This window comes from Nocardia farcinica (assembly GCF_001182745.1).
GTDB classification, from domain to species: domain Bacteria; phylum Actinomycetota; class Actinomycetes; order Mycobacteriales; family Mycobacteriaceae; genus Nocardia; species Nocardia farcinica.
Window position 1 is genome coordinate 895,420 of sequence record NZ_LN868938.1, and the last position, 113,038, is coordinate 1,008,457.

The following is a 113,038-nucleotide window of genomic DNA, read 5'->3' on the forward strand; positions in this document are numbered from 1 at the left end:
GAGCAGCCCGAGCCGATCGACCCGGCCGCTGCCTTCGGCGAGCCGGCCGGAAAATCGGCACGACCGGTGTCGGACTACTCCGATACGCTCTGAACGGTGACGATCAACCGGTCCCGCACAGGCGAGCTGGCCAGGTTCTCCCAGGAGCTGTCGTTCGATCTGGACCCGTTCCAGCGCGAAGCGTGTCAGGCGCTGGAGGCCGGGCACGGCGTGCTGGTGTGCGCGCCCACCGGCGCGGGCAAGACCGTCGTCGGTGAGTTCGCGGTGCATCTGGCGCTGGTGTCCGGCGGCAAGTGCTTCTACACCACCCCGATCAAGGCCCTGTCGAATCAGAAGTTCGCCGACCTCACCCGCCGGTACGGGCGTGCGAGCGTCGGCCTGCTCACCGGCGACCAGTCGATCAACCCGGACGCGCCGGTGGTGGTGATGACCACCGAGGTGCTGCGCAACATGCTCTACGCGTCCTCGGACGCGTTGCGCGGGCTGTCCTACGTGGTGATGGACGAGGTGCACTACCTGGCCGACCAATTCCGTGGCGCGGTGTGGGAGGAGGTCATCCTGCACCTGCCCGCCGACGTGCGCCTGGTCAGCCTGTCGGCGACGGTCAGCAACGCCGAGGAGTTCGGCGCGTGGATGGAGACCGTGCGCGGTGACACCGCCGTCGTCGTGGACGAGACGCGCCCGGTGCCGCTGTGGCAGCACGTGATGGTCGGGCGGCGCATGTTCGACCTGTTCGACACCAAGTCCAGTGATCAGAAGGTGATCGTGGACGAGGACCTGGTGCGCTACATCCGCCACCGCGAGCAGGCCGACCGGATCAACGGCTGGGGCGGTCCGCGCGGTCGCGGCGGGCCGCGGCGCGACTTCCGCCCGCTGCCGCGACCGGAGGTGCTGGCCCGGCTCGACGAGGAAGGGCTGCTGCCGGCGATCACGTTCATCTTCAGCCGCGCGGGGTGCGACGGGGCGTTGGCGCAGTGCCTGCGGTCGCGGCTGGACCTGAGCCGTCCCGAGGACGCCGACGAGATCGACGCGATCATCGAGAAGCACACCGGCGAACTGCCGAAGTCCGACCTGGAGGTGCTCGGCTACTGGGAGTGGCGCGAGGCGCTGCACCGCGGCCTGGCCGCCCACCACGCGGGCATGCTGCCCGCGTTCCGGCACACCGTCGAGGAGTTGTTCGTGCGCGGGCTGGTCCGCGCGGTCTTCGCCACCGAGACGCTGGCGCTCGGCATCAACATGCCCGCGCGCACGGTGGTGCTCGAGCGGCTGGTGAAGTTCAACGGCGAATCGCACGCCGAACTCACCCCGGGGGAGTACACCCAGCTCACCGGACGCGCCGGGCGGCGCGGGATCGACGTCGAGGGCCACGCCGTGGTGCTGTGGCAGCCGGAGGTCGACACCAGCGCGGTCGCCGGTCTGGCCTCGACCCGCACCTACCCGCTGCGCAGTTCGTTCCGGCCCGGCTACAACATGTCGATCAACCTCATCGACCGGATGGGCGCGGCGGAGGCGCGGGCACTGCTGGAGCGCTCCTTCGCGCAGTTCCAGGCCGACCGCTCGGTGGTGGGCCTGGTGCGTGGCATCGAGCGCAACGAGGCACAGCTGGCCAGGTTGCGCGATCAGCTCGGCGGCGCCGAGGGCGGCTTCCTGGACTACATCGCGCTGCGCGAACGCATCAAGCAGCGCGAGCGGCAGCTGGCGCAGCAGAGCCGGGCCGACCGCCGCGGCGCCGCGGTACGGGCACTGACCACGCTGCGGCGCGGTGACGTGGTCGCGATTCCGTCGGGGCGCCGTGCCGGCCTGGCGGTGATCCTCGAACCCGACGCCACCCCGCACGATCCGCGTCCGCTGGTGCTCACCGAGGACAAGTGGGCCGGGCGGGTGTCGGTGGCGGACTTCCCCGTGCCCGCCGAGGCGCTGGGCCACATGCGGCTGCCGCGGCGCGTCGACCACCGCACCGCGCGCGCCCGCCGCGACCTGGCTTCGGCGCTGCGCAGCACCGGGATCACCGCGCCGGGCAGGCAGCGCCGGGGCAGGCACTCCGACGCCGCCGAGGACCGCGAGCTGGCCACCCTGCGCCGCACCTTGCGCGCCCATCCGGCGCATGCGCGGCCCGACCGCGAACAGCTCAGCCGCGTCGGCGAACGCTACAACCGGATGCTGCGCGAGACCGAGACCATGCGCCAGAAGGTCGCCGCCACCACCAACTCGCTGGCGCGCACCTTCGACCGCATCCTCGGATTGCTGGAGGAGCGCGGTTTCGTGCACGAGGGCGAGGTGACCGCCGACGGGCGCAGGCTGGCCCGGATCTACGCCGAGAGCGACCTGGTGGTCGCCGAATGCCTGCGCCGCGGGGTGTGGCGCGGGCTCGGGCCGGCCGAGCTGGCCGGGGTGGTGTCGGTGCTGGTGTACGAATCCCGCCAGGAGGGCGGCTATCTGGGCCCGGCGGGTCCGACACCGCCGGTGCGGCGGGCGGTCGGCGCGACCGTGGACGTGTGGAGCGAGCTGCGCACCGACGAGGCCAGGCACAAGCTGCCGCCCACCCGGGAGCCGGACCTCGGTTTCGTCACCGGCGTCTACAAGTGGGCGCGCGGGGACGGATTGGCCGAGGCGTTGCTGGCCGGCGGCGATCAGGGCGTGCCGCTCTCGGCGGGCGATTTCGTGCGCTGGTGCAGGCAGGTGATCGACCTGCTCGACCAGATCCAGGGCACCGCCGACGACACCGAGGTGGCGAGCACGGCGGCCAAGGCGGTGCGTGCCATCCGGCGGGGTGTCGTGGCGGTGGACGCCGCATAGCGGATTCGGTTGTGATTTGATTTCTTTCGCGTACCGACCGAGGCGGAGGAGTCGTGCTGTGCGACGAGACGCCGGCGGGGGGCTACCGTATGAATAACGATGCGAGTGGAGGCAATCAGATGAGCGGCCCGTACGGACCGAACGACCCCGGGGAGGGACGCAACGATCCCACCCAAGTGTGGGGCGGACAGCAGGCACCCGGTGGCGCGGGCCCGACCCAGCAGTGGGGTGGCCAGAACCCTCCGTCGCAGCCCACCCAGCAGTGGGGTGACCCGAACCAGCAGGCCCAGCAGCAGTGGTCGCAGACGCCGGGCCAGCCGCAGCAGCAGTGGGGTCAGCCCGCGCAGCCGCAGCAGCAGTGGGGCCAGACCCCGGGGCAGCCGCAGGCCCAGTGGGGTCAGCCTGCGCCGGGGCAGCCGGGTCAGCCGCCGCAGTGGGGTCAGCCCGGGCAGCCGCAGCAGCAGTGGGGTCAGCCGGGTCAGCAGCCGCCGCGTTCGGGTGGCGGCAAGAAGGGCCTGATCATCGGCCTGGCCGCGGTCGGCGTGCTGGTGCTCGGCGGCATCGTCGCCTTGGTGCTGCTGCTCACCGCCACCGACAAGCTGGACCAGGCCGCCGTCCAGGACGGGGTGAAGCAGGTCCTCACCGACTCCTACGGCATCACCGACGTCTCCGACGTCTCCTGCCCGTCCGGCCAGAAGGTCGAGGTCGACGCGACCTTCGAGTGCACCCTGAAGGTCAGCGGCGAGCAGAAGAAGGTCAACATCAAGATCACCAAGGACGATGGCACCTACGAGGTCGGCCGCCCCAACTGAGTGATCACCGACGGCCGCGCGAGCGGCCGGGGGCAGGGGATTCGAGCCCGCGGAACGGTCTGGTCGATCAGGCGTCCGCGGGCTCGGTCGTGCGCGCGGTGTCGCCCGGTCTCACCCCCGCGGTGCGGCCATGGCCTTGATCAGCCGCTGGACCGGGCTCTCGGCGTTGTAGCGCGTGCCGAGGTCGAGCAGGCGGTCGCGGTCGGCGGGCTCGGTGGGCAGGGTGTCGGGACGCGACAGGTCGACGGTGGCGTCGCGCACCACGCGCACCACCGGTGCGGCGGCTTTCAGATAGTCCTCGGCGGCACGGAGTTTCGCGCGGACGCCGGGAGCGAGGTCGGCGTCGGCGTCCTCGACGGCCGCGCACAGCGCCTCCAGCGACCCGAAGCGGGAGATCAGCGTGGCCGCCGACTTGTCGCCGATCCCGGGCACGCCGGGCAGCCCGTCGGAGGCGTCGCCGCGCAGGGTCGCCATGTCGGCGTAGGCGGGGCCGGCGTTCTCCAGCGGCACACCGTACTTGGCCGACACCTCGGCGGGGCCGAACAGCTCGGCTTTGGCCAGGCCGCGTCCGGCGTAGAACACGCGCACCGGCGGGGCGGGGTCGTCGCGGACCAGTTGCAGCAGGTCGCGGTCGCCGCTGACGACCACCACATCGTCGTCGCGTTCCCGGTCGGCGAGGGTGCCGAGCACGTCGTCGGCCTCGAGCCCGGCGGCGCCGCCGGTGGCGATGCCCGCGGCGGCGAGCACGTCCAGGATCATGTCCACCTGGGGGGTGAGCCGGTCGGGCACCAGTTCGGCGGTCGGGTCGCCGGAGGGGTCGAGGCGGTGGGTCTTGTAGGAGGGCACCAGCTCGACCCGGAAGGCGGGCCGCCAGTCCAGGTCGAGCGCGACGACCAGCCTGCCCGGCCCGAATCGGGTGATCAGCGAGGCGACCATGTCGGTGAAGCCGCGCACCGCGTTGACCGACCGCCCGTCGGGGGCGGTGAGCTTGTCCGGGATGGCGTGGAAGGCGCGGAACCAGAGACTGGCGCCGTCCAGCAACAGCAGCGGGCCGGGCGTTGTCGCAGCGGGGGTCGTCGCAGCAGGGGTCACGGCCCGAGGTTACCGCCGGGCACCGACGCCGGATCCACCACTCGCCGTGGCGGGTCGATCGGTGCCGCGGCGGGTAACGTCGACTGGTATGAGTTCGCACACGCACGCCAGGTTCGCCGCGGATGTCTACGCCGACCGGTTGGAGCGGGCCGTGGAGTCGATGCGCGCCGCGCACCTCGACGCCCTGCTCATCACCCCCGGCCCCGATCTGCGCTACCTCGTCGGTTCGGCCGCCCAGTCCTTCGAACGGCTGACCTGCCTGGTGATCACCTCCGACGGCGCCACCCCGTCGGTGGTGATCCCGAAGCTGGAGCTGGCCGCGCTGGCCGATTCGGCGGTGGGCGAGCTGGGCCTGCGGGTGCTGGACTGGGTCGATGGTGTGGACCCCTATCAGCTGGTGCGGTCGACCCTGCACGCCGGGTCCCGCGTAGCGGTGGCCGACGCGATGCCCGCGCTGCACCTGATCCCGCTGGCGGCCTCGTTCAGCGGCCTGCCGGTCTCGGCGACGCCGGTGCTGCGGGAGCTGCGGATGATCAAGGACGCCGCCGAGATCGAGGCGTTACGCCGGGCGGGCGCCGCCATCGACCGCGTGCACGCCAGGATGGGGGAGTTCCTCCAGGTCGGCCGCACCGAGGCGGAGGTGGGCGCCGACATCGCGGCCGCGCTCGTCGAGGAGGGGCATCTGGAGGCCGATTTCGTCATCGTCGGCAGCGGCCCGCACGGCGCCGACCCGCACCACGGGGTGTCCCAGCGGCGGATCGAGCGCGGTGACGTGGTGGTGATCGATATCGGCGGCCCGGTGGAGCCCGGCTACTTCTCCGACTGCACCCGCACCTATTCGATGGGCGAACCCGCCTCCGAGATCGCGGCCCGGTTCGCCGAGCTCGAGCGTGCCCAGGCCGCGGCGGTGGCCGCGGTCCGGCCCGGCGTCACCGCCGAGTCGGTGGACGCGGCCGCGCGGAACCTGTTGACCGAGGCCGGTTTCGGTGACGCGTTCGTGCACCGCACCGGGCACGGCATCGGGCTGTCGGTGCACGAGGAGCCCTACATCGTGGCGGGCAACGACCTGCCGCTGCGCCCGGGCATGGCGTTCAGCATCGAACCGGGCATCTACTTCCGCGGGGAGTGGGGTGCCCGGATCGAGGACATCGTGGTGGTCACCGAGGACGGCTGCGAGTCGATGAACAACCGCCCGCACGGGCTCACGGTGCTCTGAGCGGGGATCGATTCGGCCGGGCGGACCCGCGACCCGGTGTCAGCGCAGCGTGCTCGACGACAGCACCTTGGCTACCCGGATCGCGATGACGACGCGGGTCGGGTTCTCCCGCGGCACCCGGTAGCGGCCCGCGTAGCGGTGTTCGGCGTCGGCGACGCTGTCCGGGTCGTCCAGGACGGTGGCCGGGCCCTCGAGGGTGAGCCAGCGCGCGCCGTCGACCTGGCTGACGGCCGCGTAGCCGGAGCGGCGCACGTTGCGCACCTTCACCGAGCCGTCGTTGGTGATGATCCGGGCGATCCCGGCCTCGGGGTCCCAGGTGAATCCGACGGCGACCACGTGCGGGGTGCCGTCGGCCCGCAGCGTGGTGAGGGTGGCCAGGTGCCGCTCGGCGACGAATGCGGTGGCGGCGGGCGTCAGTTCGGCGGTGGTGGTCGGCATCCGTCGACGGTAGCCGGTGCGCGGGTGGCGGCGGGTGGCCGGGATGACAGACTGGGCCGCATGGGATCGCGAGAGATCGACGCGGGCGCGGTGCTGCTGCTCGGTGGACGCAGTGAGATGGGTGTGCGGATCGCGCAGCGGCTGGCCCCGGGGCGGACGGTGATTCTGGCGGCGCGGCGCAGCGGCGAGCTGGCCGAGGAGAGCGCCGCGGTGCGTGCGGCCGGGGCCGGCGCGGTGCACACCGTCGAATTCGATGCCGACGACACCGCGAGCCACCCGGCCCTGCTGGAGAAGATCGCCGCCGAACACGGCCCGCTCGGGGTGGTGGTGCTGGCCTTCGGTGTCCTGGGCGACCAGGCCCGCGCCGAACACGACCCCGCGCACGCGCTGGCGGTCGTGCACACCGACTATCTCGCCCAGGTCAGCGTGCTCACCACCGTCGCGACCCTGCTGCGCGCTCAGGGCAGCGGGCAGATCGTGGTGTTCAGCTCGGTGGCGGGGGTGCGGGTGCGCCGCGCCAACTACGTCTACGGCTCGGCCAAGGCGGGCCTGGACGGCTTCGCCTGCGGCCTCGGGGACGCCCTGCACGGCAGCGGCGTGCACCTGCTGCTGGTGCGGCCCGGTTTCGTGATCGGCCGGATGACCGAGGGCATGGACCCGGCGCCGTTCTCCAGCACCCCCGATCAGGTGGCCGAGGCGGTCGAGCGCGGCCTGCGCCGGCGCGCGGAGACGGTGTGGGTGCCGCGGGTGCTCGCGCCGGTGTTCTTCGGGATGCGGCTGCTGCCGCGGTTCGTCTGGCGGCGGATGCCGCGATGAGCCTGCTCGACCGATGCGGGGGGAGCGGACGGCGGTGAGCGGGTGGCCGGGACGCCCCATCGCGGTCGTCGGGATCGGCGCGGACGGCTGGGCCGGGCTCGGGGCGGCCGCGCGCGCCGCGCTCGCCGAGGCCGAGGTCGTGTTCGGGTCGGCCCGGCAGCTGGCCCTGCTGCCCGTGGACTGCCCGGCGCAGCGCCGGGCCTGGCCCGCGCCGCTGCTGCCCGCGCTGCGTGAGCTGTTGCTCGCCTGTGCGGACCGGCGGGTGGGCGTGCTGGCCTCCGGCGATCCGATGTTCTTCGGCATCGGGGTGACGTTGGCGCGGATGTTCGGCGCCGACGCGCTGCGGGTGCTGCCGCAACCGTCGTCGGCGTCGTTGGCGTGCGCGCGCCTGGGCTGGCCGCTGGCCGAGGTGCCGGTGGTGAGCGTCGTGGGGCGGCCGCAGGCGGGTGTGCTGCCGGAGTTGAGCGACGGGCGACGCCTGCTGGTGCTCAGCGCCGACGAGACGACCCCGGCGGCGCTCGCGCATCTGTTGCGCGCCAACGGTTTCGGCGGATCCCGGCTGACCGTGCTCGAACAACTCGGCGGCCCGGACGAACGCATCGTCACCGGCACGGCGGCCGACTGGCCGCGCCGCAGCGGCGATCCGCTCAACATCGTCGCGATCGAGTGCGCCGCCGACCCCGCCGCCGTGCGGCTGACCCGCACGCCCGGCCTGCCCGACGCGAGTTTCGGCGGCGACGGCCAGCTCACGAAGGCCGAGGTCCGCGCGCTCACCCTCGCGGCCCTCGCACCCGCCCCCGGGGAACTGTTGTGGGACATCGGCGGCGGCTCCGGCAGCATCGCGATCGAGTGGTGCCGCACCCACCCCGCCTGCCGGGCGGTCACCTTCGAACGGCTGGACCGCCGCCGCGAGCAGATCGGGCGCAACGCCGAGGCCCTCGGCGTGCCGCAGGTGGTGGTGCGCGGTGAGGTGATGGCCGAACTCGCCGCCGATCCCGGAGCGGCGCCCGACGCGATCTTCGTCGGCGGCGGCCTCACCCAGGACGGTCTGCTCGATACTTGCTGGGATCGGCTGCGTCCCGGCGGCCGGCTCGTCGCCAACGCCGTCACCGCCGAAACCGAGGCGTTGCTGGTCGATTCGGCCGCGCGCCGCGGCGGTGCGTTGCGCAAGTTCCAGATCTATCGCGCCGAGCCGCTCGGCGGTTTCACCGCCTGGCGCCCGCAGCTGCCGGTCGCGCAGTGGTCGGTGGTGAAAGCGTGAAACACCGGCGCGGCGGCGGTAGGGTCGGACGCGTGATCCGATCGTTATCGGAATTCCGTGTCATCTTGGGAGATTCATGAAGTACAAGAAGTTCGCCGCCACCGCGCTGCTCGCCGTCGCCGCCACCGGCGTCACCGCGGGCACCAGCTACGCCGATCCGTCGGTGCCGCCCGCCGCGCAGGAGCAGGCCCCGCCGGCCGCCCGCGGCGTGGACAAGGGCGTCGACTACACCGCCGCGCTCACCGAGGCGGGCAACGCCATCGTCACGACCGTCACCGGCGGCGCGTTCAGCCTCGACGCCGACGGCTCGGCGGTCACGCTGACCAACGACGCGGGCGAGGTCGTCACCCGTATCCCGCTCGCCGCGCGCGATGCCGCCAACGGCGCCGAGGTGCGCCTGGTCGCCGCGGTCGACGACGCGGGCCGCAGCCTGACGCTCACCCCGCAGGCCGAGGTCGTCGCCGTCAAGGACATCAGCGCGCAGCAGTGGTTCTTCGCCGAACTGCAGCGCGCCTCGCTCGGCGCGGCGGTCGGCGCCGTGATCGGTGGCCTGATCGGGTTGCTCGGCCTGGTGGTCGGCGTCATCCCGGGCGCGGCCATCGGGGCCGTCATCGGCCTGCTCGTGGCGGGCGGTCCGGCGCTGATCGACTCCGGCATCGCCTACTTCAGCGGCCAGCCCTGAGAGTCCTGATCCTGGGCGGCACCGGGGAAGCCCGGCGGCTGGCCCAGCTCGCCTCCGGCGAGCGGGGACTCGAGCTCGTGTCCTCGCTCGCCGGGCGGGTCCGCGACCCGCTGCTGCCCGCGGGCACGGTGCGAGTGGGCGGTTTCGGCGGCGCCGACGGGCTGCGGGAGTGGTTGCGCGACAACGCGATCGACGTCGTCGTCGATGCCACGCACCCGTTCGCCGCCGTGATCGGTGCCCATGCCGCTGCCGCCACCACCGCCACCGGCATCCCGCTGCTGCGGCTCGAGCGCCCGGCCTGGTCCGCGCGGCCCGGCGACCGCTGGGCGCACGTGCCCGATCTGGGCTCCGCCGCCCTGGCGTTGCCCGGGCTCGGCGCCCGGGTCTTCCTCACCATCGGCCGTCAGGGCGTGCACGCCTTCGCCGCTCTCGCCGATCCGTGGTTCCTCATCCGCGCCATCGATCCCCCGGCGCCCCCGCTGCCGCCCCGGCACGAGCTGATCCTGGCCAGGGGCCCGTTCACGGTCGAAGCGGAAACCGCGCTCATGGCCGAGCGGCGCGTCGACGTCCTGGTCACCAAGAACAGCGGCGGCGCACAGACCGCGGCGAAGCTCGACGCCGCCCGTGCGCTGGGCCTGCCGGTCCTCGTGATCGACCGGCCCGCGCCCGCGCCCGCGACCGCCGTGGTCGCCACGCCGGACCAGGCGCTGGCCTGGCTGCGTACCCGCGCGGCCGGCTGATCAGGTGCCGAGCAATTCGGGCAGGCGGTCGAACCAGGCGAGCACCGCCCGCTCGTACCCGATGCCGAATTCGAGGGTGGCGCGTTGGTGCGGTGGCATGCCGGCGCACTCCTCGGCGAGATAGCGGTTCAGCCGGGCCTGGTGGATCTCGCGGTTGGCGGCGATGATGACGGCCAGGCGCTCGGGGTCGACGTGGCGGCCGAAGTGCATGGTCAGCAACAGCGGCACCCGGATCGTCTCGGCACCGGGGTCGCGCACCACCCATTCCAGGAAGGCGGCCCGGCCCGCCTCGGTGAGGTGGTAGGGCGTGCGGTCCCGCGCGCCCGCCTCGCCCTTCTCCACCAGCCCGGCCTCGGCCATCGCGGCGAGTTCCCGGTAGACCTGGCTCTGCGTGATGGTCCAGAAATCGCCGATCCGTTCCTGCGCCACCGTCACCAGGTCCCAGCCCGACATCGGGCCCTCGTGCAGAAAGCCGAGGAGTGAGGCGGCGGTGGAGTTGAGCGGTTTGCGTCCGTTCGCCGTCACGGCGCGTGCCTTTCGCCCCGACATTCCATAGTGGAATATTAGCCGATCGGGTTCGCGACGTGGTCGGCGTACCGGCGCGAGGTGTAGACGCGGGTGCCGTGGGCGGAGTCGACCGTGGCCGTGGTCGAGGCGCCGATGATGAGCAGTGTCCGCATGTCGACCTCGGCCGGATCCAAGTCGGCCAGGGTGACGACGCGCACCCGCTCGGTCGGCCCGCCCACGTCCCGGCCGATCACCACCGGGGTGTCCGGCGTGCGGTGTTCGAGCAGCAGCTCGCGCATCGCGCCCACCTGCCAGGTGCGTTGCGAGGACGCCGGGTTGTAGATCGCGATCGCCATGTCGGCGGCGGCCACCGCGGCCAGGCGCTTGGCGACCACGTCCCAGGGCTTGAGCCGGTCCGACAGCGAGATCATCGCGTAGTCGTGGCCCAGCGGTGCACCGACCCGGCTGGCCACCGCGTTCGCCGCGGTGAGGCCGGGCAGCACCCGCACCGGCACCGCCCGCCAGCGCGGATCCGCGGATTCCTCCAGCACGGCGGCCGCCATCGCGAAGACGCCCGGGTCGCCGGAGGAGACCACGGCCACCCTCGCCCCGCGCAGCGCGAGATCGAGTGCCATCGCGGCGCGCTCGGATTCGACGCGGTTGTCGCTGGCGTGCCTGCGCTGGCCGGGGCGATGCGGGACGCGATCGATGTAGGTGGTGTAGCCGACGAGATCGGTCGCGGCCGCCAAGGCCTCGCGGACCTCGGGGGTGGTCCATTCGGGGTTGCCCGGGCCGAGACCGACCACGACGACCTCGCCGACGGTGGGCGACGACGGGGCGGAGTCCGGAAGGGTGGCGGGCTCGGCCGGGGCGTCCTCGCGGCGGGCGGACGCGGCGCGCGGTCCGGCGTCCACGCGCGGCAACGGTGTCGTCGGGCGCGGGCCGGGCACGAGGGTGATGGAGAAGTACGGCACGTCCGCGTCGTCCACCTCGCCCGCGCGCAGCACGCGCTCCCGGTCGCTGCTCGCCCGCTCCACGTAGTAGGCGTCGTCGAGCCGGCCTGCCTCGGAAAGTGCCTGGCGCACACCGGGATAGGTGCGCCCGAGTTTCATGATGGCGGCGGCGTCGGTGTCGCGCAGGCGGCGGGTGAGCTCGTCGACGGGCATGGTGCCGGGCAGCACGGTGAGCACCTGCTCGCCCTCCACCAGCGGCGTCCCCAGCGCGGCCGAGGCCGCGCTCACCGAGGTGATGCCGGGAATGATCTCGGCCTCGAACCGGTCCGCGAGCCTGCGGTGCATGTGCATGTAGGAGCTGTAGAACAGCGGGTCACCGGCCGCCAGCAGGGCGACGGAGCGGCCCGCGGCCAGGTGGGTGGCGAGCCGTTCGGCGGCCTCGGCGTAGAACTCGTCGATCGCGCCCTGATAGCCGCCGGGGTGGTCGGTGGTCTCGGTGGTGACCGGATAGATCAGGTGCTCCTCCAGCTGGCCCGGCCGCATGTACGGCGCGGCGATGCCGCGGGAGATGCTGCGTCCGTGCCGGGCGCTGTGGAAGGCGATCACGTCGGCGGCGGCGATCACCCGCGCCGCCTTGACCGTCACCAATTCGGGATCGCCCGGTCCGAGCCCGACGCCCCACAGCTTGCCCGGGGCGTGCCCGTTCGTGCTCATTCCTCGTCGCTCGCAATCGCATTCAGCGCGGAGGCGGTGATGGCGCTGCCGCCGCGCCTGCCGCGCACGGTGAGGTACTCGACGCCGCCGTGCTCGATCAGCGCCTGCTTGGACTCGGCGGCGCCGACGAAGCCGACCGGGATGCCCAGCACCGCGGCCGGTCGCGGCGCGCCCGCGTCGAGCATGTCGAGCAGGTGGAACAGTGCCGTCGGGGCGTTGCCGACGGCGACCACGGCGCCCGCGAGCCGGTCCCGCCAGAGTTCCAGCGCCGCCGCCGACCTCGTGGTGCCCAGTCGCGCGGCCAGCTCCGGCACCCGGGGATCGCGCAGCAGGCAGATCACCTCGTTGTCGGCGGGCAGCCGCCGTCGCGTGACACCGGCGGCGACCATGTTCGCATCGCAGAGGATCGGTGCGCCCGCCCGCAAGGCCGCCCGCGCCGCGGCCACCACGCCGGGGGAGTAGGCGATGTCACCGGCCAGGTCGACCTGCCCGCACCCGTGGATCATCCGCACCGCCACCCGCGCGACGTCCGCGGGGAAGCCGCTCAGGTCGGCCTCCGCGCGGATGGTCGCGAACGAGCGCCGATAGATCTCGGCCCCGTCGGTGAGGTAACTGGCGCGCACGTCGGACATGCGGTCTACCCTAACCGGCGCCCGTCAGCGCGCCGGCGGGGCTCGAGTCGCGCCGATCGCGCGGACCGCGGCCCGGATGGCGGCCGACGTCGAACCGGGGCCCCGCCGAAAGGCGCGGCGGCGGAGTCGGCGGCCGGGGAAGGGACGCCGGGCGTCGAAGGCGTCCGCGGGCTGGGTGGTGTCAGGAATCGACCGCGCGCAGTGCCACGCAACACTCTCCGGCGCGGGGCGCGAGCACGGCCTCGACCGAGTCGGCCGCCAGTCCGGCGAGCATTCCGGCACAGTAGGCGTGGTTGAGCCCGCACACCAGCTCGGGTTCGCGCCGCGCGAGCGGGTGGAACGGGCAATTGCGCAGGCGGACCTCGCCGGCACCGTCGCGGCTCGGCTCGAACCCCTGCGCGGCGAGGAGTTCCTGCACCAGCGTGAGCGCACGCTCGGGGCCGAGCCTGCCGGGCCGTACCCGGGCACGTTCGCGCTCACCGAGTTCGGTGCCGTGCCTGGCCGCGACCCGCATCGCCGCGTCCCGCGCGCGCTCGCCGGAACCCTCGTCCAGCACGGCGCCCATCAGGATCTCCGCGAGCACCTCGTATCGCCGCTCGGGGATGCTGACCTGCACCTCGGTCTCGGCCGGTTCGTACACCTTCGGGGCGCGGCCCACCCGCCGGACGCCACCGGGGGATTCGTAGCGGGCCCGCAACAGGCCCGCGTCGACGAGCTTGTCGAGATGGAACGCCGCGAGCTTGCGGGAGATGCCGACTTCGGCGGCGGCCTCGTCGCGCGTCACCGGCCTGCGCATCCGGCGGATGAAGCGGAACATCCCGCGGCGCAGCTCGTCGTCGAGTGCGGCGACGGCGCCGATCGCCGAGTCATCGGTCATCGGACCACGATAACGCCAATGCGTGATGTCGGAAACCGAGGTGGAAGCCGGTGTGGTGCGTGGTCTTGACCCCGGCGTCGATAACGCCAATACTTTTTGGTGAAATAGCCCATCCGAGGAGGCCATCGTGACCAGCGACATGGATCGAGCCAAACGTCCGGTGAGCGCCGCCCTGGCCGGGCCCTACGGGCATCCGTTCCACCCGATCCTGGTGACCGTGCCGATCGGCGCCTGGATCGCGGCCTCGGTGTTCGACCTCGCCTCCCACGTGGTCGACGCCCCCGACTTCCTGGCGCAGGGCGCGTCCTGGCTCATCGCGATCGGCATCCTCGGCGCGCTCGCCGCCGCGGCGGTCGGACTGCTCGACCTGGCGGCGATTCCCACCGGCACACCGGCCTTCCGCACCGCCCTGGTGCACATGAGCCTCAACGTCGCCGTCGTGCTCGCCTACGCCGCCGGGTTCCTCTGGCGGCGCAGCGGCGACGGCCCGCACGGCGCCGTCGCGCTCGGCCCACTGCTGCTGAGCCTGCTCGGCCTGCTCACCGTCGCCGTGTCCGGGTATCTGGGCGGCAAACTCGCCTACCGCTACGGCGTGCGCGTGGCCGAGGAGTCCGTCCAGGCCACCGGTTTCCAGCACTGACCCATCGACCCTCGAGGAGCTGATCATGGGCATCGCCGCCTTGATCCTCTGGATACTCACCGCCGCGGGCGGCCTGCTGATGTTCGCCGTCTGGATCGCCAAAGGCGGAGCGCGCCAGCCGCGCACGACACATCTACCGCTGCCGGTGCTGTTCGGCCACCTGCTGCTCGCGGTGGCGGGCCTGATCGTCTGGATCGTCTACCTGCTCACCGATCACGACGCGCTGGCGTGGATCGCCTTCGTGCTGCTGCTCCCGGTCGCGCTGCTCGGCGCGGTGATGCTGCTGCGCTGGCTGCCGGTGCGGCGAGAGCGCGCCGCGGCGGCCGCCACCGACGGCCCACCCGAACGGCACTTTCCCGTCGTGGTCGTGCTCGGCCACGGTGTCTTCGCTGTCGCGACCGTGATCCTGGTGCTGGCGACGGCGCTGGAAGTGGGGAACTGACCGTGTCCCACCCCGCGCTACGGGTCGTGCCCGATTCCGGTGCCATCGATCTGACCGCCGCCGAACGCGCGGCCGCCGACTTCCTCACCGCCCTCGGCGTCTCCCTCGACGACGAACACCTGCGCGCCACGCCGGGCCGCATGGCGCGGGCCTACGCCGAGCTGTTCACCCCGCGGTCGTTCGATCTGACCACCTTCCCCAACGAGGAAGGCTACGACGAGCTCGTTCTCGCGCGCCGCATCCCGCTGCGTTCGGTGTGCGAGCATCACCTGCTGCCGTTCGTCGGCGTCGCGCACGTCGGCTACCTGCCCGGCGACCGCATCCTCGGCCTGTCGAAACTGGCGCGCGTGGTCGAGCACTTCTCCCGCCGCCCGCAGGTGCAGGAACGGCTCACCAAGCAGGTCGCCGACTGGCTGGCCGAACACCTGCGCCCGCGCGGGGTCGGCGTCGTGATCGACGCCGAGCACACCTGTATGACGTTGCGCGGCGTGCAAGCCGTCGGCACCAGCACGGTCACCTCCACCATGCTCGGCACACTGCGCGAGGACCCGAGATCGCGCCAGGAGTTCTTCTCCCTGACCGGTATCGCACCCTGAGCGGTGGGTGCCGTCAGGCTTCCGTGTCGTCCTGGCGGGTGCTTCGGGTCGGGCGGCGGCGGAGCACCTCGGCCAGCACCGCGGCCTGGCTGTGCTCGAGGTCCCGGGTGGCCGTCAGCAAGGTCACCGGTCCGTCGGCGACCGCGCGGCGCAGGTGCTCGACGGCTTCGCGTGCCGGGCTCGTGCGCAATTCGGCCAGGTACCGGCGCCGGAACTCGGCGAACCGCTCGGTGTCGTGGCCGTACCACCTGCGCAGCTCGGTCGAGGGCGCGACGTCCTTCAACCACTCCACGGGAGCGAGGTCGTCCTTGCGCACCCCGCGCGGCCAGACCCGATCGACCAGAACCCGGGCGCCGTCCTCGGGTGTGTGCGGATCGTAGACCCTGCGCGGAGTGACCGGACCGCTCATGGCTCCATTGTCGTCATCTCGGCAGCGGGGGCCCACGGCAGGCTCGGTGTACCTGTGGATCTACGACACACTCGAGACCGAATGGCCGCTGCCCGCGGACACTTTCGACATCCCGACCTCCTTCGGCAGCACGCACGGGCGGCGCTCGGGCGTGGGGGAGCGGACGCCGATGGTGCTGCTGCATCCGGTCAACGGCAGCAGCCTGTACTGGCGCTCCGTGGTCGCGGACCTGGCGCGCGACCGGGAGGTGTACGCGCTGGACACGATCGGGACGGCCGGGCGCAGCGTGCAGACCGCGCCGCTACGGGGCGAAGCCGATGTCGCGGTTTGGCAAATCCGAGAAGAACATGCGGCGGATCGCGGAGTGGCTGACGACCAGCGTCGGCACCGCGAGATCTACCGGGGACGGGCCACGGGATCGTCGAGCAGATACCCGATCGGATCACCCGCCCCATCCTCGAATTCGTCGAGCCTCTCGACGAATTCGCGACCACCGGCCGGTGAGGACCGCCCGTCACGGGCCTACGCGCGCCGCCGGGACGGGATCCCCCACCGCGCGGGGTGATGCGGGCAGGTTTCCGCGGATCCAGCGCGGCGCCACGGCGAGTCCCACGACCGCGAGGCCGGCGGCGGCGAGGACGGGCACGGCGAGGTGCAGGCCCGCCAGGGCAAGCCCGGCCGACTGGACGAGACCGACACACAGCATCTCCACCGACAGCGGGATGGTGTAGTCGGTGGCGGCGGTCTCGGCGCGGGCCCACTGCATCGACACCGCCGCCACGCACGTGAGGACCCCGCCGTAGACCACCGTGATGCCGACCAGCGCGAGCACCGCCAGCGGCGGGCCCGCGCGGCCGAGGGCGGCCGGGAGCGCAGCGAGCACGGCCGGGACCGCAGCGGTGGCGAGGCCCAGACAGGTGGCGGCGAGCCCGTAGCGGACCACCACCGCGCCGACGAGCACGGCCGCGAGCGTCTGCGCCACCGTCGCCGTCGCGGTCGCGACCGCGATGCCGTCGAGGCTCCATCCCGCGGCCAGCAGGATCGCGTGCTGTGGCGCGTAGGCGAGCCAGATGCCCGAGCCGAAGAGCGGCAGCATCACCAGCGCCCACCACCGGTTGCGCCGGTGCCGGAAGTACCCGAGCACCGGACTCGGCACGCGGGCCGGGGCGCGGTTCTCCGGCTCCGCCATGCGGGCCAGCACCGCCAGCGGCAGCACGAACACCGTCGCCAGCACGAGCACCGTCACCGTCCACCCGGCCCGCGCGTACAGCAGCAGCGCCCCGCTGGAACCGACCAGCATCGACAGGCTCGCTGAGGCGACCTGCACCCCGTTGACGAGCCCGCGGTCCAGCGGCGCCGTGCGCACGACCGTCAGTCCCGCCAGCGCGCTGTCGTGCACCGCCGACACCACCAGGACCAGCCCGGTCACCGCCAGCACGAGCGGGAGTTGCCGCACCGGGTCCAGCGGGGCGACCGCGACGATCGCGGCGACCAGCAGCAGCTGGGTGCGGATCAGCCAGCCGCGGTAGTGGCCGCGCCCGCTGCACCGCACTCGGTCGACCACGGCCGCGGCGAGAAACCGCAGGCCGTAGACCGCCCCGAACACCTGCAACAACGCCGCGGTCGACAGCGGCGCACCGTGACCGAGCAGGATCGTCGACAGGGTGAGGACGAAGAAGGTGTAGCCGATGTTGGCGACGAGGTGCAGGGTGCCGACCACACCGAGAGTCGCGAGGTCGGGCCGCGGCCTGCTCATGCATCGGCCGGGGTGAGCCGCCAGGCCGCGGCCTGCGCGAACCGGCGCTGCAATGTCGCGAACACCCCGGTCCCGCTTCGCAATTCGGCCACCGTGCCCGCTTCGACCACGCGCCCGTCCATCAGGGCGACGACCCGGTCGGCGGCGGCGATCGTGGCCGGCCGATGGGCGATCACCAGGACGGTGCGGGCCGGATCGGCGGCGAGTTCGGCGATCGCGGCGGCGACCGCGTGCTCGTTCTCCGGGTCCAGCGCGGAGGCGGCCTCGTCGATGAGGACGATCGGCGCGCGCTTCAGGAACGCTCGGGCGATCGCCACGCGCTGGCGCTCGCCGCCGGACAACCGCGACCCGCCTTCGCCGACCCGGGTGGCCCACCCGTCCGGAAGCCGCTCGATCACCTCGTCGAGCCGGGCCGCCGTGGCGGCCGCGGCCAGGTCGGCGCGGGTCGCGTCGGGCCGGGCGATGCGCAGGTTCTCCTCGATGGTGTCGTCGAACAGGTAGACGTCCTGGAACACGATCGCGATCCGGTCGAGCAGCGCGTGCGGGTCCAGCTCCCGCAGGTCGACGCCGCCGAGGCGGACCGCGCCCCGGTCGGGATCGAAGAACCGGGCGACGAGCCGGGTGATCGTCGTCTTCCCGGAGCCGGACGGGCCGACGAGGGCGGTGGTGCTGCCGGCCGGGCAGTGCACGGACACCCCGCGCAGGGCCGGCGTGCGGGCGCCGGGATAGGTGAAGGTCACCTCGTCGAACTCGACCACGCAGTCGGCGGGCACCGGGACCGGGTGGTCGCGGGTGGGCAGTGCCGGGGTGTCGAGCAGGGCCCGCACCCGCACCGCGGCGTTGTTCATCGCGTGGACGGCGCCGATGAGTTCGACGAGGTTGCCCAGCGGTTCGAGGAAGCGGGTGGCGAGCACCAGCAGCGCCACCAGGTCGGCCGCGGGCAGCTGCCCCTCGGCGACCAGCGCGGCGGCGGCGACCAGGACCGCGGCGAAACCGGCCATCACGACGGCGGTGAAGGTCAGGTCGGGGACCATCGAACGCCGCAGGCCCCGCCGGTAGACCGCCCGGTGTTCGTCCAGCGCCGCCCGCATCCGGGCGGTGCCGGTGCCCGCCTGACCCGCCGCCCGCAGCACCGGCTGCGCCTGTCCCAGCTCGACCGCCCGCCCGGCCAGTTCGGTCGCCGCCTCCTCCAATTCGATGTCGGCCTGCGAGGCGATCCGCCCGGCCCGGCGCAGCGCCAGCAGCGCGGGCGGCAGCACGGCGGCCAGCAGCAGGGCCAGCCGCCAGTCGACGGCGAAGGTCATCGCCACGATCGTCAGCGGCGTGAGCAGCGAGGTCACCGCGGGAGCGCCGATGGTGACGGCCAGGTGGCCGATGTTGTTGGCGTCGGCGGTGGTCGCCCGCGTCAACTGCGCCTTGTGTTCGGCGGTGAACCAGCCCATCGGCACGGTGGCGACATGGCGGATGATCCGGTGCCGGATCTGCGCGGTCAGATCGACGGCGGCGGCGAACGCGACCGGTGTGGTCAGGACCGTCAACACCGCGTAGGCGACGAGACCGGCAGCGGCGGCGGCCAGCCAGGGCGCGGCCTCGTCGAACCGGGGCTGGGGCTGGAGCAACGCCCGCAGGATCGGGATCGCACTGCCCAGCAGCAGGCCCTGCAGGATCGACTGGACGGCGTTGAGGGCGCCCAGCCGCACCAGCAGGCCGGGATGGGGTGCGAGCCGGTAGAGGTTGGTGATCATCGGGTTCCTTCTCGGGGTGGGGGTCAGTCCTGGGACGCGCGGTGCTGGGCGGCCCACATCCGCGCGTAGCGCCCGTTCACGGCGAGCAGGTCGGCGTGGCGTCCGCGTTCGACGACGCGGCCGTCGTCGAGGACGAGGATCTGGTCGGCTTCGGTGATCGTGTGCAGGCGGTGGGCCACGACCAGGACGGTCCGCCCGGCGATCAGCGCCGAGAGCGCGTGCTGCACGGCGGTTTCGCTGTCCGGGTCGAGCGCGGCGGTCGCTTCGTCGAGCACCACGATCGGCGCGTCGGACAGGATCGCCCTGGCGATGGTGAGCCGTTGCCGTTCGCCGCCGGACAGTTCCACGTCCTCGCCGAGCACCGTGTCGTAGCCGTCGGGGAGGGCGGTGATGACGTCGTGGATCGCGGCCGCCTTCGCCGCGGCCTCGACCTCGTCCCGCCCGGCCTCGGGTCGCCCGAGCCGGATGTTCTCGGTGACGGTGTCGCGCACGAGCACGACGTCCTGGAACACCAGTGCCATCGAGGCGAGCAGGCGTTCGGTGGGGATGTCGCGCACGTCCACCCCGCCGATCCGCACGGCACCGCCGGTCACGTCGTGGAACCGGGGGACCAGGGCGGCGAGGGTCGATTTCCCCGCGCCGGACGGGCCGACCAGCGCGGTGATCGTGCCCGGCTCGCACACCGCGCGCACCCCGCGCAGGACCTCGGTGCGGCCGTCGTAGGAGAAGTGGACGTCGTCGAATTCGATCCGCGCGCCGTCGGGGAGGGCCGGGTTCGCCGGTTCGGGCAGTGGCGGATGCCGCAGCAGCCCTTCGATGTTGCCCGCGGCCGCCCGCCCCTTGCGCAGTCCCTGCGAGCCCTGGATGGCGGGGTTGATCGTGGTGGGCAGGCCGATGCCGACCACGAGGAACGGCACCAGATCCGCGGCGGGCATCCGGCCGGCGGCCAGCAGCGCCACCCCGGCGACCGCGAGGACCGTCAGCAGCGACATCTCCGAGGACAGCAGCCGCGACAGCGCGCTGCTGTACTTCGTCTCGGCGGCCCACGCGGCGAGCGCACGGGAGTGTACGCGCACCGCGCGGTCGAACCGGTCCAGCACCCGTCCGCCCGCGCCGTAGGTCTTCACCACCGCCACGCCGTCGGCGTATTCCACGCTGGCCGAACTGATGTCGGCCTCGGCGGCGATCAGCCGCGCGGTGTGCCTGCTGGCCGAACGCATCGCCACCCGGTAACTCACCGCGAGCATCAGCAGCGCCGCCACCGCGGCGCCGGTCAGCCGCCAGTCGACGGAGCACAGGTAGGTCAGGCCGAGCGCGACGGCCACCACCGCACCCACGATCTCGCCGAGCGCGTGGGCGATCAGGATGTGCATGTCCTCGAGGTCGTTGGTCATGCGCTTCTTGATCCGGCCGGAGCCGTTGCTGGTGAACCAGCCCAGCGGCAGTGCGCCGAGGTGGCGGATCATGCGCGCCCGCAGGTCGTGGAGCAGCCGTGCGTCGGCGTAGTGGCCCAGCCGCGACGAGGCGAACAGCAGCACCATGCGTCCCGCGGCCCCGGCGATGCCGACGGCCACCCAGAGGCGAACCGTCGCGACGGACTCGGCGGTGCCGTCGGCCAGGACGGCGCGGGCGATCTCGGCGATCGCCAGGTAGGGCAGGAATCCGCAGACGGCCCCGGCCGCCGACAGCACCGCGCAGACCAGCAGGTGGGTGCGCACGGGTGCGAGCAGGCGGGACAGGGCGCCGGGTGCGGCCAGGCCGACATCGGGTGCGGTGGTGGTCATGATCCTCCTCAACGACTGACCGTCAGTCAGTGGAACTGTATTAGGTGACCCTGACCTCGGCAAGGGGCTCGTGCCGTCGCACCCGGCGCGATGGTTAGAGTCGGCCGGGTGAACAAGAAGGCGCCTCGGACCAAACCCGCCGAACAGCGGCGTCACGAGTTGCTGGACGCGGCAGAGGAATTGGTGCTGCGCGCTGGGTCGGACGCCTTCACCGTCGACGAGGTCACCAGCGGCGCCGGTGTCGCGAAGGGCACGTTCTACCTGCACTTCGCCAACAAGGCCGAGGTGCTGCGGGCACTGCGGGAGCGCTACCTGACCCGCTTCGTGGCGGCGCAGCTCGCGGCGGCCCGCCGGGCGGACGGCGTGGCGGCCGTCGAGCAGTGGATGCTCGTCGGGATCACCGAGTACCTGCGCGACCTACGGCTGCACGACGTGCTGTTCCACACCACGAGCGCCGATCGCGCGGCGCCGAACCCGGCGGTCGACACCCTCGTCGACCTGCTGTCCGAGCTGGCGAATCCGCCGGCCGATCCGCGCTCGACCGCGGTCGTGCTCTATTCGGTCATGCACGGCGCGGCCGACCACATCGCCCACGCCCCCGAGGACGAACCGGCCTTGCGCGCGACGGTCGCGCAGGTGTGCCGCACGCTGCTGGCGGGCGACTGAGCGGATCGGCCTGTCCGGGTCAGGCCGGGCCGGTGACGTGGTAACCGTCGGCGGCGGCGGTCACCTCGACCACCGGCCCGCGCGGACGGCCGCAGCGGCGATCGCAGCCGGACCAGTGTTGCCGTCCGGCGACGGCCAGCTGGTCGGCGGCCCGCGGCCCGGCGGCGAGAGTCGTCGGCTCGCCGGGACCCGGCACCCGCCCCTCGGCGACGGCCGCCGCGACGTCGGCGCGCACGTCGGTGTGCGACTTCGCGCACCCCGGACGGCCCGCGCAGGCGCTCACCAGCAGCCACGGCGAGTTCGCGTCGAAGATCAGGCCCATCGGGGCGAGCACGCGCACCACCTGTTCGGCGGTCCATTCGTCCAGGTCGGTGACGACGAGGCCGCGCCAGGGGGTGAGGACGACCGGTCGTTCCACCGCGACGAGGAATTCGGCGGTGCGTGCGGGCAGCGAGCCCAGCGCGACGCCCGCCCCGAGCGCGACCAGGCCGTCGTCCTGCGGCAGCCAGCCGATCGGCGGTGCGGCGGGCGGTGCGGGTTCCACCCGGTCGTCGGTGGGGGAGAGGCCGAGCCGGTCGACCACCCGGGCCGCGCCGTCGGGGATCTCGTGCAACCGCCATTGCCCGGAGCTCAGCGCGAGGAAGGCGTGGGCGGCCGCGATCATCACGTCGACGGCGTCGGTGGCCGCCAGGCGGATGCCGGTGTCGGCGCCCGCCAGCAGCAGGGCGAACTCGTCGGTGACCGCCTGCACGCCGATGTCGCCGCCGAGTGCACTGATCGCGCCGCGGCCGTCGTCGAGGGTGAACAGGACCCGGCCGGGCAGCGACGCCAGCGCCGGGTCCGCCAGCAGGCGGGCGTCGAGCGCGGCAACCAGCGGGTGCACCGCACCGGTGCCGCCGGTGCGGCCCGCCAGGGGGGAGGCGACGATGTTGCGCACCCGCTCGTGGGAGTGGCTCGGCAGCAGACCGGCCGCCTCCAGGCGGGCGGTCAGCTCGGCGGCGTCGCGGACCCGGCGCAGTTGCACGTTGCCGCGGGAGGTGAGTTCGAGCGCGCCGTCGCCGAGCTCGGTCGCGGCCTCGGCCAGTCCGCGCAGCTGATCGGGCGTGAGCAGTCCGCCGGGGATTCGGACCCGCGCCAGCGGGCCGTCGGCGGCCTGGTGCAGGCGCAGCACGCCGGGGCAGGCATCGGGGGCGGTTCGGGTCATGACCCTCTCAGCCTACGTCCCGCGGTCCTCGTCCGGCCGACCGCTCGCCCGGCGCGGGCGACCACGGGCCAGTACTGTTGCGTTCCATGAGTTTCCCGTCCGAGATCGTCGACCGGCTGGCGATCACCGATGTGCTGACCCGACTGTTCGTCTACACCGACCAGAAGCGCTGGGACGACCTGCTCGACCTCTTCGCCGCCGAGGTCGATTTCGACGGCGGTACCGGGCAGGCGCAGCGGCGCCCGGCGACCGACATCGCCGCCGACTGGAAGGCCGCGCTCGAGCCGCTCGACGCCGTACACCACCAGGCCGGCAACTACCTGGTCGACCTCGACGGCGACCGCGCCGACGTGCACGCCGACTCCATCGCCGTGCACGTGCGCGAGGACGCCACCCAGGGCAAGACGCGCACGTTCATCGGCAGCTACCGCCTCGGCGTGCACCGCGACGGCGCGGGCTGGCGCATCGACCGGTTCCACTACCGGCCGAAGGTGATCGAGGGCAACGTCGACCTCACCTGAGCGGCGGTCGGCGGCGTCGCGAGACCCCGACGACGGCCGTTCGGCGTCGCGCGGTCACCGATCGATGCACCGCGCGCCGCCCACGATGGGGCGGACGCCCGCGATCACCGGGGTGGCCGCGGCGGGTAGCATCGCCGGTGCTCGGCGGGCGTCGAGGAAACCGGTGGAATTCCGGTGCGGTCGCGCCACTGTGAACAGCCAGACCCTCTCCGGCGAGCACCACACCCGATGGGCGCGTCACCCGAGGAAGGTCTTTCGTGATCCTGCTGCTGTCCACCTCCGACACCGATCTGCTCAGCGCGCGCGCCAGCGGCGCCGACTACCGCCTGGGCAATCCCGCCCGCCTGCTGGTCGACGACCTCCCGGGCTTGCTCGACGGGGCCGATCTGGTGATCGTGCGCATCCTCGGCGGCAAGCGGGCCTGGGCGGAGGGCCTGGCCGCGCTCCAGGACAGCGGGGTGCCGATGGTGGCGCTCGGCGGTGAGATCGCCCCCGATGCCGAGCTGATGGAATGCTCCACGGTGCCCGGCGGCGTCGCGGCCGACGCGCACAACTACCTCGCCGCCGGCGGCCCGGAGAACCTGCGCCAGCTGCACAACTTCCTCTCCGACACGGTGCTGCTCACCGGCCACGGATTCGAGCCGCCGGTGCACCTGCCCGCCTGGGGCGAACTCGACCGGGAACCCGCCGCGCTCGGGCCGGACGCGCCGACGGTCGGCATCGTCTACTACCGTGCCCAGCACCTGGCGGGCAACACCGCCTACGTCGAGGCGCTCTGCCGCGCCGTCGAGGACGCGGGTGCGCGGGCGCTGCCGGTCTACTGCGCGTCGCTGCGCACCGCCGAACCGGAGCTGCTGGCCACCCTCGGCCGTGCCGAAGCCCTGGTGGTGACCGTGCTCGCCGCGGGCGGCACCAAACCCGCCACGGCCTCGGCCGGTGGTGACGACGAAGCCTGGGACGTCGGCGCGCTGGCCGCGTTGGACGTGCCGATCCTGCAGGGCCTGTGCCTGACCACCGGCCGCGCGCAGTGGGAGGACAACGACGACGGCCTGTCCCCGCTCGACGTCGCCACCCAGGTCGCGGTGCCGGAGTTCGACGGCCGGATCATCACCGTGCCGTTCTCGTTCAAGGAGTTCGACGCCGACGGGCTGTCCACCTATGTGCCCGACCCCGAGCGGGCCGCGCGGGTGGCCGGCATCGCCGTCCGGCACGCTCGGCTGCGCCACATCCCCGCGGCGGACAAGCGGCTGGCGCTGATGCTCTCGGCCTATCCGACCAAGCACGCCCGCATCGGCAACGCCGTCGGCCTGGACACCCCGGCCAGCACCATCGCGCTGCTGCACGAATTGCGCACGGCCGGTTACGACCTCGGCGAGCCGGGCGAGGTGCCCGGCTTGGCCGAGCACGACGGCGACGCCCTCATGCACGCCCTCATCGCCGCGGGCGGCCAGGACCCGGACTGGCTGACCGCCGAGCAACTGGAGGGCAACCCGATCCGCATCGGCGCCGACACCTACACCGCCTGGTTCGGCACCCTTCCCGCGGAGCTGCGCGACGCGGTGGTCGAGGCGTGGGGCCCGCCGCCCGGCGACCTCTACGTCGACCGCTCGGCCGACCCGAAGGGCGAGATCGTCATCGCCGCACTGCGTTTCGGCAACATCGTGCTCATGGTGCAGCCGCCGCGCGGCTTCGGCGAGAACCCGGTCGCCATCTACCACGATCCCGACCTGCCGCCCAGCCACCACTACCTGGCCGCCTACCGCTGGCTGGCCGCGCCCGTCGAGCAGGGCGGCTTCGGTGCCGACGCGATGGTGCACATCGGCAAGCACGGCAACCTGGAATGGCTGCCGGGCAAGACGCTGGGCATGTCGGCGGCCTGCGGCACCGACGCCGCGCTCGGTGACCTGCCGCTGATCTACCCGTTCCTGGTCAACGATCCCGGCGAGGGCACCCAGGCCAAGCGCCGCGCCCACGCCACCCTGGTCGACCACCTCATCCCGCCGATGGCGCGCGCCGAGAGCTACGGCGACATCGCCCGGCTCGAGCAGTTGCTCGACGAGCACGCCAACATCTCCGCGCTCGACCCGGCCAAGCTGCCCGCGATCCGCCAGCAGATCTGGACCCTCATGCGCGCGGCCGAGATGGACCGCGACCTCGGGCTCGAGGAGCGTCCCGACGAGGACTCCTTCGACGACATGCTGCTGCACGTCGACGGCTGGCTGTGCGAGATCAAGGATGTGCAGATCCGCGACGGCCTGCACGTGCTCGGACAGCCTCCGGTGGGGGCCGCCGAGGTGGACCTGGTGCTGGCGATGCTGCGCGCCCGCCAGCTGTGGGGCGGCGAGACCACCGTGCCCGGCCTGCGCGAAGCGTTGGGCCTGGACGAATCCGGGTCGGAGAGCCGCGAGCGGGTGGACGCGGTGGAGGAGCGGGCGCGCGAACTGCTGCTCGCCCTGCAGGCCGCGGACTGGTCGGTGGACGCCGTCGACGGCCTGATCGACCGGTTCGCCGGGCAGCTGTTCGCCGACGCGGGCGGCGACCGGGAATCGGTGTCGGCGGTCCTGCGGTTCGCCGCCACCGAGGTGGTGCCGCGGCTGCGCGGCACCGGTCAGGAGATCGCGCGGGTGCTGCACGCCCTCGACGGCGGCTTCGTCCCGGCCGGGCCCAGCGGCTCGCCGCTGCGCGGGCTGATCAACGTGCTGCCGACCGGGCGCAACTTCTACTCGGTGGACCCCAAGGCGGTGCCGTCGCGGCTGGCCTGGGAGACCGGCCAGGCGATGGCCGACTCGCTGCTGCAACGCTACCTGGCCGATCAGGGCGAATACCCGCGCTCGGTGGGCCTGTCGGTGTGGGGCACTTCGGCGATGCGGACCTCCGGCGACGACATCGCCGAAGTGCTCGCGCTGCTGGGCGTGCGGCCGGTGTGGGACGAGGCCAGCCGCCGCGTCACCACCCTCGAGGTGATCCCGCTCGCCGAACTCGGCCGCCCGCGCATCGACGTCACCGTCCGCATCAGCGGCTTCTTCCGCGACGCGTTCCCGCACGTGCTGGCCCTGCTCGACGACGCGGTCCGCCTCGTCGCCGACCTCGACGAACCCGCTGAGGACAACTACGTGCGCGCGCACACCCTCGCCGATGTGGCCGAGCACGGCGACCGGCGCCGTGCCACCACCCGCATCTTCGGGTCCAAGCCGGGCACCTACGGCGCGGGCCTGCTCCAGCTGATCGATTCCAAGAGCTGGCGCAGCGACGACGACCTCGCCCAGGTCTACACCACCTGGGGCGGCTACGCCTACGGTCGCGGTCTCGACGGCGCCCCCGCCGCCGAGGACATGCGCAGCGCCTACCGCCGGATCGCGGTGGCGGCCAAGAACACCGACACCCGCGAACACGACATCGCCGACTCCGACGACTACTTCCAGTACCACGGCGGCATGGTCGCCACCGTCCGCGCGCTCACCGGCACGAACCCGCAGGCCTACATCGGCGACAGCACCCGCCCCGACGCCGTGCGCACCCGCACCCTCTCCGAGGAGACCACCCGCGTCTTCCGTGCCCGCGTGGTGAACCCGCGCTGGCTCGAGGCCATGCGCAGGCACGGGTACAAGGGCGCGTTCGAGATGGCCGCCACCGTCGACTACCTGTTCGGCTACGACGCCACCACCGACGTGGTCGCCGACTGGATGTACGAAAAGCTCAGCGAGAGCTACGTCTTCGACGAGACCAACCGCAAGTTCATGCAGCAGTCCAACCCCTGGGCCCTGCACGGCATCGCCGAACGCCTCCTGGAAGCGGCCGAACGCGGCATGTGGTCGGCCCCCGAACAGCAGACCCTGGACCGCCTGCGCCAGGTGTACCTGGAGACCGAGGGGGAGCTCGAGTAGCCGAACCGGTCGACCGTGGCGGCGTCGTCGGACGCGGCGCGGGCGATCTCCCGCGTTTCGGGTGGCGTTGCGCCGTCTTCGGCGACGAGCGCTGGGGTCGCGGGGATCAGCTCGGGCAGGAACGGGCTTGGGGGTCTCCGGCGAAGCGGTCGCGGGTCCAGGAGATGAGGTCGGGGATCAGCGGGGAGTCGGCGGCGACGACGCCGACGTGGTCGCGGCCGGGGTAGACGCGATAGTCGATGTTCCAGCCCTCGCCGCAGCGGTCCTTCGCGTACGCGTCCTGGATCGCGGGAGCGATCAGCGGGTCGGCGCCGCCCTGGGCCAGCAGCAGCGGGACGGTGAGGCTTCCGGCCGGGGTGTTCTCCCGCAACCGGGCACCGAACGGCCCCTGGAGCGGGTCGATCGCGAAGATGGGGTGGTCCTTGTCGATCGACAAGGCGGTGAGAACCGAGACCAGCATGCCGGGTTCGGCCAGGCAGCGTCGGCTCATGTCGCGCACCAGGGTGCGCGCGGCCGGGATGATGTAGGTGTCGTAGCCGACGTCGGGGTAGGTGGCGGTGTAGGCGGCCACCACGTAGGAGGAGAACACCGAACCGCCGGTCACGCTGGGCAGATGACGCACGAGCCCGACCGCGTCGCTGGCCGGCGCCATCGCCGCGACCGCGACGACGTTCGTGTCCGGTGCGTAGGTGGGCGCGAGCAGCCCGGTCCACAGCGCGGCGTGCCCGCCTTGGCTGTGACCCCACACCACGGTGCGGTCGGCCAGTTCGATGTCGTCGAGGTGCCGGGCCGCGCGCACGGCGTCCAGCACCGAGTGGCCCTCACCGGTGCCGATCAGATACGGGTGCGGGCCCGCGGTGCCCAGGCCGGTGTAGTCGGTGGCGACCAGCGCCCAGCCCTCGGCGAGCAACTGGGGCAGGGCGGGCATCGCGCCGGAGGCCAGTGGGTGGGCGAGCAGGGTGGGTGCGCAGCCGGTCGCGTAACCGGTGGTGCCGTGCGCCCACGCCACCACCGGGCGCGGGCCGGGCGGCGCGTCGCGCGGCACGAGCACCAGACCGCTGGCGAGTGCGGGTTTTCCGGCCGCGTCGGTGGTCGAGTAGAGGATGCGCCAGGCGCGGGCCTGGTCGGGGATGTCGCGGTCGAACGGTTCCGCGCGCAGCAGGCGGCCCGGCTCGGCGGGAACCTTGCCGCCCGGTGCGGAGTAGAAGTCCTCGGTGTGCGGCACGCCCGCCCGCAGATGCGCGCTCACCGACGCCGCGGCCACCGCCAGCACCAGCGCCAGCCCGGCCGCGGCCACCCGCCCGACCCGTGCGAACCGACCGCGCGGCGCTGTGTCGATCCGTGCGGTATGCGCTCCCGGCCGCGCCGCCCACAGCAGCCCGGCGCCCAAGGCGACCGTCCTGATGCCGAACAACACCGCGACCACCAGCAGCGTCACATCCGGCCACAGCCAGGCCACCACGCCGAGCACGACCTCGGCCACCCCGAGCAGGCCCGCGGTGAGCCGGTCGTCCAGCGCGCCGCGGCGCACCGCCGCCACCCGCACCAGCCCGCCGACCACCAACACCGCGGCCACGAATCGCGGCAGCAGATCGATCGCCCACCCCATCTGCACCAGCACGAGCACACCGACCAGGACCCAGCCGGCGGCCAGCGCCATCGCGGGCCGGCCCGCCCGGCGCGGCAACACCAGTTCCCCGACGCCGGTCACCACGCACCCGCAGGCCACCAGCACCGCCAGCGCCGTCAACGAGGTCAACGGCCGCACCACCAACAGTGCGCCCACCGCGATCGCGGCCACCCCCAGCGCCGCGCTCACGCCCTTGGGCAACCGCGCCGCCACCTCGGCCGCCCCCGGCACCCGCGAACGAAACCCTCTGTCGGCCATGCCCGCTCCTCGACTCCCGGCCCGCGCGACCTGCGTCGGCGAACCACCGGTTACCGATCATGCTCGCACGGGGACCGCCGCGACCGGTGGATGTCGGACGAGGTCGGTGTCGCGGCGGGCTCGGAGACCCGGTGGCTGCGTTCAGGTGTAGAGGCGGGCGAGGAAGGCGTCGAGGTTGTCGTTGAGGCGGGCGATCTTCTCGTCGAGGCCGAGGTCTTCCTGGTAGCGGGCCCCGGCGGCCGGGCGCTTCTTGCCGCGGGCGTAGAGGGAGCAGGCCAGGTCGGTGCACATGTAGGTGCCGATGGAATTGCCGCGCCGACCGGATTCGCCGGCCTTGTGGGCCGTGAGCAGGGACACGCCGCCCCCGGTGTGGGTGGTCAGGCACAGCGCGCACAGCTGCGGGCGGCCCGGCCCGCCGGTCTCGTAGCGCAGGGCGACCCCGACCGGGCCGTCGGCGCGGGGCACGACCAGGTAGGCGCGGCCGGGCAGCGACGGGTCGCTCCAGCCGAGGAAGTCCAGGTCGTCCCAGGGGCGGTCGGCGAGGTCGCGGGGCATCGGCAGGCGCTTGGCATCGCCCTTGGAGCAGTTGACGAACGACGAGCGGATCTCGCGTTCGGTGAGCGGCTGCACGGGAAATCCTTCCGTACGCGGACATGAACCGACCAGACGCTACGGTTTCCGCGACCGATCGGCAACGGATTTTCCGATCAGGCGCGCAGGGCCTCGACGAGGTAGTCCATGCTCTCGTCGAGCAGATCGGGCAGGTCGTGCTCGAGCGCGTGCAGGATGTCGATCACCGAATCGGCGTAGGTCCAGAAGCGGAGTTTGGCGCGCAGCCGTGCGTCCACGGTTCGGCCGCGGTGGTGCTGGACGCGCTCGACGAAGTCGGGTCCCGCGTCGGTCCACAGATAGAGCAGGTCGTAGTCGGGGTCGGCGATCTGGAGGTCGCCGAAATCGATGACGCCGGTCACCTGCTGCCCGGTGACCAGCAGGTGATCGGGACTCACGTCGGCGTGGATCAAAGTGGGGGTGTAGGCGAAGTTGGCGTCGTCGGCGAGGTAGGCGGTCCAGGCGGCGCGCAGGGTCGCCGCGTCCGGTGGGGCGAGGCGGGGCAGCACCGCGCTGTCGGCCTCGGTCAGGTAGTCGGTGAATTCGTCGCGCATATCCCGGTTTTCGACGCCGAGCTGCCGGGCCCGGTCGACCGGAAAGGCGTGCAGTTGGTCGAGGAACCGCGCGACCTGACCGGCGGCGGCGTCGGATTCGGCCAGCCCGCGCGCGACCCACTGGTCCTCGGTGAGCGATTCGCCGGGGACGGCCGGGTAGATGCAGAACTCGCCGGGGCCGAGCGGATTCGGTGCGGTGCAGAGGAACTGCGGGATCGGCAGCGCCAGGGTGGGCGCGAGTTCGGGCAGGACGCGGGATTCGCGCGCGATGCCCGCGGCGCCGTCGGTTCCCTTCGGGCAGCGCAGCACGTATCGCTCCCCGTCGTGCTCGAGCAGGAGGGCGACGCTGTCGAGGCCCGCGCCCAGCACCCGCAACCGGCCGGCGGTCGCGGCGGCGACGGGGGTGGCGCGCAGTGCCGCCCGTAGTCGGGGTTCCCAATCGTCGGGCAGGGTGACGGTCGCGCTCGTGTCCACGACGCGATCTTAGGCGCCGTGCCCGAAACGGCCGGTTCAGGCGGATTCGGCCAGACCGGCCGACCGCCACACCGCGGCGAGTTCGTCCAGCGGCAGGTCGAGCGCCTGGCTCAGCGCCACCACGGTGCCGAAGGCGGGGGAGGGCAGCCGTCCGGTCTCGATCTTGCGCAGCGTCTCCGGGGAGATGCCCGCCGCCGCGGCGACCTCGCCGAGGTCGCGCCCCGCGCGGGCGGCGCGCAGCCGGCTGCCGAGGCGGCGGCCGGCCTCGATCTGGGCGGGCGTGAGCGGGAGACGGACCATGCGCCCCAGGGTAGGTGGCGACGGGGGCGGCGGGCAATCGTCGATTGGTATTTAAATACCGATCCGGCTACGGTGGTATTTAAATACCGGACACGAAGGGCAGGACATGGTCGAGTTGAAGACTGCGGCGGAGATCGAGCGGATGCGGGTGACGGGTGCGTTCGTCGCCGATGTGCTCGCCGACCTGCGCGCCCGGGCGCAGGTCGGCGTCAACCTGCTCGATCTGGAAGCCCATGTGCGCGAACGGATCCGGCAGCGCGGCGCGGTGTCCTGTTATTGGGACTACGCGCCGTCCTTCGGGCGCGGGCCCTTCCGCAACACCGTCTGCCTCTCGGTGAACGACGCGGTGCTGCACGGGATGCCGTTCGACTACCGGCTGCGCGACGGTGACGTGCTGAGCATGGATCTGGCCGTGTCGATCGACGGCTGGGTGGCCGACGCGGCCGTCACGGTGATCGTCGGCACCGCCCGCGCGGAAGACCAGCGCCTGGTGCGCGCCACCGAGGACGCGCTGGCCGCCGCCATCGAGGCGGCGGTGCCCGGCAACCGCCTCGGTGACATCTCCGCCGCCATCGCCGCCGTGGCCGCGGCCTACGGCTACCCCGTCAACACCGAATTCGGCGGCCACGGGCTCGGCCGCACCATGCACGAGGATCCGCACGTCGCCAATGTCGGCCGCCCGGGCCGGGGCATGAAGCTGCGCCCCGGCCTCACCCTCGCCCTCGAGCCCTGGTTCGCCCGCACCACCGACCGCATCTACATCGACGACGCCGACGGCTGGACCGTCCGCTCGGCCGACGGCTCCCGGACCGCGCACTCCGAGCACACGGTGGCGATCACCGCCGACGGGCCGCTGGTCCTCACCCGGGCCGCCTGAGACGGCTCACCGGGAATCCGACAGCCATCGCTGCAGTTCGGTTCCGGCCCGCACCTCCGCGGCGACCGCGGCCCGCTCGTCGTCGGTGAGGGTCAGGCCGGCCACGTCGGCGCGGAAGCGCTCCGCGCGTGCGGTGTCCCCGGCGGCGACGGCCAGTTCGGCGAGCATCGCGAGCGCCTTGGCCTGCTCGACGGCGGGCGCGAGGACGCGGTAGCGGCGCAGGCCCACCTCCAGCACCCGGGCCGCCGCGGTGTCGTCGACCTTGAAGTCGCGCAGGATGCGGGCGTTGTCGATGACCTTGGCCAGCCCGGTGAGCTCGGACGCGCCGCCGTAGTCGACCTCCGGCGCCTCGTCGCGCTGGATGAACAGCAGGGTGTTGCCGTCCGGGTCGATGAGGCTGAACCGGCTCTGTCCGGGCCGGAACCGGGTGATCCGGGGGCAGCCCTTGGCGAGGACCTTGCCGTAGGCGGCGCGCATCGCGGCGGTGAAGGCGGCGTGCCTGGCCGCCACGTCGTCGACCATCACCAGGCAGCCGACGTTCTCCAGCGGAACCGGCACCCCCGGCGGTGGCGGCGCGAAATGCACGGGACAGCCCTCGTATTCGAGCGCGAGATAGACGTAGGGCTTGGTCTGCGCATCGAGCACGGTGTACCCGAGGGCTCGGTAGAAGTCGAGGGTGACGCTCGGCGTGGAGGTCCACAGCACGGGAACGGGGGAGTCGGCCATCGGTCGCTCTTCCTTCGGCTGGTACTCAAGTTTGAGTAGATGACGCTAGGTGGGCCGCCGTGCGGAAGTCAAGTTTGAGTAGTATCCGGTCCGGTCGAAGGGAGTCGGTATGTCGGCGGTGCGTCTGCTGGTGCTCGGGGTGCTGCGCCGGGACGGGCCCGCGCACGGGTACGCGGTACGCCGCGAACTGCTGTCCTGGCGCGCCGAGACGTGGACGAACGTGAAACCCGGGTCGATCTACCACGCGCTCAAACAGCTCTGCGCCGAAGGCAAACTGCGCGAAGCGGGCACCGAGAGCGGTGGCGCGGGGCCGGGACGGACGCTGTTCGAACTCACCGAGGCCGGCGAGGCGGAGTTCCGGGCACTGCTGGACCGGGCGCTGGTGAGCATCGACATGGAGGAACTCGGCGCCGCCATCGCCTTCATGGACGCGCTGCCCCGCGCCCATGTGGTGGCACGGCTGCGCGAACAGCAGCGCAACGCGGCCGCCGTGCGCGACGATCTGCTCGCGATGGTCCCGGAATTCCCCGCCCGGCACGAGGTTCCGCACGCGACCGATCTGCTCGAACTGTGGAGCGGGGTGTTCGACACCCTGACCCGCTGGACCGGGGGACTGGTCGCGCGCCTGGAGGCGGGCGAGTACCACATGGCCGACTGACCGGCGGTCCCGGCCACACCGCACTAGGCTGCGGACATGACGAATGCGCTCGGCGAGATCGGTTCCGCCGATTACGTGATGCTGACGACCTACCGCAAGGACGGCACGCCGGTCGGCACCCCGGTGTGGGCGGTGGCCGAGGACGGCAAGCTGTACGTGTGGACCGTGACCGACAGCTGGAAGGTCAAGCGGTTGCGCCGCAATCCGGCCGTCACCGTGCAGGTCTGCGACGCGCGTGGCAAGAAGCTGTCCGGGCCGGTGCTGCCGGGGACCGGGCGGGTGCTCGACGCGGCGGGCACCGAGCACGTGCGCGCCCTGCTGAAGCGGAAATACAAGCTGCTCGCCACGGTCGCGCTGCTGGGCAGCACGCTGCGGCGCGGCAAGGCGGGCACGATCGGGCTCGAGATCACCCCGGCCGAATGATCATGGGGCGTGCGGATTTCGGGTCAGGGCGGGACGGGCGCCGCGGCTGGGCTATTCTTCCTCGGGCACACCGGGGTAGTCCCCAGGCGGACATGAAGGCTCGCCCCTGCCCCGGGGGGAGGGATCGTTCATGACAGCACCGACGCGGCCACCGAGGGCGCAGCAGCCCTACCCGGTCGCCGAGACCCCGGAACCCGAGAGCACGGACGGCGGTTGGGTTTCCGTGCTGGTGGCCGCCGTCGTGGCCGCCGTCGCCATCGCGGTGGCCGGGGTGATCGCCGGACTGGTGGTGGTCAATCTGCGCGAGAGCGCCATGTCGGAGGCGCCGCCGAGTACGTCGGTGGCCGCCGCCCCCACCGCGCAGAACCCGGCGCCGATCCTGCCCGCGCTCACCACCGTGCCGCCGGTACGCACCACCGCCCCGGCGGCGGCGACCACCGCCCCGACGGCCTCGAGCTCCGCCGCGGCGACGTCGAACACGGCCGCCGCCACCGAGCTGGACCGGGCAGCCGTGCAGCGCGGGGTGACAACGGTGCTCACCGACTCGTACGGCATCACCGACGTGCGCGACGTGCGCTGCCCGGCCAGTATCGAGATCGTGCCCGGCGCCAGCTACGACTGCAGTGTGCGGGTCGGCGCCGCCGCGCAGACGGTGTCGGTGACGATCACCGATCTCGACGGCACCTACGAGGTGAGCAGGCCCTACTGAGCCTCAGGTGGCCTGGCTCACCGACGACATGTGGAAGTCGGGAATCCGCAACGGCGGCATGGCCGCGCGGGTGAACCAGTCCTTCCACTCCCGCGGCAGCGTCGCCTCGGTGGAGCCGGCCTCGGTGACCCGGCGCAGCAGATCCAGCGGGCTCTCGTTGAAGCGGAAGTTGTTGACCTCGGCGGTGACCCGGCCGTCCTCCACCAGGTAGACGCCGTCGCGGGTCAAGCCGGTCAGCAACAGCGTGGCCGGGTCGACCTCGCGGATGTACCACAGCGTGGTCAGCAGCAGGCCGCGCTCGGTGCGCGCGACCAACTCGGCGGTGCTCGCCGCCGAGCCGCCGGTGAGCAGCAGGTTCTCGCCCGGAACCGTCGGCGTGGCACCGAATTCGGCGGCGGTGGCGCGCGGATAGGCCAGCGCGTGCACCACGCCCTCGCGCACCCAGTCGACGCGGTCGGCGAGCAGGCCGTTGTCGAAGACCGACAGCGTCTCCGAGGATTCGGGGGTGGCGACGAACGGCCGATACGCCAGGCCCTCGGCACGCGGATCCGACCACAACGTCAAGGGCAGCTCGGTGAGCCGTTCCCCGATCCGGGTACCGCCGCCGGGCCGGGCGAAGGCGTTGTGGCCCTCGTGCGCGCCCCGGCCCTCCATCGCCCACATCAGCGAGATCATCAGATCCGCGACCGCCGAGGGCGGCAGCAGCGTCTCGTAGCGGCCCGCGGGCAGCTCGACCCGCCGCGCCGCCCAGTCCAGCCGCCCGGACAGTTCGCTGAGCAGCGCGGGCACGTCGACGTCGGTGAAGTCGGTGGTGCCCACCCCCACCCACGCGCTCGACGGCGCGTCCCGCGGTCCGCGTTTGCCGTTGATCTCCACCGAGCCGGTCGGCTGGACGAACCGCCTGCGCAGGCCGGTCGAGGTGCCCAGCCAGGTGGTGTGGACCTGGTGGTGGGCGAAACCGTAGAGCCGGTCGGCGCCGTCGAAGCCGTCCGCGAGACCGCGAGCCAGCTCGGTGAACACCTCGATGCCGGTGGTGCCGGGCTCGGCGGCCCAGTCCTCGACCGAGTCCGTGGAATCCAGCAGCGGCATGGCGTCTTTCGCCGGTTCGGCGGACCGGGCCGCCGCCTCGGCCGCGCGCACCACCGTCGCCACCTCGGCGGGATCGACGCTGGTGGAGCCGACGCTGCCCACGCGCGCGGCCCGCGGCCCGTCCCGGAAGATCGAGACGACCGCCCACTGCCGCGACACCGAGGCGCCGTTGGTGGTCATCGAATTGCCCGCCCAGCGCAGCGAGGCCTCGTGCGCGTCGGTGACCATCACGATGGTCTCGTCGGCGCGGGCCAGCGCCAGCGCCTGCTCCACGACCGCGCCCGCGGGCGGCACCCCCTGCACGCTCACCGGCCTGCCTCCGTCCGGGTGTTGAGAATGGTGATGCCGCGCACCAGGATCGACGGACAACCGTGGCTGACCGCCGCGACCTGGCCCGGCTGCGCCTTGCCGCAGTTGAACGCACCGCCGAGCTGCCAGGTCGACGGCCCGCCCACGGCCTCCATCGAGCCCCAGAAGTCGGTGGTGGTGGCCTGGTAGGCGACATCGCGCACCTGCCCGGCCAGCTCGCCGTTGCGGATGCGGAAGAACCGCTGCCCGGTGAACTGGAAGTTGTAGCGCTGCATGTCGATCGACCACGATTTGTCGCCGACGATGTAGAGCCCGTCCTCGACCCGGCCGATCAGCTCGGCGGTGCTGGTGTCGCGGGCGGGATCGGGTTGCAGCGACACGTTGGCCATCCGCTGGATCGGCACGTGGTGCGCGGAATCGGCGTAGGAGCAGCCGTTGGAGCGGTTCAGGCCGAGGCGCGGGGCGAACGCGCGGTCGAGCTGATAGCCGACCAGCACGCCGTCGCGCACCAGATCCCAGCGCTGCCCGGCGACGCCCTCGTCGTCGTAGCCGACGGTGGCCAGCCCGTGCGGTTCGGTGCGGTCACCGGTGACGTGCATGATCGGCGTGCCGTATCGCAGCGTGCCCAGTTTGTCCGGCGTGGCGAAGGAGGTACCCGCGTAGGCGGATTCGTAGCCGATCGCGCGATCGTATTCGGTGGCGTGGCCGATGGACTCGTGGATGGTCAGCCACAGGTTGGTCGGGTCGATCACCAGGTCGGTGGGGCCCGGGGAGACGGTCGGGGCCTTGACCTTCTCGGCCAGCCAGCCGGGGATGCGGGCCAGCTCGTCGTCCCAGTCCCACACGCCGTCGGCGCCGGTGACGTACTCCCAGCCGCGGCCGGCGGGCGCGGCCAGGGTGCGCATGGTCTCGAACACGCCCGCCGCCGAGTCCACGGTGATCGCCTCCAGCTGCGGATGCAGCCGCACCCGCTGCTGGGTGAGGACCGTCCCCGCGGTGTCGGCGTAGTAGGTCTGCTCCTTGACCTGGAGCACCGCGGCGCTCACGTGGTCGACGCCGTCGGCGGCGGCGAGGCGCTCCGAATAGTCCTGCAGCAGCGCCACCTTCTCCGCCGTCGGCACGGTGAAGGGATCGATGTCGTAGGCGGACACCCATTCCACGCCGGGATAGCGGGGTTCGGGAGCGAGTTCCACGCGCTCGCGGTTGAGTGCGCGCAGCGCGGTCGCGACGGTGACCGCGCGCCGGGCCACCTCGGCGGCCGTCGCCGGGGTGAGCGCGGCGTGGGAGGCGAAACCCCAGGTGCCGTCGACGATCACACGGACCGCGAAACCCAGGTCGGTGCTGTCGGCCACGGCCTCCACGCGCCCGTCGCGCAACCGGATCGACTGGGTGCGCAACCGGTGCACGCGCAGGTCGGCGTGCTCGGCGCCGGCGGCGCGGGCCGCGGTGAGCGCGGCGTCGGCGAGCGCGGCCAGTGGTAGCGCGCGGAATTCGGCGTCGACGGCCCGCCGTGGGCCGCCGGAAGTCGCGGTGCTCACCCCGGCAACGGTACCGCGCGGGCGCGCACGGCGGTCGGGTGAGGGTCCGGCGAACGGCCGAAATGCCGGTGAGCACAGGCACCGACGGCGCGCGCGACACGGTGGTTACCACGCGGTGGACGGCCGATGTCGTACTGTGCCCGCGTGCCGCCTTCTGCTCTTCGTGACCGCAAACGTGAACGTACCCGCCGCGCGTTGCTCGAGGCCGCCATCGAACTCTTCGAGACCCAGGGCTACGAACAGACCACGGTGGCCGACATCGCCGCCGCCGCGGAGGTGGGCACGCGCACGTTCTTCAACTACTTCGCCAGCAAGGAGGAGTTGCTCTTCCCCGACCCCGACGAGCGGGTGCGCGCCGCCGTCGCCGCGATCGCCGCACGCAGGCCCGGCGAGCGCCCGGTGGAGGTGCTGCTGCGCGCGTTGCGGGCCGCCGGCGACAATCCCGGCGAACACCTGGTGGACGACCTGAGCTCCCGGATCGCGGCGATGCGCGCGCAGGTCTCGCGGACCGTGCCCGCGGTGAGCGGCCGCGTCGCCCACGCCCAGCTGGTGACCCAGCGCGAGATCGGCAGGCACCTGCACGCGGCCTTCCCCGACGAGTTCGACGAGGTGGGCGCGGCCGCGCTGGTCGGCGCCGTGGTGGGCGCGGTGTCCGGTGCGCTGACCGTGCTGTTCCAACAGCCGCACGCCGCCGAGGACGGCGAGCGCCTGCAGCGCCGCATCCACGAGACCACCACGCGGGTGCTGCAGCCGTGGCTGGCGGCGGGCGCCGCCCCGGCCCGGTCCGAGCCCGAATCGCACACCGCCTGACCGGGCGATCAGCCGAACTGCTGCCAGCCGAGCCGGACGACCATCACCACCACCACGACCAGCAGCACGATCCGCACGAACTCCGCGCCCTTGCGCAGCGCCATCCGCGAGCCCGCGATCGCGCCCGCCACATTGGCCACCGCCATCGCCGCGCCGAGCGCGACCAGGATGTGGCCGGTGAGCCCGAAGAAGATCAGCGCGCCGACGTTGGAGCCGCAGTTGATCACCTTCGCCATCGCCGCGGCCCGCACGAACTCGGTGCCGAGCAGGGTGGCGAAGGTGATGATGAGGAACGTCCCGGTGCCGGGGCCGAGCAGGCCGTCGTAGGCCCCGATGAGGCCCGCGGCGAGGGCCACCACCAGGATCGTCTTGCGCCGCGTCGGCGGATCGGTGGCCATCGTGATGCCGATGGTGGGCCGCAGCGTGACGAACACCGCGACGCCGACCAGCACCACCATGACGATCGGGATGAACAGGTCGCGGTCGATCAGCGACACCGCCGCCGCGCCGAGCCCCGAGGCCACCGCGGCGATCACCGCGGCGGGCAGCAGCAGTTTCCACCGGATCGGCACCTTGCGGGCGAAGGTGAGCACCGAGGCGGTGGTGCCCGCGACGGCGGCGAGCTTGTTGGTGCCCAGCGCGGTGGCGGGCGCGATACCGGGCGACACCAGGAACAACGTGGGCAGCACGATCAGGCCGCCGCCGCCGACCACCGCGTCCACCCAGCCCGCGGCGGCCGCGGCCGCCAGCAGGGCGCTCCAGTCTGCGAAATCCACCCGGCAAGCCAATCAGACATCGGATGAATCCCGGCGATCGGTGCCCGCGCCCCTAGTCTGAGACGGTGCGACGGTTCAGTCTGTGGCTGCGCGGCAAGCCACTCGTAGCGGATTCGATGATGGCCTTCGCCCTGCTGCTGCTCGACCTCACCGGGATCGGCGACGCCGACCAGAAGGCCGTCTACCTGGTGCTGTCGGGCCTGCTGCCGCTGCCGGTGGCGTTCCGGCGGCGCTACCCGCGGTCCGTGGCCGCGCTCATGCTGGTCCTGGGGATCACCACCTCGGTCGTCGGCCACCTGCTCGACGATCCCGTGGCGCATCCGGCGCTGCTGGCGCTGGGCATCATGCTCTACACCCTGGTCGCCTACGTCGGCCGGCGCGAGGGCCTGATCCTGTTGCTCGGCCTGACGGTGGACTCGCTGGTGGCCCTGGCGCTGCTGGGGCAGCCGGTCCCGACGACGTTGCCGTTCGTCGCGGTCTACTACGCCCTGTGCTGGACCCTGGCCGAGTTCAACGGCGCCCGGCACGCCTACGACGCCGAGGTCGCGGCCCGGCTGGCCGTCGCCGACGACGAGATGCGCAGGCGCACCCACGAGGCGGTCGCCCGCGAGCGCACCCGCATCGCGCGCGAACTGCACGATGTGATCGCGCACGCGGTATCGGTGATCATCGTCCAGGCCGACGGCGCGCGCTACGCGTTGCGCCGCGACCCCGACGCCGCCGAACAGGCGCTCGGCGTGATCGCGGGCACCGGCCGCGAGGCACTGCGCGAGCTGCGCCGCACCGTCGCGCTGCTGCGCACCGAGCACGCCCCCGACCAGCTGCCGCAACACGGCAGCGCCGGCATCGCGAAGGTCGTGGAGATGATGCGCGGTACCGGCCTGGCCGTGGACCTCGAGCTGACCGGCGACATCGACGCCATCGCCCCGGAGGTGAGCCTCGGCATCCACCGCATCGTGCAGGAGTCGCTGACCAACACCTTGCGCCACGCCGGTGCCCATCCCAAGGCGTGGGTGCGGGTGCACCGGCGCGACCACGACATCCTCGTCGAGGTCGTCGACTCCGGCGGAGTGCCGGTGCACGGCCCTGACCCCGATCCCGCGGCCGCGATCCGGGGCAGCGGCCTTGGCCTGCTCGGCATGCGCGAGCGCGTGGCCGTGCTCGGTGGCACGCTCGAGGCCGGGCGCGAACCGGACGGCAGCTGGCGGGTGTGCGCGACGATTCCGCTCGAGCTCGACGAATGACCCGCCGCCGCACCGGAGTCAGTCGAGCGCGTGGGTGAGTTCGCGCACCACCTCGCTGGCCGTGACCGGATCGAGGACGCCGAACGCGGTGTCCCCGCAGCGGCTCCACCACGGCGCCGCGGGCTTGCCGGACAACTCGACCGCCTCGACCACCCGTTCGGACCCGGTCCACGGGTCGTCGGCGTCGAGACCGTCGTCCAGATGCAGCAGCACCCACAGGTCGCCGCCGACCGGCCGGTAGAGGTGGTCGTGCACGCCGTCGACCGGCCTGCCCAGCCGCCAGCCGGAGCGCAGCAGCCGCGACAGCGCGTGCGCGGGCACCATCCGGTGCGCGAACCGCTCGAGCGCGGTGGACCGGCGCTCGCGTTCGGTGAGCCGGTGCACCTCCCGCGCCAGTTGCGGAAAGGGCTGGCGCACGCGTTCTTCGGCGAACCGCGCCGCCCAGCGCGGCAGCTCGTGCGCCAGGTGCAGCGGGTGGGCGACGGCCACCCGGGCGACGTCGAGGCCGATGCGCCGGCCCGCGCTGTCGACCGGCGCGCCCCCGGCGTCGAGCCGGAAGGACACCCGCGGGGTCGACTCCTCGTCGTACCCCAGCCACACCAGCCGGCGGGACGGGTCGCACAGGCGGGAGTCCGTCCGGCACACCGAACGGTGTTCCCGGTCGGACCAGGTACGCCGCTCGATCATGGCGATCTCGAGGCGTCGAACATCTTCGTTCATGGGGCTCCATCACGACTGGATTCAGCGAACCGGACAGCCTAACGACGAGCACCGACACCACCGTCGCCGCCGCGGCGCCGTTCGGAGCGGGCCGGACGCGACGTTAGATTGGATCGGTGCCGATCACCGTACTAGTCGTCGACGACCAGGAATTGATGCGCATGGGCCTGAAGATGGTGCTCGGCGCGCACCCCGACATCGAGGTGATCGGGGAGGCCGAGAACGGCGCCGTCGCGGTCTCCCGCGCCAGGGAGTTGCGCCCCGACGTGGTGCTGATGGACGTGCGCATGCCCGTGGTCGACGGTGTCACCGCCACCACCCGCATCCTGGAATCCGGCGACGGCTGCAAGGTCCTGGTCATGACCACCTTCGACCTCGACGAACACGCGCTCGGCGCGCTGCGCGCGGGCGCGAGCGGCTTCCTGCTCAAGGACACCCCGCCCGAGGATCTGGTCTCGGCGGTGCGCAGCGTCGCCGCCGGTGACGCGGTGGTCTCGCCGAAGGTCACCAAGCGGCTGCTCGACCGGCTCATCGCCGACGATCCGGCGGGTATGCGCGACGCCGCGGTGCTGGACGTGCTCACCGCCCGCGAGCGGGAGGTGCTCGAGCAGATCGCCGCCGGTCGCTCGAACGCCGAGATCGCCGCGGAGCTGTTCCTGTCCGAGGCCACGGTGAAGACCCACGTCGGGCGGGTGCTGACCAAGCTCGGGCTGCGCGACCGGGTGCAGGCGGTGGTGCTGGCCTACGAAACCGGGTTGGTGCGGCCGGGCGGCTGACCGGCTCGGGAGAAAACTCCGGCGTTCGGACGTTGGGCAGGGTAGATCGTCCGGAAGGAGCGCCCATGCCCGCCCTGTTGTTCGTGCTGTACGTGATCGTCGAGGTCGCCGCGCTGGTCGCGGTCGGCCAGTGGATCGGTGTGCTGCCGACGGTGTTGCTGCTGATCGCGGGGTCGGCGGCGGGCATGGTGCTCGTCGGCGCGCAGGGCAGGCGGGTGTTCGATCAGTTCCGGCGCGTCGGCCGGGGCGAGGTCACACCGGGCACCGCGGTCGCCGACGGCGTGCTCGTCGCCCTCGGCGGTGTGCTGATGTTCGTGCCGGGCCTGGTGACCTCGGTGCTCGGCCTGCTCCTGCTGCTGCCGCTCACCCGCGGGCTGGTGCGCCCGGCGGTGACCGCGCTGGCCGCGCGCCGCGTCGGCCGCCTGGTGCGCACCGCCCGCTACGACGGCGTGGTGGTCGACGCCGACGGCGTGGTCGACGGTGTCGTGGTGCAGCAGTGGTACCACGACGGCCGGGGCACCCGCCGCGCCATCGACCCCTCCTGAACCGGTCGGTGTCCGGATCCGGGCGGCGCCCGCCTGGGGTCGGGCGGCGGATCGGCGTGCGGCAGACTGGGGAGCCGTGCGTACCCAGTTGCTGATCGGTGGCCGTTTCTACAGTTCGAGTTCGCCCGACGCGACCGCGATGGCGGTGCAGGACGGCACGATCGTATGGCTGGGCGCGGAGCAGCCGGGCCGGGCGCTGCACCCCGATGCCGAGATCGTCGACCTGGACGGCGCGTTCGTCGCCCCGGCCTTCGTCGACCCGCACGTGCACGTCACCGCGCTCGGCCTGCGACTGATCGGGCTCGACCTCACCGCCACCGGATCGCTGGCCGAATGCCTGGCCGCGGTGCGCGCCCACGCCGCCGAGCATCCCGAGGCCACGGTGCTCGGCACCGGCTGGGACGAGACGCGCTGGCCGGAGCGGCGCGCGCCCTCGGCCGAGGAACTGGACGCGGCCGCCGGGCCAGGACGGCGCGTCTATCTGGCGCGCGTGGACGCGCACTCGGCCGCGGTCTCCTCGGCCCTGCTCGCCCTCGTGCCCGCCGGAACCCGGGGTCACACGCCCGGTGCGCCGCTACGGGCCGACGCCCACCATCTGGTCCGCGCGGCCGCGCTGGCCGGCCTGGACCGCGCCCAGCGCGACCGCGCCCGGCGGGCCGCGCTCGATGCCGCGGCGGCGCACGGGATCGTCGCGGTGCACGAATGCGCGGGCCCCGACATCGCCGGCCGTGACGATCTCCGCGAGCTGCTCGACGTCGAGCACGGTGTCGAGGTGCGCGCGTACTGGGGGCAGGCGGTCGGCTCGGCGGCGGAGGCGACGGCGCTGCTGGCCGAGGTCGGCGCGCACGCGCTCGGTGGTGATCTGTTCGTCGACGGCTCGCTCGGTTCGCGCACCGCCCTGCTGCGCGCGCCCTACGCCGACGGGCCGGGCACCGGGGTGTCCTATCTCGACGCCGACGCGATCGGCGCGCACGTGCGCGCCTGCACCGAGGCGGGTATCCAGGCGGGCTTCCACGTCATCGGGGACGCGGGCATGGACGCGGTGGTGGCGGGCTTCGAGCAGGCCGTCGCCGCGCTGGGCGGTCCGGCCGTGGCCGCGCGCGGGCACCGCGTCGAGCACGCCGAGATGCTCGACGCCGCGCAGATCGACGCACTCGCCCGTTGGGGTGTGATCGCCAGTGTCCAGCCGGTTTTCGACGCGACCTGGGGCGGGCCCGACGGCATGTACGCCGCGCGGCTGGGCGCCGAACGCGCCGCCGGGCTCAACCCCTACGCGGCGATGGCGGCCGCGGGCATCGCGCTGGCGATCGGCTCCGACGCGCCGGTCACCGAGCTGAACCCGTGGGCGGCCGTGCGGGCCGCGAGCCTGCACCGCACGCCGGGGCACGGCATCTCCCCACGTGCCGCGTTCGCCGCCGCCACCCGCGGCGCCTGGCGGGCGGGCGGGGTCCGCGACGGTGTCGCGGGCACCCTGGTGCCGGGCGCACCGGCGTCGTATGCGATCTGGGAGGCGGGCGAACTCGTGGTGGCGGCCGCCGCCGACTCGGTGCAGCGCTGGTCCACCGACCCGCGCTCGCGAGTGCCCGGACTGCCTGCGCTGGAACCGGATTCGCCGCTGCCGCGCTGCCTGCGCACGGTGCACCGCGGCGTCACGATCTACCAGGCATGAGCGTGACGGGCGAGGGTGCGCGCGCGACGGGGCGGCGGGCGATCGGCAGTCCGGCGGTGTGGTGGCGCGTGCTCGCCGCGATCGTCGCGGGTCTGCTGATCTTCGGCAGCTTCCCGCCGCGCCCGCTGTGGTTCCTCGCGCCGGTCGGGGTGGCCGTGCTGGTGGCGGTGCTGCGCGACGGCACCCGGCTGCGCGGCGGGTTCGGGTACGGAATGCTGGCCGGGCTCGGCTTCTTCGTGCCGCTGCTGCCGTGGACGGGCATCTACGTGGGACCGCTGCCGTGGCTGGCCCTGTCGACCGCGTGCGCGGTGTATGTCGGCCTGTTCGGGGTGCTGGTGCGCCTGGTGGGCCGGTTGCCCGGCTGGCCGGTGTGGGTCGCGCTGGCGTGGGTCAGCGTGGAGTGGGCGCGGTCGAGTTTCCCGTTCGGCGGATTTCCCTGGGGCAGGCTGGCGTTCGGCCAGGCCGACGGCTGGTACCTGCCGTGGGCGATGATCGGCGGTGCGCCGCTGATCGGATTCGCCGTCGCGCTGACCGGCAGCGGCCTCGTGGCACTGGCGCGGCCGGTGTGGGCGGCGGTCCGCTCCGCCGACCGGTCCGCGCGGAACCGCTGGTCGCGCAGCGCGATTGTCGTCGCGGCCTGCTGTGCGGCTATCATGCCGGTCGCCGGAGTGATCCTCCGGTCCGCGCTGCCCGACCCTGAGACCGGGGACCGTACGATCACGGTCGCCGCGGTCCAGGGCAGCGTGCCGCGCCTCGGCCTGGACTTCAACGCGCAACGCCGGGCCGTGCTGGACAACCATGTCCGCCGCACCGAGGAACTCGCCGCCGACGTCGCCGCGGGCCGCGCCCCGCGCCCGGACGTGGTGATCTGGCCGGAGAACTCCTCCGACATCGACCCGCTGCGCAATGCCGACGCCGCCGCCCTCATCAGCCGCGCCTCGCAGGCCATCGGCGCGCCGATCCTGGTCGGTGCCGTGCTCGTCAACGACGACCGCACCACCACGAACTCGGTGATGGTCTGGAACGGTGCGGCCGGGCCGGGGGAGCGCCACGACAAGAAGATCGTGCAGCCCTTCGGCGAGTACCTGCCGATGCGCTCGTTCTTCCGGTTGTTCTCCGAATACGCCGACCGCGCCGGATATTTCGTGCCGGGCGACGGGGACGGCACGGTGCGCGCCGCCGATGTCGAGATCGGCGTGGCCACCTGCTACGAGGTCGCCTTCGACCGCGCCTTCCGCGACTCGTTGGCCGCCGGCGCGCAGCTGCTGACCGTGCCCACCAACAACGCCACCTTCGGCGACAGCGAGATGACCTACCAGCAACTGGCGATGTCACGGGTGCGGGCGGTCGAGCACGGGCGCGCGCTGGTGGTCGCCGCGACCTCGGGGGTGAGCGCGATCATCACCGCCGACGGCGCCGTCGCCGAGTCCACCCAGCTGTTCGTGCCCGCGGCCCTGGTGGCCGAGCTGCCGCTGCGCTCCGACACGACGCTCGCCACCCGGCTGGGCGGCGGTCCGGAACTGCTCGCGGTGGCGCTGACGGCGGGCGCGCTGGTGCTCGTCGTGGTGCGGCGCCGCCGAGCCACCGCCGCCACGGATGCCGCCGGCGACGCCTCCGACAGCGACGCCACCGCCGGCGACGTCCAGCCGGTCGCTGAGCAGGGCGACTGAGCCGGGCGAAAAAGGCGCTGATCGAACGGGGCGACCAAGCGCGGCGATCTCGCCGGGGGCGGCCGAGCCGTCCGGTCGGGCCGGGGCAATCGAGCCGTGCGATCGAGCCGGGGCGATCGAGCCGTCCGGTCGGGCCGGGGCGATCGAGCCGTCCGATCGGGCCGGGGCGATCGAGTCGTCCGATCGGGCCGGAGCGACTGAGCCGTCCGATCGGGCCCGGGGCGACTGAGCCGTCCGATCGGGCCCGGGGCGACTGAGCCGACCGATCGGGCCCGGGGCGACCGAGCTGGGCGATCGGGCCGGGGCGACCGAGCTGGGCGATCGGGCCGGGCGACCGAGCTGGGCGACTGACGCGGGCGGCCGAGCCGTCCGATCGAGCCGGGGGCGGCCGAGCTGGGCGATCGGGCCGGGGCGATCGAGCCGTCCGGTCGGGCCGGAGCGACTGAGCCGACCGATTGGGCCGGGGCGGCCGAGCCGTCCGATCGAGCCGGGGGCGGCCGAACCGTCCGATCGAGCCGGGGGCGATCGAGCCGTCTGATCGGGCCCGGGGCGAGTGAGCCGTGCGATCGAGCCGGGGGCGACCGAGCCGACCGACGGACCGGGGGCGACCGGGCCGGGCAACCGAGCCGCCACCGCCCGCTTCGCGCGGAAGATCCGGTTTGCTCCGTAGTTTCCGACACTGCACGAAGCGGTATTCGCTGAAGGATTGCTTCCGCGCCGATATCCCGCGCCGGCGTGCCGGTCTGGGGAGGCGGTTCGATCATGATCCCCTGGACGCGGTCTTGTTAGCTGAAAAGTAGCTTGCGAATTCGCCGGTGGCTCAAGCCGGTTCGCGATGCATGGAATCGCAGTCTCTGGCAATCCGCCCGCGCAAGGGCTCCGAATCTAAGGCGTGTATCACGTCCTGCGGCCTTCGCGCTCGTGCGCGAGGGCCGTCCGGTGCTCGGGGACTCGTGTCAGCTGCGGAAGAACGGAGTGATTGATGAGTTCGTGTGCCACCGATCGCGTCGACGAATGTGTTTCGGGTGGCTTCCCGACCCAGCCTTTCCCTCTCTCACCCGCGCAGACCGCGCTGTGGTACGCCCAGCGCATCCGGCCCGACGTCCCGCTGACCATCGCCCAGTACGTGGAGATCACGGGTGATCTCGACGTGGGCAGGCTGCTGTACGCGGTCGAACGCTGCGGTGCCGAGAATCAGAGCGGGTATCTGCGGCTGGTCGAGATCGACGGTGTGCCGCACCAGGTGATCGACCCGGACCGCAGGCCGGGTTGGGGGCGCCTGGATCTGCGCGGCAGGCCCGACCCGCGCGCGGCGGCGATGCGCTGGATGAACGAGCACGCGGCCTCGCCCATCGACCTCGAGAACGATCCGCTGGTCACCAACGTGATCCTGCGGATCGGCGACGCCGAATACCTCTGGTACGGCCGCGCCCATCACATCGTCATCGACGGCTACGGCGCGATGTCCGGCCTGACCCGCACCGCCGAGATCTACACCGCCCTCGAGCGGCACACCGAGCCCTCGGTCTCCCGGGCCACCCCGCTGGCCACCCTGTACGCCGAGGAGTCGGCCTATCGCGACTCGGCCCGCTGCGAACGCGATCGCGAGTACTGGCGCGAACAGCTCGCCGGCGCGGGCGAACCGGTGAGCCTGTCCACCGTGGCCGCGGTCCCCACCCCCGACCCGGGGCGGCGCCTGGCCCAGGGCGTGCTCGACGCGAGCCTGGACGCCGCGCTCGACGCCGCGGCCGCCGCGTTCGGCACCAACGCCTCGACACTGCTGGTCGCGGCGTTGGCCGCCTACGTGCGCTCGGTGACCGGCGATCCGGACGTGGTGCTCAGCCTGCCCGTCGCCGCCCGCACCACCGTGGCGCTGCGCCGCTCGGCGGGCGTGCTGTCGAACGTGGTGCCGCTGCGGCTCGGCGTCGACGAGGACACCACCGTCGCCGACCTGGTGCGCGCCGCCGAGCTGAAGATCACCGGCGCGCTCCGCCACCAGCGCTACCGGCACGACGACATCCGCCGCGACGGCGGCTACTCCCCGAACACCCGCGGGTTCTTCGGGCCGATGGTCAACATCATGCTGTTCGACCCGGAGCTGCGCTTCGGCAGCCTCGTCGGCGAACTGCACGTGCTGGCCACCGGCCCGGTCGAGGACCTGTCGGTCAACGTCTACAACAGCCGGGGCCGCACCCACCTGGACTTCGAAGCCAACCGCCTGCTCTACGCCGAGCGGGAGGTCGCCGCGCATCACCGGCGGTTCGTCGACTACCTCGCCGAATTCGTCGCCGCCGAGCCCGGCACCCCGGTCCGGGCGCTGCAGGCCATCACCCCGGCCGAACACGAGCTGGTGGTGCACCGCTGGAACGACACCGCCGCCGAGGTCGCCCCCGCCACCCTGGCCGACCTGTTCGCCGCACGGGCCGCCATGTGCCCGGACGCCGTCGCGCTCGAGTTCGACGACACCGCCTTGACCTATCGCGAACTCGACGAGCGCACCAACCGGCTGGCCCGCCTGCTCATCGCCCGCGGCGCGGGCCCCGAGACCGTCGTCGGGCTGTGCCTGCGGCGCGGCATCGACCTCGTCGTCGGCATGTACGCGATCATCCGCGCGGGCGCGGCCTACCTGCCGCTGGACCCGGACCATCCGGTCGAGCGCCGCGCCGACATTCTCGCTCAGGCCGACCCGGTGTGCCTGCTCGTCGCGGCCGGGGAGGGGCCTGCGCTGCCCGCCGACGTGCCCGTGCTCGCGCTCGACACGGTGCCCCTGTCCGGCTATGACGCCGCCCCGGTCACCGACGCCGACCGGCGCGCTCCGCTACGCCCCGACCACCTGGCGTACGTGCTGTTCACCTCCGGCTCCACGGGCAGACCCAAGGGCGTCGGCATCAGCCACGCCGCGATCGTCAACCGGCTGCGCTGGATGCAGCACGAGTACCCGCTCGACGCCGGTGACGCGGTGCTGCAGAAGACGCCCGCCACCTTCGACGTCTCGGTCTGGGAGTTCTTCTGGCCGCTGCAGGTCGGCGCCCGCCTGGTGCTCGCCGCGCCCGACGGGCACCGCGATCCGGCCTACCTGGCCGGGGTGATCGCCGAGAAACGCGTCACCACAGCTCATTTCGTGCCGTCGATGCTGTCGGTGTTCGTCACCGATGCCGATGTGCGCGGCTGCGGCAGCCTGCGGCAGGTGTTCTGCAGCGGCGAAGCGCTGCCCGCCGCCACCGTGCGCGAATTCCACGCCGCCCTCGGCGCACCGGACGCGGGCGGCCCGCGGCTGCACAATCTCTACGGCCCCACCGAGGCCGCCGTCGACGTCACCTACTGGCCGTGCCCGCCGGATCCGGACACCGTGCCCATCGGCTCGCCGGTGTGGAACACCAGAACCTACGTGCTCGACGCGGGCCTGCGCCCGGTGCCGCCCGGCGTGGTCGGCGAACTCTACCTGGCCGGCGTGCAGCTGGCCCGCGGCTACCTGGGCAGACCCCAGCTGACCGCCGAACGGTTCGTGGCCGACCCCTTCACCCCCGGTGCGCGCATGTATCGCACCGGGGATCTCGCGCGTTGGCGGCCCGATACCGCGCCGGAGGAACCCGGCGTCCTGGAATACCTGGGCCGCACCGATTTCCAGGTCAAGATCCGCGGCCAACGCATCGAACTCGGCGAGATCGAGGCGGCGCTGCTGGCCGACGAGCGGGTGGCGCGGGCGGTGTGCGTGGCCCGCCGCGGCCGCACCGGCGACGAGCTGGTGGGCTACGCCGTCGCCGCACCCGGCGCCACCGTGGACACCGCCGACGTGCTCGCGGGACTGCGCCGCAGGCTGCCCGGCTACATGGTGCCCGCGGTGCTGATGGTGCTGGACGAGCTGCCGTTGAACGCCAACGGCAAGATCGACCGCAAGGCACTGCCCGCCCCGCAGCTCCCGGTCGCCGCGACCGGCGGCCTCCGTCCGCGCACCGAGGTCGAACACGCGGTGGCCGCGATCTTCGCCGAGGTGCTCGCCCTCGACGAGATCGGGATCGAGGACGGCTTCTTCGACCTCGGCGGCAACTCGCTCATCGCCGCCCGCGCCGTCGGCAGGATCAACACCGATCTCGGCGCGGCGCTCACCATCCGCGACCTGTTCGAGGCCCCGACCGTGTCCGCGCTGGCCGAGCGGGTCGGCCGCCGTGCACCGATCGCCGCCCCGCCGCGCCTGGTCCCCGCCCGCAGGCCCGCGCGCATCCCGCTCTCGCCGGCGCAGCAGCGGCTGTGGATCCTCAACCGTTTCGACGAGCACGCCGCCGCCTACAACATGCCGCTGGCGCTGCGCCTGGACGGTGTGCTCGACCACGCCGCGCTGCGCGCGGGGCTCATCGACGTCATCGACCGGCACGAGAGCCTGCGCACCACCTTCCCCGAGGGCCCGGACGGCCCGTATCAGCTGATCCACCCGGCAGCCGACATTCCGCTGACCCTCGATCCGGTGGACGCCACCGGCGCCGATGTCACCGCGCTCGCCGCCGAATTCGCCGGCTACGGCTTCGATCTGCGCAACCAGGCGCCGGTGCGGGTGGCGCTGTGGTCGACCGGACCGCGCAGCCACGTGCTCGTGCTGGTGCTGCACCACATCTGCGGTGACGGCTGGTCCATCGCGCCGCTGGTCCGCGACCTGGTGGCCGCCGTGACGGCCCGGGCGCAGGGGACGGCGCCGCGCTGGACGTCGCTGCCGGTGCAATACGCCGACTTCACCCTGTGGCAGCGCGCGCTGCTCGGCGACGAGGCCGACCCGCACAGCGGGCTCGGCAGGCAGCTGGCCTACTGGCGTACCGCGCTGGCCGGGCTGCCCGACCAGCTCGACCTGCCCCTGGACCGCCCCCGGCCGCTGCGGCGGACCGGCGAGGCGCAGCGGGTGCGGTTCACCATCCCCGCCGACACCCGGGCCGCGGCACTGGCGGTGGCGGCCGGACGCGGCGTCAGCCTGTTCATGGTGTTGCACGCGGCGCTGGCCACCCTGCTGGCGCGGTTGAGCGCGAGCAGCGACATCGCCGTGGGCACCCCGATCGCGGGCCGCTCGGATCCGGCGCTGGACGAGCTGGTCGGCATGTTCGTCAACACCCTGGTGCTGCGGACCGAGATCGACCCCGCGGCCGGCTTCGAGCAGGTTCTCGACGCGGTGCGCGAGACCGACCTCAACGCCTTCGCCAACGCCGACGTCCCGTTCGAGCGGTTGGTGGAGGTCGTCAACCCCGAGCGCTCGACCGCCCGGCATCCGCTGTTCCAGGTGATGCTGTCCTACGACCGCACCCCGGACCTGGCGCTCGAGCTGCCCGGCGTCACCGCCGAGGTGCTGCCGCTGGACAGCGCGGTCGCCAAGTTCGACCTGCACCTCGAGGTGCACGACACCGCGGCCGACAGCGCGCTGGAGGCCGAATTCGTCTATGCCACCGACGTATTCGATCACGCCACGGTCGAGACCTTCGCCCGCCGCTTCGTGACCGTGCTCGACGCCGCCCTCGCCGCGCCCGCCGCGCCGGTCGGTGACATCGACCTGCTCGACGACCGCGAGTTCGCCAATCTGGTGCCGTTGCCCGCCGCGCCCGCGGTCCCGCCGATCACGCTGGCGCGGATGCTCACCGAGACCGCCGAACGCGTGCCCGACGCCGTCGCGGTGCGCCACCACGGGCTCGACACCACCTACCGGGAGCTCGACGAGCGCGCCAACCGCCTGGCGCGGGTGCTCATCGCCCACGGTGCCGCGCCGGAGACCGTGGTGGCGGTGGCCATGCCGCGCGGCCTCGACGCGATCACCGCGATCTGGGCGGTCGCCAAGACCGGTGCCGCGTACGTGCCCGTCGACCCCGGCTACCCGGGGGAGCGGATCGCGCACATGCTCGCCGATTCCGGCGCGCTGCTCGGCCTGACGCTGCCCGAATGCCTTGCCGCCCTGCCGGAATGGCCGACGACCACCCGGGGACGGCACGCCCGGACACCCCGGGACTGGCTGGTGCTCGGCGCGCCGGAACTGACCGCGGCCTGCGACAGCGCCTCGCCGCGGCCGGTCACCGACGCCGACCGCAGGCTCCCGCTGCGCGTCGCGCATCCGGCGTACCTGATCTACACCTCCGGCTCGACGGGCACCCCCAAGGCGGTCGTGGTCACCCACGCGGGATTGGCCTCGCTCGCCCACGAGCAGATCCAGCTGTTCGGCATCACCGACACCGCCCGCACCCTGCACTTCTCCTCACCGAGCTTCGACGCCTCGGTGCTGGAACTGCTGCTGGCCTTCGCGGCGGGCGCCACCATGGTCATCGCCCCGGCCGGCCTGTACGGCGGCCGGGAACTGGCCGACCTGCTGCGCGCCGAACGGGTGACGCACGCGTTCATCACGCCGGCGGCGCTGGCGACGGTGCCCGACGCGGGGCTGCACGATCTGGCCGCGGTGATCGTCGGCGGCGAGGCGTGCTCGGACGAGCTGGTCGACACCTGGACCGTGCACCACCGCATGCACAACATGTACGGCCCGTCGGAGGCCACCGTCGCCGCCACCGCGTCCAAGCCGATGGTGGCCGGTCAGCCGGTCCCGCTGGGTCTGCCGGTGCGCGGCATGCGACTGTTCGTGCTGGACCGGCGGCTGCGTCCGGTACCGCCGGGCACGCCGGGTGAGCTGTACCTGTCCGGCCCCGGCCTGGCCCGCTGCTACCTCGGCCGCAACGGCCTGACCGCGCAACGCTTCCCGGCCAACCCGTACGGGCGGCGCGGCGAGCGGATGTACCGCACCGGCGATCTGGTGGTGATCGACGCCGCGGGCGGCCTGCGCTTCCTGGGCCGCGCCGACGACCAGGTGAAGATCCGCGGCTTCCGCATCGAGCTGCGCGAGATCGACCATGTGCTGCGCACCCATCAGGGGGTGGCCTTCGCGCTCACGGTCGTGCATGTCGACGAGCACAACGAGCCGCGGCTTGCCGCGTACGTGACCGCCGAACCCGGCGTGGCGCTGCGCGGCGCCGACGTGCTGGCCACCGTGCGCGACCGGCTGCCCGGCTACATGGTGCCCGCCGCGGTGGTCGTGCTGGACGAGGTGCCGGTGACGCCCTCGGGCAAGCTCGATCGCAAGGCGCTGCCCGCGCCGGTGTTCGCGGCCGCCGGGGCAGGCCGTCCGCCCCGCACCGACGTGGAGCGGCGGGTGGCGGCGGTGTTCGAGCACGTGCTCGGCCGCCCGGTGCCCGGCGCCGAGGACAGCTTCTTCGACATCGGCGGCACCTCGCTGCTGGCCACCCGTCTCACCGCCGCTCTGCACACCGAGTTCGGGGCCGAGCTGCCGGTGCGGGAGATCTTCGAGGCGCCGACCGTGGCCGGGGTGGCCACTCGCCTGGGGGCGGCGCCGCGCACGCACCGCGTTCCGCTCACCGCGGTGCGGCCGCGTCCGGCGCGGATCCCGCTGTCGCTGCCGCAGCAGCGGCTGTGGTTCCTCAACCGCTTCGCCCCCGAGTCCAGCGCCTACAACATCGCGTTCGTCCTGCGCATCGACGGGGCGCTCGACACGGTCGCGCTGCGCGCCGCGCTGGCCGACGTGATCGCCCGGCACGAAGTGCTGCGCACGGTGTACCCGGAGGACGGCGCGGGTGCCCACCAGGTCGTGCTGCCGACCGCGCACGCGGTGCCCGCCGTCGAGATCGTCGACGCCGACGAACCGGCCGCCCGCGAGCAGCTGGCCGCGCTCGCCCGCGGCAGCTTCGACCTCACCGTGGACACCCCGCTCCGCCTCACCGTGCTGCGCACCGCGCCCCGGCGGCATCTGCTCGGGATCGTGCTGCATCACATCGCCGCCGACGGCTGGTCGCTGGCCCCGCTGACCCGCGACCTCGCCGCCGCCTACGAGGCCCGCCGCGGCGGCGCGGCACCCGCCTGGACGCCGCTGCCGGTGCAGTACGCCGACTTCGGGCTGTGGCAGCGCGCCTGCCTGGGCGATGCCGCCGACGCCGACAGCGTGGCGGGCGCCCAGCTGGCCTACTGGCGCGACGCGCTGGCCGACCTGCCCGAGGAACTGCCGCTGCCCTACGACCGGCCCCGCCCCGCCGAACCGGAGTATCACGCGGCGTCGGTGGCATTCGCGGTGCCCGACCAGGTCCGGCGCGCGCTCGCCGACCTGGCCAGGGCGCAGGGCGTCAGCATGTTCATGGTGCTGCGCTCCGCGCTGGCGGTGCTGCTGCGCGCGGTCACCGGCGGGCGCGACATCGTCATCGGCACGCCGGTGGCGGGCCGCACCGACACCGCGCTCGACGAGCTGGTCGGCATGTTCGTCAACACCCTGCTGCTGCGGTCCGACGTCGACCCGGACGCGGCCTTCACCGCGCTGCTGCGCGCCGACCGGGACAACGAACTGGCCGCGATCGCGCACGCCGACGTGCCCTTCGAACGGGTGGTGGAGGAGATCGGCCGGACCGCGGGTGCGCAGCGGCCGGTCGTGCAGGTCGCGCTCACCGTCCAGGACGGTCCGGCCCCCACCCTCCGGCTGCCCGGGCTGGCGCTGCACGCCGAGGAACTCGACATCGCCGCGGCCAAGTTCGACCTGGAACTGCGTGTCGCCCAGGACGCCGCGGGGCTCGGCGCGACCGCCGAATTCGTCTACGCCACCGAGTTGTTCGACGCCGCCACCGTCGAGACGCTGGCCGGACGGCTGATGCGGATCCTGGCCGCGGTGGCCGCCGACCCGGCGGTGCCGATCCGCGACATCGACGCGCGCACCGACCGCGAACGGGTCCACTTCGCGCCCGTCACCGGCCCCGAGGCCGCCGCGCCGCGCACGCTCGCGCAGTACTTCGCCGCCACCGTGGCCCGCGACCCGAGCCGCACCGCGGTGGTCGCCGTCGGGGACGGCACCGCGCTGAGCTACCGCGATCTCGACCGGCGCGCGAACCGGTTGGCGCGTGCGCTGATCGCCCGCGGTCTCGGTGCGGGTGACCGGATCGCGCTCGGGCTGACCCGCTCGATCGATTCCGTGCTCACCGCCCTCGCCGTCGCCAAGACCGGCGCCGCCTTCGTCCCGGTCGACCCGAAGTACCCGGCCGAGCGGGTGCGGCACATGCTCACCGACTCCGGCAGCGCCCTCGGTCTCACCCGGGCCGAGCACGCCGAACGGCTCGCCCCCGCCGCCTCGACGCACTGGCTGGTGCTCGACGATCCGGCCTTCCGCGCCGAGCTCGACGGCTACACCGCCGACCCCCTGCGCGCCGACGAGCCGACCCGGCCCGCCGCGGTCACCGATCTGGCCTACCTGGTCTACACCTCGGGCTCGACCGGGACACCGAAGGGCGTCGCGGTCACCCACGCCGGCCTGTCGAACTTCGCCGACGAACTGCGCGACCGGCTCGACACCACCCCCGATTCGCGCACCCTGCATTTCGCCACCCCGAGCTTCGACGCGGCGATGCTGGATCTGCTGCTGGCCCTCGGACCCGGCGCCACCATGGTGATCTGCCCGCCCGAGGTGTACGGCGGCGACGAACTCGCCGAACTGCTGGAGCGGGAACGGATCACGCACGCCTTCATCACCCCGGCCGCGCTGGCGACCATCGACCGGCAGCGGTGGGCGCTGCCGCACCTGCGCGGCCTGATGGTCGGCGGTGAGGCGCTCGGACCCGAACTGGTGACCCGCTGGGCCGACGGCCGTCGCCTGCTCAACGCCTATGGACCCACCGAGACCACGATCGTGGCCACCCTGTCGGCGCCGCTGGCGGTCGGCGGCCCGATCACCATCGGCACCCTGGTGCGCGGGGCGCGGGCCGTGGTGCTCGACGAGCGGCTGCGTCCGGTGCCGGTCGGCGTCCCCGGCGAGCTCTACCTCGCGGGGCCGGGCGTGGCGCAGGGCTACCTGGACCGGTACGGGCTGACGGCGGCGCGCTTCGTCGCCGATCCCTTCGGTCCGCCCGGGGCGCGGATGTACCGCACCGGTGACGTGGTGCGCTGGACGGCGGACCGCGAACTGGTGTACCTGGGCCGCAGCGACTTCCAGGTGAAGATGCGCGGGTTCCGCATCGAGCTCGGCGAGATCAGCGCCGCACTCACCGCCCACCCCGACATCCGCTTCGCCCACACCGAGGTGCGCGCGATCAACGGTGCCGACCGGCTGGTCTCCTACGTCCAGGCCACCGATGCGCACCTCGACATCGCCGCGGTGCGCGCCCACCTCGCGGCCCGGCTGCCCGCGCACATGGTGCCCGCGAGCATCACCGTGCTGGACCGGATCCCGCTGACCCCGGTCGGCAAGCTCGACCGGGCCGCCCTGCCCGAACCCGAGCAGGCCGGCGCGGCCGAGGGACGCGCACCCGAGACCGCGACCGAACGGCTGGTCGCGCGGGTGATGGGCGAGCTGCTCGACGTCGAGGATGTGCGGGCCGACGCCGATTTCTTCGCCATCGGCGGCAACTCGCTGCTGGCGACCCAGCTGGTCGCGCGCCTGGCCGCCGCCACCGGCACCCGGCTCGAGGTCCGCGGCGTGTTCACCCATCCGACGGTCGCCGCGCTGGCCGCCGCCCTGGACGGTCGTACCGGCGCCGCCGACGAACGCCCGCAGCCGACGAAACGACCACGCCCCGACCACGTGCCACTGTCGGCGGCGCAGCGCAGGCTGTGGTTCCTCGACCGGTTCAACGCGGGCGGCGGCGACGGCGACCGGACCGCGGGCGCCTACAACGTGCCCATCGTGCTGCGACTGCACGGACGGCTCGAACTGCCCGCGCTGGTCGCGGCCCTGCACGAGGTGCAGCGCCGCCACGAGGTGCTGCGCACGGTGTACCCGGAGCGGGACGGCGAACCCGCGCAGGTGGTGCTCGATCCCGCCACGGCCGCCGTCACCCTCTACACCGCCACCGTGACCGAGGCGGAGGTGGCCGCGACCGTCCGCGGGTTCGCCGCGGGCGGATTCGATCTCGCCGCGGCCCCGCCGCTGCGGGCGGCGCTGATCACCGTCGCCGACCCGGACGAGCTCGGCACCGCCACCCCGGCCACCGCCGACGAGAACGTCCTCGTCCTGGTCGTGCACCACATCGCCATCGACGGCTGGTCGCTGGAACCGCTGGCCGTCGAGGTCGCGGCCGCCTACCGCGCCGCCGCGGCCGGACGCGAGATCGAGCTGCCCGAACCGGAGCTGCAGTACGCCGATTACACGCTGTGGCAGCGCGAGACGCTCGGCACCGAGGACGATCCCGGCTCGGTGCTGAACAGGCAGCTCGACTACTGGGTGCGCGCGCTGGACGGCAGCCCGGAACTGCTGGCCGTTCCCGCCGACCGCCCGCGCCCGCCCGCGCCGTCCTACCGGGGCGGCACCGTCGGCTGCACCATCGACGCCTTCACGCACCGGGAACTACAGCGCGTGGCGGCCACGCACAACGTCAGCATGTTCATGCTGCTGCACGCCGCGCTCGCGGTGTTGCTGCACCGGATGACCGGCACCGACGACATCACCGTCGGCACCGCCGTGGCCGGGCGCGGCCATCCGGCGCTGGACCGCATGATCGGCATGTTCGTCAACACGCTGGTGTTGCGCACCCGCATCGACCCCGACGCCGGGTTCGCCGACCTGCTGCGCACCGTCCGCGAGACCGACCTCGACGCCTTCGCCCACGCCGACGTGCCGTTCGAGCGGCTGGTCGAGGTGCTCAATCCGGCACGCTCGCAGGCACATCACCCGCTGTTCCAGGTGATGCTCTCGGTCCGCAACCAGCCGGTGCGCGTGCTGGAACTGCCCGGGCTGCGCATCGAGTCCGAGGACATCGACACCGGCATCGCGAAGTTCGACCTGCAGTTCACGCTCACCGAATCGCACACCCCGCTGCGCGAACCCGACGGGATCGCCGTCGCGGTGACCTATGCCGCCGACCTGTTCGACGAGGACACCGCCCGCGCACTCGGCAAGCGGCTGCGCAGGCTGCTCGCCGCGATCGCCGCCAACCCGACCAGTGCGGTCGGCGATCTGCAACTGCTCGACCCGGCCGAATGGTCCGGCCTGGCGGCGGTGCGCGGCACCGAGGCCGACCGGCCGGTCACCTTCCCCGAGGTGTTCGAGGCGGCGGTGCAGCACGACCGGCGGGCGGTCGCGCTGCGCTGCGAGGGCACCGAGGTCACCTACGACGCGCTCGACCGCTGGACCAACCGGCTGGCGCGGGTGCTGATCGAGCACGGCGTCGGCCCGGAGAGCCTGGTCGCGCTGGGCTTCACCCGGTCGGTGGAATCGGTGGCCGCGGTGCTGGCGGTGGCCAAGACCGGCGCGGCGTTCGTGCCGATCGATCCGCTCTACCCGGCCGAGCGGATCGCCCACATGTTCGCCGATTCCGGTGCGGTCCTGGGGCTCACGTTGAGCGCCCACCGTGCCACCCTGCCCGTCGAGGGCGGGTGGATCCTGTTGGACGACCCGGAGTTCCGGGCCCGGGTGCTGGCCGCTGCGCCGGAACCGATCACCCAGGCCGAGCGCACCGCGCCGCTGCGGCTGGAGAACCCGGCCTATGTCATCTACACCTCGGGCTCGACCGGCACCCCGAAGGGCGTGGTGGTCACCCACGGCGGTCTGTCCAACTTCGCCGCCGAGTGCGCGCAGCGTTTCGACGTGCGCCCGACCGACCGGGTGCTGAACTTCGCGACGCCGAGCTTCGATGCCGCGATGCTCGACCTGCTGTTCGCCCTCGGCGGCGCGGCCACGCTCGTCATCGCCCCGACCGGGGTGGTCGGCGGCGCGGAACTCACGCGCGTGCTGGTCGCGGAGCGGATCACGCATGCCTTCATCACCACCTCCGCGCTGGGCACGGTCGACCCGAGCGGCGTCACCGAGATGCGGCACGTGCTGGTCGGTGGTGAGGCGCTGCCGCCGGATCTGGCCAACCGGTGGTCGGTGGGCCGCAACCTCTACAACGTCTACGGGCCGACCGAGACCACCATCGTGACGATGATGTCCGCGCCGCTGTACCCGGACGGGCCGATCACCATCGGCGGCCCGATCCGCGGCGTCGGTGTCGGTGTCCTGGACCGGCGGCTGCATCCGGCGCCGATGGGCGTCACCGGCGAGTTGCACCTGTCCGGCAACGCGCTGGCCAGGGGCTACCTGAACCGGCCGGGGCTCACCGCGCAGCGGTTCATCGCCAACCCGTACGGCAAGCCGGGCGAGCGGATGTACCGCACCGGTGACCTGGTGCGGTGGCGGCCGCAGACGCCGGGCGAGGTCGAATACGTCGGCCGGGTCGACCACCAGGTGAAGATCCGCGGATTCCGCATCGAACTCGGTGAGATCGACGCCGCCCTGGCACGGCACGCCGACGTGGAACTGGCCACCACGCTCGGCCACCGCACCGCGGCGGGCAGCACCGCGCTGGTGGCGTATGTGAAGCCGCGGCCGGGCAGCACCGTGACCGCCCGCGAACTGACCGCGCACGTGGCCGCGCTGGTGCCGAATTACATGGTGCCGCAGTCGATCATGTTGATCGACGAGGTGCCGCTGAGCCCCACCGGCAAGCTCGACCGCCGGCAGCTGCCGGAGCCGGTGTTCGCCGGAACCGTCGAGTACCGCGCGCCGTCCACCGCCGTCGAGGCCGCCCTGTGCGCGGCCTACGCCTCGGTGCTCGGCGTGGCCAGGGTCGGCGTCGACGACGGCTTCTTCGAACTCGGCGGCAATTCGCTGTTGGCGACGAAGGTGGTCGCCGAACTGCGGGCCGCCGGTATCGACGTGCCGGTGCAGGCGATGTTCGGTGACGCCACGCCGGCCGCGGTGGCGGCGAAGCTGGCCGACGACCCGGCGGCGATGGTCGCCGCGGCGCTGGCGCCGGTGTTGCCGTTGCGGCCGGGCAGCGCCCGCCCCGCCCTGTTCTGTGTCCCGCCGGGCGTCGGGTTGTCCTGGTGCTACAGCGGGCTGCTCGCGCACCTGCCCACCGACGTGCCGGTGTACGGACTGCAGTCGCCGCACGTCAGCGGCGCCGCCGGGTTCGCGGACATGACCGAGGCGGCCGAGCACTACGTGGCCGCCATCCGCTCCATCCAGCCGCACGGCCCGTACCACCTGCTCGGCTGGTCGCTGGGCGGGCTCATCGCGCACGAGATGGCGGTGCAGCTGCGGGCGGCGGGGGAGGAGGTGGCGCTGCTGGCCATGCTCGACAGCCACCGGCTCGGCGAGCGCTGGATGGCCGTGGCGACCCCCTCGGCGGCGGACATCCTCGCGGAGTTCGGCGTCGAGATCGAGGCGGACGCCGCCGACCTGGACCCGATCGCGGCCGCGCGCCTGCTGCGCGCACAGCCGGGGCCGTTTGCGGCGCTCACCGACGAGCACCTGGACGCCCTGTTCCGCGAATACCGCACCGGCACCGTGCTGGCGCGGGACTTCCGGCCCCGTGTCTTCGACGGCGACCTGCTGTTCTTCCACGCCGCCGCGGACGAGATCAACCGCGCCGACCCGGACCGGCGCGCGGCGGCGTGGTCGCCGTACGTGGCCGGGACCGTGCACGAGCACCAGGTGCCGTGCGCGCACGCGGCGATGACGACCCCCGAGGCGCTCGCCCTGATCGGCCCGCTGCTGCGCGGCCGGCTGGACGGCGACCAGGCCACGACGAAGGAGAACCCTGGTGAGTGACGGCACCGGCGCGAGCCGGAACGAAGGCGGGCACCTATGAGCCTGGCGGTGGAAGTACACGGACTGGTCAAGAACTACGGCAAGGCACGGGTTCTCGACGACGTCGACCTGGAGATCCCGGCCGGCACCGTGATGGGCCTGCTCGGTCCCAACGGCGCGGGCAAGACCACGACGGTGCGCATCGTCACGACGTTGCTGCGGCCCACCGCGGGCAGCGTCCGGGTCGCGGGGGTGGACGTGCTGCGCGACCCGGCGAGCGCGCGCCCGCGGATCGGCCTGTCCGGCCAGTACGCGGCGATCGATGCCAACCTCACCGGCTTCGAGAACCTGCGGATGGTGGCCCGGCTCTACGGCATGACCCGGCGCCAGGCCGCCGCCCGCGCCCGGGAACTGCTCGGCGCGCTCGGGCTCGAACACGCCGCCGACCGCCGCGCGGGCACCTACTCCGGCGGTATGGCACGCCGGCTCGATCTCGCCGGTGCGCTGGTGGCCCGGCCGCCGGTGGTGGTGCTCGACGAGCCGACCACCGGGCTCGACCCGCGCGGGCGGCTCGACATGTGGCGCGTCATCGGCGAACTCGTCCAGGACGGCACGACGGTGCTGCTCACCACGCAGTACCTGGAGGAGGCCGATCTGCTCGCCGACCGGATCACCGTCATCGACCACGGGCGCGTCATCGCGCGCGGCTCGGCCGAGGAACTGAAGTCCTCGATCGGCGGCGACCGGCTCACCGTCACGCTGGCGCCCGGCCAGGACGTGCAGCCGGCGCTGACCGTGCTCGCCCAGGTCGGCATCGGCGAACCCCGCCGGGAGGACGGCGGCGACGACGTCTCGGTGGTGGTCGGCGACGGTACCCGCACGATGGTCGAGGCGCTGCGCAGGCTCGACGACGCCGGGGTGTGCGTGCTCGACGCGAGCGTGCACCGGCCCAGTCTCGACGATGTGTTCCTGTCCCTCACCGGCACCCCCGCGACCCCCGCGACCGAGCCGGAAACCGACGACGTACCCGAGGAGATCCTGTCGTGACCGCCCCCGCCCTCGCACCGGAACTCGGCGAGACCCCGACCGCGGAGGTGCCCCGCGAGATCACCCCGCCGAAGCTGCGGGTCTTCCGCGACAGCGCGATCGTGGCGCACCGCAACCTGCTGACGATCCTGCGGGTGCCGACCCTGCTGGTGACCGCCACCATCCAGCCGCTGATGTTCGTGTTCCTGTTCGCCTACATCTTCGGCGCGTCCCTGGGCGGCAGCCAGTACCGGGAGTTCCTGCTGGCGGGCATCTTCACCCAGACGGTGGCCTTCAACGCCGCCTTCACCACCGTCGGCCTGGCCGGTGACCTGCAGAAGGGCATCATCGACCGGATGCGCGCGCTGCCGATGTCGCGTATGGCGGTGCTGATGGGGCGCACGCTGTCGGACCTGGTGGTGAACATCCTCAGCCTGGCGGTGATGGTCGGCTGCGGCTACATCGTCGGCTGGCGGATCAACGGCGGTATCGCCGACGCGGCGCTGGCCTTCGGGATCATCCTGCTCTTCGCGTTCGCGATGTCGTGGGTCGGCGCGCTCACCGGCCTGCTCTCGCCGACGGTGGAGGTCGCCCAGAGCGCGGGCCTGATCTGGCTGTTCCCGCTGACGTTCATCTCCTCGGCGTTCATCTCCGCGGGCGCGCTGCCCGGGCCGCTGAAGGTGATCGCGGAGTGGAATCCGATCACCGCCGTCTCGGCGACCGGCCGCAAGCTGTTCGACAACGGCGCGCCGCCGTTCTTCGCCCAGCCGACCGGCTGGCCCGCCGAGCACTGCGTGGAGTACGCGGTGATCTGTTCGATCGTGATCCTGGCCGTGGCCATGCCGCTGGCGTTGCTGCGGTACCGCAAGGTCGCCAGCCGCTGACCCGCGGCGGCACGGAAAAGGCCGTTTCCCTCGTGATCCGAGGGAAACGGCCTTTTCTCGTGGTGCGACGTCTCAGCCGCGGCGGCGGGTCTTGAGCAGTTCGAGGCGCTCCTTGAGCAGTTCCTCGAGCTCCTCCTTGCTGCGGCGCTCCAGCAGCATGTCCCAGTGCGTGCGCGGCGGCTTGACCTTCTTGGTCTCCTGCGTGGTGCCCTCGACGAGGACGCCTTCCTGACCGTTGCGGCACAGCCAGGTCGGGGGGATCTCGGCGTCGTCGGCGAACGGCACGTCGAACTCTTCGCCGTTGTCGGTCCGGTACCGGGCGATGCGACGAGGAGCGAGGTCGTGGTCGCGATCGGTCTCGTAGCTCACCGCTCCGAGCCGACTGCCCCGGAGTACGCGATCTGCCATGGTGTGCCTCTCCCTGTGTGCTCGAGTCTTGTTGCGCCGGCGACCGGTGCCCGGTCTTCGCTCGACATCCGTACAACGCACGGGCCGGCGTCATCGTTCCCGACACGGCGACGATGAACCGTTCCATTCTAGTCGGCCCCGGGTCGCGGGCCCGTCCCCGGCACCGCCGACACGCCCGCCGGGTCCGCGCGCGCGGCGGACGCGCACGCACTAGTCTTCTGCCCCATGACGCGGCGCTTGCTGACCTGCCTGTGGTGTGGGCGGGAGATCGTGGACTCCGAGTCCGGGCGGCGGCGCCGCTACTGCCGTCAGTCGTGCCGCCAGCGCGCCTACGAACACCGCAACAGCGTCAAGGGCACCGGCATCCCGGAGGATTCGGTGATCCTGAGCGCCCAGGAGGCCGCGGATCTGGCCGACCGCTGGTTCGCCGCGCGCTGCGCCGCCGAGGACGTCGCGACCGCGATCGCCGAGGGCGCCGACACCGACGAACTGCTCGCGCTGAGCACCACGCTGGTGAAACTCACCCGCGAGGCCGAACGGCTGCGTTGACCTGAACGGCTGCGTCAGCCCGAACGGCGGCGTCGACCCGAGCGCCGGCCCGGACCGCCGCCACGCCCGCCGCCACCGCGGCTGTCAGGGCCGCGGCGGCCAGCAAAGTCCAGGCGTCGGGCCGCAGCAGCGGTTGCGCTCGCATCGCCTGCCAGAACACCAGCCCCAGCAGACCCGCGTAGCCCAGCGCCACGACACCGACGAGCCGGGCCCGCACCCGCTGCGGTCGCAGCCACGGCCTCCGTCGCGCCAGCAGGCCCAGGACGAGCACCGTCGCGAGCAGCACCTGGATGCCGTGCAAGCCGACGAAATGGGGGATCCGCAGGTCACCGCCCACGGTGCTCCAGCCGGTCAGCGGCAGACCGGCATCGAGTGCAGCGTTGCCGTCCGTGCCGTCGTGCACGGTGTGCCCGGCGGACAGCTCCACGATCTCGCCGTCGGCGTCGCGCACCCGCCTGCCGCCGGTGAACCCCATCGTGTAGGCCAGCGCCATTCCGGTCACCGCCAGCGCGAGTCCGCCGTGGATGGCGCGGGTCGTGGGCAGATCGGCCGGCCGCTGGCGGGCGATCACCGCGCCGATCAGCAGGCTCGCCAGGAAGAGCCCGGGCACACCGGAGGTGAACACCATCTGCCCGACCGCGTTGACCGGGTCGTCGGCGGTGTTGAAATGGCTGAACGTGCCGCGCGCGGCCTGTAGCGCGATGAATCCGACGTCGACGATCCCGGTGACGGCGAACAGCGTGCCCAGCCACCACGTGATGCGCCTGCCACGGTGCGGCAGCGCGAGCAGCCAGGCCAGGGTCAGTCCGTAGACGGCGAACGCCACCGCGAACTTGAAGGGTTTGCGCCACACGGACTCACCGAGCAGCACGCGGTCGTCGACGAGCATGCCGGCCAGGCAGACGAGGGCGAGCGCGGCCATGGCGGTGACCATGACGAGCAGGGGGCGGTGCATGCGGCCGCGGGGCGGCCGGGCGACCGGCTGACGGTGCCGCGGCGAGCGGACGACGGTGGTGGACATGGGCCGACGGTAGGGCCGCCCGGTGCCCCGTCACGTCCCGCCGCAGCGGGGTTCTCGCCTCGTACGCCGGTATCGCGCGCGCCCTCGGCCTCACCCTCGGGTAGGTGGACCGGGAGAACGAAACCTGCCCGCGAATCCGGAGATTCGCGGGCAGGCGGGGTATCCGCGCGCCCCTCATCCACGCGCGGTGGGGGTGGATCAGTGCGACGGTGCGAACACGTCCACGCCGCGGGCGGCCAGCCACGGGGCCGGGTCGATCGGGCCGACGCCGGGCACGTGCACCTCGTAGTGCAGGTGCGGGCCGGTGGAGTAGCCGCGGTTGCCGACGGTGGCGATGACGTCGCCCGCGCGGACCTGCTGGCCCACGGTGGCGAGGATGTCGTTGACGTGGCCGTAGACGCCGACGGTGCCGTCGTCCTGCTGCACGCGCACCCACAGGCCGAAGCCGCTGGCCGGCCCCGCCTCGATGACGACGCCATCGGTGACGGCGGCGATCGGCGCGCCGATCGGGTCGCCGAAGTCCAAGCCGTTGTGCTGGGCGCCCCAGCGGGCGCCGAAGTGGGAGGTGAGCACGCCGGCGACCGGGCGGACGGTCTTCGGGCGCGCGGCTTCGACGGCGAGGCGATGCTGCTCCCACAGCACCGGCTCGGGCACGATCTGCGGCATCTGCGCTTCGCGGGGGGTGAAGGCGGTGAACTGCACCGTCTCCTCGGTGGCGTCGGCGACCGCGGCGGTCGCCGAGGCGGTACCGTCGGCCGGGTCGGTGGCGGCGAACACACCGAACGACACGCCGAGCGCGGCGGACAGGGCGACGGCGCGGCCGGCGACACGCTGGCGGCGCGAACGCGGTGCGCCGGGCCGGAGGAAAGATAACGGATCGGTCACGGGCATGTCTCGAACGTACGGCAGCGCCCGCGACCTGCAGCAATGCTGTGGCTACCCTCACAGGGCAGCAAAACCGCTGGTGGCGAGTTACGAAGTGGTAACGATGCGGCGCGCCTACGTTTACGAGCAGGGCGAATGCGTTATCGGCGAGATCTTGAACGGTTCCAGCGTGTTGATCACACTGTTGAAGTGCCGACTAACGGAGTTCGTGCCCTGGAAGCACTCGCCGACCCCACTCGCCGGGCGATCTTCGAGGCGCTACCCGCCACCCCGCGGTCGGTCGGCGAACTCGCCGCGATCGTCGGGGTGAGCAGCTCGGCGGTGTCGCAGCATCTGAAGGTGCTGCGCGCCGCGCGGCTGGTGATGGTGCGCCCCCGGGGCAACCGCAGGCTCTACACCCTCGATCCGCGCGGCCTCGGCGACGCCCGCGACTACCTCGAACAGTTCTGGCCGAGCGCCCTGGCCGCCTACGCGGCCGCCCTGCACGAAGCGCGCGCCGAAGGGGCGGCGAACTAGGCGGTCAGCCCACCTGCCGGTACCCGGCCGCGCGCTGCCCGGCGGTGGCGGTGCCCGGCCACGGACGACGGCTGAGCTGCTTGTCGATGGCGGCCATGACGTCGGGGACGGTGATCTTCAACAGGCCGGGGTCGGGGGTGTCGGCGAACGGATCGCCCAACTGTCCCGCCCACAGCACCGCGTGCCTGGCCAGCAGGTGCGGGGGTGGGCCCGCCCAGTGCGGCGGGGTCGGCCCGAACATCAGCACCGTGCGGGTGCCGAACGCGGTCGCCAGATGCGCCACGCCGGTGTCACCGCTGACCACCAGCGACGCCTCGGCCACCGTCGCGGCCAGTTCGATCAGGTTCTGTTCGCCCGCCAGCACGCGGTGGCGGGGCAGGCCCGCCCTGGCGGCGACGGTGAGCGCGATGTCACGCTCGAACTCGTCGCCGGTGAGCACCACGTCGCGGCCGAGCACCAGCAGATGGCGCACCACCGCCGCGAACCGGTCCGGCGGCCAGCGCCGCGCGGGCGCTCCCGCGCCGACGTGCACCACCACGCAGTCGCGATGGCTGGTGGTCGCCACCGGCGGCACCAGGCCGAGATTGCGACGGTCGGCGACGATGCCGTCGGACTCGAGCAGATGGCACCACCGCTCGGTGTAGTGCATGTCCTGCTCCCACTCGGGTCCGTCCACCTCGGGGAAGGCCGCGTGGCGATAGCTGAGGATGCGGCCGGGACGCAGCCGGGCGAGTTCGGCGATGCTCTCCGGGCCGGGGCCGTGCAGGTTGACCGCGAGGTCCGGGCCCGGCCCATCCCAGCGCAGCGCACCGGCCGACGGGGTCGGCACCAGCGTGTCGACCGAGGCGATCAGATCGACGATCGGCTTGAGCCGCTGCGGGGCCGCCAGCACGATGTGGTCGCTCGGCTTGGCTCGACGCAGCGCGCGAAGCGCCGGGACCGCGGTGAGGAGATCACCCAGTCCGCGTGCCTGCAGCACGAGTACTACCGCCACCCTGTCTCTCCTAGCCACCTTCGGCGCCGATGCGGGAAATCCCGGTCCGTACGCACCGGTCGGCGCGCCCGACGAGAATCACTTAGGGATGACTTCCCAAGCCGTCGCGGCGATAAACGTGCGGCGGGTGCGGCGTAATCGATCGCACCCCCTCCGTCGCGCAGTAATCTCACTGAGGTCGCGACACCTTCACCCTCGACGGACAAGGAGCGTTCGCATGGCCTGCCTGCTCAACCCGTACCTCGGTTTCGGTGCCAATGCGCGCCAGGCGCTCGAGTTCTACCGCGACGTCTTCGGCGGCACCCTGAACATCAGCACGTTCGGCGAGTTCGGCGACGCCCCCGACGAGGGCGCCGACCTGGTCATGCACGGCCAGCTCGAGACGCCCGACGGCTTCACGCTGATGGCCTCCGACACCCCGCCCGGCATGGAATATCAACCGGGAAGCAGTATTTCGGTCAGTCTCAGCGGCGACGACGCCGACCGCCTGCGCGGGTGGTGGAACAAGCTCAGCGAAGGCGGCACCGTCACGGTGCCGTTGGAGAAGCAGATGTGGGGCGACGAGTTCGGCATGTGCCAGGACCGCTTCGGCGTCGCGTGGATGGTCAATATCGCCGGGGAGGGGCGATAGCGTCGCCCGGCGTGTTCCGGCAAATCTCCAGATAACTTGTCCGCCACTGCATAGCATCAGGTCATGACGACCGACGAAGTGGTGGAAGGTCCCGTTCGGGCGCTTGCCAAGGCTGCTTGGCAAACCGTTCTGGTGACCGGCGTGCTCTCGGTGATTCTCGGCATTGTCGTCCTGGTGTGGCCCGGCAAGACGCTGGTCGTGGCGGGCATCCTGTTCGGCATCTACCTGGTGGTGTCCGGTGTTCTGCAGCTCATGGCGGCCTTCGGTGCCACCAGGACCGCGGGCATGCGGGTGCTGTACTTCCTCAGCGGCGTGCTGTCGATCGTGATCGGCGTGTTCTGCTTCCGCGACGAGCTGGCCTCGATCCTGCTGCTCGGGCTGTGGATCGGCATCGGCTGGCTCTTCCGCGGCGTTTCGGTGCTGGTCGCGGCGATCTCGGAACCGGCGCTGCCCGGCCGTGGCTGGCAGGGCTTCTTCGGCCTGGTGACCGTGGTGGCCGGCATCGTGCTGATCGTCTGGCCGGTCACCTCGGTCGCGACCCTCACCCTCGTCGCCGGGGTGTGGTTGATCGTGCTCGGTGTGATGGAGATCATCACCGCCATCGGGGTGCGTCGCGACGCCAAGCGCCTCGACGACGCCCTGGGCGACCTACCGCCGAATCCCGTGCGCGCCTGAGCTCAGGCGGCGGTGCGCGCGGCGCGGTCCCAGGCCGCGCCGCGCAGCAGTCGCAGCCCGTTGAGCGCGACCAGGATCGTGGAGCCCTCGTGCCCGGCGACGCCGAGCGGCAGCGGCAGGGTGCCCAGCAGGTCCCAGGCGACCAGCACCACGATGAAGCTCGCGGCGATCGTGAGGTTGGCGACGACCACCCGCCGGGCGCGCTGGGACAGCGCGATCACCGCGGGCACGGTGGTGAGGTCGTCGTGGACGACGATGGCATCGGCGGTGCGCAGCGCGAGGTCCGATCCCGCGCCACCCATCGCGATGCCGAGGTCGGCGGTCGCGAGCGCCGGGGCGTCGTTGATGCCGTCACCGACCATCGCGACGGTGTGCCCGGCCGCCTGCTGCGCGCGCACGAGCTCGACCTTGTCCTCGGGGAGCAGCTCCGCGTGGACGTCGCCGATGCCGGTGGCCGTGCCGACGCGGGTCGCGGTGGCATGGTTGTCGCCGGTCATCAGCAGTGGCGGTGCGTCCGTCAGCGCCGCCGTGGCGGCCACCGCCGCGGGCGCCTCGGAGCGCAGCTGATCCGCCACCTCCAGTACCCCGATCGGGTGCTCGTCGCAGCGCACGACGACGGCGGTGTGCCCCGCGTCGTGGGCGCGCCCGACCGCGGCGGCCAGCTGCGGCGCGGGTCGCGCGATTCCGGCGGGGGAGCCGACCTCGATGCGCTTGCCCGCCACGGTCGCGGCCACGCCCCGGCCGGGAACGGCCACGAAGTCCGCCGCGGGCGGAAGCCGCAGACCGCGCTCACGGGCCGCACCCACGACGGCGGCCGCCAGCGGGTGTTCGCTGGGATGTTCGGCGGCGGCGGCCAGGCGCAGCACCTCGTCGGGGGAGTGGGCGGCGTCGAGGACGTGCAGCTCGGCGACCCGGGGGACGCCGCGGGTCAGGGTGCCGGTCTTGTCGAATGCGACCCGGGTGGTGGTGCCGAGGCGTTCCATCACCACCGCCGACTTGACCAGCACGCCGTGCCGCCCCGCGGTGGCGATGGCGGCCAGCAGCGGCGGCATGGTCGCCAGCACCACCGCGCAGGGGGAGGCGACGATCATGAAGGTCATCGCCCGCAGCAGCGCCCGTTGCAGGGTGTCGCCGAGCAGCATCGGCACCGCGAACACGGCCAGGGTGGCCACCACCATGCCGACCGAGTACCGCTGCTCGACCTTCTCGATGAACAGCTGCGTGCGCGCCTTGGTTCGCACCGCCTCCTCGACCATCGCGGCGATCCGGGCCACCACCGAATCCGCGGCGCGCCGGTCCACCCGGATCCGCAGCGTCCCGGTGCCGTTCGAGGTGCCTGCGAAGACCTCGTCGCCGGCTGTCTTGCCCACCGGCAGCGGCTCGCCGGTGATGGTGGCCTGATCCACGTCGCTGCCGCCGGACACCACCGTTCCGTCGGCCGCGATCCGCTCGCCGGGGCGCACCAGCACCTCGTCGCCGATCTCGAGATCGGTCGCCCGCACGGTCTGCTCGGCACCGTCGACGACGCGGGTGGCTGTGTCGGGTGCCAGGTCGAGCAGTCCGCGCACCGAGTCCTCGGTGCGGGCGGTCGCGATGGCCTCGAGCGCGCCCGAGGTGGCGAAGATGACGATCAACAGGGCGCCGTCGGTGATCTGGCCGATCGCCGCCGCGCCGATCGCCGCGGCGACCATGAGCAGATCCACGTCGAGCGTGCGTTCCCGTAGCGCCCGCAGCCCCGCCAGACCGGGTTCCCAGCCGCCGGTGACGTAGCAGGCCAGATACAGCGTCCACCAGGTCCACGGCGGCGCGCCGGCCAGCTGCGCCGCCAAGCCCGCGAGGAACAGCGCGAGCGCCGCTGCGGCCCAGCGGGTTTCGGGTAGCGCGAACATCGGGGTGCGGCTGCGCTGCGGTGGCGCGGGCACCGGGCGGGCCGGGGTTCGGGTCGGCGCGGACACGGGCTACCTCCTGCACGGCGTCACGGACGGTAGGCACGATATCAGAACGCATGAACACGTCTTCATTTATTGTGCGCGGCGACGGGCGCGGTCCGGCGTACACTCCTGGGTCATGGGACACGGAGTCGAGGGGCGCAGCCGCCCCACGGCGCGGTTGGATGCCGACGCCGCGGCGCAGGTCGCCACGACTCTGCAGGCGCTGGCCACGCCGAGCCGCCTGCTGATCCTGTCCGAACTCCGTCAGGGCCCGAGCCCGGTCACCGAACTGGCCGAGGCCGTCGGCATGGAACAGTCGGCGGTCTCGCACCAGCTGCGGTTGCTGCGCAACCTGGGACTGGTCACCGGGAGTCGCGTCGGCCGCAAGATCGTGTACCGCCTCTACGACGACCATGTCGCCCAACTGCTCGACGAAGCGGTCTACCACAGCGAGCATCTGCGGCTCGGCCTCGCCGACCGTCCCGAAGCCGCGGGCTGATCCGGGCGTTCGGAGGGTCGACGAGGCCGGGTGTCGCGAGTTCTCCCGCGTCACTCCGGCACCGCGGCCGGCGTCGCGGACTCCGCGGTCGGCGTCGTCTCGGTGCGGAGCAGGGCGATGGTGAGCAGGGCGCCGATCGCGGCGAGGGCGGCCGCGGCGGCGAAGGCGAGATTCAGCCCGATCCGGTAGGCGTCGGGGGCGGTGGAGTGCCGGGCCACCACCTCGGCGAGCAGCAGCACCGCCGTGACCCCGATGCCCGACCCGACGCGCTGGGCGGTGTTGACGATGCCCGCGGCGATCCCGGCGTCGGCCTTGTCGACGGCGGTCACCGCGGGCGCTGTCACGCCGACGAACGCGGCGGGCAGGCCGATGCCGAGCAGGACCGCCCCCGGCAGCACATCGATGAGATAGCTGCCGTGCTCGGGCAGGCGGGCGAACAGCGCCATGGCCATCGCCTGGAGCCCGAGGCCCCCGGCCAGCACCCGCCAGGAGCCGAGCCGGTCCAGCGCGTACGGGATCAGTGTGCGGGAGACGACGATGTTCACCACGGCCACCGGCAGCACCGCGAGGCCGGACGCGGTGGGACTGTAGTGCTGGGTGTTCTGCAGGTACAACGCCAGCAGTGCGAAGGTGGGGACGTGGGCGGCGCCCACCAGCGCGTTGACCAGAGCCGATCCGCTCACCTGGCGAACGGTGAACAGCCGCAACGGCATCAACGGCCGGGTGCTGCGGGCTTCGAGCGCCAGGAAGCAGGCCAGCAGCGCGAGACCGGTCACCAGCAGTCCCGTCGCGAGGGTGCGCGTCGAGGCGTCGCCGAGCGCGCCGACGGCGTACCCGATGATCAACAGCGCGGCGGTGCCGGTGATCGCCCCCGGCACGTCGAGCCGGCGGACGGCACGGACCGGGAGCGGCGGATCCGGCGGGAGCACGCGGACGAAGGCCAGCGCCGCCACGCCCACCGGCAGGTTGATCAGGAATATCGACGGCCAGCCGAACAGATCGGTGAGTGGCCCACCGACCGCGGTGCCGATCGCGGCGCCCGCCGCCCCCATCGCGCTCCACACCCCGAAGGCGCGATGTCGCGCGGCGGGGTCGGTGAACGTCGCGGCCAGCAGCGCCAGCTGGGCGGGGATCACCACGGCCGCGCCGAGACCCTGTAGGGCCCGGGCGGCGATGAGAACCGCCGGTGTGCCGGCGAATCCGGCCAGCGCGGAGGCCGCCGTGAACACGGCGAGGCCGCCCGCGAACACCCGGCGCGGCCCGAGCAGGTCGGCGGCGCGCCCGCCGAGCAGCATGAACCCGCCGAAGGCCAACAGGTAGGCGTTGGTCACCCAGCCCAGTCCCGCTTCGTCGAGCCCGAGGTCCGCGCCGATGCTGGGCAGCGCCACGTTCAGCACGGTGGTGTCCAGGAAAACCACCAGTTCGACCACCGTGATCAGGACCAGGACCAGCCGGTCCCGCGCCCCGAGTACACCTCTGCCCGACATGAGCACAACCTTTCACTAGAGCGACACTACAGTGAAGATAGTTCACTGGAGTATCGCTCTAGTCAAGTAGGATGTGCGGCATGACAGGGAAGACCACCGGCGTGCGGGCCGCGAAGGCCTCGGCCAATCGGGCGAAGATGCTCGCCGCGGCACGGGAACTGTTCACCACCCGCGGCTACACCGCGACCACCATGAAGGCCATCGCCGAGCAGGCCGGCATGGCGGTGCAGACGCTGTACTTCACGTTCGCCACGAAACGCGCGATCTTGTCCGAGCTCCTCGATGTCGAGATCGCCGGCGACACCGAACCGGTGGCCACCATGGATCGGCCCTGGTTCGCGGCGGCGGTGGCCGCCGCGCCCGCAGAACAGATCAGGCTCCAAGTCGCGGCCGCGGCAACGATTTACGCGCGGGTGAGTCCGCTGCTCGAGGTGATCCGGTCGGCCGCGGCGACCGACGCCGAGCTCGCCGAACTCTGGCAGATCAACGTCTCCCAGCGGCACACCGTCCAGCTCCGGCTGGCCGAGGCGCTCGCCGCCAAGACGCCGCTGCGGGCGGGCCTCACCGCCGCCCGTGCCGCCGACATCGCCCTCGCCACCCTGGCTCCCGAGACCTACCGGCTGCTCGTGCACGACCGCGGCTGGACCGGCGCCGAGTGGGAAGCCTGGGCCACCGACGCCCTGGTCGGGCAACTGCTCCCGCCGCGCGGCGGCGAGCCGGGGAGCCCGGCATCGGAGGCGATCCGATGACGGTGCTGGTGCTGGGTGGCTACGGAGCCGTCGGCGCTCACCTGGTCCGGCTGCTCCGCGCGCAGGGCATCCCGGCGCTCGCCGCCGGACGCGACGCGACGCGGGCGGACCGGGCGCTCGACGTCACCGACCTGGACAGCGTCGCGGCAGCACTCGCGGGAGTATCGACCGTGGTGAACTGCGCGGGCACCGAAGACGTCCGGCTCGCCGCGGCGTGCGCCGGTCGCGGCATCGCGTTCCTGGAGATCTCGGCCACCTCCGACTACGTGCGGGCCCTGGAGCGCGTGGGCGGGCCGGTCGTCCTCGGAGTCGGACTGGCCCCCGGGCTGACCACCCTGCTCGCCGTCGACGCGCTGGCGAACGGGCCCGGCCCCGTCGACATCATGGTGGGACTCGGCGCGGGCGAACGCCACGGCCCGGCTGCCACCGCCTGGACCTACGGGCTGCTGGGACGGCACTTCGCCGACGCCGACGGCAGCGCCGTCCGCAACTTCACCCGGCCCGCGCGCTTCGCCCTGCCCGCACCGTCCGGCTACCCACCGTTTTCCGCGCTCCGCGCCGACTTCGCCGATCAGCACCGGCTCACCCGCGATTTCGCCGTTCCCGTCCGCACCTACCTGCGAATGGACTCCCGCCTGGCCACCGCCGGGTTGGCCGCGCTGACGTGGGCGCCCGCGCTCCGCGCGCTGACGCCACGGCGAATGCCGGGCGGAGACCGGTGGGTGATCCTCGCCCGGCCCGCCGACGGTCCGACACGCTGGGCCACCGGCCGTGGCCAATCACGGGCCACCGCGGTGGTCGCCGCCCTGACCGTCCGGGCAGCGGCACACCGACGCCTCACCGCGCCCGCGTGGATCCACGAGATCCTCGCCCTCGACATGGTGCGGCAGGAGCTGGCGGCCGCGGGCATCGGTCTCGGGTAGCCGACCCCACCGGTACCTGTGGTGCATAGCACTACTGAATGGAATCGATCCTGGCATACGAACGGCGCACCGGCGGCGGCGCCGCTGCGATCGCGGACTGTGGCTGTGCGGGCGCCCACGAGCCGATTACATGACACGTCAACGGGATGTCCGGAAACCGCCGGAACGCCGGGCGGCCGACCGCTTGACTGGAGTGGCAGGAACTCCGAAGCGGAAGGAAAGACCGGTCATGGCAATGCGATTCGCCGACAAGGTGGTACTGGTGACGGGCGCGAGCTCGGGGTCGGGCGGGCGGTGGCCCGGCGGGTGGCCGCCGAGGGCGCCGCGGTCGTGCTGGGCGCGCGCGGCGTGGCGGCGGGGGAGCGGTTGGCGGCCGAGATCCGCGCCGAGGGCGGCACGGCGGTGTTCGTGCCGACCGACGTCACCGTCGCCACCGATATGGAACGGCTGACCGGCACCGCGATGGGGCGGTTCGGGCGGCTCGACGCGGCGTTCAACAACGCGGGCGGGGTGAGCGCGGCCGGGGCGGTGCACGAACTCACGCCCGGCCAGTGGGAAGCCGATCTCGGGCTGAACCTGACCAGCGTCTTCCACGGCCTGCGCCACCAGGTTCCGGCCATCGCCGCGTCCGGCGGCGGCGCCATCCTCAACAACGCCTCCAATCTCGGCGTGGTCGGAATGGCCACGGTGGCACCGTATGTGGCCGCCAAGCACGGCGTCGTCGGACTCACCCGGGCGGTCGCGCTCGAGGGCGCCGAGCGCGGTGTGCGGGTGAACGCGGTCCTCTCGGGTGCGATCGATACGCCGGGCTTCCGCACGTCGATGGGCGCCACCCCGGAGGGGGAGGCGCACGTGGCGGGACTGCATCCGCTCGGCCGGATCGGCACGGCGGAGGAGATCGCCGCGTTCTGCGCCTTCCTGCTCAGCGACGAGTCGTCCTTCGTCACCGGCGCGGCACTGTCGATCGATGGCGGCTACACCACCCGCTGAGCCTCCGCCGGCCGGGTGGCCTAGCGGTTGCCCGCTCGGTGCAGCAAACCGTCGACCAGTGCCGGGAGCCCGGTGGCGTAGGTGCTGTCGGGGAGGGTCACGAACCGCGGGCCCCATTCGGCCAGCCGCGGGTAGACGTCGGGGTCGAGGTCGGCGAAGACCTGCTCGCGGAAGGTGGGGCGGCCTTCGGCGGCGCGGCGCGCGGAGCCGGTGCGGACGATGATCTCGCCCGCGGTGTAGTGCCAGATCGTCCGGTAGACGCCGACGGCGTCGGCGGGCGCGAGGCCGTACGCGCACGCCGCGTCGACGATCGTCTCGGCGACCCAGAGCGCGGAGATCCCGAACAGGTCGCCGCGCGTGAGAACCTCCACGATCCACGGGCGGGCCGAGAGCACCTCGTGCATCGCCGTGGCCGCCACGATGATCCGCTCGCGGGGGTCGTCCGGCAGCGCAGGCCACTGCACGCGGTCGGCGTAGTCGTCGAGCACCAGGCGTAACAGGTCGTCCTTGTCGCGGACGTGGTGGTAGAGCGCCATCGCGGTGCAGCCGAGTTCGGCGGCCACCCGGCGCATCGTCAGTTTGTCGACGCCCTCGGCGTCGATGATCGACTCGGCGGCGGCGACGATCTCGGCGCGGGAGATCTTCGGCGGGCGGCCGGTGCGCGCGGACGTGTCGGGCATGTACCCATCCTGGCGCATGGGCGGGGGAAGGTGTGGACAGCACCCGATCGGGTGGTTAGTTTTTATACATGTATAAAAACAATGTCGACGGGCGCCACCGTGCCGCGCTCACCGCGGTGGCGGTCGCGCAGTTCCTGGTGGCGCTGGACATGGCCGTCATGAACGTCGCGCTGCCCGCGATCCGCGCCGACCTCGGGTTCGCGCCGGTGGATCTGTCCTGGGTGGTGCATGTCTACGCGCTCACCTTCGGTGGATTCCTGCTGCTCGGGGGGCGGGCGTGCGACCTGGTGGGCAGGCGGCGGGTGTTCGTCGTGGGTCTGATGGTGTTCGGAGCAGCCTCGGCGGCCGGTGGATTCGCGCAGGCACCGTGGCAGCTGGTGGCGGCGCGCGCCGTGCAGGGCATGGCGGCGGCCGCCATCGCGCCCGCGACGCTGGCCACGCTCACCACCACCTTCACCGAAGGGCGGGCGCGGGCGCGCGCGTTGGCGGTGTGGAGTGCGACCAACGCCGTCGGTGGCGCGGGCGGCGTCCTGCTGGGCGGCGTGTTGACCGAATACGCCGACTGGCGCTGGGTCATGTGGATCAACATCCCGTTCGTGCTGCTCGCGCTGGCCGCGGTGCTCGCCGGGGTGACCGCCGACCGGCGGGCCGCCGCGCGTGATCGTCTCGATGTCTTCGGCGCCCTGCTCGCCACCGCGGGTGTGGGCCTGCTGGTGATCGGCGTCGTGCGCACCGACCACGTGGGCTGGACCTCGCCGGTCACCCTGGCGACGCTCGCCGCGGCCGCCGCCCTGCTCGCCTGCTTCGTCGCGGTGGAGACGCGGGTGGCCGCGCCGCTGGTCCGGCTGAGCCTGCTCGGCAGCCGGTGGGCCGGCGGGGCGAATCTCTTCGTATTCCTGGCCGGGGCAGGACAATTCGCGGCCTTCTACCTGGCGTCGCTGTACATGCAGCAGGTGCTGGGCATGAGCGCGGGCGCGACCGGGGTGGCGTTCCTGCCGTTCTCGCTGGCCGTGGTCGTCGGGACCGTACTGGCGCTGCGTCTGGGCGCGGTGCGCGCGCCGCGCGGACTCATCGTGGCGGGCGGGTCGCTGGCCGCGGTCGGGATGGGCTGGTTCGCCCTGATCAGCCCGGACGGCAGCGTGCTCACCGATGTGCTCGGCCCGGCGCTGTTCGGCGGACTCGGCATGGGCTTGTGTCTGGCGCCGGTCGCCGGCGCCGCCACGATCGGCGTGCCCGCGCACGAGGCGGGGATGGCCTCTGGCGTGTTCAACAGCGCCCGCCAGCTGGGCGGCAGCGTCGGCGTGGCGGCGCTGGCCACGGTCGCCGCCGCGCGCACCGGCGGCGCGACCGATCCGGCGGCCCTCAACAGCGGCTACGCCCTCGGCTTGGCCGTCACCGCCGCCCTGTTCGCCCTCGCCGCGATCGCGGCCGCGGTGGTGCTGCCCGCGAAGAAGCCGACGGACCCGACGACGTCCGGCGAGCCGCGCGCCTCGGTGCCCGCCCGTTGAGCGGTTCCCGGCCCGGTACGCCGGTCCGTCACGGACCGTCCCGGTGGGCCGGTGCACGCCGACGAGGACGGCCCACCCCGATCACAGATACCGGGCGCGCAGCTTTCCCTTGACGAGTTTGCCGGTGGGGGTGCGGGGCAGGTCGTCGGCGAAGTCGAAACTGCGGGGCACCTTGTAGTGGGCAATGCGCTCGCGCAGGTAGTCACGCAGTTCGGCGGCCAGGTCGGGGCCGGGGTCGGCGCCGGGCGCGTGCTGGACGACGGCCTTGACCGATTCGCCCATCTCCTCGTCGGGCACGCCGATCACCGCGACGTCGAACACCTTGGGGTGCAGGGCGAGTGCGTCCTCGATCTCCTGCGGGTAGATGTTCACGCCGCCGGAAATGATCATGAACGCCTTGCGGTCGGTGAGGAACAGGTAGCCCTCGTCGTCGACGTAGCCGATGTCGCCGGTGGTCGTCCAGGTGGGATGGTCGGGATGGACCGCGTCGGCGGTCTTGGCCGGGTCGTTGTGGTAGGCGAAGGGCACGTCCTCGCGCTCGAAGTACACCGTGCCGACCTCGCCCGTGGGCAGTTCCTTGCCGTCCTCGCCGCAGATCCGGATGACGCCGAGCCCCGCCTTGCCGACCGAGCCGGGCTTGCGCAACCACTGCTCGCTGTCGATGAAGGTGGCGCCGTTGGCCTCGGTGGAGGCGTAGTACTCGTGCAGGATCGGCCCCCACCAGTCGATCATCGCGCGCTTGACGTCGATCGGGCACGGGGCGGCCGCGTGCACGGCCACCTTCAGGCTGGACACGTCGTAGCGCGTGCGCACCTGCTCGTCGAGCTTGAGCATGCGCACGAACATCGTCGGCACCCACTGGCTGTGCGTGACGCGGTAGCGCTCGATCGCGGCCAGCGCGGCCTCGGCGTCGAACTTCTCCATCACGACGACGGTGCCGCCCAAGGCGTGCACCACGCCGCCGAACCGCAGCGGCGCCGCGTGATACAGCGGTGCGGGGGAGAGGTAGACGGTCTCGGTGCCGAAACCGTAGAGCGGGCCGAAGATGGCGGTGTAGGTGTCGCCGGGTGCGTCGCCGACCTGGCGCTGCGGCAGCGGCTGCTTGATGCCCTTGGGCCGGCCGGTGGTGCCGGAGGAGTAGAGCATGTCCGCGCCGCGCGGCTGGTCGGACAGCGGTTCGGGGGAGGACGCGGCGAGGGCGTCCTCGTAGGAGGCGTGGCCGGGCACGTCGCCGCCGAAGGCGAGGCGGATCTCGACGGCGGGCGTCTCGGCGACGACCTTCTCCGCGGACTCGGCGAGCGCCGCGGAGACGATCAGTGCGCGGGCGCCGCAGTCGTCGACGATGTAGCTGATCTCGCTCGGCGACAGATGCCGGTTGACCGCGGTGATGTAAAGCCCGGATCGCAGAGCGGCCCAGTAGACCTCGTAGACCTTCGGGTCGTTGCCGGAGAGCAGGGCGAGGTGGTCGCCGGGCCGCAGGCCCGCCGCCCGGAGGTGGCGGGCGAGCCGGACGGAGTTGTCCTCGAGCTCGCGGTAGGTCAGTACCTCGCCGCTCTCGGCCATGATCAGGGCCGGTTTGTCGGGGAAGCTGTCGACGTGTGCGCCGGGGTACATGCGGCTCCTCGGTGAGACGATGCGGTCGGGTTGCTCTGCCCACGGAGGATAGCGGAAAGTGAACGGCGATTCGGTAGTTATCGCGGACCGGTGGTCGCCGCTGGCGGGGCGTGCAGGTGCGCGCCGCAGCTGCATTCGGCCAAGGTGGGGCAGGTGCAGGCGATGCCCCATTCCACGATGGCGCGGGCGCGGGCGAGGGTGTCGAGCTGCCGATCGATGTCGGCGAGCTCGGCATGGGCCAGGGCACGGCCACCCGGCGGGCCGGGTGCAGCAGGTCGGCGTCCTCGTAATAGCGCAGCGTCGTGGCGGGCACGCCCGCACGCTCCGGTACGCGCAGCTGCGCTCCTACCGCAGCGACGGCACGCCCGTCGACACACCCATCTGGTTCCGGTGCGACGACACCGCGGTCGTCTTCCGCACCAAACGCGGACCCAAGACCCGTCGACTCACCGCCGACCCGCGGGTGGCGTTGCGCCCCTGCGATCATCGCGGCCGGGTGCGCCCCGGGGCGCCGGTGCTGACCGGACGGGCCCGCCTGCTCGACGGCGCCGAGGCGCAGTGCGCCGAGGACGCGTTGCGGGAACGCTACGGCCGGCAGTGGAACATCCTCCCGATGGTCCGCATCCCCGGCGTGGTCAACGTCCACCGTGACCTGCCCCTGCGCGAGAAGCTGCGGCGGGCACGGGCCCGGACGCTGTGGCCGGACAGTGCCATCGTGCGGATCGAGCTGGGCTGACCGGTTTCCGTCGCACGGACGGGGGTACGTGCCCGGCACGCGGTGACCGCCCGGGACAGGAGGAGCCCATGTGTCGTCTGTTCGGCCTGTCGGCCGCGCCCGAGCGGGTGCACGCGACCTTCTGGTTGCTCGAGGCTCCGGACAGTCTCGCCGAGCAGAGCCGCCGCGAACCGGACGGCACCGGGCTCGGGGTCTTCGACGAGCACGGCGCGCCCGTGGTGCGCAAGCAGCCGATCGCGGCCTACCGGGACGCCGCCTTCGGTCGGGAGGCCCAGGAATTCGTCTCGCAGACCTTCCTCGCCCACATCCGTTACGCATCGACCGGCGGCCTGTCGGCGGTCAACACTCATCCGTTCACCCAGCACGGCAGGCTGTTCGCGCACAACGGCGTGCTCGGCGATCTGGAGCGCTTGGACGCCGAGCTCGGCGAGTACCGCGCGCTCGTCGCGGGTGACACCGATTCCGAGCGGTTGTTCGCCCTGATCACCATGCAGATCGAGGCGCACGGCGGCGACGTCGGCGCCGGGATCGCGGCGGCCACCCGCTGGGTGGCCGCGACCCTGCCGGTCTTCGCGATCAACCTGGTGCTCATCACCGCGACCGAACTCTGGGCGTTGCGCTACCCGGACACCCACGATCTGTTCGTGCTGCGGCGCAGCGCCGGTGGGCGGCACGGCAGGCATCTCGAGCACAGCGGTTCGGCGGGGCGGATGCGTGCGCGGTCGGGACCGTTGGCCCGGTACCCGGCGGTCGTCGTCGCCAGCGAACGGATGGACGAGGACCCCGGTTGGGAGAATCTGCCGGTCGGGGAACTGCTGCGGGTGGGCGCGGACCAGGCGGTGACGCGGCACCGGATCCTGGACCGGCCTCCGCGGCACCGCCTGACCCTGCGTGATCTCGACCCGCACGCCGCGGCGTCGCAGTCCCCGAGCTGACCGGCGACGGCGGCTACTCGGTGACCACGTGCCACTGCACGAGTTCGGCGGCGCGCGACGGCTGGGTCTTCCACCGGCTCAGCGGGAAGTTCGGGTCTTCGAGGCGGGCCTCCACCCGTCGGTCGGGCGCGAGGTCGGTGACGGTGAGCACGACCGTGCGCGCCCCGAGCGCGGTCGGTTGCAGTGCGCCCGCGATGCGGGTCGCGACCGGCCGCAGCGCCGCCACGCCGGCCGAATCCGGTAGGCACAGGTCGATCTCGACGCCGATCTTGCCGGGGAATCCGACCTCGGTGTCGATGTCCGCGGCGATCACCTCGGCGCCGGCGGGCAGATCCAGTCCGCCGACGAACGCGGCCAGCTCGGGGTCGGCGACCGGACGGGGCCCGGGGCATCCCACGGTGGCCGGCTGCGCCGGGCCGCTCGGCGCCGCGGTCGCCGGGGCGGGTCGGTCGGTGTCGCCCGGTTCGGGCGCGCGGGCCACGACCATCAGCACGATCAGGATCGCCGCCGCGACGGCGATCGCCACCGCGGCGACGGCGGGCTGGGCCGAACGGGTTTGTGGTGCTTCGTCGTCGGGTCGATGCACCTGGGTCATCAGCAGTCCTCCCCACGGTCACGGGTCGTTCTCGGGTTCGGATCCGGGGGAACCGCCTCGGTGTGCCTGGCGGCTTCCCCGGTGCGGGGTACCCGGGACTGGATCCGTCATCGGCCCGGGCACCGATCCCATATTGGAGTGCGGCGATATTTCGTTACGGTCTCCGTCGGCGGCGCTGTCCTTGCTGTTTGCGCCCGCTCTCGCGAAAACTTCTGCACCGCAGTGATATTCACGCCACGGTGATTTGCGCCACTTTTTGTTTACGGCGGGTGGTCGTTGGTTTTCTGCCTGATGCTCAGCGCCTTAGGCGCTCCAGCGCGCCGTCGGCAGGCGGTCGCACTGGCAGGTATATTCCCAATCGGCTATATTGCCGCTATGGCATCAACGTTCGAGGCGCTGGCCGAACCCCGTCGCCGGCAGATCCTGGATCTGCTGCGGGAGCGGGAGCGGCTGGTGGGGGATCTGGTCGAGGAGCTGCGCCTGGCACAGCCGACGGTCTCCAAACATCTCAAGGTGTTGCGCGGCGCGGGACTGGTCGCGGTGCGCCAGGACGCGCAGCGACGGTGGTACCGGCTGCGACCCGAGCCGCTGGCCGAGATCGAAGCGTGGCTCGCGCCGTACCGGCGGATGTGGGAAGCCGGTTTCGACGCCCTCGAACGCCACCTCGACACGATGCCCGACGAGCCCGCCCCGCGGAAAGGACGACGATGACCGACCCCCGAGCTCACCTGCACACTCTCGATGGCGCCCCCACCCTGCGGATGGAACGCCGGTTCGCGCACCCGCCGGAGAAGGTGTGGCGCGCGATCAGCGATCCGCGCGAGATGGCCGCCTGGTTCCCGGCGACCGTCGACACCGAGGTCCGTCCCGGCGCGACGATGCGGTTCACCTTTGCCGACGCGCCGGACACCACCGACGCCACCTCCGAGGGCGAAGTGCTGGAAGTGGATCCGCCGAAGGTCTACATGTTCCGCTGGAACCGGGACGTACTGCGTTTCGAACTCGTACCCGACGGCGCGGGCACCCTGTTGGTGTTCACCCACGTACTCGGCGGCGGTGCGGCGGGCAGGCGCGGCGCCGCGCGGACCGCGGTCGGCTGGGACCGCTGCCTGGCCGCCCTCGCCGCCGCCCTGGACGGCGCCGCGCCCGCCATGACGGAGGGCGCCTGGCTCGCCGACCTCGAGCACTACATCGCCGCCTTCGGCCTCGACACCGGTACCTGCGAGACCACCGCCGACGGCTACGTCCTGCGCTTCGACCGCGACATGATGTGGCAGCCGGTGGAAACGCTGTGGGGGCTGCTGGTCGAGGACGGTGCCCCCGCCGTCGGCGAGGCCGCGCCACTGCGCGCGACCAACCAGCACGTCGAGGCGGGCCCGCTCACCGTGGTCGAGCCGCCCACCGCGCTGGCGTACGAGTGGCGCCACGACGGCACCGCCGCGGGCGTCGTCCGGTTCGAGTTCCACGCCGACCCCGACCTCGGCGTCCACGTCGCACTGACCCAGACCGTCCCCCGCGAACTCGCCTCGGCCCGTGCCGAACTGCTCGCCGCCTGGCACGTCCACCTCGAACTCTTCTTCGCCGCGTCGCAGGGCGAGGTGCGTTGCCCCTGGCCGGCCGACCGGGTCGCGGCGCTGACCGATCGCTACGAAGCGGACCTCGCCTCGACCTAGCGCGGCGGTACGACAGGCCCGGGGACCCCACCGTCCCGAGGCATGGCGCGTGCAGTCGGCACCGGCCCGGCCCGCGTGATCAGCCGGGAGCGGACCGGTACGGCAGCGGTGGTTTCTCGACTGCTTGGATGAATGCATGCCCATCATCGACGTCACCTGCGCCGATCGCGTCAGCACCGAGGTGAAGAAGGAACTCGCCCGGACCCTTCCGCACAGTGTCTCGCTGGCGGTCGAGTGCCCCGAGGAGCCCTACGACGGGGATCTGCGGGGCGGGGACGTGATCCTGCGGTTCCACGACGTCGGTCCGCTCGACCGGTTCGATCTCGACGTGCTCATCGAGGTGAAATCCAAGTGGTTCCCGTCGCGCGCGGACGACCGCCAACGCCGCGCCGACGAGATTCTCGGCCGCGCGGAGGCGGTCGTGCCCGCCGATCACCACGTCGGCGTCTACCTCGCCCTGCCGGTCGCGTCCTGGGCCGAGCCGGACTGAACGCCCCGGGCCGGGAACTGCCTCGGCGGCTCCGCTCAGCGCAACCTGCCGTCGACACCCGGCGTCCTCGTCGGCGAAAGACGGCGGAGTGCCCCGGCAGGGGTGGGGCGCCGCCGGTGTGCTGGCATGGACGGATGTCTCGCGATGACCTGACCCCAGACGACGTCCTGCTCGGCACCCCGTGGTCGCGCTCGCTCGGCCTGCGGGTGCCGATCGTGAACGCCCCGATGGGTGGGGTGGCGGGCGGGCGCCTGGCGGCGGCGGTGACCGCGGCGGGCGGGCTCGGCATGATCGGAATGGGCAGCAGTGCGACGGCGGCGGCCCTGCGCCGCGAACTCGACCATGTCACCGGGCGATTCGGCATCGGCCTGGTCGACTGGGTCGCCGCGCAGGAACCCGCCTTGCTCGACACCGCCCTCGCCGCCCGGCCCGCGCTGCTCGCGGTGAGTTTCGGCACCGACCTGTCCTGGGCGGCCCGCGCCCGCGAGTCCGGAATCCGGACGGCCACCCAGGTTTTCACCCCCGACGACGCCCGCCGCGCCGCCGCCGCCGGTATCGACGTGCTGGTCGCCCGTGGCGCGGAGGGCGGCGGGCACGGCGCCGTCGAGATGGCGACTCTGCCCCTGCTCGACGCGGTGCTCGCCGCGGTCTCGGTCCCGGTGCTCGCCGCCGGTGGCATCGGCTCACCCGCGAGCCTGGCGGCCGTGCTCGCGGCCGGCGCGAGCGGCGCCTGGATCGGCACCCACCTGGCGGCCTGCACCGAATCGACCCTCTCCGAGTCCGCCCGCCGCGCCATGATCGCCGCCGCGGGCACCGACACCGTCACCACCCACGCCGTCGACGCCGCCCTCGGCTATCCGTGGCCGCCGCGCTTCCCCGCCCGCGTCCTGCGCAACCCCTTCACCGACCGCTGGACCGGCCGCGAGCACGAGCTGCGCGGCGACCCCGAAGCGCGCCGCTCCCTCCGCGCCGCCATCGCCGCCGACCACCCCGACCAGCTGCCCGTCGACGCGGGCGAGGGCGTCGGCATGGTCACGTCGGTCCGCCCGGTAGCCGAGGTGATCCACGAACTCTCCTCCGGCGCAGCGAGATTGCTCCATTCCGTCGCCCCGCCCCACCAGCGGTAAATCATCGGCCGGACAGCAACGACCGGCCATGTCGCACCGGTCCATCGATCGCCCCGCGGCAACCGCCGCCCCCGCAGCTCCGCGTTCTCACTGAGCGGGAACCGCGGACGGCGGCGGGCCGGTGCCGGTCGATACTGGGCGCGATTGTCAAGCACGCGCAACAGTACGGGCAAATCCGCAGGTAGCCGCGCAGATCCAGGCCGATGTGCGGGGGGATCAGGGATCGCCGCCCGCACGGAACAGGAGTAGTTCGATGTCGGATGTCGGAGATGTTCGCCCCGAGCGGGCCGCCGCGATCAGCGGATGGGACGACGAGGCCGACGTGGTGGTGGTCGGTTACGGGGTGGCGGGGGCGTGCGCGGCGATCGAGGCGGCGCGGGCGGGGGCGGAGGTGCTGGTACTGGAGCGCACCGGCGGGTGGGGTGGGGCGGCGGCGTTGTCGGGTGGGTTCATCTACCTCGGCGGTGGGACGCCGTTGCAGAAGGCGCTCGGGTTCGACGACAGCCCGGAGAACATGGAGACGTTCCTGACCGCGGCGCTGGGCCCCGGGGTGGATGCGGCGAAGATCCACGACTACTGCCAGGGCAGTGTCGAACATTTCGAGTGGCTGGTGGCGCAGGGGGTGGTGTTCAAGGAGGAGTTCTGGGGTGAGCCGGGCTGGGAGCCGCCCGCCGATCAGGGGCTGATGTTCTCCGGTGGTGAGAACGCCGCGCCGTTCAACACGATCGCCACGCCCGCCCCGCGCGGCCATCTGCCCCAGATGGCCGACAAGCACACCGGGGACAAGGGCGGTGGCTACATGTTGATGAAGCCGCTGGTCGAGACCGCCGAATCGCTGGGGGTGCGGGCGGAGTTCGACGTGCGGTTGCAGCGACTGGTGGTCGACGACGACGGGCGGGTGGTCGGCGTGGTCGCCCGACGGTACGGCAAGCCGGTGCGGGTGCGTGCCCGGCGGGGGGTGGTGCTGGCCACGGGCAGTTTCGCCTACAACCAGGAGATGGTGGCGGTGTACACGCCGCTGCTGGTGAACCGGCCCGCGGCCGCGATCGAGGAACACGACGGCATCGGTATCCGGGTGGCGCAGGCGCTGGGTGCGCAGTTGGCGCACATGGACGCCATCGAGGTGGCGATCTTCGCCGATCCGCAGGTGATCGCCCGCGGCATCCTGGTCAACGGGCGCGGGCAGCGCTACATCCCCGAGGACTCCTATCCCAGCCACATCGGGCAGTCGACGCTGATCCGGCAGAACAACGAGGCCTTCCTGATCCTGGACGAAGCCGGGCTCGAGGAAGCGCTGGGCACCGTGTCCACGTTCGCGGCCTCCCGCAATGAGCCGCCGACCTGGGTGGCCGAATCGGTGGCGGAGCTCGAATCGGAGATGGGTTTCCCGGACGGTGTGCTGCAGGCGACCGTCGAGGTCTACAACCGGCATGCCAAGGACGGTGTGGATCCGGTGCTGGGCAAGAAGACCCAGTGGGTCAAGCCGCTGGGTACGCCGTTGGCGGCGTTCGACTTGCGCGGCCGTACCGGCGGTTTCACCCTCGGTGGGGTGCGCACCGATCTGGATTCGCGGGTCCTGCACGTCGCCGGTGACCCGATCCCCGGCTTGTTCGCCGCGGGCCGCTGCACCTCCGGTATCAGCGCGGGTGGCTACGTCAGCGGCGCCTCGCTCGGCGACGGCAGCTTCTACGGCCGCCGCGCGGGACGCGCCGCCGCGCAGGCCTGACGACCGCTCGGCGGCGCGCAAACCGCTGCGCGCCGCCGAACCGGCGGGATAGGCTGCGCCACAGCGAAAGACCGGGAGGTGGGGCACTGGATACGCTGTGGTCGTTCGTCGTCGAGCGCCGCCATCAGTTGATGGTCGACTCCTATCTGCACGTGTCGGCGGTGCTGCAGTCGTTGGTGCTCGCCACCCTCGTCGCCGTGGTCCTCGGCGTGCTGGTCTACCGCAGTCCGCTCGGTTCCGCGGCGGCGACCGCGGCCACCAGCGCGATCCTCACGGTGCCGTCGTTCGCCTTGCTCGGCTTGCTGATTCCCGTCCTCGGCCTCGGCGTGGCCCCCACGATCGTGGCGCTGGTCGTGTACGCGCTGCTGCCGATCCTGCGCAACACCATCATCGGGTTGTCCTCGGTGGATCCGTCGATCGTCGACGCGGCGCGCGGCGTCGGCATGAACCGCCTGCGCGTGCTGGCCCGCATCGAGTTGCCGCTGGCGTGGCCCGCGATTCTCACCGGCATGCGGGTGAGCACCCAGTTGATCATGGGCATCCTGGCGCTGGCCGCCTACGCGAAAGGGCCCGGCCTCGGCAACCTCATCTTCTCCGGGCTGTCCCGGCTGGGCAGCCCGAACGCGGTGCCGCAGGCGTTGACCGGCACGGTGCTGATCATCGTGCTCGCGCTGTTGCTGGACGGCATGTTCCTGGTCGTCGGCCGTCTCACCACGTCGGAGGGGATCCGTGACTGACACCGCAACGCCCACCGCAGCCCCGGCGGTGTCGGGGGTCGAGATCGTGCTCGACGCGGTCACCAAACGCTATCCCGGACATCCCGAACCGGCGGTGGACGAGGTCTCGATGACCATCCCGGCCGGGCAGATCGTCGTGCTGGTCGGCCCGTCGGGGTGCGGGAAGACCACCACCCTGCGCATGATCAACCGGCTCATCGAGCCGACCTCGGGCACGATCACCATCGGCGGCCGCGACGCCCTCACCATGGACCCCGATCGGCTGCGCCGCGGCATCGGCTACTCGATCCAGCAGGCCGGACTGTTCCCGCACATGACCGTGGCCAAGAATGTCGCCACCGTGCCCGGCCTGGTGGGCTGGGATCGGGCGCGGATCGACGCGCGGGTGGACGAGATGCTGGCCCTGGTCGGTCTCGACCCGGCGACCTACCGCGACCGGTATCCGCGGCAGCTCTCCGGCGGTCAGCAGCAGCGGGTGGGGGTGGCGCGGGCGCTCGCCGCGGATCCGCCGGTGCTGCTGATGGACGAACCGTTCGGCGCGGTCGATCCGATCACCCGCGGCGCGCTGCAGGACGAACTGCTGCGGTTGCAAGCCGAACTGGGCAAGACCATCGTGTTCGTCACCCACGATTTCGGCGAGGCCGTGAAGCTCGGTGACCGGATCGCGGTGCTGGGCGCCCGGTCCCGGATCCTGCAGTACGACACGCCCGCGGCGATCCTGGCCGCTCCCGCCGACGAGACGGTGGCGGGTTTCGTCGGCGCGAACGCGGCGCTCGAGCAGCTCACGCTGACCCGTGTCGCGGACGTGGGACTCGGTGACTGCCCGATCGCCGACGAGGACGCGCCCGTCGCCACCCTGCGGCGGGCACTGGCGGGCGCGGACCGGCCGTGGGCGCTGATCCTCGACAGCGCGCGCAGGCCCCTGCGCTGGGTCGACGCCGAGCAGCTGGCCGGTGCGGACAGCCTGACGGGCATCGGAACCCCGGTCGGGGACACGGTTTCGGCGTCCTCGACGCTGCAGGACGCGTTGGCGGCGATGCTCGCCACGGCGACCGCGACCGCGGTGGTGACCGGCGCCGGTGGCGAGTACCGGGGCCTGGTCACCATCGACACCCTCGTCGGGCACCTCTCGGCGCTGCGCGCCGGATCGGCGGGCCGAGGATGACCGTCACGACCGGATCGCTCACCACCGCGGCCCCGCCCGCCGTCCGGCCCGGCGCCGAGCGGCGCGCCGAACGACTGCGCCTGCTCGGGCAGCCGCTGGTGGTGCTGCTGCTCACCGCGGGCGTGCTGGTGTGGGCGTTCCGCCGGGAGCTCACCGTCACCCAGCAGGCCAGTCTCAACGCGCGCACCATCGCCACCGTCACCTGGCAGCACATCCTCATCACGGCCGCGGTCATGCTCATCGTCGTGGTCGTCGCGGTGCCGCTGGGCACGCTGCTGACCCGGCCGCGATATCGGCGGCTCGCGCCGGTGTTCCTCGGAATCGCCAACATCGGCGCCTCCGCCCCCGCGATCGGGTTGATCGTGCTGTGCTATCTGCTCACCCGCACCACCGGGTTCTGGGTCGGCGTGGCGCCCATCGCCTTCTACGCGCTGCTTCCGGTGCTGCGCAACACCATTCTCGGGTATCAGCAGGTGGACCCGATCGTCGTCGACGCCGGACGCGGCCAGGGCATGTCGGCGGCGACGGTGCTGCGCCGCATCGAGTTCCCGCTCGCCGTCCCCTACATTCTCGCGGGTCTGCGCACGTCGTTGGTGCTGGCCGTGGGCACCGCGACACTGTCGTTCCTGGTCAGCGCGGGCGGCCTGGGCATCCTCATCGATACCGGCTACAAGCTGCGCGACACGGTGACGCTGGTGGTCGGCGCGGTGCTCGCGGTCGCGCTGGCGCTGCTGGTGGACTGGCTGGGCGCACTGGCCGAGGAGTTCCTCGGCCCGCGAGGGCTGACATGACCGGCCGCCTGCTCGCCCTCGTCGCCGCGCTGTTGCTGGCCGCGGGATGCGGATTGCAGTCCGGCGGCGCGGTGCCGCTGCGCGTGGGACCGGGCAGCATCCGCCCGGTGCCCGAACTCGACGGTGTCGCGGTCACCGTCGGCTCCAAGGACTTCACCGAACAGAACATTCTCGGCTACCTCATCGAATTCGCGCTGTCGGCGGCCGGCGCCGACGTGCGCGACCTGACCAACATCCAGGGCTCCAACAGCCTGCGCGACGCCCAACTGCACGGCCAGATCGACATCGCCTACGACTACACCGGCACCGGCTGGATCAACTACCTCGGCAACGAGACACCCATCCCCGACGAGCGCGCCCAGTTCGACCAGCTGCGAGCCGCCGACCTCGCCGAACACGGCATGCTGTGGACGGCGATGGCGCCGATGAACAACACCTACGCCCTCGTCACCAGCAGACGCACCCAGCAGGAGACCGGCGTGGTCACCCTGTCGGACTACGCTCGCCTGATCGAGCGCGATCCCGCTGCCGCCGCGACCTGCGTCGGCACCGAGTTCAACGTCCGCCAGGACGGTTTCCCCGGCCTGGCCCGCAAGTACGGCATCGACGCGGGCAGGGTGCGCAAACAGATCGTGCAGGACGCCCTGGTCTACCAGGCCACCGCCGATGCCACCCGGTGCCGTTTCGGCTCGGTCGCCGCCACCGACGGCCGCATCCCCGCCCTCGACCTGGTCCTGCTGCACGACGATCTGGGCTTCTTCCCGAAATACAATGCGGCACTGGTCATGCGGGCGGATTTCGCCGAAGCCCACCCGCAGATCGCGACCCTCATGGCGCCGATCTCGGCCCGGCTGACCAATGAAGCCGTCACCGAACTGAATCGACAGGTCGACGTCGAGGGCCGCGAACCCGCCGAGGTCGCGCGCGACTGGATGATCGCCCAGGGCTTGGTCACCGCCGGATGAGCGCGCGGGAGCAGCACCGGGTCGAATCGACGCCGGGGATCCGCGGACCGCGAGCCGCAGCGTCGCCGCCGCAGCACGGCAGGGCGACGGTCACCGCAGGGCGGACGGGCGCGCGGCGTCGTGCCTCGGGTCGAGGGCGGCGGCGATCTCCCGCGCGGCCCGGTGACCGGATTCGGCGGCGCCGTCGATGTAGCCCGCCCAGCGCGTCGCGGTCTCGGTGCCTGCCCAGTGCAGGGGGCCGATGGGGGGTCGCAGGGCGTGCCCGAAGCGGGTGAGGGTGCCCGGCGCGGTGAACGCGCCGTAGCAGCCGCGGCTGTATTCCTCGTCGGCCCAGTCCTTTTCGATGTAGTCGATCGGCGTGCGGGCGCGCGGGCCGAAGTAGCCCGCGAGGTCGTCGATGACCTGGGCGCGGCGGGTCGGATGGTCCATCCGCGAACAGGCGTCGGCGTGGCGGCCCTCCAGGAAGCCGACGAGTACGCCGGGGGAACCGGCGGGCGGGGTGTTGTCGAAGACCACTGCCAGCGGCCGCCGGTCGCTCACGGCCTGACCGCTGAACCCGTCCGCTCGCCAGAACGGTTCGTCGTAGACGACGTTGACTTTGACGACCCGGCCCATCGGCATGCGCTGGACGAGCTGGTCGCGGTCGCCCGGCAGCCCGGGGGAGAAGCGGATGCGCGCGGCCAACGGCGGCGGCACCGCCACCACCGCCCGCCGCGCCCGCACCGTGCCGCCGCCGGCCCGGACCCGCACACCGGCCTCGTCCCATTCGACCTCGGACACGGGACTGCCGAGGACGACCCGGTCACCGAGTTCCCCGGCGAGCGCGATCGCGATCGCTTGGGTGCCCCCGACCACCCGATCCTGCTGGGCGCCGCCCGCGACGCCGATCATGGCGTCGACCCCGCCGCCGGCACCGAGGTAGCAGCTCGCCCACAGCGCGGACAGGTCCTCGGGCCCGGCGGCGAACACCGCCTCGGTGATCACCCGGAAGAACGACCTCCCGGCCGCGGTGTAGGTGGTGCGGCGCAACCAGGTGTCGAAGGTCTGGGCATCCAGGGCTTCGGCGCGTTCGGCGCGCCACGGATCGGTGCGGGCGACCCGCCGCGCGAGACGGTCCAGGCGCAGCTGTGCCTGGGCCACGTCGGCCAACGCCAGCGGGTTCAGCTTGGGTATCGCGCCGGTGTATTCCGCCCGCGACGAGCCGATTTCGGCGATGGCGCGGCCCGTGTCGTGGGTCGGGAAGGTCTGGAGACCGAGCTCGTGGATCAGCGTCATCGCCCGATGCTGGGTGGGGCCGACCCACTGCCCGCCGACCTCGATCGGGCCGCCGCCGGGCAACTCGGCATTGAGCAGTCGCCCGCCCACCCGGTCCCGCGCTTCCAGGACCAGTACCTCGTGTCCGGTGCGCACCAGGTCGCGGGCGGCGACCAGTCCCGCGATCCCCGCGCCGACGACGACGACATCCACCGATCTGTCCACCACAGTCCTCCGCTCCGCATCGGGGCAGGCGATCGTCATCCGCGATCGCCGCCACACTCGATGGCCATACACGGTGTATTCGTCATACATCGTGTATGTGATAAACGTACGGTATGACGTCGTTGCGTGACAAGCACATCGAGGACACCCGGCGGACGCTGCTCGGCACCGCCGCCCGGCTGTTCGCCGAGCGGGAGTACGCCGACCTGTCCGCCGAGGAACTGGTGCGGTCGGCGGGTTTGACGCGCGGGGCGCTGTATCACCACTTCGACGGCAAGAAGGGATTGTTCGAAGCCGTCTTCGACGAGCTGGAACACCGGGCGGCGCACCGTATCCGGGCCGCGGTGGACACCGCGACCGACCCGTTCGACCGCGTCGACCGCGGCATCGAAGCCTTCCTCGACGTGTGCACCGAGCCCGACTACCGCCACATCGTCCTGCTCCAGGGGCCGATCGCGCTCGGATGGGGGCGGTGGCGCGAGCTGGACCGGCGCCACCTCGGTGGCCTGGTCCTCGAGGGTGCCCGGGAGCTGCTCGGCACCGGCCTGGTCGAGCCGCACCCCCCGGAACTGCTCGCCAGCGCCCTGTACGGCGCGCTGACCGAAATGTCGATGACCATCGCCGAATCCGACGACGTCCAGCGGGGCCGAGCCGACGCCGCCGCGCTGGCCCGCGCACTGCTGGGCGGGCTCCGGCGCTGAACCGGCCCGCTACCGTGCGCCGGATGCGCAGCGCCTGCGCGGCGCCTTCTCGCCGGCCGCCGCCTACGCGGGCAGCCGCATCCTCCGCGTCGCCGGCGGACCCGAGGGGGTCCACCGGAACGCGCCGGCGGAGAACGAGCCGCGCAGGCTGCGGGAGGCCCGACCAGGGGTCGGTCAGCGGAAGACCAGGCCGCCGTCGATGAGGATCGACTGTCCGGTCATGTAGTCGGAGTCGGGCCCGGCCAGGTAGGAGACCAGCGCCGCGACGTCCTCGGGCGTCTGGGCGCGCCCGAGCGCGATGCCGTCGACGAACTTGGCGTAGGTCTCGCCTTCGGCCGCGCCGGTGAGCTCGGCGAAGCGGCGGTCGATGGTGACCCACATGTCCGTGCCGACCACGCCGGGGCAGTAGGCGTTGACGGTGATGCCGTGCGCCGCGTACTCCTTCGCCGCGGCCTGGGTGAGGGCGCGCACGGCGAACTTGGTCGCGCTGTAGACGCCGAGCATCGCGAAGCCGTCGTGTCCGGCGATGGAGGAGGCGTTGACGATCTTGCCCTTCTGTCCCAGCGCCCGGAACTTCGCCGCGGCGGCCTGGATGCCCCACAGCACACCGTCGATGTTGACGCGCCAGATCGTGTCGACGTCGGCCGGGCGGACGTCGTCGATCGGGGCGACCTGGGCGATGCCCGCGTTGTTCACCATCACGTCGAATCCGCCGAGCGCGGTGTACGCGTGGTCGACGGCGGCGAACACCTGATCGCGGTCGCTCACGTCGGCGACGAAGGTCGTTGCCGCCCGGCCGGTCTCGCGGATTTCGTCGGCGACCGCGGCGAGCGTGGACGGGTCGAGGTCGACGAGCGCGAGGTCGTGGCCGTCGCGGGCCAGGCGCAGGGCGATGCCGCGGCCGATTCCGCGCCCGCCGCCGGTGACGAGGACGACGCTCATGCCGCCACCTCCGCCGGATCGACGAGCACCTTCATCTTGGTGCCCGCGTGCAGCGCCTCGAAGCCCTCGTCGATGACCTGCTCGAGGGCGATCGTCTCCACCCAGCCGGTGGCGTCGTAGCGGCCCTGCGCCATGAGGTCGATGACCGCGCGGTAGTCGGCGGAGGTGTAGCACAGCGAGCCCTGGATGCGGGATTCGTTCATGACGAGCCGTTGCAGCGGTGTGGTCAGCGGCTTCTCGTAGATGGCGACGCTGATCAGCGGCCGGCGCGCGCCCAGGCACGCCAGGGCGGTCTCGACCGCGGGTTGCACGCCCGCGGCGTCGTAGGTCGCGTCGGCGCCCGCGCCGTCGGTGGCGTTGTCGATGAACGCGGGGACGTCGATCGCGGTCGGGTCGAGGGTGGTGGCGCCGAGCGCTTCGATCGCGGCGCGTCGGGTGGGCGACGGTTCCACGACGTAGATGTCGTCGAGACCCTTGGCGCGCAACGCGAACCAGAGCCCGATGCCGATCGGTCCGGCGCCGAAGACCATGGCGGTGTCCTCCGGCTTGGGATCACCGAGCGTGGCGGCGTGGTAGGCCACCGACATCGGCTCCACGAGCGCGCCGAGCTCGAGCGGCACCGAGTCCGGCAGCCGATGGATCATGTGGGCCGGGACCACGGTGTATTCGGCCATGCCGCCGTCGGACATCAGGCCGTGGAAACCGATCCGGCGGCAGATGTTGTAGGTGCCCGCCCGGCAGGGGCCGCAGTGGCCGCAGGTGTAGAGCGGTTCGACGGCGACCCGGTCGCCGGGCTCGATGCCGGTGACACCGCTGCCGACCTCGGTGACCGTGCCGGAGAACTCGTGTCCGAGCACGAGCGGCAGCTGCCGGTGGGTGAGCGGATGCGGTTCGGTGGGCACGAAGATCGGCCCGGCGTAGTACTCGTGCAGGTCGGTGCCGCAGATGCCGTTGAAGCCCACCCGTAGTTTCACCTCGCCGGGCCCCGGCTCGGGTTCCGGTACGTCGACGACGTCGACCTTGTTCGGGCCGTAGTACACAGCTGCTCGCATGGGTTGCCACTCCTGTTCCCTCGGCGGGGCGCCGATCCACCTACGTATATGTGACGCGCAACACAGCCCACTACCGTTGCACCGCGTTGCATGGTGCGACCGGCGGCCCGCCGACCGGGAACGAGAGTCAGTACGCGACCGTGAAATGCCGGTCCCCGCCGGGATTCTCGAGTTCGTCCAGCACGGCGACGGCCAGGTCCTCGGCCGAGATGCGGGATCGGCCGTCGGCGTCGAGCAGCAGGGTGGTGGTGCCGCGACGGTAGCGGCCGGTGCGCTCACCCGGTTCGAGCAGGGCGGGTGGGCTGAGATAGGTCCAGCGGGCGGGATGGGGTTCGCAGACGCGGAGCTGGGTGAGGCTGGCCAGCGCGGCGCCGGGGCGCGGACGCACCGCACCGACCGCGGCGTCGGCGGTGCCGAGTAGATCCGCGACGCGGTCCCGGTCGCGCGCGTCGACGGGGACGACCGGGTGGGCGCCGGACCGCGCGACCGCGGTCACGGCGTGGCCGCGCGCGGTGGCCTCGTGGGCGACGCGAACACCGACCATGCCGGTGGCGCCGAAGACGACGATCTTCATCGCTGTGCTCCTGTCGGGATGGCCGCCGCACCGGGCGGCGGGAGTGCGGGCGTGGAAACAGTTGGGCGGGTGGGCAGCTGGCCGGCGATCACGGCGGCGAGGACGATCGCGAACCCGACCGCCTGCGCGGGCGTCACCGTCTCCCCGAGCGCCAGCACGCCCAGTGCCGCCGCGGTGAGCGGAGAGAGCAGATTGAGCAGCGCGACCGAGGTGACGGGCAGGCGTCCGACGCCGCGGAAGTACAGCGCGTAGGCGAGCAGCCCGCCGACGAGCCCGAGCCACAGGTATCCGAGAGCGGCGCGGCCGTCGAGCGGTGGCGGCGCGCCTTCGACGAGGACGGTGACCGGCAGCAGCACCAGCCCGCCCGTGCCGAGCTGCCAGCCCGCCAGCGCCACCGGCGGCACCCCGGCGGGCCGCCCCCACCGCTTGGTCAGGGTGAGTCCGAGCGCCATGGACGCCGCGCCGAGCAGGCCCGCGGCGATCCCGGCCGCGTCCAGCCCGGCGTCCGGGCCGAGCACCACCAGACCGACACCGGCCACGCCGGCGGCACCCCACACGATCCGCCGGATGGCCAGCCGCTCGCCCAGCAGCGGGACGGCCAGCACCGCGACGATCAGCGGCACGATCGATCCGAGGGTCGCGGCCACCCCGCCGGGCAGGTGTTCGGCGGCGAAGAACAGCATCGGGAAGAAGACACCGATGTTGAGAACGCCGAGCACGGCGCTCTTCCACCACCAGTCGCCGTGCGGGAGGGCGCGGCCGATCGCGACGGCCAGCAGCCCCGCGGGCAGTGCCCGCATCAGACCGGCGAACAGCGGATGCCCCGGCGGCAGCAGTTCGGTGGTGACGGCGTAGGTGGTGCCCCAGACGACCGGGGCGACCGCGGTGGCGAGGGTGAGGGCCGCCGAATGCCCCTGCCCCCGTGCGGGACTCGTCGGCGCTGAGCCACCAGATCAAGCGGCTCGAACACGAACTCGGCGTGAGCCTGTTCGCGCGCACCAGCCGACGGGTGCGCCTCACCGCCGCGGGCGAGGCGTTCCTGCCCGCCGCCCGCCAGTGCCTCGAGGCCGCCGACCGGGCCGCCGCCCAGGCGGTGGCGACCGTGGGGGAGGTGCGCGGGCGGCTCGACGTCGGCGTCATTCCGTCCGTCGCCGCGGTCGACGTGCCCGCCGCCCTGCGCGAGTTGTGCACCCGGCATCCGGGCGTGCGGGTCGGGCTGCGCGCGGGGGCCAGCGACGATCTGGTGGCCGATGTCGCGGCGGGGCGGCTCGACGTCGCGTTCCTCGGCCTGCCACCCGGGCGGCGCCCGACCGGGGTGGGCAGTCACGAGCTCGCCCGGGACCGGCTGGTCGCGGTGCTCGCCCGGGACCACCCGCTGGCCGGGGCGCGGCGGCTGTCACTGGCCGACCTCGCCGTGGCGCCGTTCGTCGACTTCCCCTACGGCACGGCGGCCCGCGCACAGACCGATCAGGCCTTCGCGCGTGCCGGGCTGGGCCGCGACGTCGCCTTCGAGGTCACCGACGTGGCGCTGCTGGTGCAGGTGATCCGCAGCGGGCTGGCGGTCGGCTTCCTGCCGGTCACCTATCTGCCGCGGGCCACCGACCTCGCGGACCTGGCGACCGTCCCGGTGACCGACGCCCCGCAGCGCGTCGAGTTCGTGGTGTGGGGCACGCCGGGACCGAGCCCGGCCACGGTCGCGTTCCTCGCCCTCGTCGGCGTCTCGGTCGACCCCGCTGGTCGGTGACGCCGGCGGCTCTCGTCGCCGGCGGTCACCCCACGAACTCGCCCTCGCCGTCGAGGCGGGGCAGGGAGTGGCGGATCGCCTCGCTGAGGGCCTGTTCGGCCGGGTTGGGCACGCTGTGCCGGTGGATGAGGACGAACTCCACCTCGCCGGGGTCGGGCAGGCCGAGACGGTCGCCGACGGGGGCGAGTTCGTCGGGGAGCAGGGAGCGCGGGTGCACGATGTAGCCGAGCCCGGCCAGCACCGCCGCGCGCAGGCCGGCGCGGGAGTTGGCGGTGCAGGCGGGACGTAGCGGGATGCTTGCGGCGTCGAGGGCGGCGTAGGCGCAGGAGCGGGTGATGCTCGGCGGCGGGTAGGCGACCAGGGGGACCGGCTCGGCCGGGTCGCGGTCGGCGGCGTCGGGCGGGCCCGCCCACACCAGGCGGTCGCGGTGGACCGGCTCGCCGTGGGTTTCGCCGGGCTTGCGCATGACGAAGGCCAGATCGAGGTCGCCGCGGCGCAGCCGGTCGTGGATGGTGCGGCTCAGGCCGACGGTCAGCTGCAGGTCGACGCGCGGATGGCGGGCGCGGAAGTCGCGCAGGATGCGCGGCAGGCCGCGGGCCACCAGGTCCTCGGCGGCGCCGAGATGCAGGGTGCCCGACAGCGCCGAGTCGGCGAAGTAGCGGCGGGCGTTCTCGTGCGCGGTCAGGATGGCCTGCCCGAAGCCGACCATCGCGGTGCCGTCGGAGGTCAGTTCCATGCGGTGGGTGTCGCGCAGCAGCAGCACCGCGCCCGCCTCGCGCTCGAGCCGGGCGATGTGCCCGCTGACGGTGGACTGCCGCACCCCGAGTTGCTGCGCGGCTGCCGAGAAGCTGCCGCATTGCACGACGGTCAGGAAGCTGCGCACCAGCTGCGGGTCGAACACGCCTCCCGGTATATCACGGAACGTGATCACACTTATCGCTGCCATCGTGTTTCCCGATAAGTTCCTGGCCGATACCGTGGCCGGGTGAGGTTGGCGAAGTCTATCGATGGGTTCGTGCTGGCGATCTTCGCGACGGCGGCGGTGGCGGCGCTGGTGCCCGCCCAGGGCGGGTACCTGGATGCCGCGCAGTGGCTGGTGAAGGTCGCCATCGCGACACTGTTCCTGCTCTACGGCATGCGACTGTCCCCGGCGGAAGCGCTCGCGGGCCTGCGGCACTGGCGTCTGCACGGCACCATCCTGTCGGTCACCTACCTCGTGTTCCCGGTGATCGGCGTGGCCGCCTACGCCGCGACCTCGGGTCTGATCGCCGACGATCTGCGCACCGGCCTGCTGTTCCTGAGCCTGGTGCCCTCGACCGTGCAGTCCTCGATCGCCTTCACCTCGATCGCGGGCGGCAACCTGCCCGGCGCCATCGTCAGCGCCTCGTTCTCGAACCTGCTGGGCGTGTTCCTCACCCCGCTGCTGGTGATCGTGCTGCTCGACACCGCCGGCACCGTGCACATCGACGCCTCCTCGGTGCTCGACATCGTGGTGCAACTGCTGGTGCCGTTCCTGATCGGTCAGCTGGTGCGCCGCTGGATCGGCGAGTGGGTGCAGCGGCACCGGCGGCCCACGATGCTGGTGGACCGCGGCTCGATCCTGCTCGTGGTGTACGTGGCTTTCAGCGAAGGAATGAACGAGGGCGTCTGGAGCGCCACCTCGCCGGGCCAGATCCTGCTCGTGGTCGCCCTGTGCTGCGCGATCCTGGCCGTGGTGCTCGGCCTGTGCGCGGTGCTCGGCCGCGTCTTCGGATTCGCCTGGGCCGACCGGATCGTCATCATCTTCTGCGGTTCGAAGAAGAGCCTGGCGACCGGGCTGCCGATGGCGACGGTGCTGTTCGCCGGACAGCCGGTGGGCTTGATCGTGTTACCGCTGATGATCTTCCACCAGATCCAGCTGATCGTCTGCGCCTGGCTGGCGTCCTCCTTCGCGGCGAAGACGGCCGCGGGGGCCGATGCGGTTGCACCGGCCCCCGCGATTCAGGATTCGAACAGCGCGCGGCCCACGTAGTCGCCCGGCTCCCGCGCCCCGGCCGGAATCGCGAATACCGCCGAGCCGACCGGTGTCGTCCATTCGTTCAGCGCGTCGAACTCGGCCAGCCGCTGTTGCACCGGCAGGAACTGGGCGTCGATGTCGCGCTGGTAGGCGGCGAACAGCAAGCCCGAGTTGGAGATCTGCCCGGGTTGCGGCGCGTCGTCGTAGTTGTAGGCGCGCCGCAGGAACCGTTCGCCGTCGTGGGTGTGGCGGGCACGGGCGATGTGCGAGGACGGCGGGATCACCGGGATGCCGTGCTTGTCCACGGCGGCGAAGTCCGGTTCGTCGAATTCGTGCGTTCCGGTGAGCGGCGCGCCGGTGTCGAGCCGGCGCCCGACGGTGAGTTCGCGCCCCTCCGGGTCGATTTCGTCCCAGGTGTCCAGCTGCATCGCGATGCGGCGCAGCACCAGCGAGGTGCCGCCCGCCAGCCACGGCGCGTCTGCTCCGTCGTGCCAGACCAGCCGATCGAAGTCGGCTCCCGGTGCGAGCGTGACCGTCCCGTCGACCTGCCCCATCAGGTTGCGCGGTGTCTGCCCGGGTGCGGCGTCGCGGAACCCGCGCTGCACCCAGCGCACCGTGACCAGTGAGGTGACCGCGCGGGAGAGCACCCGTACCGCGTGGGCCACCGTGGTGGCTTCGTCCGCGCAGATCTGCAACAGCAGATCGCCGTCGCTCCAGGCCGGTTCGAGCCGATCGATGGGAAACGAGGGCAGCGGCCGCAACCAGGCGGGACGCCGCGACTCGCGGCCGACGAACGCGCCGGGGCCGAGCCCGATCGTCACCGTGAGCCGGGCCGGGCGGGCGGCGAGTTCCGGTTCGGTGTCGGCCAGGGCGGGCAGCCCCTGGGTGAGGCGGGCGGCGTCGCCGGTCCAGATCTTCAGCAGACCGGCCACGTCGTCGCCGGTGACTCCGGGCCGCAGATCGAAGGCGACGAACGCCGCGTGCCGCTGGGCGGGGGTGGCGATGCCGGCCTGGTGCGGGCCGAAGAACGGCTCGGTCGCGGACGCGTCCGTGACCGGCGCGGGGGCGCGGCCGAAGCCGGTGAGTGCGGCCGCACCGATTCCGGTCGCCCCCGCGGCCACCGCTCCCGCGCCGAGCAACCGCCGCCTGCTGAGCCGAGGCGGGGCGCCCGACGCGGGTGCACCCGCGTGCGCGCGCTCAGGCACCGTGCTCGGGGGTCGCGGCGGCGCCGTGCTCGGTGCCCGGCGCGTAGTTCTCCTGGTTGCCCGAGAAGTCGCGGACCTGTGCGGTGAAGGTGAGGCTGGAGCCGTCACCGAACGAGAGCGTCACCGGGGTTTCCGAGCCGGTGCGCAGCGGGCCGCGCAGTTCCAGGAACATCAGGTGGTCCCCGCCGGGCGCGAGGGTGAGCGAGCCGTGTGCGGGCACCACGAAGCCGCCGTCCTTCGGGCGCATGGTCTTGACGCCGGCGGCGTCGGCGACGACCTCGTGCAGTTCCATCCGGGCCGAGGCCGGGCTGGTGGCCGCCACGACGGTGAGGTCGCGGTCGCCGGAATTGGTGAGGGTGCCGAACGCCGCGGACATGTCGGCGGCGGCCGCCTTGACCCACTGGTCGTCGATGGTGACGACGTCGGCCGCGCGCGACCCGGCGGGGCTGTCGTCGGAGCCGGAGCAGGCGGTGAGCAGCAGCGGCGCGGCGGCGAGGGCGGCCACGCCGGGGGCGACGCGGCGCAGCAGGATACGGGTGATCGAGGACATGGGGACTCCGTGGATCGAAGAGGAAAGGGGTCGGACGTCGGCCGGTCGCGGCGCGCGACACCCACCGGACTAGGTTGTCCGAGTTCGGTTTCGGCGTCGACAGTCCGTGTGGTGGGAGTGGGTCAGGCTCGCGCGGGCGGTCCGCGGGTCCCCACCGCGGAGGCGAGCAGTGGCAGCCGGGGCAGGCTCGGGCCCGCGGCGGGAACGCCGACGCGGGCGTCGTCGTCCCGGTGCGGCGCAGGGCGCAGCGCGGCGAGGGTGCGCCGGACGCTGGAGGCCGCGCGACCCAGCGCGGATTCGGCGGCGCGGATGAGTACCGCCCCGCACACGATCGCCACCAGGTGCGCGACGAGCATGCCGGACGTGGCGGTGGATTCGTGGTGATGGCCGGGCCCGACCGACAGGGCGGCATGGCCGATCGCCTGTCCGGCGCCGAGCAGGACCATGAGCTCGGGCAGACCGGCCGGTCCGGGACGTGCCCCGGCGAGCACGCCCAATCCGGCGCACACACCGATCAGCACGCCCAGCGCCGACTGTCCGGGGGTGAGAGCGCCGCCGCCGAGGCCGTGCGCCGCGATACTCACCGCACCCGCGGCGGCGCCGACGAATGCGCCACGCACCCGCGCCGCACCACTCACCGGACTCCGCACGACGCTCATACTACCCGCCGTCGTAGTGGCCGCCCCGACCTCACATCCCCGGGCATTCGGCGATCGGAGACGGATAATCCACCTCGGCTCGCCACGGCCGATGGATGCGGCCACCGTCGAGGTCGGCGAGTTCGGGAATCCACCGCCGGACGTACAGGCCGTCGGGGTCGTAGCGGTCGGCTTGGCGCAGCGGGTTGAAACCGCGATTCGGCCGGGTGTCGCTGCCCGTGCCCGCGACCCACTGCCAGTTGAGCTGGTTGTTCGCCAGGTCGGCGTCGACCAGCCAGTGCAGGAAATGCCCCGCCCCCGCGCGCCAGTGCAGCCCGAGGGTCTTGGTGAGGAAGGCGGCGGCGATCAGCCGGGCCCGGTTGGGCAGCCATCCTTCGGTGTGGAGTTGGCGCAGGGCGGCGTCCACGATCGGGAAGCCGGTGCGTGCCGAGCGCCAGGCGGCCAGCGCTTGCGGGTCGTCCCGCCATCGGATCGGGCGCGGCCGGTAGTCGTGCCGGGCCACGGCCGGGCGGGCGGCCAGCAGCTGGTGGTGGAAGTCGCGCCAGGCCAGCTGCCGGGCGAACGCCTGTCCGCCCGCGCTGCCGACATCGACGCGGTGGAGCAGTTCGGTGGGGGACAGGCAGCCGAAGTGCAGGTAGGGCGAGAGATGTGAGGTGGCGTCCGCCGCGAGATCGTCACCGGTCTCGACGTAGTCGTCGACCGGGCCGGCCAGCCAGGAATCCAGCAGCGCGCGGCCGGTGGTCTCGCCGCCGACGGACAGCTGCGGCGACGGCTCGCCCCGGTTCAGCGATTCGGGAGCCGGCAATGCCGCACTGGGCAGGTCCGGCACCTCGAGGTCATCCGGCGGCGGCAGCGGCGCGCGCCGCGGAACCTCCGACCACCGGCGGAAATACGGGGTGAAGACCGCGAAATGATCGCGACCGGTGGCGGGCCGCAGCACGTCGCCGTCGACGGTGGTGATGCTCGCCGGGTGCGGCTCGAGCCGAACGCCCCGGCGATCCAGTCTCTCCCGTAACGCGTCCGCACGCGCCGCGCTGTATCCGCTGACGTCATCGGCGAGGTGCACCGTGCGCGCCCCGGTCTCGTCGACCACGCGCGTCACCTCGTCCGCCACCACGCCACGTCGCACGATCAAACGTCCACCCCGCGTACGGAGTTCGGCGTCGAGTTCGCGCACCGCCGCGGCGAGGAAGCGGGCCCGGTTGGGCGGGCACCGATCCGGCACCAGGTGGGCGTCGACCACGAACAGCGGCACGACCGCGTCACCGGCGTCCCGGGCGGCGGCGAGCACGGGGTTGTCGTGCACCCGCAGGTCACGGGTGAACAACGCGATGGCGGTCATCGCGCCGAATTCATCGCGCGCACAGCGGTTGCAGTGTCGCGAGGCCGCCGGTGGTGGGCGTGGTCAGGTAGAAGCACGGATTCTGGCCCGCGGCCACGATCGCGGAACGCACCGCCGCCCAGCCGGATTCGTCGAGCGCAGGCTCGCGGGCGAGGACGAAGCCGGACAGCCGGTTCGGGTCGGTCACGACGGCCCACGAGTAGCCCGGCCCCAGCGCGGTGACGATGTAGTTCGTCGGCCCGTCCAGCCGGTCCTGCGTCGGGACACCGGGGAAGCTGACATGCAGCTGCGCGTTGGTGGCCGGATCGTTCACCCGCGCGGTGCCGCGGATCTCGTCGATCCCGCCGGTCCAGGTCGTGCATCGGTTGTGCACGCCCACGTCCCCGGTCGGCAGCGGCGTGTACTCGGCGGTGGTGTCGCGCGCGCACGCGAGGTTGAACGGCTGCGGAATCGCGGCGAGCTGATGCCAGCGGCCCACGTAGCGGTCGAGGTCGACCGATGTCACCGGGACCGGTGGCGCCGCGTTCGCCACCGGGCCGCTGAGGACCGTGCCGGCCAGAGCGAGTCCCGCGAGGCCCGCGGCCCACCCTGCTGTGCGACTGGACATTGCCCGCCTCCTCGGCTCTCGGTGTGCCCTCAGCGTAACAGAACGATGCACAAACGATTCAATTCGAGCCGTATCAGCCGTGTCCGCTGCGGAGCCCACCGGATCGACCGGGCACAATGTGACGATGCCCGCGGTCCCGGTTCCCCCCTCCGGCGCGTCCGGTTACCCGGTACGCGCGGTGGCCGAACGTCTCGGTGTGCCGACCGCGACCTTGCGCAGCTGGAACCGTCGCTACGGCATCGGCCCGGTCCAGGACCGGCCCGGCAGCCACCGCCTCTACACCGAGACCGACATCGCGCTGCTGGAACGCATGCTCGAGCTCATCCGCGCCGGCGTCAGCCCGTCCCGTGCCGCCGCCACCGCCCGGGGACCCGCGCCGGCGCCCGGCGATCGCGGGCCCCTGCTCGCGGCCGCCTTCGCCCTCGACACCGCCACCGTCACCGCACACCTCGACGCCCACCTGCGCGCCTTCGGCGTGGTCGACACCTGGGAGACGCTGTGCCGCCCCGCATTCGCCGACATCGTCGCCCGGCAGGGCGCGGGGGAGGGCTGCATCGACGTCGAGCACCTGCTGTCCTGGTGCATCGGTGCGGCGCTGCAGCGGGCGTTCCCGCCCTCGGCCGGGCCGGGTGCGCTGCTGGCCTGCACGAGCGGGGAAACCCACGCCCTGCCGCTGGACGTGTTGCGCGCGGCCCTGGCCGAACGCGGCCTGGGTGCGCGCATGCTCGGCCCCGACGTGCCCACCGCCGCCCTGGTCGACGCGCTGGGCAGGCACGCCGAGGGCGCCGCCGTCGTGCTCTGGTCGCACCGCGAATCCACCGCCCTGACCTCGGCCGTGCGGGCGTGCCTGGGTGCGGGTGCGCGGGTCTTCGTCGGCGGGCCCGGCTGGGACGAGGTCGTGCTGCCCCCCGATGCCGACCGTCTCGGCAGCCTCGCCGAAGCCGTCGACCGGCTCAGCTGAGCGGCGCCCGCGTGCGGCCGAGCAGATGCCGCAACGTCTCCTCCAGCTCCGGCATCCGGAACGTATGCCCCACGGCGCGAAGCCGTTCGGGCAGCACCCGCTGATTCGCGGCGGCGAGTTCGCGGGCACCCTGGCGCCCGAGCAGCAGCGCCGGCGCGGCCCGCGGTACCGGGAACACCGCAGGCCGGTGCAGCACCCGGGCGAGGGTCCGGGTGTAGTCGGTGTTGCGGACCGGCTCCGGCGCGACGGCGTTGACCGGCCCGGTCAGCGTCGCATCCCACAGCGCACGGTGGTAGACGTCGACCAGGTCGTCCAGCCCGATCCACGAAAGCCATTGCCGCCCATCGCCGATCCGCCCGCCCAGGCCGGCGGTGAACAGCGGACGGAGCAGCCGCAGCGTGCCGCCGCGGGGCGACTGGACGATCCCGGTGCGGATCAGCACCGTGCGTGTTCGGTCCGCCGCCGGTGCCGTCGCCGCCTCCCAGTCCGCGACCACGTCGGCGAGGAAACCGGAGCCCTGTTCGGCGTCTTCGGTCAGTGGTGTGTCCCCGCGGTCGTAGCCGTAGTAGCCGATGGCCGAGGCGCAGACGAAGGTCGAGACGCCCGCGCGCGCCGCCACCTCGGCCAGCCGTCGTGTCGGCGCGATCCGCGAGTCGCGGACGGCCCGCCGGTGCGCGGCGGTGAACCGTCCGGCGATGGATGCGCCCGCCAGGTGGACCACCGCGTGCACCCCGTCGAGCAGGTCCGGGTCGGGGTCGGCCGGATCCCAGCGCCGCTCGTCCGCCGACCGCGCCGGGTGCCGCACCACGCGCACCACCCGATGCCCGCCGGTGGCGAGGAACGCGCACAGCGCCGATCCGACCAGTCCCGACGCGCCCGTCACGGCAACGGTCACCGGCTCGAACCCGTGCACGGCGGCCCGCCGGTGCGCGCGCAGATCGTCGGCCAGCTGCCGATGCCGGTAGGCGAACATCGGCCGCAACACCGCCTCGGGAATCGGCGTCCGCACCCGATCGATCACCCGCGTGTGCGTGCCGTCGACGTCCTCGAAATCGTGGATGTGCCGCCACCGCAACACTCGTCCCACCGGCATCGACGCCGGCTCCTCCGCCGCCACCGCATCGACGAATCGGCACGGCGGCCGGTACTCCTGCGGATCGTGCCGGGCCACCCATCGCAACCCGCCCGGCAGCCCGAGCACCGCCCGCCCACTCGCCAGCGAATCGGTCTCGGCCAGCAACCGCACCGGCTGCCAGGGCGGCGCCAGGCGCGCGAACGCTCCCGGCCGCGCGTGCCAGGCGAAGACCTCCGACCGCGGTCCGGGGACGACGATCGAGCACTCGATGGACATGATGGGACAGTAGCCAGAAGATCGCCGCCTGGCGACCCATCGCCGCGCTCATCCAAGCCGACCGCACCATCATCGACACCGCCGTCCCCATCGGCCAGCAGCCGCCGGCCGTGTTCGACGTCACCGGCGTGCCCGCCGGCTGCCCATTCGCTGGGCCCGGACGATCCGCCCCTGGCGATCGGCGAATCGCTGGCCGACGACGTGCTGCTCCGCGACCACGACGAAATCGCCCACCACGACAAGCGCTGGCAGCGGCGACACCACATCGCTCTCCCACCCCCCCAAGGAGAGCCGACAGCTGATCAGCGAGGGCGACCGCGGCGGATCCGCCACGGTTCGGAGATTCCGCACTCGTCGCGGCGGCTATTGGACGATCACTTGTACGCGACGGGCCCGACGACCATCGCACGATCGAGGATTTCCGGGGTGAACCGCACGTGGGTGAGCTTCGCGGCCAAGGCGAAAGCTCTCGGCAGGGACGCCAAGTAGTCGCTCTCGGCCCGCTCGTCCTCTTCCTCCCAGTCGTACTCGTCGCCATCGTTCTCGTCGTCCCGCACGTCCACCGTCATGCCGAGTTCCCGCATGAACCCGTTGAGCCGGTCGGGCTCGGTGCCGTGTCGAGAGTGGGGGCAATCCAAGGGTTTGTAGCCCGTGACAACCGTGCCGTCGATCGCGTACGCGAAGCTGGCCTCGGCGTAGTCGTGCCGAGTGATCGCCACCACCTCACAACCACGCGACAAGTCGGCCAGGACATCGTGCAGCGTGGCCATCCACCCGTCCGGCTCGATGGCCACGCTCCACTCACCGACCCGCACGACACCCACGGTGCCTCCCCCGGATCTGCCTGGTAGGGAGGAGTTTTCGGCGGCCTGCTCCATGAGCTCGTCGAAGCTCGCTTCCTGGCCGTGGTCCTCGCCACGACTGTAGCGGCGCACCACCTCCGACGGATCGAGCCCACGGAAGAAGGCTACGGTGTAGATCTCGTCCAGCGGGCAGCGACGGCCGTCGTGAGTGAGGAGCCACTCGAATGGGGCCACGGGGTCGGAAGTCGTCATGGCGTGCATGATGGCAGGTACTCCCGACAATCGGCGTCCTCGTTTTTCCTCCGCCGGAAAACAATTCGAGACACCGCGCTCCGACCGACTCACACCGACCCGCGGAAATACCTCATCGACCGCAGCCGGCCCGGCGGGGCGGCTTGTCGACGGTAAGGGTGCCTCGGAACGGTCGGCGCCGACACCGTGAATCGTTCGGCGTGATTTCCGAAACAGACCAGCCGTTCCACTCTCGTTCGCCGTTCCCCGCGAAATACCGGATTCATTCCGCCGTGCGTGCAGAATGGGCGGATGGTTGCTGGAAATAGCAAGGCATTGCAGGAAGCGACCGACTCCTTCGCGCGGGCGCTGCCGATCACCGCGGAATTGGCCGACGCGGCCGAGGCGGTGCTCGCCGGTGTCGAAGCCGAACTCGAGAAGGCCAGGGCCGAGGCCGCGCTGCTGCGCCTGGCCGACCGCGGGCACGACGACACCGTGGCGATGGCCTATCGGGAGGGGGTGAGCACGGGGCTGGCCTGGGAACGCAGCCGCTGGCGCGCTGTCGTCCGAGCACTCCGGCAGCTCCCCGCCCGGCCCGTGGACGACACGGGCACAGCGTATTTCGAGGGCCGCGGCGTGAGCTAGGAGCCGACCGCGCGCTGGGCGCGGAAGTGGGCGGGGCTGGCGCCGAAGCGGCGGCGGAAGGCGCGGCTGAAATGGGAGACGTCGCGGAAGCCGACCTGGACGCTGATGTCGGCGACGGTGCGATCGGTGTCCAGCAGCAGGGCGCGGGCGCGGGCCAGCCGCAGGTCGTAGAGCCAGGTGCGCGGCGTCGTGCCTGCCGCGCTGAACAGTTTGTGGATGTAGCGCAGCGACATGCCCAGCTCCGCGCCGACCTCGGTGAGCGTCTGATCGGGGTCGTGCATCCGCCGCGCCATGAGGTGCTGCACCCGGCGCAGGTCCTCGGCGTGCACCCGGGCGGTGGCGGTCAACGGGGTGGCGTACTCGCACAGCGCGGTGGCCAGCAGGTCCAGCACGGCGCCCGCCACCGAGTCGGCCGAGCCGGTGGACAGCGGCGTGTCCGCGGCGGCGACATCGACCAGGAACCGCGACACCAGCCGGCCCAGGCCGGCCTGCCCGGAGATGCCCGCGCCGGTCATCTCGCGTACCACGTCCACCGGCAGGCGCGAGGCGAGCACGTCCCGCGGGGCGCGCAGCACGATCTGTTCGAATTCGGTGGTGCCGTCGACCATGAACGGCAGCGAGGAATCGAGAATGCCGAACGCGCCGTTCCGCAGCACGGACCGGCGCGAATCCTGTTCCAGCACAGCCGATCCGCGAGTGATCAGGCACAGCAGGAAATCGTCGTTGGGGTCGGAGGCGATCATCGCGGGCGTGCGCACGACGGTGTGCGGATCGGCGTGCACGACGCTCACGGTGAGTTCACCCATCGGGCGGGCCACCAGGTCGGCGGTGAACCGATCCCGGGAACGGCCCCAGTCGACGTCCATCTCGCAGTAGGTGCGATCGAGTGTGTCCGCCCACCGCGCCCGGCCCTCGGCGGTGCCGAGTTCGCGGATGCTCAGTGCCACCGAGGAGCCGGTCGCGGTGCACGGGGAGTCATCCTTCGATGCACTGTCGGTCATGGTTCCGGCTCACCTCCGCGCCCTAGTGTTCCAGATCACAGCAATCCGGCGGAAGACGATAGCTCGCCCGAGCCGAGGACAGGAGAACACCCCCATGACCACGACCCGCAGCTGGATCGACGAGATCACGATGGACGAACTCGACCGCGATCCCAACCCCATCTACGAGCGGCTGCGCCGCGAAGCCCCGGTCGCCTACGTGCCCGCAGTGGGGATGCACGTCGTGGCGACCCGCGAACTGTGCCTGCAGATCGCCCAGGATTCCCAGACCTGGTCGACGGTCATCGCCCCCTCCGGCGGGCGCACGTTCGGCCAGGGCACCGTGCTCGATTCCAACGGCGAGCAGCACCGCCGCATCCGGGAGTGGATCGATCCGCAGCTGCGGCCCAGCGCGGTCGACTCCTATGTCGAGGCGCTGGTCCGGCCGCAGGCGCGGCGCATCCTCGCCGAGATCGAGAACCTCGGCGCGGTCGACATCCAGGAGGCCTACTTCGCGCCGGTGTCGGTGCGCGCGGTCGGCGATCTGATGGGCCTGACCGAGGTGCCGTCGGAGACGCTGGTGCGCTGGTTCCAGACCCTGGCGCTGTCCTACGGCAACGCCGCGGTCGACGACCTCGGCAACTTCGCCAACCCGGCCCCGTTCGAGGCCGGTGACCGGGTGAAGGAGGAGATCATCGCGACCGTCGATCCGATGCTCGACCACTGGACCGCCCATCCCGATCACACCCTGATCTCGCACTGGCTGCACGACGGCATGCCCGACGGGCAGGTCCGCGACCGCGCGGAGATCTACCCGAACATCTACGTGTTCCTGCTCGGCGCCCTGCAGGAGCCCGGACACGTCATGACCACGACGCTGGCGGGTCTGCTCGAGCACCCCGACCAGCTCGAGCGCGTCGTCGACGATCCGGCGCTGGTGCCGCGCGCGATCACCGAGGGCGCGCGGTGGGTGGCGCCGATCTGGAGCGCGGCGGTGAAGGTGGCCAATCACGACGTGAACATCGGCGGCGTCGATCTGCCCGCCGGGACGCCGGTGATGCTGGCCTACGGGTCGGCCAACCGCGACGAGACGGTCTGGGCGAATCCGGACGTGTTCGATGTGGACCGCCCGGTCATGCCGCATCTGGCCTTCGGCGCGGGCAACCACGCCTGCGCGGGCACCTACCTCGGGACGGCGATCGTGCGGATCGCGCTCGAGGAACTGTTCGAGACCATCCCCAACATCGAACCCGATCCCGAGCACGCGCCGACCTTCTGGGGCTGGACCTTCCGCGGCCCGCAGGGCCTGCGGGTGCGTTGGGAGGTCTGACGATGACTCACACGGTGACGGTCGCCGGGCAGGAGCAGCCGTTTCCCGCCCCGGCGGACCGGCCGATCCTGGAGTCTGCGCTACGGGAGAACCGCTGGCTGCCGCACGCGTGCTCGCAAGGCACCTGCGGCACCTGCAAGATCCGCGTGCTGGCCGGGGAGGTCGAGCACGGGCAACCGGACGAGGCGGTGCTCTCGGCGGACGAACGCGCCGCCGGGCTGGCGCTGGCCTGCCAGGCGTCCCCGCGCACGGATGTGACCGTGGCGCCGGTCGCCGACGTGGGGCCGGAGGGTCCGCGCCACCCCCTGCGCGACCACTCCGGCACCGTGGTCGAACTCGCCGACATCGCCCGCCACACCCGCAGGCTGGTCGTGGAACTGGACGAGCCGATGGAGTTCTCCGCGGGCCAGTACGCCGAGTTGATCGTGCCGGGTGCGGGGGTCGGACGGCAGTATTCGATGGCGAATCCGCCGTCGGAGGCGCGCACGCTGGAGTTCCACGTCAAGTGGGTCGAGGGCGGGCTCGCCACCGACGGCTGGATATTCGCCGGGCTGCGGCCGGGCGACCGGATCGAGCTGCGCGGGCCGCTCGGGCAGTTCGCGATGCTGCGGGCGCAGGAGGAACCGGCGATCCTCATCGGCGGCGGCACCGGCCTGGCACCGCTGAAAGCCATTGTGCGCCATGCCTTGGCGAATGATCTCGTGCCGTCGCTCGACCTGTATCACGGCGGGCGGACGCGGGCGGACCTCTACGACGTGGAGTTCTTCCGCGCGCTCGCCGCGGCCGATCCCCGCCTGCGGTATCACCCGGTGCTCAGCGAGGAGACGTGGGACGGGCCCACCGGCCTGGTCACCGACGTCGTGCTCGCGGACTTCGCCAGTTGCAAGGGCCGCAGCGCCTACCTGTGCGGGCCGCCTGCGATGGTCACCGCCGCGGTCAAGGCGCTCAAGCGCCGCCGCATGGCGCCCCGGTTGATCTTCAAGGAGGAGTTCACCGTCGCCGCGCCCCCGGCGATGACGCCGGTCTGATCGGCCGCTTCCCGCCGTCCGGCCCGCGTCGCCGGGCCGGTCGGCGTAGCGGCCACCGCGCGGCGCGCTCGGCTCAGGGCGTTTCGGCGTCCGTGTGGGCGGCCCGGTACCGGCCGGGGCTGGTACCGAACGCGGCGCGGAACGTACGGCTGAAATGCGACACGTCGCGGAAGCCCGCGCACTCGCTGACCTGCGCGACCGACATCTGCGTGGTCACCAGGTACTTGCGGGCCCGTTCGAGGCGCGCCTGATACAACCAGGTGCGCGGGGTGGTGCCGGCCGCGCTGAACAGTTTCTGCACGGTGCGCAACGACATCCCGGCCTCGGCCGCCACCTGGGCGAGCGTGAGTTCGGGGTCGTGCAGTTGCTGCTCGATGACGCGCTGGACATGCGCGAGGTCCTCGGTGCGGTGCAACTGCGCGGCTCCGGTCGGCACCGGGCCGTCGGCGAGCGCGGTGGCGAGCATGTCGACGGTCGAGGACGCGAGCGACAGCGCCGCGCCGGGGGAGATGGGCGCGGTCGTGGTGGACAGGTCGCGCAGGAATCGGCCGACGAGTTCCCCGGCCCCGGTGTCGCCGCCGATCGCGCGGGCGGTGCCGTGTTCGACGATCCGACCGGGCAGTCGCGCGGTGAGCAGTTCGGTCGGCGTGCGCACGACGACCTGCCGGAACGGCGCGGGGGAGTGGAAGACGAACGGCGCCGCACAGTCCAACAGGGCGAACGCGCCGTCTTCGAGGACGGTGGTCCGCCCGGCCTGGCGCACCTCCACGCGGCCCTCGGTGACCAGGCACACCAGGTGGCCGACGTGCTCGTCGGAGCCGATCATGGCCGGGGACCGCACGACGGTGTGCGCGTCGGCGCGGATGGTGCTGACGTGCAGGTCGCCGAAGGGACGCCCGCCCCATTCGGCGTCGAAGTGCCGATGCGGGTCGGGCCAGGCCACGTCCATCTCACAGTAGAGCCGTTCGAGCGTGCTCGACCACTGCGTGCGGCCCTCCCGGCTGTCGAGCTCGCTGGTGCGCAGCGAGACCAACGCCTCGGTGCGCGCGCAGTCACCCGATCGTTCGCGCTCAGCCATGTTCCGGCACACCTCCGCATCCTAGTGTTCCAAGTCACAGGAACCCGGCCTGTGCACCATATACCGACGACGCGCCGATGACGAGTCCGGCCCACTGAAAACCTCAGCGGGACAAGGGAATAGAAGATCGGCGATGGTGGCGTGCGCGGCGGCCGGGCGGTCCCGTCGTGCGGGTCCACGTAGCGACCCGGAAGTCCCACCATCCCTCAGGAGCGAACACCATGACCACATCAGCAATCCTCGGCCCCGCGGTCGACGCGCCCAACTCCGTCCGCCCGATGACCGGTGCCGAGTACCTCGAGTCGCTGCGCGACGGCCGCGAGGTGTACTTCCGGGGCGAACGTGTGCGCGACGTGACCACCCACCCCGCCTTCCGCAATTCCGCGCGCTCGGTGGCGCGCCTGTACGACGCGCTGCACCGCCCCGAGGCGCGGGGCACGCTCGCGGTGCCCACCGACACCGGCAACGGCGGCTTCACCCATCCGTTCTTCAAGACCGCGCACAGTGCCGAGGATCTGCTGCTGGCCCGCGACGCGATCACCACCTGGCAGCGCGAGGTCTACGGCTGGATGGGCCGCTCGCCCGACTACAAGGCCTCCTTCCTCGGCACCCTCGGCGCCAACGCCGACTTCTACGGCGAGTACCGCGACAACGCCCGCCGCTGGTACACCCGCGCCCAGGAGCGGGTGCTCTACCTCAACCACGCGATCGTCAACCCGCCCATCGATCGCGACAAGCCCGCCGACGAGACCGCCGACGTGTGCGTGCACGTGGTCGAGGAAACCGACGCCGGCCTGGTGGTGTCCGGCGCGAAGGTGGTGGCGACCGGCTCGGCGATCACCAACGCCAACTTCATCGCGCACTACGGCCTGCCGCTGCGGAAGAAGGAGTTCGGCCTGATCTTCACCGTGCCGATGGACTCGCCGGGCCTGAAGCTGCTGTGCCGCACGTCCTACGAGATGAACGCCGCCGTCCTGGGCACGCCGTTCGACTACCCGTTGTCGAGCCGGTTCGACGAGAACGACGCGATCATGGTGTTCGACCGGGTCCTGGTGCCGTGGGAGAACGTCTTCGCCTACGACGTGGAGACCACGAACGGTTTCGTGATGAAGTCGGGCTTCCTGTCGCGCTTCATGTTCCACGGCTGCGCCCGCCTGGCGGTCAAGCTCGACTTCATCGCCGGTTGCGTGCTCAAGGCCGTGCAGATGACCGGCACCGCGGGCTTCCGGGGCGTGCAGATGCAGGTCGGGGAGATCCTGAACTGGCGCGACATGTTCTGGGGCCTGTCGGATGCGATGGCCAAGTCACCGGACCCGTGGGTGAACGGCGCCGTGCAGCCGAATCTGAACTACGGGCTGGCCTACCGCACATTCATGGGGGTGGGCTATCCGCGGATCAAGGAGATCATCCAGCAGACCCTCGGCAGCGGCCTGATCTACCTGAACTCGCACGCCGAGGACTGGAAGAACCCCGACATTCGGCCCTACCTCGACCAGTACGTCCGCGGCTCGAACGGCGTGGCGGCCGTGGACCGGGTGCAGCTGCTCAAGCTGCTGTGGGACGCGGTCGGCACCGAGTTCGGTGGTCGCCACGAACTCTACGAGCGCAACTACGGCGGTGACCACGAGGCGGTGCGGTTCCAGACGTTGTTCGCCTACCAGGCGCAGGGCCTGGACAAGCGCCTGGAGGGTTTCGCCGAGCAGTGCATGGCCGAATACGACCTGGACGGTTGGACCCGGCCGGACCTGATCGGCAACGGCGACCTGTCGATCGTGCGACGCTGAGGCCGCCGTGACGACGAGGAGCACGACCGTGTCCGAGGAACCGACCGCGGTGACCCCGCCGCGCATGCGGAAGGCGCTGGGCCGCTTCGCCAGCGGCGTCACGATCGTCACCACCGCCGAGTCCGCCCAGGAGACCTCCGTGCACGGCATGACCGCCAACGCGTTCACCTCGGTGTCGCTGGACCCGCCGTTGGTGCTGGTGTCGATCGCCAACCGTGCGACGATGAACGAGCGCATCGCCGCGACGGGCCGGTACGCCGTGTCGGTCCTGGCGGGCGACCAGGAGCCGCTGTCCCTGCACTTCGCGGGCGCGGCCCACCGGCCGGACCTGGTGCGGTTCGTGTGGCGTGACGGTATGCCGTTGCTCGACGGCGCGCTGGTGCATCTGGCGTGCACGGTGACCGCCTCCCATCCCGCGGGGGACCACACCCTGCACGTCGGGCGGGTCGAGCACCTGTGGTTCGACGACGGTAATCCACTGGTCTTCTACACCGGGAGCTTCCGTTCCCTGGAGTTGCTGCGCGACGACCCGTGGTGCTTGTGAGAACGGTCTGCCGACCACCGGCGGGTGGTCGGCAGACCGGCGCAATCCCTATGGGGCACTGCCCGACTCGGCGCGTGCGGCGATCTCCGTGGCGCGCACCTGGTCGGCGGGGTGGCCCGCGATGAACCAGTTCTGCGGGCTCACCTCCACCACCTGGCCGCGCACCACCTCGCGCGGCACGCCCAGGATCTCGACGATGAGCCGGGTGAACTCCGCGGCCAGTCGCCTGCGCTGCTCGATCGGCCGTCCGGCGAGCACGATCGCGGTGAAATACGGGGCGGGAGCGCCGCCGTCGGCGAGCAGCGTGCCCGCGGTGGCGGCCTCCTCCGGCGGGTAGCGCACGACGAAGGCGCGCACGCGGTCCACCGGGGCGTCCAGCACCCGCGCGTAACTGCGGCAGGCTTCGGTGAGCAGGCGTGCGCGCTGGTC

At 72.6% G+C, this 113,038-nt stretch carries 102 protein-coding genes and 1 pseudogene (2 of these 103 running past the window's edge); 57 read left to right on the forward strand and 46 right to left on the reverse strand.

Annotated elements, in window-relative coordinates; translation table 11 throughout:
- The 3 genes from tatC to AMO33_RS04425 all read left to right on the forward strand — a co-directional run.
- Positions 1 to 93: the 3' end of a twin-arginine translocase subunit TatC gene (tatC, locus tag AMO33_RS04415; RefSeq protein ID WP_060590691.1), read on the forward strand. 855 nt of this gene lie to the left of the window's left edge; the window shows 93 of its 948 coding nt (coding positions 856–948); its start codon lies beyond the left edge, outside the window; it ends in the stop codon at positions 91 to 93.
- Between the two features lie 3 nt (positions 94 to 96).
- Entirely contained in the window at positions 97 to 2,796 is a 2,700-nt protein-coding gene (locus AMO33_RS04420) for a DEAD/DEAH box helicase (RefSeq protein WP_060590693.1), read from the forward strand.
- A 119-nt stretch (positions 2,797 to 2,915) separates the two neighbouring features.
- Complete coding sequence (locus AMO33_RS04425; RefSeq protein WP_060590696.1) at positions 2,916 to 3,608, forward strand: DUF4333 domain-containing protein; 693 nt, start codon at positions 2,916 to 2,918, stop codon at positions 3,606 to 3,608.
- Between the two features lie 111 nt (positions 3,609 to 3,719).
- Here AMO33_RS04425 and AMO33_RS04430 read toward each other — a convergent pair whose 3' ends face one another.
- Positions 3,720 to 4,700 carry a 5'-3' exonuclease gene (locus AMO33_RS04430; RefSeq protein WP_060590699.1) on the reverse strand — a complete coding sequence of 327 codons (981 nt, stop codon included), beginning with the start codon at positions 4,698 to 4,700 and terminating at the stop codon, positions 3,720 to 3,722.
- Positions 4,701 to 4,788: 88 nt separating this feature from the next.
- Between AMO33_RS04430 and AMO33_RS04435 the strand changes: the two genes are divergently transcribed.
- Positions 4,789 to 5,916: a M24 family metallopeptidase gene (locus AMO33_RS04435; RefSeq protein WP_060590701.1), complete on the forward strand. Its 1,128-nt coding sequence runs from the start codon at positions 4,789 to 4,791 to the stop codon at positions 5,914 to 5,916.
- A 39-nt stretch (positions 5,917 to 5,955) separates the two neighbouring features.
- Here the strand turns inward: AMO33_RS04435 and AMO33_RS04440 are convergent, their stop codons facing one another.
- Positions 5,956 to 6,354 (reverse strand): PPOX class F420-dependent oxidoreductase, encoded by a 399-nt coding sequence (locus AMO33_RS04440; RefSeq protein WP_011209690.1) that lies wholly within the window; start codon positions 6,352 to 6,354, stop codon positions 5,956 to 5,958.
- A gap of 60 nt (positions 6,355 to 6,414) precedes the next feature.
- On the opposite strand from AMO33_RS04440, the gene AMO33_RS04445 reads away from it, so the two are divergent.
- From AMO33_RS04445 to AMO33_RS04460, 4 genes are all read left to right on the forward strand, one after another.
- Positions 6,415 to 7,170 carry an SDR family NAD(P)-dependent oxidoreductase gene (locus AMO33_RS04445; RefSeq protein ID WP_011209689.1) on the forward strand — a complete coding sequence of 252 codons (756 nt, stop codon included), beginning with the start codon at positions 6,415 to 6,417 and terminating at the stop codon, positions 7,168 to 7,170.
- Between the two features lie 13 nt (positions 7,171 to 7,183).
- Positions 7,184 to 8,431, forward strand: a complete 1,248-nt coding sequence (locus AMO33_RS04450; protein ID WP_011209688.1) for a bifunctional cobalt-precorrin-7 (C(5))-methyltransferase/cobalt-precorrin-6B (C(15))-methyltransferase — start codon at positions 7,184 to 7,186, stop codon at positions 8,429 to 8,431.
- A gap of 76 nt (positions 8,432 to 8,507) precedes the next feature.
- Positions 8,508 to 9,113, forward strand: coding sequence for a hypothetical protein (locus AMO33_RS04455; protein ID WP_011209687.1), 606 nt, complete (start codon positions 8,508 to 8,510; stop codon positions 9,111 to 9,113).
- Between the two features lie 38 nt (positions 9,114 to 9,151).
- Positions 9,152 to 9,853, forward strand: coding sequence for a cobalt-precorrin-6A reductase (locus tag AMO33_RS04460; RefSeq protein ID WP_455636471.1), 702 nt, complete (start codon positions 9,152 to 9,154; stop codon positions 9,851 to 9,853).
- Here the strand turns inward: AMO33_RS04460 and AMO33_RS04465 are convergent, their stop codons facing one another.
- The 4 genes from AMO33_RS04465 to AMO33_RS04480 all read right to left on the reverse strand — a co-directional run bounded on the left by AMO33_RS04465 (position 9,854) and on the right by AMO33_RS04480 (position 13,536).
- A complete protein-coding gene (locus AMO33_RS04465; protein WP_060590703.1) occupies positions 9,854 to 10,402 on the reverse strand; it encodes a PadR family transcriptional regulator in 549 nt (182 codons plus the stop codon).
- Positions 10,403 to 10,416: 14 nt separating this feature from the next.
- Positions 10,417 to 12,027 (reverse strand): precorrin-2 C(20)-methyltransferase, encoded by a 1,611-nt coding sequence (locus AMO33_RS04470; protein ID WP_060590704.1) that lies wholly within the window; start codon positions 12,025 to 12,027, stop codon positions 10,417 to 10,419.
- Positions 12,024 to 12,659: a precorrin-8X methylmutase gene (locus AMO33_RS04475; RefSeq protein WP_011209683.1), complete on the reverse strand. Its 636-nt coding sequence runs from the start codon at positions 12,657 to 12,659 to the stop codon at positions 12,024 to 12,026. The genes AMO33_RS04470 and AMO33_RS04475 overlap by 4 nt, the downstream gene beginning before the upstream one ends.
- Before the next feature lie 181 nt (positions 12,660 to 12,840).
- Positions 12,841 to 13,536 carry a helix-turn-helix transcriptional regulator gene (locus AMO33_RS04480; protein ID WP_060590706.1) on the reverse strand — a complete coding sequence of 232 codons (696 nt, stop codon included), beginning with the start codon at positions 13,534 to 13,536 and terminating at the stop codon, positions 12,841 to 12,843.
- Between the two features lie 127 nt (positions 13,537 to 13,663).
- On the opposite strand from AMO33_RS04480, the gene AMO33_RS04485 reads away from it, so the two are divergent.
- Genes AMO33_RS04485 through folE form a run of 3 tightly spaced genes read left to right on the forward strand, consistent with a single transcriptional unit; the run spans position 13,664 to position 15,214 of the window.
- Positions 13,664 to 14,176, forward strand: a complete 513-nt coding sequence (locus AMO33_RS04485) for a DUF2231 domain-containing protein (RefSeq protein ID WP_197657733.1) — start codon at positions 13,664 to 13,666, stop codon at positions 14,174 to 14,176.
- Positions 14,177 to 14,201: 25 nt separating this feature from the next.
- On the forward strand, positions 14,202 to 14,618 hold the full coding sequence (locus AMO33_RS04490; protein WP_060590710.1) for a hypothetical protein: 417 nt from the start codon (positions 14,202 to 14,204) through the stop codon (positions 14,616 to 14,618).
- A 2-nt stretch (positions 14,619 to 14,620) separates the two neighbouring features.
- The gene (gene folE, locus AMO33_RS04495) at positions 14,621 to 15,214 is read left to right on the forward strand and encodes a GTP cyclohydrolase I FolE (RefSeq protein WP_060590712.1); all 594 of its coding nucleotides are present in this window, start codon (positions 14,621 to 14,623) and stop codon (positions 15,212 to 15,214) included.
- A gap of 13 nt (positions 15,215 to 15,227) precedes the next feature.
- Here folE and AMO33_RS04500 read toward each other — a convergent pair whose 3' ends face one another.
- On the reverse strand, positions 15,228 to 15,623 hold the full coding sequence (locus AMO33_RS04500) for a DUF488 domain-containing protein (RefSeq protein WP_060590715.1): 396 nt from the start codon (positions 15,621 to 15,623) through the stop codon (positions 15,228 to 15,230).
- Between the two features lie 46 nt (positions 15,624 to 15,669).
- Between AMO33_RS04500 and AMO33_RS04505 the strand changes: the two genes are divergently transcribed.
- A complete protein-coding gene (locus AMO33_RS04505; protein ID WP_060590717.1) occupies positions 15,670 to 16,188 on the forward strand; it encodes a hypothetical protein in 519 nt (172 codons plus the stop codon).
- Here AMO33_RS04505 and AMO33_RS04510 read toward each other — a convergent pair.
- The 3 genes from AMO33_RS04510 to AMO33_RS04520 are packed head-to-tail and all read right to left on the reverse strand — an operon-like array spanning position 16,138 to position 20,908.
- A complete protein-coding gene (locus tag AMO33_RS04510) occupies positions 16,138 to 17,379 on the reverse strand; it encodes an MFS transporter (protein ID WP_060590718.1) in 1,242 nt (413 codons plus the stop codon). The genes AMO33_RS04505 and AMO33_RS04510 overlap by 51 nt on opposite strands.
- Positions 17,376 to 19,124, reverse strand: coding sequence for an ABC transporter ATP-binding protein (locus AMO33_RS04515; RefSeq protein ID WP_060590720.1), 1,749 nt, complete (start codon positions 19,122 to 19,124; stop codon positions 17,376 to 17,378). Before AMO33_RS04515 ends, AMO33_RS04510 begins: the two co-directional genes overlap by 4 nt.
- A gap of 23 nt (positions 19,125 to 19,147) precedes the next feature.
- The gene (locus tag AMO33_RS04520) at positions 19,148 to 20,908 is read right to left on the reverse strand and encodes an ABC transporter ATP-binding protein (protein WP_060590722.1); all 1,761 of its coding nucleotides are present in this window, start codon (positions 20,906 to 20,908) and stop codon (positions 19,148 to 19,150) included.
- A gap of 108 nt (positions 20,909 to 21,016) precedes the next feature.
- Here AMO33_RS04520 and AMO33_RS04525 point away from each other — a divergent pair, with 108 nt between their 5' ends.
- On the forward strand, positions 21,017 to 21,574 hold the full coding sequence (locus tag AMO33_RS04525; protein WP_050768057.1) for a TetR/AcrR family transcriptional regulator: 558 nt from the start codon (positions 21,017 to 21,019) through the stop codon (positions 21,572 to 21,574).
- Positions 21,575 to 21,593: 19 nt separating this feature from the next.
- Here AMO33_RS04525 and cobG read toward each other — a convergent pair whose 3' ends face one another.
- Positions 21,594 to 22,778, reverse strand: a complete 1,185-nt coding sequence (cobG, locus tag AMO33_RS04530) for a precorrin-3B synthase (protein ID WP_060590723.1) — start codon at positions 22,776 to 22,778, stop codon at positions 21,594 to 21,596.
- A gap of 86 nt (positions 22,779 to 22,864) precedes the next feature.
- Between cobG and AMO33_RS04535 the strand changes: the two genes are divergently transcribed.
- Both AMO33_RS04535 and cobN read left to right on the forward strand, forming a co-directional pair.
- Positions 22,865 to 23,299, forward strand: a complete 435-nt coding sequence (locus AMO33_RS04535; protein ID WP_060590725.1) for a nuclear transport factor 2 family protein — start codon at positions 22,865 to 22,867, stop codon at positions 23,297 to 23,299.
- 257 nt (positions 23,300 to 23,556) lie between these two features.
- Positions 23,557 to 27,183 carry a cobaltochelatase subunit CobN gene (gene cobN / locus AMO33_RS04540; RefSeq protein WP_060590727.1) on the forward strand — a complete coding sequence of 1,209 codons (3,627 nt, stop codon included), beginning with the start codon at positions 23,557 to 23,559 and terminating at the stop codon, positions 27,181 to 27,183.
- Positions 27,184 to 27,289: 106 nt separating this feature from the next.
- Here the strand turns inward: cobN and AMO33_RS04545 are convergent, their stop codons facing one another.
- The 4 genes from AMO33_RS04545 to AMO33_RS04560 form a co-directional block, all read right to left on the reverse strand.
- On the reverse strand, positions 27,290 to 29,071 hold the full coding sequence (locus tag AMO33_RS04545) for a lipase family protein (protein ID WP_060590729.1): 1,782 nt from the start codon (positions 29,069 to 29,071) through the stop codon (positions 27,290 to 27,292).
- A gap of 141 nt (positions 29,072 to 29,212) precedes the next feature.
- Complete coding sequence (locus tag AMO33_RS04550; RefSeq protein ID WP_060590731.1) at positions 29,213 to 29,701, reverse strand: FBP domain-containing protein; 489 nt, start codon at positions 29,699 to 29,701, stop codon at positions 29,213 to 29,215.
- A gap of 77 nt (positions 29,702 to 29,778) precedes the next feature.
- The gene (locus AMO33_RS04555) at positions 29,779 to 30,708 is read right to left on the reverse strand and encodes a phosphotransferase family protein (RefSeq protein WP_060590733.1); all 930 of its coding nucleotides are present in this window, start codon (positions 30,706 to 30,708) and stop codon (positions 29,779 to 29,781) included.
- 36 nt (positions 30,709 to 30,744) lie between these two features.
- Positions 30,745 to 31,008: a helix-turn-helix transcriptional regulator gene (locus AMO33_RS04560; RefSeq protein ID WP_011209665.1), complete on the reverse strand. Its 264-nt coding sequence runs from the start codon at positions 31,006 to 31,008 to the stop codon at positions 30,745 to 30,747.
- Between the two features lie 106 nt (positions 31,009 to 31,114).
- Between AMO33_RS04560 and map the strand changes: the two genes are divergently transcribed.
- Positions 31,115 to 31,885 (forward strand): type I methionyl aminopeptidase, encoded by a 771-nt coding sequence (gene map / locus AMO33_RS04565; RefSeq protein ID WP_060590734.1) that lies wholly within the window; start codon positions 31,115 to 31,117, stop codon positions 31,883 to 31,885.
- Between the two features lie 6 nt (positions 31,886 to 31,891).
- Here map and AMO33_RS04570 read toward each other — a convergent pair whose 3' ends face one another.
- Positions 31,892 to 32,611, reverse strand: a complete 720-nt coding sequence (locus AMO33_RS04570) for a VOC family protein (protein WP_060590736.1) — start codon at positions 32,609 to 32,611, stop codon at positions 31,892 to 31,894.
- 109 nt (positions 32,612 to 32,720) lie between these two features.
- On the opposite strand from AMO33_RS04570, the gene AMO33_RS04575 reads away from it, so the two are divergent.
- The 3 genes from AMO33_RS04575 to AMO33_RS30130 all read left to right on the forward strand — a co-directional run bounded on the left by AMO33_RS04575 (position 32,721) and on the right by AMO33_RS30130 (position 34,401).
- A complete protein-coding gene (locus AMO33_RS04575; RefSeq protein ID WP_060590738.1) occupies positions 32,721 to 33,269 on the forward strand; it encodes a PadR family transcriptional regulator in 549 nt (182 codons plus the stop codon).
- 36 nt (positions 33,270 to 33,305) lie between these two features.
- Positions 33,306 to 33,692 (forward strand): PPOX class F420-dependent oxidoreductase, encoded by a 387-nt coding sequence (locus AMO33_RS04580; RefSeq protein ID WP_060590740.1) that lies wholly within the window; start codon positions 33,306 to 33,308, stop codon positions 33,690 to 33,692.
- Between the two features lie 130 nt (positions 33,693 to 33,822).
- Positions 33,823 to 34,401: a DUF4333 domain-containing protein gene (locus AMO33_RS30130; RefSeq protein WP_011209660.1), complete on the forward strand. Its 579-nt coding sequence runs from the start codon at positions 33,823 to 33,825 to the stop codon at positions 34,399 to 34,401.
- A gap of 3 nt (positions 34,402 to 34,404) precedes the next feature.
- Here AMO33_RS30130 and AMO33_RS04590 read toward each other — a convergent pair whose 3' ends face one another.
- Both AMO33_RS04590 and AMO33_RS04595 read right to left on the reverse strand, forming a co-directional pair.
- Positions 34,405 to 35,799: a metallopeptidase TldD-related protein gene (locus AMO33_RS04590; RefSeq protein WP_240327416.1), complete on the reverse strand. Its 1,395-nt coding sequence runs from the start codon at positions 35,797 to 35,799 to the stop codon at positions 34,405 to 34,407.
- Positions 35,796 to 37,337 (reverse strand): TldD/PmbA family protein, encoded by a 1,542-nt coding sequence (locus AMO33_RS04595; protein ID WP_060590742.1) that lies wholly within the window; start codon positions 37,335 to 37,337, stop codon positions 35,796 to 35,798. The genes AMO33_RS04590 and AMO33_RS04595 overlap by 4 nt, the downstream gene beginning before the upstream one ends.
- A 144-nt stretch (positions 37,338 to 37,481) precedes the next feature.
- Between AMO33_RS04595 and AMO33_RS04600 the strand changes: the two genes are divergently transcribed.
- Complete coding sequence (locus tag AMO33_RS04600; protein ID WP_229434659.1) at positions 37,482 to 38,147, forward strand: TetR/AcrR family transcriptional regulator; 666 nt, start codon at positions 37,482 to 37,484, stop codon at positions 38,145 to 38,147.
- Between the two features lie 8 nt (positions 38,148 to 38,155).
- Here the strand turns inward: AMO33_RS04600 and AMO33_RS04605 are convergent, their stop codons facing one another.
- Complete coding sequence (locus AMO33_RS04605) at positions 38,156 to 38,923, reverse strand: TSUP family transporter (RefSeq protein ID WP_060590744.1); 768 nt, start codon at positions 38,921 to 38,923, stop codon at positions 38,156 to 38,158.
- A 65-nt stretch (positions 38,924 to 38,988) separates the two neighbouring features.
- Here AMO33_RS04605 and AMO33_RS04610 point away from each other — a divergent pair, with 65 nt between their 5' ends.
- Positions 38,989 to 40,167 carry a sensor histidine kinase gene (locus AMO33_RS04610; protein WP_060590746.1) on the forward strand — a complete coding sequence of 393 codons (1,179 nt, stop codon included), beginning with the start codon at positions 38,989 to 38,991 and terminating at the stop codon, positions 40,165 to 40,167.
- Positions 40,168 to 40,185: 18 nt separating this feature from the next.
- Here the strand turns inward: AMO33_RS04610 and AMO33_RS04615 are convergent, their stop codons facing one another.
- The gene (locus AMO33_RS04615) at positions 40,186 to 40,887 is read right to left on the reverse strand and encodes a DUF4132 domain-containing protein (protein WP_060590748.1); all 702 of its coding nucleotides are present in this window, start codon (positions 40,885 to 40,887) and stop codon (positions 40,186 to 40,188) included.
- Positions 40,888 to 41,003: 116 nt separating this feature from the next.
- Here AMO33_RS04615 and AMO33_RS04620 point away from each other — a divergent pair, with 116 nt between their 5' ends.
- From AMO33_RS04620 to AMO33_RS04650, 7 genes are all read left to right on the forward strand, one after another.
- Positions 41,004 to 41,663, forward strand: a complete 660-nt coding sequence (locus AMO33_RS04620) for a response regulator (protein WP_060590750.1) — start codon at positions 41,004 to 41,006, stop codon at positions 41,661 to 41,663.
- Between the two features lie 65 nt (positions 41,664 to 41,728).
- A complete protein-coding gene (locus AMO33_RS04625) occupies positions 41,729 to 42,208 on the forward strand; it encodes an FxsA family protein (RefSeq protein ID WP_060590751.1) in 480 nt (159 codons plus the stop codon).
- Between the two features lie 76 nt (positions 42,209 to 42,284).
- The gene (locus AMO33_RS04630) at positions 42,285 to 43,877 is read left to right on the forward strand and encodes an amidohydrolase (RefSeq protein ID WP_060590753.1); all 1,593 of its coding nucleotides are present in this window, start codon (positions 42,285 to 42,287) and stop codon (positions 43,875 to 43,877) included.
- Positions 43,874 to 45,547 carry an apolipoprotein N-acyltransferase gene (gene lnt, locus AMO33_RS04635; RefSeq protein ID WP_060590755.1) on the forward strand — a complete coding sequence of 558 codons (1,674 nt, stop codon included), beginning with the start codon at positions 43,874 to 43,876 and terminating at the stop codon, positions 45,545 to 45,547. Before AMO33_RS04630 ends, lnt begins: the two co-directional genes overlap by 4 nt.
- 982 nt (positions 45,548 to 46,529) lie before the next feature.
- The gene (locus AMO33_RS04640) at positions 46,530 to 60,134 is read left to right on the forward strand and encodes an amino acid adenylation domain-containing protein (protein WP_076573421.1); all 13,605 of its coding nucleotides are present in this window, start codon (positions 46,530 to 46,532) and stop codon (positions 60,132 to 60,134) included.
- A gap of 36 nt (positions 60,135 to 60,170) precedes the next feature.
- Complete coding sequence (locus AMO33_RS04645) at positions 60,171 to 61,160, forward strand: daunorubicin resistance protein DrrA family ABC transporter ATP-binding protein (RefSeq protein ID WP_011209648.1); 990 nt, start codon at positions 60,171 to 60,173, stop codon at positions 61,158 to 61,160.
- A gap of 47 nt (positions 61,161 to 61,207) precedes the next feature.
- Entirely contained in the window at positions 61,208 to 62,023 is an 816-nt protein-coding gene (locus tag AMO33_RS04650; protein WP_098086931.1) for an ABC transporter permease, read from the forward strand.
- Positions 62,024 to 62,095: 72 nt separating this feature from the next.
- Here the strand turns inward: AMO33_RS04650 and AMO33_RS04655 are convergent, their stop codons facing one another.
- Entirely contained in the window at positions 62,096 to 62,431 is a 336-nt protein-coding gene (locus AMO33_RS04655) for an RNA polymerase-binding protein RbpA (protein WP_011209646.1), read from the reverse strand.
- Between the two features lie 225 nt (positions 62,432 to 62,656).
- On the opposite strand from AMO33_RS04655, the gene AMO33_RS04660 reads away from it, so the two are divergent.
- The gene (locus tag AMO33_RS04660) at positions 62,657 to 62,980 is read left to right on the forward strand and encodes a hypothetical protein (protein WP_011209645.1); all 324 of its coding nucleotides are present in this window, start codon (positions 62,657 to 62,659) and stop codon (positions 62,978 to 62,980) included.
- On the opposite strand, the gene AMO33_RS04665 is transcribed toward AMO33_RS04660, so the two are convergent.
- The gene (locus tag AMO33_RS04665) at positions 62,952 to 64,001 is read right to left on the reverse strand and encodes a hypothetical protein (RefSeq protein ID WP_060590759.1); all 1,050 of its coding nucleotides are present in this window, start codon (positions 63,999 to 64,001) and stop codon (positions 62,952 to 62,954) included. The two genes, AMO33_RS04660 and AMO33_RS04665, sit on opposite strands and share 29 nt — an antisense overlap.
- 198 nt (positions 64,002 to 64,199) lie before the next feature.
- Positions 64,200 to 64,892: a M23 family metallopeptidase gene (locus AMO33_RS04670; RefSeq protein WP_060590761.1), complete on the reverse strand. Its 693-nt coding sequence runs from the start codon at positions 64,890 to 64,892 to the stop codon at positions 64,200 to 64,202.
- 183 nt (positions 64,893 to 65,075) lie between these two features.
- Between AMO33_RS04670 and AMO33_RS04675 the strand changes: the two genes are divergently transcribed.
- Complete coding sequence (locus tag AMO33_RS04675; protein WP_060590763.1) at positions 65,076 to 65,402, forward strand: ArsR/SmtB family transcription factor; 327 nt, start codon at positions 65,076 to 65,078, stop codon at positions 65,400 to 65,402.
- A 4-nt stretch (positions 65,403 to 65,406) separates the two neighbouring features.
- Here the strand turns inward: AMO33_RS04675 and AMO33_RS04680 are convergent, their stop codons facing one another.
- Positions 65,407 to 66,396 carry a glycosyltransferase family 9 protein gene (locus AMO33_RS04680; protein WP_060590765.1) on the reverse strand — a complete coding sequence of 330 codons (990 nt, stop codon included), beginning with the start codon at positions 66,394 to 66,396 and terminating at the stop codon, positions 65,407 to 65,409.
- 217 nt (positions 66,397 to 66,613) lie between these two features.
- On the opposite strand from AMO33_RS04680, the gene AMO33_RS04685 reads away from it, so the two are divergent.
- Both AMO33_RS04685 and AMO33_RS04690 read left to right on the forward strand, forming a co-directional pair.
- On the forward strand, positions 66,614 to 67,027 hold the full coding sequence (locus tag AMO33_RS04685) for a VOC family protein (protein WP_011209640.1): 414 nt from the start codon (positions 66,614 to 66,616) through the stop codon (positions 67,025 to 67,027).
- Between the two features lie 63 nt (positions 67,028 to 67,090).
- Positions 67,091 to 67,702 carry an HdeD family acid-resistance protein gene (locus AMO33_RS04690; RefSeq protein WP_011209639.1) on the forward strand — a complete coding sequence of 204 codons (612 nt, stop codon included), beginning with the start codon at positions 67,091 to 67,093 and terminating at the stop codon, positions 67,700 to 67,702.
- 2 nt (positions 67,703 to 67,704) lie between these two features.
- Here AMO33_RS04690 and AMO33_RS04695 read toward each other — a convergent pair whose 3' ends face one another.
- A complete protein-coding gene (locus tag AMO33_RS04695) occupies positions 67,705 to 69,657 on the reverse strand; it encodes a heavy metal translocating P-type ATPase (RefSeq protein WP_060590767.1) in 1,953 nt (650 codons plus the stop codon).
- A 112-nt stretch (positions 69,658 to 69,769) separates the two neighbouring features.
- Here AMO33_RS04695 and AMO33_RS04700 point away from each other — a divergent pair, with 112 nt between their 5' ends.
- Entirely contained in the window at positions 69,770 to 70,132 is a 363-nt protein-coding gene (locus tag AMO33_RS04700; protein WP_011209637.1) for an ArsR/SmtB family transcription factor, read from the forward strand.
- A gap of 50 nt (positions 70,133 to 70,182) precedes the next feature.
- On the opposite strand, the gene AMO33_RS04705 is transcribed toward AMO33_RS04700, so the two are convergent.
- A complete protein-coding gene (locus tag AMO33_RS04705) occupies positions 70,183 to 71,619 on the reverse strand; it encodes an MFS transporter (RefSeq protein ID WP_060590769.1) in 1,437 nt (478 codons plus the stop codon).
- An 80-nt stretch (positions 71,620 to 71,699) separates the two neighbouring features.
- Here AMO33_RS04705 and AMO33_RS04710 point away from each other — a divergent pair, with 80 nt between their 5' ends.
- The 3 genes from AMO33_RS04710 to AMO33_RS04720 all read left to right on the forward strand — a co-directional run bounded on the left by AMO33_RS04710 (position 71,700) and on the right by AMO33_RS04720 (position 74,281).
- Positions 71,700 to 72,368 carry a TetR/AcrR family transcriptional regulator gene (locus tag AMO33_RS04710; RefSeq protein WP_060590771.1) on the forward strand — a complete coding sequence of 223 codons (669 nt, stop codon included), beginning with the start codon at positions 71,700 to 71,702 and terminating at the stop codon, positions 72,366 to 72,368.
- The gene (locus tag AMO33_RS04715) at positions 72,365 to 73,291 is read left to right on the forward strand and encodes an NAD-dependent epimerase/dehydratase family protein (RefSeq protein WP_060590772.1); all 927 of its coding nucleotides are present in this window, start codon (positions 72,365 to 72,367) and stop codon (positions 73,289 to 73,291) included. The genes AMO33_RS04710 and AMO33_RS04715 overlap by 4 nt, the downstream gene beginning before the upstream one ends.
- Before the next feature lie 306 nt (positions 73,292 to 73,597).
- Positions 73,598 to 74,281, forward strand: coding sequence for an SDR family NAD(P)-dependent oxidoreductase (locus AMO33_RS04720; RefSeq protein WP_261307338.1), 684 nt, complete (start codon positions 73,598 to 73,600; stop codon positions 74,279 to 74,281).
- Between the two features lie 20 nt (positions 74,282 to 74,301).
- Here AMO33_RS04720 and AMO33_RS04725 read toward each other — a convergent pair whose 3' ends face one another.
- The gene (locus AMO33_RS04725; RefSeq protein ID WP_060593285.1) at positions 74,302 to 74,961 is read right to left on the reverse strand and encodes a TetR/AcrR family transcriptional regulator; all 660 of its coding nucleotides are present in this window, start codon (positions 74,959 to 74,961) and stop codon (positions 74,302 to 74,304) included.
- 68 nt (positions 74,962 to 75,029) lie between these two features.
- On the opposite strand from AMO33_RS04725, the gene AMO33_RS04730 reads away from it, so the two are divergent.
- Complete coding sequence (locus AMO33_RS04730; RefSeq protein ID WP_060590774.1) at positions 75,030 to 76,469, forward strand: MFS transporter; 1,440 nt, start codon at positions 75,030 to 75,032, stop codon at positions 76,467 to 76,469.
- A gap of 81 nt (positions 76,470 to 76,550) precedes the next feature.
- On the opposite strand, the gene AMO33_RS04735 is transcribed toward AMO33_RS04730, so the two are convergent.
- Positions 76,551 to 78,083 carry an acyl-CoA synthetase gene (locus tag AMO33_RS04735; RefSeq protein ID WP_060590776.1) on the reverse strand — a complete coding sequence of 511 codons (1,533 nt, stop codon included), beginning with the start codon at positions 78,081 to 78,083 and terminating at the stop codon, positions 76,551 to 76,553.
- A gap of 265 nt (positions 78,084 to 78,348) precedes the next feature.
- Between AMO33_RS04735 and AMO33_RS04740 the strand changes: the two genes are divergently transcribed.
- Complete coding sequence (locus AMO33_RS04740) at positions 78,349 to 78,819, forward strand: PPOX class F420-dependent oxidoreductase (RefSeq protein ID WP_240327423.1); 471 nt, start codon at positions 78,349 to 78,351, stop codon at positions 78,817 to 78,819.
- 68 nt (positions 78,820 to 78,887) lie between these two features.
- On the forward strand, positions 78,888 to 79,754 hold the full coding sequence (locus tag AMO33_RS04745; RefSeq protein ID WP_060590778.1) for a class II glutamine amidotransferase: 867 nt from the start codon (positions 78,888 to 78,890) through the stop codon (positions 79,752 to 79,754).
- Between the two features lie 13 nt (positions 79,755 to 79,767).
- Here the strand turns inward: AMO33_RS04745 and AMO33_RS04750 are convergent, their stop codons facing one another.
- Positions 79,768 to 80,349 carry a hypothetical protein gene (locus AMO33_RS04750; RefSeq protein WP_011209626.1) on the reverse strand — a complete coding sequence of 194 codons (582 nt, stop codon included), beginning with the start codon at positions 80,347 to 80,349 and terminating at the stop codon, positions 79,768 to 79,770.
- A 375-nt stretch (positions 80,350 to 80,724) separates the two neighbouring features.
- Here AMO33_RS04750 and AMO33_RS04755 point away from each other — a divergent pair, with 375 nt between their 5' ends.
- The 9 genes from AMO33_RS04755 (at position 80,725) to AMO33_RS04795 (ending at position 89,023) form a co-directional block, all read left to right on the forward strand.
- On the forward strand, positions 80,725 to 81,060 hold the full coding sequence (locus AMO33_RS04755) for an ArsR/SmtB family transcription factor (RefSeq protein ID WP_060590780.1): 336 nt from the start codon (positions 80,725 to 80,727) through the stop codon (positions 81,058 to 81,060).
- Positions 81,057 to 82,022 carry an SRPBCC domain-containing protein gene (locus tag AMO33_RS04760; protein ID WP_060590781.1) on the forward strand — a complete coding sequence of 322 codons (966 nt, stop codon included), beginning with the start codon at positions 81,057 to 81,059 and terminating at the stop codon, positions 82,020 to 82,022. Before AMO33_RS04755 ends, AMO33_RS04760 begins: the two co-directional genes overlap by 4 nt.
- A 136-nt stretch (positions 82,023 to 82,158) precedes the next feature.
- Complete coding sequence (locus AMO33_RS04765) at positions 82,159 to 82,512, forward strand: hypothetical protein (protein WP_060590783.1); 354 nt, start codon at positions 82,159 to 82,161, stop codon at positions 82,510 to 82,512.
- A 167-nt stretch (positions 82,513 to 82,679) separates the two neighbouring features.
- Positions 82,680 to 83,639 carry an NAD(P)H-dependent flavin oxidoreductase gene (locus tag AMO33_RS04770; RefSeq protein WP_060593287.1) on the forward strand — a complete coding sequence of 320 codons (960 nt, stop codon included), beginning with the start codon at positions 82,680 to 82,682 and terminating at the stop codon, positions 83,637 to 83,639.
- Between the two features lie 253 nt (positions 83,640 to 83,892).
- A complete protein-coding gene (locus tag AMO33_RS04775; RefSeq protein ID WP_060590785.1) occupies positions 83,893 to 85,365 on the forward strand; it encodes an FAD-dependent oxidoreductase in 1,473 nt (490 codons plus the stop codon).
- A 131-nt stretch (positions 85,366 to 85,496) separates the two neighbouring features.
- Positions 85,497 to 86,102 (forward strand): ABC transporter permease, encoded by a 606-nt coding sequence (locus AMO33_RS04780; protein ID WP_011209614.1) that lies wholly within the window; start codon positions 85,497 to 85,499, stop codon positions 86,100 to 86,102.
- Positions 86,095 to 87,267: an ABC transporter ATP-binding protein gene (locus AMO33_RS04785; protein ID WP_060590787.1), complete on the forward strand. Its 1,173-nt coding sequence runs from the start codon at positions 86,095 to 86,097 to the stop codon at positions 87,265 to 87,267. Before AMO33_RS04780 ends, AMO33_RS04785 begins: the two co-directional genes overlap by 8 nt.
- On the forward strand, positions 87,264 to 88,058 hold the full coding sequence (locus AMO33_RS04790; RefSeq protein ID WP_060590789.1) for an ABC transporter permease: 795 nt from the start codon (positions 87,264 to 87,266) through the stop codon (positions 88,056 to 88,058). Before AMO33_RS04785 ends, AMO33_RS04790 begins: the two co-directional genes overlap by 4 nt.
- Positions 88,055 to 89,023 carry a glycine betaine ABC transporter substrate-binding protein gene (locus tag AMO33_RS04795; RefSeq protein ID WP_060590791.1) on the forward strand — a complete coding sequence of 323 codons (969 nt, stop codon included), beginning with the start codon at positions 88,055 to 88,057 and terminating at the stop codon, positions 89,021 to 89,023. The genes AMO33_RS04790 and AMO33_RS04795 overlap by 4 nt, the downstream gene beginning before the upstream one ends.
- A 90-nt stretch (positions 89,024 to 89,113) precedes the next feature.
- Here AMO33_RS04795 and AMO33_RS04800 read toward each other — a convergent pair whose 3' ends face one another.
- Complete coding sequence (locus tag AMO33_RS04800; RefSeq protein WP_229434657.1) at positions 89,114 to 90,502, reverse strand: flavin monoamine oxidase family protein; 1,389 nt, start codon at positions 90,500 to 90,502, stop codon at positions 89,114 to 89,116.
- A 113-nt stretch (positions 90,503 to 90,615) separates the two neighbouring features.
- Between AMO33_RS04800 and AMO33_RS04805 the strand changes: the two genes are divergently transcribed.
- On the forward strand, positions 90,616 to 91,203 hold the full coding sequence (locus AMO33_RS04805; RefSeq protein WP_060590795.1) for a TetR/AcrR family transcriptional regulator: 588 nt from the start codon (positions 90,616 to 90,618) through the stop codon (positions 91,201 to 91,203).
- 174 nt (positions 91,204 to 91,377) lie between these two features.
- On the opposite strand, the gene AMO33_RS04810 is transcribed toward AMO33_RS04805, so the two are convergent.
- From AMO33_RS04810 to AMO33_RS04825, 4 genes and pseudogenes are all read right to left on the reverse strand, one after another.
- Positions 91,378 to 92,145, reverse strand: coding sequence for an acetoin reductase (locus AMO33_RS04810; RefSeq protein WP_011209608.1), 768 nt, complete (start codon positions 92,143 to 92,145; stop codon positions 91,378 to 91,380).
- Complete coding sequence (locus AMO33_RS04815; RefSeq protein ID WP_060590797.1) at positions 92,142 to 93,197, reverse strand: 2,3-butanediol dehydrogenase; 1,056 nt, start codon at positions 93,195 to 93,197, stop codon at positions 92,142 to 92,144. Before AMO33_RS04815 ends, AMO33_RS04810 begins: the two co-directional genes overlap by 4 nt.
- A 127-nt stretch (positions 93,198 to 93,324) precedes the next feature.
- Positions 93,325 to 93,771 carry an NAD(P)-dependent oxidoreductase gene (locus AMO33_RS04820; RefSeq protein WP_060590799.1) on the reverse strand — a complete coding sequence of 149 codons (447 nt, stop codon included), beginning with the start codon at positions 93,769 to 93,771 and terminating at the stop codon, positions 93,325 to 93,327.
- Positions 93,768 to 94,703 (reverse strand): annotated as a pseudogene (locus AMO33_RS04825) (EamA family transporter); the annotation flags it as partial. The gene AMO33_RS04820 and the pseudogene AMO33_RS04825, both read right to left, overlap by 4 nt.
- Here AMO33_RS04825 and AMO33_RS04830 point away from each other — a divergent pair.
- The gene (locus tag AMO33_RS04830; protein WP_082668580.1) at positions 94,694 to 95,515 is read left to right on the forward strand and encodes a LysR family transcriptional regulator; all 822 of its coding nucleotides are present in this window, start codon (positions 94,694 to 94,696) and stop codon (positions 95,513 to 95,515) included. The pseudogene AMO33_RS04825 and the gene AMO33_RS04830 sit on opposite strands and share 10 nt — an antisense overlap.
- A gap of 25 nt (positions 95,516 to 95,540) precedes the next feature.
- On the opposite strand, the gene AMO33_RS04835 is transcribed toward AMO33_RS04830, so the two are convergent.
- Positions 95,541 to 96,416: a LysR family transcriptional regulator gene (locus AMO33_RS04835; RefSeq protein WP_060590802.1), complete on the reverse strand. Its 876-nt coding sequence runs from the start codon at positions 96,414 to 96,416 to the stop codon at positions 95,541 to 95,543.
- A gap of 84 nt (positions 96,417 to 96,500) precedes the next feature.
- Between AMO33_RS04835 and AMO33_RS04840 the strand changes: the two genes are divergently transcribed.
- On the forward strand, positions 96,501 to 97,526 hold the full coding sequence (locus tag AMO33_RS04840; RefSeq protein ID WP_060590804.1) for a bile acid:sodium symporter family protein: 1,026 nt from the start codon (positions 96,501 to 96,503) through the stop codon (positions 97,524 to 97,526).
- Here the strand turns inward: AMO33_RS04840 and AMO33_RS04845 are convergent.
- The 5 genes from AMO33_RS04845 to AMO33_RS04865 form a co-directional block, all read right to left on the reverse strand.
- Entirely contained in the window at positions 97,496 to 98,716 is a 1,221-nt protein-coding gene (locus AMO33_RS04845) for a Dyp-type peroxidase (protein ID WP_060590805.1), read from the reverse strand. The two genes, AMO33_RS04840 and AMO33_RS04845, sit on opposite strands and share 31 nt — an antisense overlap.
- Positions 98,709 to 99,266 (reverse strand): copper chaperone PCu(A)C, encoded by a 558-nt coding sequence (locus tag AMO33_RS04850; RefSeq protein ID WP_060590807.1) that lies wholly within the window; start codon positions 99,264 to 99,266, stop codon positions 98,709 to 98,711. The genes AMO33_RS04845 and AMO33_RS04850 overlap by 8 nt, the downstream gene beginning before the upstream one ends.
- Before the next feature lie 122 nt (positions 99,267 to 99,388).
- Positions 99,389 to 99,916, reverse strand: coding sequence for a hypothetical protein (locus AMO33_RS04855; protein WP_228788261.1), 528 nt, complete (start codon positions 99,914 to 99,916; stop codon positions 99,389 to 99,391).
- A 40-nt stretch (positions 99,917 to 99,956) separates the two neighbouring features.
- Entirely contained in the window at positions 99,957 to 101,267 is a 1,311-nt protein-coding gene (locus AMO33_RS04860) for a cryptochrome/photolyase family protein (protein WP_060590809.1), read from the reverse strand.
- A gap of 10 nt (positions 101,268 to 101,277) precedes the next feature.
- The gene (locus tag AMO33_RS04865) at positions 101,278 to 101,874 is read right to left on the reverse strand and encodes a lipocalin family protein (RefSeq protein WP_060590811.1); all 597 of its coding nucleotides are present in this window, start codon (positions 101,872 to 101,874) and stop codon (positions 101,278 to 101,280) included.
- A 124-nt stretch (positions 101,875 to 101,998) separates the two neighbouring features.
- Between AMO33_RS04865 and AMO33_RS04870 the strand changes: the two genes are divergently transcribed.
- Positions 101,999 to 102,835, forward strand: a complete 837-nt coding sequence (locus tag AMO33_RS04870) for a MerR family transcriptional regulator (protein WP_060590814.1) — start codon at positions 101,999 to 102,001, stop codon at positions 102,833 to 102,835.
- Here AMO33_RS04870 and AMO33_RS04875 read toward each other — a convergent pair.
- The 3 genes from AMO33_RS04875 to AMO33_RS04885 form a co-directional block, all read right to left on the reverse strand.
- Entirely contained in the window at positions 102,828 to 104,186 is a 1,359-nt protein-coding gene (locus AMO33_RS04875; RefSeq protein WP_060590815.1) for a TIGR01777 family oxidoreductase, read from the reverse strand. The two genes, AMO33_RS04870 and AMO33_RS04875, sit on opposite strands and share 8 nt — an antisense overlap.
- Before the next feature lie 120 nt (positions 104,187 to 104,306).
- Positions 104,307 to 104,450 (reverse strand): hypothetical protein, encoded by a 144-nt coding sequence (locus tag AMO33_RS04880; RefSeq protein WP_159005469.1) that lies wholly within the window; start codon positions 104,448 to 104,450, stop codon positions 104,307 to 104,309.
- Positions 104,451 to 104,560: 110 nt separating this feature from the next.
- Positions 104,561 to 105,241: a DUF6461 domain-containing protein gene (locus AMO33_RS04885; RefSeq protein WP_060593288.1), complete on the reverse strand. Its 681-nt coding sequence runs from the start codon at positions 105,239 to 105,241 to the stop codon at positions 104,561 to 104,563.
- Between the two features lie 291 nt (positions 105,242 to 105,532).
- On the opposite strand from AMO33_RS04885, the gene AMO33_RS04890 reads away from it, so the two are divergent.
- Positions 105,533 to 105,865, forward strand: a complete 333-nt coding sequence (locus tag AMO33_RS04890; protein ID WP_011209593.1) for a hypothetical protein — start codon at positions 105,533 to 105,535, stop codon at positions 105,863 to 105,865.
- Here the strand turns inward: AMO33_RS04890 and AMO33_RS04895 are convergent.
- Positions 105,862 to 106,866, reverse strand: a complete 1,005-nt coding sequence (locus AMO33_RS04895; protein WP_060590819.1) for an AraC-like ligand-binding domain-containing protein — start codon at positions 106,864 to 106,866, stop codon at positions 105,862 to 105,864. The genes AMO33_RS04890 and AMO33_RS04895 overlap by 4 nt on opposite strands.
- A 94-nt stretch (positions 106,867 to 106,960) precedes the next feature.
- Between AMO33_RS04895 and AMO33_RS04900 the strand changes: the two genes are divergently transcribed.
- The gene (locus AMO33_RS04900; RefSeq protein ID WP_011209591.1) at positions 106,961 to 108,175 is read left to right on the forward strand and encodes a cytochrome P450; all 1,215 of its coding nucleotides are present in this window, start codon (positions 106,961 to 106,963) and stop codon (positions 108,173 to 108,175) included.
- 2 nt (positions 108,176 to 108,177) lie between these two features.
- On the forward strand, positions 108,178 to 109,203 hold the full coding sequence (locus AMO33_RS04905; RefSeq protein WP_060590820.1) for an NADH:ubiquinone reductase (Na(+)-transporting) subunit F: 1,026 nt from the start codon (positions 108,178 to 108,180) through the stop codon (positions 109,201 to 109,203).
- A gap of 73 nt (positions 109,204 to 109,276) precedes the next feature.
- Here AMO33_RS04905 and AMO33_RS04910 read toward each other — a convergent pair whose 3' ends face one another.
- Positions 109,277 to 110,281 (reverse strand): AraC-like ligand-binding domain-containing protein, encoded by a 1,005-nt coding sequence (locus AMO33_RS04910; protein ID WP_060590822.1) that lies wholly within the window; start codon positions 110,279 to 110,281, stop codon positions 109,277 to 109,279.
- A gap of 221 nt (positions 110,282 to 110,502) precedes the next feature.
- On the opposite strand from AMO33_RS04910, the gene AMO33_RS04915 reads away from it, so the two are divergent.
- Together AMO33_RS04915 and AMO33_RS04920 are read left to right on the forward strand one after the other, a co-directional pair.
- Complete coding sequence (locus tag AMO33_RS04915; protein ID WP_060590824.1) at positions 110,503 to 112,065, forward strand: 4-hydroxyphenylacetate 3-hydroxylase family protein; 1,563 nt, start codon at positions 110,503 to 110,505, stop codon at positions 112,063 to 112,065.
- A 64-nt stretch (positions 112,066 to 112,129) separates the two neighbouring features.
- Entirely contained in the window at positions 112,130 to 112,609 is a 480-nt protein-coding gene (locus AMO33_RS04920; protein ID WP_060593289.1) for a flavin reductase family protein, read from the forward strand.
- 48 nt (positions 112,610 to 112,657) lie between these two features.
- Here the strand turns inward: AMO33_RS04920 and AMO33_RS04925 are convergent, their stop codons facing one another.
- Positions 112,658 to 113,038 carry the 3' portion of a tautomerase family protein gene (locus AMO33_RS04925; RefSeq protein WP_060590826.1) on the reverse strand. The gene runs 45 nt beyond the window's last position, so 381 of the gene's 426 nt are visible here — the last part of the coding sequence; its start codon lies off the right edge, out of view; the stop codon is at positions 112,658 to 112,660.

Bases quoted from the DNA above. Each gene is read 5' to 3' on its own strand.
- AMO33_RS04425 (WP_060590696.1), top strand. From the start codon at position 2,916: ATGAGCGGCCCGTACGGACCGAACGACCCCGGGGAGGGACGCAACGAT.
- AMO33_RS04435 (WP_060590701.1), top strand. From the start codon at position 4,789: ATGAGTTCGCACACGCACGCCAGGTTCGCCGCGGATGTCTACGCCGAC.
- AMO33_RS04440 (WP_011209690.1), bottom strand. From the start codon at position 6,354: ATGCCGACCACCACCGCCGAACTGACGCCCGCCGCCACCGCATTCGTC.
- AMO33_RS04445 (WP_011209689.1), top strand. From the start codon at position 6,415: ATGGGATCGCGAGAGATCGACGCGGGCGCGGTGCTGCTGCTCGGTGGA.
- AMO33_RS04450 (WP_011209688.1), top strand. From the start codon at position 7,184: ATGCGGGGGGAGCGGACGGCGGTGAGCGGGTGGCCGGGACGCCCCATC.
- AMO33_RS04455 (WP_011209687.1), top strand. From the start codon at position 8,508: ATGAAGTACAAGAAGTTCGCCGCCACCGCGCTGCTCGCCGTCGCCGCC.
- AMO33_RS04465 (WP_060590703.1), bottom strand. From the start codon at position 10,402: ATGTCGGGGCGAAAGGCACGCGCCGTGACGGCGAACGGACGCAAACCG.
- AMO33_RS04470 (WP_060590704.1), bottom strand. From the start codon at position 12,027: ATGAGCACGAACGGGCACGCCCCGGGCAAGCTGTGGGGCGTCGGGCTC.
- AMO33_RS04475 (WP_011209683.1), bottom strand. From the start codon at position 12,659: ATGTCCGACGTGCGCGCCAGTTACCTCACCGACGGGGCCGAGATCTAT.
- AMO33_RS04480 (WP_060590706.1), bottom strand. From the start codon at position 13,536: ATGACCGATGACTCGGCGATCGGCGCCGTCGCCGCACTCGACGACGAG.
- AMO33_RS04490 (WP_060590710.1), top strand. From the start codon at position 14,202: ATGGGCATCGCCGCCTTGATCCTCTGGATACTCACCGCCGCGGGCGGC.
- AMO33_RS04500 (WP_060590715.1), bottom strand. From the start codon at position 15,623: ATGAGCGGTCCGGTCACTCCGCGCAGGGTCTACGATCCGCACACACCC.
- AMO33_RS04510 (WP_060590718.1), bottom strand. From the start codon at position 17,379: ATGAGCAGGCCGCGGCCCGACCTCGCGACTCTCGGTGTGGTCGGCACC.
- AMO33_RS04515 (WP_060590720.1), bottom strand. From the start codon at position 19,124: ATGATCACCAACCTCTACCGGCTCGCACCCCATCCCGGCCTGCTGGTG.
- AMO33_RS04520 (WP_060590722.1), bottom strand. From the start codon at position 20,908: ATGACCACCACCGCACCCGATGTCGGCCTGGCCGCACCCGGCGCCCTG.
- cobG (WP_060590723.1), bottom strand. From the start codon at position 22,778: ATGACCCGAACCGCCCCCGATGCCTGCCCCGGCGTGCTGCGCCTGCAC.
- AMO33_RS04535 (WP_060590725.1), top strand. From the start codon at position 22,865: ATGAGTTTCCCGTCCGAGATCGTCGACCGGCTGGCGATCACCGATGTG.
- AMO33_RS04545 (WP_060590729.1), bottom strand. From the start codon at position 29,071: ATGGCCGACAGAGGGTTTCGTTCGCGGGTGCCGGGGGCGGCCGAGGTG.
- AMO33_RS04560 (WP_011209665.1), bottom strand. From the start codon at position 31,008: ATGGTCCGTCTCCCGCTCACGCCCGCCCAGATCGAGGCCGGCCGCCGC.
- map (WP_060590734.1), top strand. From the start codon at position 31,115: ATGGTCGAGTTGAAGACTGCGGCGGAGATCGAGCGGATGCGGGTGACG.
- AMO33_RS04570 (WP_060590736.1), bottom strand. From the start codon at position 32,611: ATGGCCGACTCCCCCGTTCCCGTGCTGTGGACCTCCACGCCGAGCGTC.
- AMO33_RS04575 (WP_060590738.1), top strand. From the start codon at position 32,721: ATGTCGGCGGTGCGTCTGCTGGTGCTCGGGGTGCTGCGCCGGGACGGG.
- AMO33_RS04580 (WP_060590740.1), top strand. From the start codon at position 33,306: ATGACGAATGCGCTCGGCGAGATCGGTTCCGCCGATTACGTGATGCTG.
- AMO33_RS30130 (WP_011209660.1), top strand. From the start codon at position 33,823: ATGACAGCACCGACGCGGCCACCGAGGGCGCAGCAGCCCTACCCGGTC.
- AMO33_RS04615 (WP_060590748.1), bottom strand. From the start codon at position 40,887: ATGAACGAAGATGTTCGACGCCTCGAGATCGCCATGATCGAGCGGCGT.
- AMO33_RS04625 (WP_060590751.1), top strand. From the start codon at position 41,729: ATGCCCGCCCTGTTGTTCGTGCTGTACGTGATCGTCGAGGTCGCCGCG.
- lnt (WP_060590755.1), top strand. From the start codon at position 43,874: ATGAGCGTGACGGGCGAGGGTGCGCGCGCGACGGGGCGGCGGGCGATC.
- AMO33_RS04640 (WP_076573421.1), top strand. From the start codon at position 46,530: ATGAGTTCGTGTGCCACCGATCGCGTCGACGAATGTGTTTCGGGTGGC.
- AMO33_RS04645 (WP_011209648.1), top strand. From the start codon at position 60,171: ATGAGCCTGGCGGTGGAAGTACACGGACTGGTCAAGAACTACGGCAAG.
- AMO33_RS04655 (WP_011209646.1), bottom strand. From the start codon at position 62,431: ATGGCAGATCGCGTACTCCGGGGCAGTCGGCTCGGAGCGGTGAGCTAC.
- AMO33_RS04660 (WP_011209645.1), top strand. From the start codon at position 62,657: ATGACGCGGCGCTTGCTGACCTGCCTGTGGTGTGGGCGGGAGATCGTG.
- AMO33_RS04665 (WP_060590759.1), bottom strand. From the start codon at position 64,001: ATGTCCACCACCGTCGTCCGCTCGCCGCGGCACCGTCAGCCGGTCGCC.
- AMO33_RS04670 (WP_060590761.1), bottom strand. From the start codon at position 64,892: ATGCCCGTGACCGATCCGTTATCTTTCCTCCGGCCCGGCGCACCGCGT.
- AMO33_RS04685 (WP_011209640.1), top strand. From the start codon at position 66,614: ATGGCCTGCCTGCTCAACCCGTACCTCGGTTTCGGTGCCAATGCGCGC.
- AMO33_RS04690 (WP_011209639.1), top strand. From the start codon at position 67,091: ATGACGACCGACGAAGTGGTGGAAGGTCCCGTTCGGGCGCTTGCCAAG.
- AMO33_RS04700 (WP_011209637.1), top strand. From the start codon at position 69,770: ATGGGACACGGAGTCGAGGGGCGCAGCCGCCCCACGGCGCGGTTGGAT.
- AMO33_RS04705 (WP_060590769.1), bottom strand. From the start codon at position 71,619: ATGTCGGGCAGAGGTGTACTCGGGGCGCGGGACCGGCTGGTCCTGGTC.
- AMO33_RS04710 (WP_060590771.1), top strand. From the start codon at position 71,700: ATGACAGGGAAGACCACCGGCGTGCGGGCCGCGAAGGCCTCGGCCAAT.
- AMO33_RS04715 (WP_060590772.1), top strand. From the start codon at position 72,365: ATGACGGTGCTGGTGCTGGGTGGCTACGGAGCCGTCGGCGCTCACCTG.
- AMO33_RS04725 (WP_060593285.1), bottom strand. From the start codon at position 74,961: ATGCCCGACACGTCCGCGCGCACCGGCCGCCCGCCGAAGATCTCCCGC.
- AMO33_RS04730 (WP_060590774.1), top strand. From the start codon at position 75,030: ATGTATAAAAACAATGTCGACGGGCGCCACCGTGCCGCGCTCACCGCG.
- AMO33_RS04735 (WP_060590776.1), bottom strand. From the start codon at position 78,083: ATGTACCCCGGCGCACACGTCGACAGCTTCCCCGACAAACCGGCCCTG.
- AMO33_RS04745 (WP_060590778.1), top strand. From the start codon at position 78,888: ATGTGTCGTCTGTTCGGCCTGTCGGCCGCGCCCGAGCGGGTGCACGCG.
- AMO33_RS04750 (WP_011209626.1), bottom strand. From the start codon at position 80,349: ATGACCCAGGTGCATCGACCCGACGACGAAGCACCACAAACCCGTTCG.
- AMO33_RS04755 (WP_060590780.1), top strand. From the start codon at position 80,725: ATGGCATCAACGTTCGAGGCGCTGGCCGAACCCCGTCGCCGGCAGATC.
- AMO33_RS04760 (WP_060590781.1), top strand. From the start codon at position 81,057: ATGACCGACCCCCGAGCTCACCTGCACACTCTCGATGGCGCCCCCACC.
- AMO33_RS04765 (WP_060590783.1), top strand. From the start codon at position 82,159: ATGCCCATCATCGACGTCACCTGCGCCGATCGCGTCAGCACCGAGGTG.
- AMO33_RS04775 (WP_060590785.1), top strand. From the start codon at position 83,893: ATGTCGGATGTCGGAGATGTTCGCCCCGAGCGGGCCGCCGCGATCAGC.
- AMO33_RS04780 (WP_011209614.1), top strand. From the start codon at position 85,497: ATGGTCGACTCCTATCTGCACGTGTCGGCGGTGCTGCAGTCGTTGGTG.
- AMO33_RS04790 (WP_060590789.1), top strand. From the start codon at position 87,264: ATGACCGTCACGACCGGATCGCTCACCACCGCGGCCCCGCCCGCCGTC.
- AMO33_RS04795 (WP_060590791.1), top strand. From the start codon at position 88,055: ATGACCGGCCGCCTGCTCGCCCTCGTCGCCGCGCTGTTGCTGGCCGCG.
- AMO33_RS04805 (WP_060590795.1), top strand. From the start codon at position 90,616: ATGACGTCGTTGCGTGACAAGCACATCGAGGACACCCGGCGGACGCTG.
- AMO33_RS04810 (WP_011209608.1), bottom strand. From the start codon at position 92,145: ATGAGCGTCGTCCTCGTCACCGGCGGCGGGCGCGGAATCGGCCGCGGC.
- AMO33_RS04815 (WP_060590797.1), bottom strand. From the start codon at position 93,197: ATGCGAGCAGCTGTGTACTACGGCCCGAACAAGGTCGACGTCGTCGAC.
- AMO33_RS04820 (WP_060590799.1), bottom strand. From the start codon at position 93,771: ATGAAGATCGTCGTCTTCGGCGCCACCGGCATGGTCGGTGTTCGCGTC.
- AMO33_RS04850 (WP_060590807.1), bottom strand. From the start codon at position 99,266: ATGTCCTCGATCACCCGTATCCTGCTGCGCCGCGTCGCCCCCGGCGTG.
- AMO33_RS04860 (WP_060590809.1), bottom strand. From the start codon at position 101,267: ATGACCGCCATCGCGTTGTTCACCCGTGACCTGCGGGTGCACGACAAC.
- AMO33_RS04865 (WP_060590811.1), bottom strand. From the start codon at position 101,874: ATGTCCAGTCGCACAGCAGGGTGGGCCGCGGGCCTCGCGGGACTCGCT.
- AMO33_RS04870 (WP_060590814.1), top strand. From the start codon at position 101,999: ATGCCCGCGGTCCCGGTTCCCCCCTCCGGCGCGTCCGGTTACCCGGTA.
- AMO33_RS04875 (WP_060590815.1), bottom strand. From the start codon at position 104,186: ATGTCCATCGAGTGCTCGATCGTCGTCCCCGGACCGCGGTCGGAGGTC.
- AMO33_RS04885 (WP_060593288.1), bottom strand. From the start codon at position 105,241: ATGACGACTTCCGACCCCGTGGCCCCATTCGAGTGGCTCCTCACTCAC.
- AMO33_RS04890 (WP_011209593.1), top strand. From the start codon at position 105,533: ATGGTTGCTGGAAATAGCAAGGCATTGCAGGAAGCGACCGACTCCTTC.
- AMO33_RS04895 (WP_060590819.1), bottom strand. From the start codon at position 106,866: ATGACCGACAGTGCATCGAAGGATGACTCCCCGTGCACCGCGACCGGC.
- AMO33_RS04900 (WP_011209591.1), top strand. From the start codon at position 106,961: ATGACCACGACCCGCAGCTGGATCGACGAGATCACGATGGACGAACTC.
- AMO33_RS04905 (WP_060590820.1), top strand. From the start codon at position 108,178: ATGACTCACACGGTGACGGTCGCCGGGCAGGAGCAGCCGTTTCCCGCC.
- AMO33_RS04910 (WP_060590822.1), bottom strand. From the start codon at position 110,281: ATGGCTGAGCGCGAACGATCGGGTGACTGCGCGCGCACCGAGGCGTTG.
- AMO33_RS04915 (WP_060590824.1), top strand. From the start codon at position 110,503: ATGACCACATCAGCAATCCTCGGCCCCGCGGTCGACGCGCCCAACTCC.
- AMO33_RS04920 (WP_060593289.1), top strand. From the start codon at position 112,130: ATGCGGAAGGCGCTGGGCCGCTTCGCCAGCGGCGTCACGATCGTCACC.